This window comes from Litorimonas haliclonae, assembly GCF_965138505.1.
GTDB lineage: Bacteria > Pseudomonadota > Alphaproteobacteria > Caulobacterales > Maricaulaceae > Litorimonas > Litorimonas haliclonae.
The window spans coordinates 1-115,343 of sequence record NZ_CBCSCO010000003.1 but is presented as its reverse complement, the minus strand read 5'-3'; the positions used below and the strand labels follow the sequence as shown (position 1 = coordinate 115,343).

Sequence of the window (115,343 nt, the reverse complement as noted above, 5' to 3'; positions counted from 1 at the left end):
TAGAATCCTACCCGGTTTCCCGGCAGTACAAACGCGTTTTTTGTATCTTCATCAAAAACGGCATAGTCCCAAGTTTGATCCGCTCGGCCCGCCCCTCTTGAAATGCGGCTCCCAATGTTGCGGAGGCGCCGAGTATATCGTGGATCATTTGTTGTGGGTGTCTCTTGCTTTAAATCTGCCCATGATGCCGCTGCCATATTGTCCAGTTCTGCCCCGCTTGGCGCCAGCCCTACAAATTGAGAGCGTCCCGTTACCGGATTAGTTGTACAACTCGCAAGTGCTGCTGCAGCCCCGCCGCCCGCAAGAGCTTTCACAAAACCGCGTCTATTCTGAACGTTGGTTTCTTGTATTGAGCCTTTTGAACTTGCCTTTGACACCAGTGAATTTGGGCTGTGGGTCTGGGAATGGTTGAAACACATTAATTTATCCTCCTGTGAATATAACGAGATGTCATACTCTTTCATAATGCTGCCAAAATATACAGATAAGGACCAGTATAGCATCGGCGGTTAAAATAGGAACGCATTGTCTTTGCTATCAGTTCCTTGATAAAGGGGGTGTACGGAACAGCCTTTAAAACCTTGCTGCACAGGAGATTACATGCGCAAGATCTTAATCGGGATTGCAGTTTTATTCGTGTTACTCGTCGGGGCGTTTATTATCGTCCCAGGCCTTATTCCCTCAGACGTTTACAAACAGAAAATCGAGACCCAACTCTCCAAAGAACTAGGGCGAGACGTAACCATCTCAGGTGACGTGCGCGTGCAATCATTTCCTTTGATCAAAGCGAAAACCAATGGCGTGCGCATTGAAAATTACGAAGGTTTTTCCGACACCCCTTTCCTTACCGTGGAAGAGCTAGAGGCCCGCATCCGTCTCTTCCCTCTTTTGGCCAAGCGGGTCGAAATTGCAGGGTTTAATTTGATAAAGCCTCAAGTTTATCTTGAGCGGCTGACGGATGGGCGCGCGAACTGGGAAAGAATAACCGAAAATGAAGAGACGCCTTCGGCGCCTGAAACGGATGAACCTTTTGCAAGGGACGGTCGTTTTGCCAATCTTGACCCACAGATTGAGGCTTTTAATCTCGTAGACGGACAAGTCATATATCAAGATAGCTTTGGCGGAGAACGATATGAGGCCGCCGATATTGACGGGTTTCTATCAGTGCCAGGCTTATCTGAGCCTCTAAAAATGGATTTAAGCCTGACGTATCAGGGAGAGCGCGCAGAAATCGACATGACACTGAATAGTATCCGCGCGTTCCTCGACGGAAATGAAGCGCCTTTCGATGCCGATATCAATACAGCATTCGCTAATATTTCCGCAAAAGGTAAGTTTTTAGCCTCCCCCGAAATGGATTTCGATGTAACTCTAGACTCAGAGATAAATAATCCTCGAGCGATTCAGAGCCTTAGTCCGCAAGAGATACCTTATCTTGGCCTTTTGACTTCCCTTAAAGCCAAAGGGAATTTCAGTCAGGTCAGTGGCCTCATCACGGCGAGCAACACTGACATTGAGGCGACCGGCGAAGCCTTAAATGGACGCTTCAATGGGTCTGCAACGCTCGGCGAAACACCTATTCTGAATGGGGAAACAGAGTTTGAGATTACGAATTTTGTGGCCTTAAAACCTTATTTGCCTGACGATACTCCGCCTCTTGATTTCTTTCAGTCCTTAGAAGGCAAAGCCAGCTTAAATGGCACGCCAAATGGGTTTGCCGCAAAGACTCTTCAGGCAAGTGCTAGAGGCGAAGACTTTTCAGCCCAATTCAACGGAGCCGCGGAGTATTCAGACGCTGGCATAACTGCCAATGGAACCTTCGACACCGAAGTTACAAACGCAGAAAATTTAGTTCAAACAGCCCAAATTGAAACGCCTTATGCAAGGCTCATTTCCGCTTTAAATGCGACCGGGCGCTTAAATTACAACTCTAGTAAAATTGTGATTTCAGATTTAGAGGCCACGGCCTCAAGCGGTGCTGTAAACGGCAGTTATAAGGGAGGCCTCGCCTTGGCAGACATTCCCAAAGCCGAAGGTCAGTTTAGCCTCGACATTCCGAATTTTGCTGAGGTGGCCCAGACCCTTCCGAGTAAAGTGCCCTATTCGCAGTCAATTAAGACTATAAGCGCTTCTGGACAAATCAGTACACAGGGCGAAACATTTATTTTAACCGACCTTCAGGCAGGCTTGAGTGAAGGACTTCTGAATGCGACTTTTGCCGGAAACGGACAATATGCGCTTAACGATGCAAACGCCTTATCTTTGGACGGCGCTATAACGGGGGAAATCACCGATGTCAGAGCTCTAGCCGCATTAAACGGCACCGATCTTTCTCCTAACACGGACACTGGAGCAATATTCGAGACTTTTTCTATCACAGGTGACATCGCCGGAACAGCTAACAAACTCACTCTGTCCAAGGCAGAGATCGCGTTTGACGACATTCGAGGGAGCGGCGCCTTATCGGCTACACTCCGCGAGCCGCGCCCTCTAATAGAAGGAAATTTGGCACTTCAAGGACTTGATCTACGACCCTATATGGCCAGCTACAGCACGCAAAACCCGACAGGCGAAATTCAGCCTTGGAGTGAGGCTCCCCTCAATCTCGCCCCCCTCAAATCCCTCGATGCAGAACTCGATGTATCAACCCCCAATGTTATTACAGACAGGTTGAAATTAGGCCAAACCCAGATGGACGTGACACTGCAAGATGGCGTTTTAAACGCAAAACTTCCTACGGTGGCGCTTTACGGCGGAAATGGAAAAATGGATTTAACATTTGACGCTTCCAAGCCTGTCCCGTCTTTGACCCTAACGGCGGGGTTAAATGAGCTTAACGGAAATAATTTTCTCAGTGCGATCGCCGGTTTCACCAAAGCATCCGGCGAAGCTAAAACTGACCTTTCCATCACCTCCTCCGGACGTTCCCAAGCGGAAATTATGCGTGGACTAAACGGCCAAGGCGGGTTTGGGCTGCTGGACGGGCAAATTCAGGGCATTGATGCCAGCAAGTTCTTGACGGGTCTCGATGATGCCTTGAAGTCACGAAGCCTCCCGTCCGGAATTGGGAGTTCTCAAATCACCAAATTTAAAGATCTAGTTGGCCTTTTCAAAATTGAAGACGGCGTAGTGAGCATCAATGAGTTTAATCTGGCGGCGCTGGGCGTAAGCGCGAATGGTGTCGGCACAATTGATATGGGGAATCAAAAAATGGATTTCCGGTTCAGGCCAAAGCTCACAGGAGATAATGCAAATAAACTTGGAAGCTTCGGCATCCCAATTCGTTTTGCCGGAGATTTCGGACAAGCGTCCCCAAGTTTGGACACGGAGTTTCTCGGCAAAATCGTAGCCGATCGAGCCAAAGGCGAAGTGACCTCTAGGCTACAAGACCAAGTTAAAGGCCCCTTAGGCGGCATTCTTGGCGGCGTTCTAGGAGGCCAGAACACACCGCCAGATTCCTCGCCCGAGACAGCAACACAAGAGGAGCCGCCCCAGTCTCTGGACGCGCCTGCAGAACAGCCCGCCGAAAAAGTAGAAGAGGAAGATACAAAGAACGAGTTGGAAAAAGCCCTGGGGTCAATTTTCGGGGACAGGTAATTTTGCCTCATTAGCAAAACTTTGCCTCGAAGAGGCGCAACTTTGCCCCGTCTTCGGACTGAATTGCAGGATGATTTATCGTGACTTCCTTCCTATGTCTTTGGAGAAACTCAATAAGTGAGCCTTTATGATAGACGATCCAATTATTGCTTCTCAAACTCCTGCCGAGGACTTTACTATCCGGCAGGTTTGGGATGCCTATACGGAAGAAGAACATGGCGTCTGGGATACACTTTACGAGCGTCAAAGCGAGCTTTTGAAGGGCCGCACGACGCACGAATTTCTTGATGGGTTAAAAAAACTCTCTCTGAGTGAAGGCGGCATTCCTAACCTTGACGACCTCAATCCAAAGTTAGAGGCTTTGACAGGTTGGAAAGTTGTTATGGTTCCCCACCTTGTGCCGGACGACGTGTTCTTTGACCATCTTGCCAATCGACGATTCCCTGCCGGGCGATTTATACGCAAGGCTGATCAGTTGGATTACTTGCAGGAACCAGATATTTTTCATGATATTTTCGGACATGTGCCACTGCTAACCCAGCCAATTTTTGCAGATTATATGGAAGCTTATGGGAAAGGCGGATTGCGGGCATTAGAGTATAACGGTTTGAAAAACCTGGCTCGTCTTTACTGGTACACCGTGGAATTTGGCCTGATCAAAACGCCGGAAGGCTTACGCCATTACGGCGCCGGCATTGTCTCCTCTTTTGGTGAAGCGCAATACAGCCTGGAAAGTCCGTCCCCTCATCGCATCGATTTCGATTTAATGCGCGTCATGCAAACGGATTACAAAATTGATGACTATCAGGATGTCTATTTTGTTATCGACTCGTTTGAGCAATTGTTTGAAGCAACACAGCAAGATTTCGCGCCGCTTTATGACCAACTATCCAAAGTTTCCGAGGCCTATACACCGCAAACGATATTGAAGACAGATAGTGTTCTCCAAAAAGGAACATTGGAATATAGTCAGAGTAAATCTGCTTCTAAAGAGTGAACCTGCCCCCTCTTTCACGTCCTAAAATTTAAAAGACGTCATATCCGAAATAGCCACACCTAACGTCCTTGATGGAACAAATAGTTCCTGCGAGTCTGGCCTGCTCACGTCCCTAAGTCCCACGTCTAATTTTCCATAAAAAAAGCCCAGCGCGAAGCCGGGCTTTCGAAAAGCTACGTGGTCTAAGACCCTAGTTTACACCAGCGATTGTGCCGAGTGTTACCAGGACTTCAGTCCGGCGGTTTAGTTGCTCTCTGACGCCGTCACCTGTTTCAACGAACGGCTCAGTTTCACCTTTGCCTTCAGATGTTATCATATTGGCATCTACGCCTTGGCGGCCAAGTTCTTCACGAGCATCCGCAGCACGGCGCTGTGAAAGGCCGAGGTTATAGGCCTGTGAACCGGATGTATCAGTATGACCGACAACGCGGATGTTCTGAACTGCACAATACTGACCTACATCTAGGATGCGGTTAATTGTGTTGCGTGTTTCAGCAGATTGGCCTTTGTCGAATTCGTAATAGATGATCTCTTGACGATATTCTTCTTCACAAACGTTAACAACTGGGCACTGTTCAATCGTTGGCGCTGTTGATCCATCGGAACATACAACTGGCTGTGCAGGACATTCAGCAGCACTGAAGACCATAGAACCATCCCAACACTCAACGTCTGGCTCAGGCTGTGGCTCTGGCGGACACTGATTGGCGTTAAACACCATAGAACCGTCCCAGCATGACACATCAGGTGTTGGCGCAGGCGGCGGCGTAGACGCACCAAAGCGATAACGAATACCTGTCATCACTGTGTGAGAATTAACATTATCCAACTCGGTTGTGATATCTGTTGTAGCGCCTGTAACGTTATTTGTACGGACACCTTGAACAGTCAGGTCACCACCGTCTTGATATTTATAGTTTGTATCCCACGTTAGGTTATCTGTGATAGCAACCCCAAGGCCAGCAATAGCTTGCCAACCAAAATTGTTGTCTTTGTCATCAAAGGCACAATTAAAGGAATCACCACCGTTACGGGCACCTGGGCAAGCTGTTGACGGAACTAAAACAGTTCCGGGGGAGCCGACAGCGCCGGATGGGAAATCACTTGCTACTGCAGAGAGGTCACCTTGTACAATGCCCAGACCTGCACCAACATAAGGCTGTAAGGTGCCAGTGCTGTTGAAGTCATATAGAGCGTTAACCATCAATGAATTCGTCCGGAGCTTGGCGTAAGATTGTGGCAACGAATCGATTCGTCCAAGGTCCGTCCAAAGAGAAGAACCATCTAATTCAACACGGAACCCGTTACCTACTTCATAACCTAGTCCGAGTGAGTATGCGACGTCACCGACGCTTTCATTCTCACCCACGAGGCCGCCGGAAAATTCTGTATCTGTATGTGCGCCGTAACCTGCGTTTCCGCGCAAGTACCAACCGCTATCGCTATCTTGGGCGGTGGCAAGTGTTGGGACCGCCATTAATGCGGCGGCTGCCGCGGCAAAGAGAAGCTGCTGCTTCATGATAAATTCCTCCGTAAATGGTCAGACCATTTTTATTAATAATTAAATGTCGCACCTATCATGCTGACAAATCTAATACTTCTGTAATATGAAATTGTTCCATATTATTTGACGTCCGATCCGAATAAGTCTCCCGCCCTTCTATTCAAGGCGGCGGAGCCGAATTATCAAACCGACAGACCCTATAAAATTAAAAACCAAACAAGTCTTTAATAAGGCATTAAAACGGATTCTTATTTTTACGACTTTATGGAATGCCGAGACATTAGGAAAATTAGTTTTTCCATAAAAAAAGCCCGGCGCGAAGCCGGGCTTTCGAAAAGATATGTGGTCTAAGACCCTAGTTCACACCAGCGATGGTGCCGAGTGTTACCAGGACTTCAGTCCGGCGGTTTAGTTGCTCTCTGACGCCGTCACCTGTTTCAACGAACGGCTCAGTTTCACCTTTGCCTTCAGATGTGATCATATTGGCATCTACGCCTTGGCGGCCAAGTTCTTCACGAGCATCCGCAGCACGGCGCTGTGAAAGGCCGAGGTTATAGGCCTGTGAACCGGATGTATCAGTATGACCGACAACGCGGATGTTCTGAACTGCACAATACTGACCTACATCTAGGATGCGGTTAATTGTGTTGCGTGTTTCAGCAGATTGGCCTTTGTCGAATTCGTAATAGATGATCTCTTGACGATATTCTTCTTCACAAACGTTAACAACTGGGCACTGTTCAATCGTTGGCGCTGTTGATCCATCGGAACATACAACTGGCTGTGCAGGACATTCAGCAGCACTGAAGACCATAGAACCATCCCAACACTCAACGTCTGGCTCAGGCTGTGGCTCTGGCGGACACTGATTGGCGTTGAACACCATAGAACCATCCCAGCAAGACACGTCAGGTGTCGGCGCAGGCGGCGGTGTAGACGCACCAAAGCGGTAACGGAAGCCTGTCATCACTGTGTGAGACCCGACATCTTCCAAATCAGCTGTGAACTGTGTTGACAGTCCGGATCTGTTGTTTGTGCGGGTACCAGCAATGTTTGCTGTACCAGAATCGAGGTACTTGTAGTTTGTATCCCAGGATAGGTTGTCTGTGATTGCATACCCAAGACCCGCAAGGATTTGCCAGCCAAGATTAGACTCATCACCTTTTGCAGAGCAAACGAAGGAATCTGATCCATTGCGCAAGCCAGGGCAAGCAGGTGAAGGGACCAGAACAGTTCCCGGAGTGCCGACTGCGCCTGATGGGAAATCACTCGCAACGGCAGAAAGGTTTGATTCAACAATACCGATACCAGCACCAACATATGGTTCCCAGCGACCAAAATCATCAAAGTCATAGATTGCGTTAAGCATCAAAGAATTTGTACGAAGCTTTGAATATGACTGCGGCAGGGAATCAATCTTGCCCATGTCAGTCCAAAGAGAGGAACCATCGAGTTCCATGCGCCAGCCGCTTCCAAACTCGTATCCCAAGCCAAGAGAGTAAGCGACATTGCCTTCGCTTTCATTCTCGCCGATCAGGCCATCAGTGAATTCTGTATCTGTGTGGACGCCGTAACCTGCGTTTCCGCGTAAGTACCAACCGCTATCCTGAGCAGTCGCAAGCGATGGGGCTGCCATCAATGCGGCGGCTGCCGCGGCAAAAAGAAGCTTCTGCTTCATAGTAAATTCCTCCGTCAATGGTCAGAGCCATTTCTGTTAACAATCTGATTGTCCCGCCTAACGCGATAACAAATCTATTACCGCCCTAACACGAAATGGTTCCGCGTGGCCATAATGGAATAAAAATATTTCAATTAATTTAAAAGAATTTTTTTAGAAAGTTGCGAAAATGCACCACTTTTCACGAAATTCCGTCTATTCGGCACGGTTTGACTTAAAAAATCAAATGTTTTCAATCTAAAAAACGAATCTAAGGGGGAATGGTACGCCCACACGGACTCGAACCGTGGACATCCTCATTAAAAGTGAGGCGCTCTACCAACTGAGCTATGGGCGCTTTCCAAAGCGTGGCGTTACCTATGCGGGGCAGTTTTGACAGTCAAGCCCCAAACTGTGGGTTCTTCCCGTCAAATTCAGTCAAAATCAGCCTTTCCAATTACTCCGGAAAGAATCTGCGAAGTCTTTGAACCTTTGTTCTGCTATAGCAGTCCTTATTCTAGCCATCAGGTCCTCAAAATAAGCTATATTATGCCAACTCAGAATCATAGCCCCCAACATTTCTTTTGAGCGGATGAGATGATGGATGTAGGCTTTAGAATAACTTTGAGACGCCTCACACTTTATTGAGCCATCGAGCGGCGCCTGATCCTCGGCAAACTCTGCTCTTTTGATATTATACGGGCCCTCATCCGTCCAAACCTGCCCATGTCTTCCAGACCGTGTAGGAATCACACAATCAAACATATCGACGCCCCGGGCCACCGATTCGACCAGATCAATAGGCTTGCCCACTCCCATCAGATAGCGGGGGCGACTCTCGGGTAAATGCGGCACGGTGAACTCTAGGACATTACACATGGCCTCATGCCCCTCCCCGACGGCCAAACCGCCAATCGCAAACCCGCCATACCCGCCAGATGTGGTTTCACTCAAACTTGCCTCGGCAGAGCGTTGCCGTAAATCCTCATAGATCGACCCCTGGATAATGGCAAAGAGGGTTTGGTCTTTTCTGTCTCCAAACGCCGCCAAAGAACGCTTTCCCCACCGCAAAGAAAGTTCCATGGATTTTTTAGCTTGCTCATGTGTCGACGGAAAATCAGTGCATTCGTCCAGCTGCATCGAAATATCAGCACCGAGCAGATCGGCCTGAATTTCTATCGATCTTTCCGGAGAAAGCATATGACGACTTCCGTCCAAATGGCTCTGAAACTCGACGCCCTCTTCACTCATCTTACGGAGTTTTGAGAGAGACCAGACCTGAAATCCACCCGAATCGGTCAGGATTGGGCCGCTCCACCCTCCAAATTTATGAAGGCCACCAAGTTTTTTAACCCGTTCCGCACCGGGTCGAAGCATAAGATGATAGGTATTTCCCAATATAATATCGGCCCCGGTCTCCTTCACTTGGTCCATATAAACACCTTTGACCGTTCCGGCCGTCCCAACAGGCATAAAGGCAGGTGTTCGAATGTCTCCGCGCGGCGTTTTCAAAACACCCGTTCGAGCCTTGCCTTCGGAGGCGTGAATATCAAAAGGGAAAATTGCCACTATTGCGCCTTCCAGATTAAGCTACTATCGCCATAAGAATAAAAACGGTAATCGTGTTTTATCGCATGGGCATAAGCCTTTTGCATCCTGTCGAGACCGGCCAGAGCACTTACCAGCATAAATAAAGTAGATTTCGGCAAATGAAAATTCGTCATTAGCCCGTCAACCACCTTAAATTTTGACCCGGGCGTGAGAAATATATCCGTTTCGGTTGCCCCGTCTGCTATCAAACCGTTTTCATCGCAGGCACTTTCCAATGCCCTCAAAGAAGTCGTCCCCACAGCAATGACCCGCCTTCGCTCTGATTTCGCGTCATTCAAATTCTTCGCCGTCTCACGGGAAATCGAATAGCGTTCAGAATGCATTTTATGGGTGGAGGTATCGTCGGATTTGACGGGCAGAAACGTCCCGGCGCCTACATGTAAAGTTAGGCGTTCAATCTGCACGCCCTTATCCGCCAAAGCTGCAAAAACAGTATCGGTAAAATGAAGTCCTGCCGTCGGCGCGGCAACAGATCCCGTCTCATTCGCGTAAACAGTTTGATAGTCTTTAACGTCCTGCTCGTCCGGCTTACGTTTCCGCGCAATATAGGGCGGCAGAGGCGGCTCCCCGGCGGCGTTTATTTCCGCAATGAGATCGCCTTGAGCCTTTAAAACAAGGCCAACATCTCCTCCGTCCTGCTTATCTGTCACAGTCCCCGTCAGAGTTTTCGAGAACGTAAGGACATCACCGGGCCGCACCCGTTTCGCCGGACGAATAAACGCCCGCCAGATATTATCTGCCACGGGCGTATGGAGATTCACATCCACCGTTACGGCGCCGCCGCCGCCATGCTCACGCGCGGCGCGCTTGCCCTTTAAAGCAGCGGCGAAAACTTTCGTCTCATTCAGAACCAGCACATCTCCAGCGCGCAAAAGAGACGGCAAGTCAGAGACGTGACGATCCGAAAACTCTCCCCCTGCGCCGACTTGGAGCAGTTTGGCTGAGTCGCGCGGAACCGCTGGCCGCAACGCAATTGCGGCCTCAGGCAGAGTAAAATCAAAAAGAGAGACGTCCATATTGGATCGCCTTATAAATATTAGCCTTCAACGACCGTCATTTTGACGATTTTACCTGGCATACGGGGCGGCTCGCCTTTGGGCAGGGCGTGAATCAAATCCATCCCGCTTTCGACTTCACCCCAGACTGTGTATTGGCCATCCAGGAACCCGGCCTCGTCCAAACAGATGAAAAACTGACTAGAAGCGGAATTCGGGTTTTGCGCCCGCGCCATGGAACAAACGCCTTCGACATGAGGATGGCGGTTAAATTCTGCCGGAATATTCTTTTTTGCACCGCCCATACCAGTGCCGTCTGGGCAACCACCCTGAGCCATAAAGCCATCAATCACCCGGTGGAAGGTCAGCCCGTCATAAAAGCCTTCTTTGGCGAGTGTTGTGATTTGCTCTACATGTTTCGGCGCAAGATCAGGACGGAGCAAAATAGTCACATCACCAGGTTTTCCGTCATTGGCATCGACGGTCATGATAAGTTTATCGGACATAGGAGAACTTTCTTCTTATGATAATATAAGCTTTAGAGTTTGAATTTATTCAGTTTTTGTCGGCACAGAGATATCACAGATATCCGGATAGGTGCCGTCGGACTTTGCCTCGGTTTTGAGAAAGGCTTGAAATGCTGGGTGGTTCGTTTTCATGACATAAGCCTCAGGGCGAACTTCATCTGCCAAATCTGCGGCAACACGAACGGTATTCATTTGATCCGGAACAAAACCTGCTTCTCCAGCCGTTCCAACTTTGAAACGACGCAAGTGTTTATGTCCGAGGACAGTATTCCCCCAGATCGTGTATTCTTGATCGAGATGAGAGGCGCGATCGCGCATCAGAAAAAATTGGCTGTTTGCAGTATCCGGATCGCTTGTTCGAGCCATAGACGTCACGCCTCTGCAGTGTAGCCCATAAGCTGTCACTTTCCCATCTGCTGTCAACATCGACTGAGCCATAGGCTGGGACGCGACAGGTAAGGATTTATAAAATCCAACATCTATGGACTTCCCTCCGTCCTGACGCGCGCTAATCAAGGTAACGGGCATGGAGGCATCGCGCCGGAACGTAAAGTTACCCTTTAGATCTGGAAGCTCGGAATCCCCACTTCCGTCACCATTCGATCCATCACCGGTCTGGTTCATAAAACCTTCAATCACCCGGTGGAATGGGACATTGTCATAAAAACCTGCGCGAGCGAGCGCTTTGACCCGCTCCACGTGAGCGGGCGCAATCTCGGGATATAGCTCAACGCCTATAAGGCCGTAAGCTGTATCAATTAATAGAAGGTTTTCAGGGTCAACTTTCCGCCAGGCATCAGAGGGAACATTGCTGCCCTCGGCCGCCGAATTTGTTGCTTCAGATGGGGTTTCCTGCGCAGAACAAGCCGTCCCCAACATTGCCAGTGGCATAGCGAGTGAAAAAGCCAAAGCTGTTGTAACATGTTTCATCATGTAAATTTATCCTTCAAGCGAAGCTCAACTTCGGGGGTAACAAACTGCGAAACATCACCGCCAAGGCGGGCGATTTCTTTCACAAGGCGGGACGCAATAGTTTGGAACTGCGGGTCAGCCATGAGAAATACAGTTTCAATATCCGGGTTTAAACGATCATTCATTCCCGCCATCTGGAATTCATATTCGAAATCCGAAACGGCGCGTAGGCCGCGCACTATCATATTGGCGCCGACATTTTCAACGAAATGTATCAGTAGGCCTTCGAACGGCAGGACCTCTACCTCAATGCGATCCCGAAACGGCTCCACAACATTCTCGACCATCTCCACCCGTTCACTAAGCGGAAAAAGCGGGTTTTTTGATCGGTTTATGGCCACGCCGACAACCAGGCGGTCACACAAGCGACTCGCCCGTTTCAGAATATCCAAATGCCCCAGGGTCATCGGATCAAATGTTCCGGGATACAGGGCAGTTCGGTGTTTGGCGTTATGTGTCATGAAAGCGTTATAACAAAGCAAGTGAGCTTTTAAACAAATAGTTTAGGAAGGTATAATTTCGGAGAGTTGCCCGCCAATACGTATTGGGCTGACCGTTTTTGCCAGGCCTTTCCCGTCTGTCTCCACATAGACGCCGCACAGGGTTCCGTCTCCCGAAGCCGGCGTAAAGCGGCCCCCTTTAATACGAGTCGTAAATCGCCGCAGCGGTTCTTCGACTTCCATCCCTATTATGGAATTATAATCTCCGCACATGCCGGCATCTGTCTGAAAAGCCGTCCCCTCCGGCAGAATTCGCGCATCGGCCGTCGGGACATGCTGATGCGTTCCCACCACAAGCGAGGCCCGACCGTCACAAAAATACCCCATCGCCGCCTTTTCTGAGGTGGCTTCAGCGTGAATATCCACCAAGACGGCATCCGCGACATCGCCGAGCGGCGCGGCGGATAGCTCTCGCTCAACCCCAATAAAAGGGTCATCCAGCGCATCCATAAACACCCGGCCATGCACATTTATAACGAGGAAGTTATAGCCCTTCACATTGAACAGTCCGGCGCCGCGTCCCGGCACCTGACCCACGGGATAGTTACAAGGACGCAGAAGCCGCTCTTCATTTTCAATGACGCTAATCCCCTGCGCTTGGTCAAAACTGTGATTGCCCAGAGTGAGCACGTCCGCGCCTGCCTCGAACAACTCATCCGCCGTCGCCCGCGTTATTCCGAAACCGCCCGCCGCATTTTCCGCGTTAATAACCACGGCATCGAGGCCGAGTTTAGAGCGCACATGCGGAAGGTGGCGCGTGACGGCGTTGCGCCCGGCGCGTCCGACGACATCTCCGAAAAAGGCAAATTTCATGCAAAGATCCTAAAAAACTGTTCCGTCAATATACCGTCCAAGGGCTGATCATGTTCATCTGTCGGCAGGTCCGGCACCTCTTGCCCAGCATAAGCCACGCCGCAAGCAAAAACGTCACCTTCTGCGCGAAGTTTGGCGAGAGTTCGGTCATAATATCCGCCGCCATACCCCAGCCGTTCCCCCTCAGGCGTAAACGCAAGGAGCGGAACGAGAAGTAGGTTCGGGACGATGATTTCCTGATGCCCCTCAGGCTCAGTCGTACCAAACAAACCTTTTATCAAAATATCATTTTTCTTATATTTGCGGAAGCTCAACGCCTGTCCCATAGGTGGCGTGACGGGTAAGGCAAGCTCACAACCCGTTTCTTCTATAGCCTCCATCAATGGTAGTGGATCTATTTCCTGACCCATGGGACAATAGCCTCCAACAACACTTCCTCGAAACAAACCTACTGGAAAATGACGTATCAATTCTATTGACGCCCCGGGTATATTCAGGCGCGAACGCCGTTCTTTCGCAGATAGCCTTGCGGATCGTTTCACCTCAACAATCACTTTAGCACCCTTGTTTTAAACAGTTTTACCCGCAACCCGCCATGATTAATCGGCGCGTCGGTCGGAAGCCAGGGCAGGTTCGTGGCTTGCGCTAAATTCGTATCCGATGTGATCATTCCAACACGCCAGCCCTGGAACTTTTCCTGCATGATTTGACCGAAGCTATTATAAAGCGCGAACAAATCTTTTTTCTTGCCGACTCGGGCGCCATAAGGCGGATTGACAATGACCAACCCCGGCGGCCCGTCCGGTCGTTCAAGCGCAGTCAGCGGCATCGGCGAGAAGGTGCAATGCTGCGTCACCCCGGCCCGTGCTGCATTTTCATTCGCGAATTCAATGACTTTCACATTGCGGTCAGAGCCATAGAAATGGTGCTTCACATCCAAACGAGGTTTTTCCGCCTTGAGTTTATCCACCCTTTCTGCGTCATAAGTCGCAAGCTTTTCAAATGCGAAAGACCGGCTACGACCCGGCAAGAGACCTGCTGAGGTTTCTGCGGCCTCAATAAGAAACGTTCCTGAACCGCACATAGGATCGAGAACTGGTTCATCGCCCTTGAAACCGCACCCTCGCAAACAAAGCGCCGCCATAGTTTCGCGCATCGGCGCCTTGCCCATGGCTTGCTTATAACCGCGCTTATGGAGCCCCTGCCCTGACGTATTTACTGATAGAATCACATTGTTACGGTCAATACGCGTTTTAATGACGATATCGGCGTCCTGTTTGGAGTCGACAATCTCTGCGCCAAACCCTTCGGATATGGCGCGTTCTATGCGCTCCTCGGCCGCGCCGGCGTGATAGATTTTACTTTTCTTATTCGTGCTGACTTCAACTTTTACTTTTGAGCCGGAGGTCAGCGTGTCTTCCCAAGGAAATTTGCGCGCACGCTTGTCTAACTGCGCCAGATGAAAGGCACGAAACTCTCCAATTCGGGCGAGGACTTTTGAAGCGCCGCGCAGGCTCAAATTGGCGCGCCAGACATCTTCCCAATCCCCAGAAATAGTGATGCCGCCAGCCGTCGCTTTGGGATTGTTAAATCCTGCCTCTTTCACTTCTTGAAGCAATAACTCTTCTAACCCCGGAGAGGTCGACAGGAAAATTTCAAAAGGGGCAGCGCTCATATGAACTGTCTTATCTGGCATTATGAAAGGAACCAAGTTGTCCCTACATTTGCGCATCGGTGAGCTGAAAATTTGTTATTTCGGCTTCTTCTATCAAAAGCAGGAACTCACTTGACCCTAAAACAAAAAACCCGGCACAAGGCCGGGTTTGACTTTATCCATATCAACTCAAGCGTAGCCTAAGCTGCGTTTGGAAAATCTAGATCATGTCGTCTTCTTCGAACAGCTCGTCCTTATCAACTTTTTTATCTTTGACTTCGGCTTTGTCGATGATCAGGTCGACAACTTTTTCTTCATAGATTGGGGCGCGGAGTTGAGCGATCGCATTCGGGTTTTTCTGGTAAAACTCAACAACTTGCTGTTCCTGACCCGGATATTGACGCGCTTCGGCGATCATAGCCTGCTGAAGCTCTTCATTGGTGATTTGAACTTCGGCCTTTTGGCCCATTTCAGCCAGAACCAGACCTAATCGTACGCGGCGTTCCGCAATCTTGCGGTAGTCTTTTTCTAACTGTTTATCAGTTTTCTTGGCGTCGTCTTCGTCCAGTTGTCCGGCCTCTTTCTCGGCCTTCACCTGATTCCAGATATTTTCAAACTCGGCTTCAACCATGTTTGGTGGAAGATCAAAGCTGTGCTTTTTGTCAAGTTCGTCAAGAATGGCGCGCTTAAGTTTCATGCGAGACTGCATGTCGAGTTCGGACTCATACTGCTTTTTGACAGCGTCCTTGAGTGCGTCCAGATCATCAAGACCAAAGTTCTTGGCAAAATCATCGTCAATCTCGGCATCTTTCGCGCCCTGGACTTCGTGGACTTTCGTCGCAAAGACAGCTTCTTTACCTGCCAAGTCAGCGGCCTGATATTCTTTGGGGAACGTGACTTTTACGTCCAGCTCGTCGCCGGCTTTAGCGCCGATAAGCTGCTCTTCAAATCCCGGAATGAAACTACCGGAACCGATAACCAGTTGATGACCTTCCATGGCGCCGCCCTCAAAAGCTTCGCCGTCAATTGTGCCAACAAAATCAATCAAGACTGCATCGTCTTTTTTGGCTTTAGCTGTTTTAGCTTTTTTCTTGTAAGTCTTCTGCCCTTTACCCAGCTCAGCCAAACGCTCTTCCATATCCGCATCTGAGGCTTCGTATTTCAGACGTGTGAATTTAAGAGTAGCTGGATCAACGGGTTCGAAGTCAGGGATTGATTCGACGGTCAATTGATATTCTAAATCCGCGGTGCCTTTTGTAACTTCCTCGCCGTTTGCACGAAGATCAATTTTTGGCTGACCAGCAGGGCGGATTTTATTGTCATTGATTGCTTTTTGAGACGTTTCATTGACGGTCTCTTCGACAATATCTTTCATGATAGATTGGCCGAACATTTTTTTGATGTGGGATGCCGGGACTTTACCAGGGCGGAAGCCTTTAAGAGAGACTTGCGGCTGCATTTCCTTGATTTTGGCATCTAGCTTGGCAGACAGGTCCTCTTTGGGAACTGTCACCGCATAGGTGTAGCTCAGGCCTTCGGTTTTTACTTCTTTGATTTGCATGACGGACATCCATCCTGTGTCAATGTCGGGTGCAGGCCCGCTAGCCATAAGGCACATAGCTTCGCCGCCCCGGGTCAGGGGTTAAAATTTCGCGCCTTATGTCACGGAGACTCCCATCTTGCAATGGCAGCTTACGCTTGAAACGTGCTTAATTTCAGCGTTAGAAGAATGTACGCTCAAACTTTTCTCAACCCCTTTAATCTAAAGACTGTTTTGCGATGGAACCCAGCTGGCTCTTATATCTCGGCATTGCCGCAGGTCCCTTTGTTCAAGAAGACGCAGCCGTACTGGCTGCCGCCACTCTATCCGCGTCTAAGCCTCAACACTTCCCGACTATTTTTATCGTCATACTCATCGGTTTGATTCTTTCCGATGTTTGGAAATACTGGATCGGTTGGGCCGCGTTGAAAAACCCTCACGCCAGAGCCTTTGCTGAAAAAAAGCATGTTGCCAATTTACAGGATAAGGTGCAGCGCCACCTCTTTTTCACTCTATTGGGCGCTCGTTTCCTTCCTCTGGCGCGTGTCCCGGCCTATGTGGCCTGTGGATATTTCAATGTTTCCTACGTCAGATACTGCCTCTTTATCGCTTTTACCGCTACTTTATACACGATCATAATCTTCACGCTCTGCCACTACCTAGGCAAAGCAGTTGGAGATAAACTTGAGGTGATTATGCCCGTGGCCGCTCTTACCTTGATTGCGATCTTTGGCTCTCTCATTTGGTGGCGCAAACGCAGAGCCGCTGAGGGGAAAGACCCGCTTGAGGATTAAGCTCGCTCAGCAGATTGTCAATTTAAGCCTGGTTTTCGTTGAGCTTTTGAGATTCTATCGCCAGCCAATCTGAAATATCTGATAACGCTTCACGATTCGCAGCGGAAATTGCTTCCACGATCGAGGAAACAGATGCCGCATTTGCTCTTTTCATTTTTGTAATCTCATATGTCCCGATCAAAGAACGGTCTGACGCATTTGCAAAAGTCGCGCTATATCGAACGACAGCCTTGGGAGCTGATTGCGACCCTTGATCAAATTGAGCTTCAAAATTCTTAATCGTCAGTTGAACCCGTGTATCCGTTCGAGCGCCCGAAGACGGCAATACCCCAATTAGGTCCTCTCTGGCAGAAAGAATTTCAACAAAAGAGTTCTGAACCAATATCGGAGTAATTTCAGACCATTTTGCCTGTGAGGCGGAGGCTAAACGTTGACCGTCAGGAGAGACGACAACATCGCGGTTCTGAAACACAATTGGCGCGCTCGGGCGATCAATACGGATAACAGCCGCATCAACATCACTTGCCACTGAATTTGGGGCAGTCGTCAATCGATATACGGTGTCTGCCGGAGCCGGGTCAGGTAACACTGAGCAGGCGCTTATAGACAGAGCGGTAAATAGGCCCATCATAGCGGCGAATGAGAGTTTAATAGGTTTAAACACGGAAAAATTCATCATTGGGGCAAGTCCACTGTTTCACGTTCTGCCCCGACTATGAACTGGGACGGATTCTGTTCCAAACCGTCGGCCACACGTCCCAAGGTTTCGACAAGACGGCGTATCGCATCAACAGTTTCTTCTAAGTCCGTTAGGCCTGAATTGGAAAGCCGGTTAATGGCGTCTCTGGCATCGACAATCAGCTCGTTCCCCTGACCTGCGAGTTCGTTATAGGACGCCAACGCAGTGTCCACATTATCAAGGCTTTCTTCAGCCCGGGCGATAATGTCTTTCACATCTCCATCAACCACATCGTTAATTGAGCCAGAAGTCTCCGTGATACTGTCCGCCGTTATCGCAATTCTGTCAGCAGCATTAGCAACAGAGACGAACATATTATTGACTTGGTCCATATCCAGTTCTGAGGCGTCGAGATCGCCTGTCACCTTCTCAATGTTACTCAATATTTGATGAAAGTCTTCAATGGCATCTTCGGACAAGACGTCATTTACTGACTTCAAGGCTCTCCCGGCGCTTTCTATGACGGATCCGCCGCCATCTAAGAACGTGTCCAGCTGACTCATCTGGCCTTCAATACGTTTCGGCCCCTTTCCTGGTAAATCTTTAAGAAGCGGGAACTCTTCACCACCTGAAAAAATCTGAATATAACTTAGTCCTGTCAGGCCTAGCGGTTCCAAACGGGCATAACTTTTCGTGTCCACAGGCGTATCGGCGATCACCTGGATTTCTGCCAGAACAGTGTTTGTATCTTTAGCGTCCAGACGCAGTCCAAGGACCTCCCCGACCTTCAATCCGTTAAACCGAACCTCGCTTCCTTGCGTCAGGCCTCGCACGGGGCCATTAAAACTCACTTCGTATTCATCATATTTTTGGTCTAATTGGGCGTTTGCGAGCCACGCCATGAATGCCAGTGCCGCGACCATAGATAGCAGTACAAAGATTCCGATCAGGGCGTAGTGGGCCTTATTTTCCATAATCAGTTAGCCGCCTTCGTCTTGGACTTTCCACCGGCCGACATAGCCGCCCGGGATCTCGGCCCATCAAAATACTCTTTCACCCAAGGATGATCATATTTCTGAACCTTTTCTAACTTATCGGCAATCGCAATATGTTTATCAACCAAAACTGCCACACGGTCACAGATGGCATAAAGACTATCCAAATCATGGGTCACCATCAAAACGGTCAAATTCATGGCGTCTCTCAACCCCAAAATCAGTTCATCAAAAGCATGAGCGCCAATAGGGTCAAGCCCGGCCGTGGGTTCGTCGAGAAACAATAGGGATGGATCAAGCGCAAGGGATCGGGCCAGACCCGCTCTTTTTCTCATGCCGCCTGATAAATCAGAAGGATAAAGCGTGGCCGATTCTGGCGGCAAGCCAACCATATGAATCTTCATATCAGCCAGCTCGCACATCAACTCTTCGGGCAAATCGGTGTGCTCACGCAGGGGCACTATAATATTCTGACGAACAGTCAATGAAGAGAAGAGCGCGCCTCCCTGAAACAGCACACCGATTTCATTATTGATCGCGCGCCGCTCTTCAAATGAAAGGTCCCGTCGATCTTCCCCGAAATACCGAACGACCCCGCCCTCAGGTTCCTTCAGACCGAGCATCGTATTCATGAGTACCGACTTTCCCGAGCCTGAGCCGCCCACAAGCCCGACAATTTCTCCACGGTTAATCCGAAAATCGAGATTTTCGTGAATAACATTCGCTCCGAATTGCGTGAGGAGACCTCTCGCTTCCATGGGCGGAGCGTCGTTTTTAATCTGCGCTTTCATTAAACACCTATCTGGTAGAATAAAATCGCAAACATAGCGTCCACAGCAATAACAGCGAAAATCGCCTGAACTACGCTAGTGGTTGTTCTGGAACCCAAAGACTCTACGCTGCCCGTCACTGCTAATCCCTGTCGGCATCCAATAATTGCAATAATCAAGCCAAAAATAGGGGTCTTGACGAGGCCGACGCCGAACTGGGTCAAGTCTATAGCCTCGCGGAAACGGCCCAAGAACATAACAGGAGAAATGTCCGCGCCGCCGCTCCATGCGACTAACATTCCGCCGAAAATACCGCTCATCATAGCTAAGAAAGTCAAAATTGGTGTCACCACCACACAGGCAATGGCGCGAGGCACGACGAGGGTCTCATAAGTATCCAGACCTATCACCGTCATGGCGTCAATTTCCTGACGCATTTTCATGGCGCCGATTTGGGCCGTAAAGGCGGAATCTGATCGACCTGCTAGCAAGATAGCCGTGATAATTGGCGCTAATTCCCTCAGGACGGCAAAACCAACCAAATCAACCATGAAAACACTCGCCCCGAAAGAGGCAAGAAGGTTTGCGCCCATATAAGCTATTACTGCTCCGATAAAGAAGCTCAGCACCATAACAATCGGCGCCGCATCAAGCCCCACGTCTTCAATGAGCGCGACAACCGACTTCCATCGAATTTTAGTGGGCGTTAGAAGCAAACGACCCAAGACCGAGAAAAAATGCCCGATAAATGCCAGAGTTTCCCAAACTTCTTTGCCGAAACGCTCTGTCGCAATGCCGAGCCGGATAAGCGTGTCATACCACTGGCGTGTATGAGTGGGGGGATCCCCGCGCAGCGCTTCGCACGCTGCCTTCATTAACGTCATTTGGCCCTTACTGCCTTGATCAATATTCCAGCTTCTTCTCTCGCCCTCGGCACCTTCCAGGACCCGCGCAAGAAGGTATGCCCCTGACGTGTCCAGTTCTGTCATTTCTGAAAAGTCGTAGCGAACTTCTGTAAGATCCGTTGAGTCCTGCCAGTCAGACAACCTCTCATACAGGACTTTGGCGTTTTCAAACGTCCAGTCACCCCGGGCCTTAACAAGCAAGGTCTGGCCTTGCTCTGTAAGCATATATTGTTCGTTGTCAGACATCTAGAACAAGTTGCAAACAAGCAACGTCCCCGTCAAGCAAAGGTTCTATTTGTAGCAATAAACTGTCAGTTAAAAAGATCAGCCCAACACGTGTATATTTATGACTTCACGTATCGATTGCTAATTCGCGGAAGCAAAGCTTTAAGGCAAATTGCTCAAAAACGGGCTACCCAATGGCGTCTTTGCCGAGTTCCATAGCATCGGAGCGGACCCGATCTCCAAAAGCGTCCGTGGCCCGGCGGAGAAAATCTACGCTCGCTGAAAATTGCAGGAATTCAGCATTATTTTTAGGCTGGTTTTTCAATAAAAGAGCCTCAGCAAAAGTATCTTGGGCCTCTTTTGAAGCAATCAAGGATTTCTCCAAGCTCGCCAACTCTTTTCGCAAAGACGTTTCTCCCGGAGCCATAGCGAGATATATCTCTGCCGCTTGTCGCGTTTGGTCAACATAACCACGGGCCAGCTCAATATCCGTTTCCAAAGCATCAAGAGAACTAACGGACTGGGCGTAATTTACGTCCTCATTCAGTGGTTTATTCTCCAGCCCCTTTAAAAGAGTCAAAGCCGCCGAGCGCATTTTGTTACGGGAGTCCTTTGCGACAAAACCGCGATTGGTAAAGACTGAATAAAGTTTCGCAGCGGCGCGCTCAACAACGTTCACGTCTGTTGCATTGGATGCATCTAACGACTTGGTCGAGGCCATATCAGACATATCAACTGTAGCGCAGGCAGAACTCAATAGGCATGCAGATATCACTACTACGCGAAGTGTAATTTGCGATTTCCGCATGCAATGGCGCATATTTGGTCCCAATACCCCCGACACCTTCGTGACGGCTTCTAAATCTGTCGCCCACACTCAATGATCTATGCTGAACACTCCCTGAATGTTCATACCCATAAAACCGTTAACATTTACATAGAGCGGCAAAATAGCCGCTGCAATGTGCAAATTCATAGCCCTTCCAAGAATTAACCTGTGAAGCTACGAATATAAGACATGATCGAGGTCACCATCACAGCACCGACAAAAATCGGCGCAACCCAGCGGCAAAAGAAGAATATGACTTTCCCAAGTTTTTCGCCTTCACCCTTGATTTGCTCATGGACAAGTCTTGAGTCCATTCTCCAGCCCACAAAGATAATGATCAGGAATCCAGCCAATGGAAGCATTACTTTACTGGTAAAACCGTCAATAGCGTCGAGAGATGGTGTCGCACCGCCCTCCCCTACGCCAAAGACAGAAAAGAGTCCGATGGCAATCATTAGCCCCCCAACAACCCACGCCGCTTTAGACTTGGACATGTTGAATTTTTCACTCGCATAAGCTGCAGATGGCTCCAGCAAAGAAACCGAAGAGGTAATCGCTGCAAAGAAAGCGAGGAAGAAGAACGCAGCGCCTACAACTGGCCCAATAATGCCCATTGCTTCAAAGGCATTTGGCAGGGTGATGAATAGAAGCGCAGGACCCGCACTCTCTGACAGACCTGACCCGAAAACAATTGGGAAAATGGCCAAACCAGCAATCAAAGCAACCATTGAGTCCATTATCGCCACAGTTGTCGCGGCCTTTGGTAGAGAAACATCATTCGGGATGTAAGACCCGTAAGTAATCATGATCGCACTGCCGACGCTGACCGAGAAAAAGGCTTGTCCAAGCGCAGCATTGGCAACACTCCCAATATTGGACACAGCTGAAATTTCAGGGTTTTTCGTCATCATTTCGTTCCAGTCAGGAACGTAAAGGAACTCAAGTGCCGCCGCTGTGCCTCCATCACTTAGATTGGTGACGAGCGCGAAAACTGCCAAACAAGCTAATAGGACGAAGAAGGCTGGCATGAGCATTGTGGCCGCCCACTCAATTCCTTTGTTCACACCACGGCTAACAAGCCAAATCGTGATTAAAGCGAACGCTAAAAACCATGGCAGAACAGCTATTGGATTACTGATAAATTCGACAAATCGCGCAGCCACGTCATCCGGCGCCATTCCAGAGAAGCCATTTGATAAGAAAAAGAAAATATACCTAAGAACCCAGCCAGCAATCACGCAGTAAAATGTGACGATAAAGAAACCGGCCAGCATCCCGACCCAGGCTGCGCCGCGCCAGTTCCGGCTCCGTCCTGACCGCTGGGCGACATCATCAACTGACCCAACAGCATTGGCCACATTACCCGAGCGGCCAACCATATATTCACTCATCAAAACTGGGATGCAGACGAATAAAACGGCGAGAAGATAGATAAGGATGAACGCGCCCCCTCCATTCGTCCCGGCTTCAGAAGAAAAGCGCCATAAGTTCCCAAGTCCGACAGACGACCCCACGGCCGCCATAATGAATGCAAAACGTGAAGACCATTGAGCCTTGCCCGGAGCCGCAATTGAAGCCATTTGATATCCCTTCTGTGTTCCCTGATAGATGCCGCTTCTCTTGAGCGCATTCTAATCTGGCTTTGTGATTAAGGAAATCCATCATGCGGTCAAGCTAAGAGCGCGAGTTGTTTGTGCTGAATCTAAAAATATGTGACATTTTCTTTGGGCCATCGGCCTTGAACTAGAGACGGGTTCTGGGAAGCTCACTATTTCTGTGTAAGTGAGCAGATAAAATCAGTCCAAACCCCGCCATAACAGCCATCACAACAGTACCGCCATAAGAGATTAGCGGGAGCGGAACCCCCACAACCGGCATGAGTCCCATCACCATACCTAGATTAATAAAGATATAGAGCGTGAAAGTTGTGATTAGCCCTAGAATCAACAATTTAGAAAAAGTTGATTTACACTTCATGGCAAGGAAGATGCACAAGCTTATAACCGCGATATACAGGACTATGGTCATCAAACTGCCGATCAGACCAAATTCTTCTCCAATAACCGTGAAAATAAAATCCGTTCTATTTTCCGGAACATAGTCGCCTTGTCTTTGGGTCCCGTTCATGAACCCCTTGCCGGAGACCCCGCCGCTTCCAAGAGCGATTTTGGACTGGGTAATGTGATAACTTGCTCCGCTTGGATCGCGGGACGGATCAAGAAACGTCCAAATTCGGTCTCTTTGATATTCCTTTAGCCCAAACTGAATAAATAAAGGCAAACCTACCGCCATTAATAGGGAAGCGAACCCGATAACCCGCCAACTTACGCCCGCCAGAAAAACTATCACCACTCCTGTCGCCCCAAGTAAGAGCGTCGTACCCAGGTCAGGCTGGTGTAAAATTAGAGCCATCGGAACAGAAATCAGCAGAAGCGCTCCTATTAGGCCACTAATATGAGAAATGCGCCACCGCGCCAGATCGTGATAATAACGAGCCAAAGCCATGACGATAGCCAGTTTCATAATTTCAGAGGGTTGAATACGCATCAGTCCAAGGTCAAGCCAGCGCTGGGACCCATTTACGTTGACGCCCATAATCTCCACGCCAATCAAGAGAACTAAGGCGCCGAAATAGGCTGGGTAAGACAACGTGTACCAAACTTTTATATCGATAAGTGCGATTCCAAGCATGATAACGCCTGCAACGCCTATTCTCACGGCATGTTGAGCCGCGCCGTGGCTCCAGACTCCATCGGTTGCTGCAAAAATCATGGTCACGCCTACAGCTCCGATGACCGCGATCAAAACAGGTAAAAGCCAGTTGAGTTCGTAGAGCTTGGCCCGCAGACTAAGCCCAGATCGGTCGATAGGAAGTATCCCAACCATTTAGAGCGCCGCCGCTTCTTTTTGGGTTTTGGCACCCATCCCGTCCCGCCGAAGCGCTTCAGATAAAACATTACGTGTTATGTCTGCAGCCCTGCCCGCTCCGGACCCGCCATGTTCAACAATAGTTCCAACGGCGAACCGTGGTTTATCATAAGGAGCAAAGCCGACAAAAATAGAATGATCCCGGAGTTCCCAAGGGACGACATTGTTTTTGCGAACACCCGTGGCCCGTTCACTGGCGGATATGCCTCGCACCTGTCCGGTGCCAGTCTTCCCAGCCATTTCTATACCGCCCAATTTCAGACTATCATGCCTATACGCTGTTCCGCCTGGCTCCTCGCAAACGGCGTGCATGGCCTCCCTTACGAAAGCCAAATGAGCGGGATCAATATCCAGTTTATCAAATGACGGAATTCCGTTTCCTATGATGAGGGAGGGTTTCAAAGCAAGTTGGGCATTGGCTAACCGAGCCGCCATGACCGAAAGCTGCAGAGGAGTGGCGAGAACAAAGCCTTGCCCAATGGATGCGTTAAGGGTGTCACCCATTCGCCAGCCCGACCCTAGCCGCGCCTTTTTCCACGCCTCATCCGGCACAATGCCGGATTTCTCTCCGGCAATTCCGACATCATGATTTTGCCCCAGACCGAGACGCCGCGCCATATCCGCTATCCGGTTAATCCCGATGACCTGAGAAATCTCATAAAAATAGGTGTCGCAGGAATGTTTAAGTCCGTCCCGCATCGTCATGGCCCCGTGGCCTTGTCGTTTCCAGCAATGGAACAAGCGATTACCCAGCCGCATTCTCCCAACGCAAAAAACTGGTCTTCGCGGGTCAATCAGGCCGCTTTCCAAAGCCGCCAGCATAACGACCATTTTAAATGTTGACGCAGGCGGGTAGCCTCCTCCGATAACTTTATTGAACTGCGGGCGCTTAGGATCGCTATTCATGCGGTCCATATCTGCCTGCGTTAGTCCGTTTACGAATAAGTTGCCGTCAAAGCTCGGCATAGACAAAAGTGTACGAAGCTCCCCCGTCACACAATCCATGACAGATATACCACCGGAATCATCCGCGAACTGGTCAGCGGCAAATTTCTGTAACTTGGCATCCAATGTGAGGTAAACATCATCCCCGGGGGTCGCTTCATCTTTTGGGTCCGGCCATTCACGCACAATGCGTCCGACGGCATTAACCTCAACTTTCAATTTGCCTGAAGCCCCACGCAGCCTATCCTCAACGGCGGCCTCGACCCCTGTTTTCCCAATGCGGAACGTCGGTTGACGTAAAAGCGGGTCCTTGTCCTGGGCAATGTCTTCATCACCGGCACGCCCGATATATCCAAGCGTATGGGCAAAAATTCCGCCATTGGGGTAGGCCCTGCCTTCGGCGACCTCCGGAATAATGCCAGGGAGGTTGTGCATTCGCATGTTCAAGGCAGCAAAAGTCTTCCAGTCCATATTGTCCTGAATAGTGATTGGAACAAATCTCGGGCTAGTTCTAATATCATCATGTATCCGTTTGAGACTTTTGGGAGACAGATCAATGACCTCTCCTACAGTCTTTAAGACGCTTTCGATATCTTTAGAGCGCTCAGGAATGAGGACGACCCGATAATTGGGATGGTTCACGGCCAAGGGCTCACTATTGCGATCCAAAATCCGTCCCCGACTGGGAAGAATTATGTTATAGTTGAAGCGATTATTCTCTGACAGCGCAATATAGTCCTCGGCCTTACGGACCTGCAGATCATATAGCCTTGCGCCCAGCACGCCAAACATAACCATTCCCCCGGCTCCGAGAAATAGCGTGCGCCGCGATAGGACATTATCAGCTTCCGCCTGTTCCGCGGCGCTATTTTTCGGGGTGATTTTTGATTTTCGCGCCATCAAAGCGCCTCTTCTCGCCGGCTAAACCAAGACTGCATTCTGTTTCGTAAAATCCAAATCACTGGAAAGGCAAGCGTCGCCAGCAGTGCTGGCTGTAAAAGGGCCGCCCAATATGGCCAGTCATTATAGATAATCCGTCCACTAAACGTCAGAACGAGTAGCGCTATAAACAGGGCTCCGATCCAAAGGCGCAGAGAATGCGTAAAACTTAGAGGTTTTAAACGGTCAAATGGCCGGAAAAACAAAATACAGAGTAAATAAACCAAAGCCCACTGCCCAGGCACGCCCATGCTGAGCCAATCTTGCGCCAGCCCTAAAAGGAGGATCGCAATCACAGACCTCACTGGTGGGGCGCCATGAGGCCAGAGGGCAATAACTAAAAGCGGAAGCCAAGACAGGGACACATTGAAATTAAAAATATTCACATTCAGCGTGCCAAGTAACGTCAGTAAGACACCCGCGAGCAAGGCTTGAATAAACTGTCCTTGGCGCAGTCCTGAACTTGACCCAAGAAAGCTCATGGGTTGACACCTTCCGCAAGCGGCGTCTCTGCCGCCGCCGCATCCTCCATGCTCTGCTGGTCTACGGTCTGGTTTGTTTCAACCGCAGGAATGTCTTCCTCATTTATCTCGACGACAGGCATATCCACGGCGACGGGGGTCTCTATCGGCGCAAACAGCGCAACCGACACCCAATCAATCGGCTTCTGAAGTCCCGCCAGTTCTGCTCTCAGGTCACCGTTTGAGGCTTCGACAACATGTCCGACAACCAATCCGCGCGGAAGCCGCCCATCATCGCCGGAGGTCATAATCAAATCTCCGACCTGCCAGTCCATTCCGACATCAATAAACAGAAGCTTTGGAAAATCACTATTATCACCGGCGAGAACAGCAACAGCTTCGCTGCGCTCGCTCATCACCGGAATACGGCTATTTAAATCATCCAAACGGAGGACTCGGGAAGAGTTTGAGCCGGCCAGAATAATATGACCGACAAGCCCGTCCGGCGTCATCACGGCATCTCCGACTTTAATTCCGCTTTCCCGACCCGAATTCAGCAATAGCGCTCGTACGAAAGGACCTTTTAAATCGTTTACAGCTCTGGCCGCCACTTTACGCAGAGGAATATCACTCTCTGATTTTGACCCTAAAATTTGTTCATACCTCTGCAGTTTACTTTCAATGACAGAAAAATTGGCCTGTTCTTCTCTAAGCATCTGCAACTCAGCGCGAAGAGCTTTATTCTCCTCAAAGGCGCGCTGCCTGTCAGAAAAGGTGTAAAAAAAGTTTTCGACAACGCGGATTGGCTTTGAAACCAGAGAGACGAGAGGAGAAACTATTTCGTCGGATTGGGCTTGAACAGATTGTCTTAGCCTAGCCTCATGTCCCTGCGTCGCCATAAGGGTGATGGAAATGATAATCCCAACAAGTAAAACCCAATAGACAACACCATTGTGCTCTGTATCAGCGCGAGAATAGGATGTGCGAGGCATAGCCCACCTCCTTTCCTCTTACCCCGTCATTGGGGGCTTGATGTACTAGACCCCGCTGGACAGTACACTCTTCCATTTCTTCAGATTCTCTACGACCGTGCCGGAGCCTCTGACCACACAAGACAGCGGATCGTCCGCAATTGAGACTGGCAAGCCTGTCCGTGAACGCAATTCTGTATCCAGATTGCGAAGCAGCGCGCCCCCGCCGGTTAGCATGATACCCTTGTCAACAATATCAGCGGCCAGTTCAGGCGGCGTTGATTCAAGCGCCATTTTTACCGCTTCAACAATTTGCTCCACCGGCTCGGCCAAGCTCTCGGCGATCATCGCTTCGGTCACGCGGATCTCACGCGGCACACCATTCATCAAGTCGCGGCCCTTAATTTGGACCGTCATACCTTCATTATCCGCAGGCATTGTTGCGGAGCCAATTTCTTTCTTCACCCGCTCAGCAGACATTTCACCTAGCAAAAGGTTTGTCGTCCGGCGAACATATTGAATAATCGCATCATCCATTTTGTCTCCGCCTACCCGGACAGAGCGTGAATAGACGATACCATCTAGAGAGAGCACAGCGACTTCTGTTGTGCCGCCGCCAATATCAACAACCATAGACCCTGAAGGCTCATGGATAGGCAGTCCAGCACCGAGAGCCGCAGCCATTGGCTCTTCAATTAGATAAACGCGCTTTGCGCCCGCTTGTTCTGCCGATTGATGAATGGCGCGCCGCTCCACGGCGGTGGCGCCGGACGGCACACAAATCACAACATGCGGACGACGGCGGATAAGCCCGCCCTTATTTACTTTACGAATAAAGTGGCCGATCATTTCTTCCGCCACTTCGAAGTCGGCAATAACGCCGTCTTTCATGGGTCGGATAGCTTCGATATGACCAGGCGTCCGGCCCAACATGTTTCGCGCATCTTCGCCAACAGCATGAACGACCTTGCGTCCATTACGAATGGAAAATGCAACAACCGAAGGCTCATTGAGCACAACATCGCGACCCTTGGCATAAATCAGCGTGTTCGCTGTTCCGAGGTCAATTGCTATATCTGATGAAAATGCGCCGAGCAGTGACGAAAACATTTTAGGCCTTTGATTTCATGTGTTCCGAAACTTGAAGCCCGCCATTGAAACTGTTGGCTCAGTTTCAATATCAAAATAGGCACGAATTAAGTCGGAATCATTCCCTTATGCGACGTTAATGGGAAGTTGCGCAATTAATTGCAAGCGGAACCTCTCTTGATTGCGCCATATCACTGAATTAATATTCGTTCACACAGGGGGGTAGGCCCTAATAAGTCGAAAGATAACCCGCTGCGGTAAAAAGCTTGCGATGTTCAGCGATAGCAAAACTGTCAGTCATACCCGCTATGTGGTCGCAGATTACGCGCGCAGTTTCAGCCGTATGAGCTCCATTACACTGTCGCCGCAATTCCGTCGGCAAAATGTCGGGATCATTTATAAACAAATCAAACAGTTCAGAAACGGTTCGACTTGCCTGTCCCATCATGCGGTTGACCTTATAATGGCGATATAAATTATCGAACAGGAATTTACGAAGCGGCTTTTCTTTTTCTCGGAAGCTATCAGAAAATGCCACTACGGGGCGGTCCAGCTCACGGATATCCTGCGCACTTTGAGGGTCATGTTCGGTCAGGCGGCTTCGGGTTTCTTCCAGAACGTCGGACACCATATATCCTATCAGGTCTCTCACCGCTTCGTGGATCATACGATCCTCAGATATTCCGAGGAAACGACGGCGTACACTCGAAAAGGCTTCATTTAGAAGCGGAACTTGCTCGACCTCCTCCACGGTTATCAAACCAGATCGAAGTCCATCATCAATGTCGTGATTGTTATAGGCGATATCATCAGCCAAGGCCGCAACCTGCGCCTCCGGCCCCGCAAAGGTCTCAAGTTCGAGCCGCTGCCAATTGTCGAGCGCCTTCAACGCCCAAGGTAGATTGTCTTCATCTCCGTCTTTGACGATCAGAGGCCCATTGTGCTTTGCAATCCCTTCGAGGGTTTCCCATGTCAAATTTAACCCATCAAATTCGGCGTAGCGGCCTTCCAAATGCTCAACAATCCTGAGGGTCTGGGCATTATGGTCAAACCCTCCATATGGCTCCATAGCTTCGGCCAAAGCATGTTCTCCGGAGTGACCAAAAGGCGGATGCCCCATATCATGCGCCAGAGCCAAGCATTCTGCTAAATCCTCATCCAATCCCAGTACCCGCGCAATGGAACGCGCAATTTGGGCTACTTCCAGAGAATGCGTCAGTCTGGTGCGATAATAATCTCCCTCATGAGCGACAAAAACCTGTGTTTTCCCCTTAAGACGTCGAAAGGCACTGGAATGAATGATTCGGTCTTTATCGCGCTGAAAGGGGCTGCGCTCTGACGTTGAAGGCTGAGATATCCGGCGCCCTCTTGCCTGAGCGGGGTCAGAGGCAAAAATCGCCCGTGTTTGGCGATAAGGTGAAAACTGTAATTTAGATTTAGACGACACAAATAACTCACTCGACTGGAAACAGCCGCATGACTAGTCAGCGCGGCCTTCACCGCCTATATAGAACCCATGAGTGAAAATACTACACAAGTTTCCCAATCTGTTTCTATGTCGGCTTCGGCCGCGACGCAGATTAACGCGATCATGGCCAAGCAAGGCAAAGACCGTTATTTGCGCGTTGCCGTTGAAGGCGGCGGCTGTTCAGGGTTTCAATACAAATTTGATTTTGCCGACTCGCCGAACGATGATGATATGGTGCTCGAGCGCGACGGCGCCAAAATCCTCATTGACGAAATGAGCGTTGGGTTTCTCGAAGGATCAGAAATTGATTACGCCCGGGAGCTGATCGGATCAGCGTTTAAAATTCATAACCCCCAAGCTGTTGCAGCCTGCGGATGCGGGACGAGCTTTTCAATTTAAGCCCGTCCACACCCACATTCCCCTCAAATCTAGAAGCGTTTAGTGATTTCCGCACCGTAAATCGTCGGCTCATTGATGAAGCCTGTCAGATTGTTAAAATCGACCGCGCCTTCGAGCTCGGTGGCGTTGAAAACATTTCGGCCAAAGGCTGCAATTTCAAACTCTCCTCCATTGTGCACATATCCGGCACGCAAGCCAACTTCGGTGAGCGAATCGCTCGAAAACTCGACGCTTTCATAGAGGAAGAAATTCACTTTGCTGCGATGGGCGACATCGCCATAGACAAAAATTTCACCTGAATCGGAAATCGGGAGGCCATACCGGGCCGTAGCATTCGCAATATATTTCGGCGCCTGAGGCAAAGGATTTCCGTCAATAAGCGCATTGCCTGTGGCCGGGTTAATCGGATCGATAACGGTACAGCCTGCGCCGCAAGCGCCGACTTCCAGATCTTCATCCTGAATTTCCGTGTCGTTCAGGCTAAATCCGGCTGTCAGGTCGAGGCCCTGAAACGGATTTAGAGAGGCGTCGACTTCGACACCGTAACCGACGACCGACTCGGCGTTTAGGAGCTGGTTAAAATTCCCCGCTCCGCCGACGGCCGTAATCTGTTGATCTTGAGTTTCGAAATAGAACCCAGTGACGTTAAATGTGCCGCGACCGTTGAAAAACTTGGTTTTGACACCTGTTTCTACGGAATCGATGGTTTCTGTATCAGCTACTGTCACGACATCTCCAAAGACCAAGCGGCCCTGGACGTTTGGCGCACGAAACCCGCGAGAGTAACGGGCGTAAACATTAAAATCATCATTGACAGCATAGTTCGCCGCCAAGTCGCCTGATAAAACTGTATCAGAGAGTTTACGGTTGAGCGGTCCGAGAGGCGGCGCCCCAAACGGACCGAAAATACGAGACGCTTCGAAATCTTTGTCCTCATAGGAAAGGCGAAGACCTGCCGTCACGGTCAAATCCTGCGTGGCTTGCCACTCTGATGATCCAAACAACGCAATTGCTGTTGTTTGCTGATTTTGTACGGCACGTCCATTTACGACCCCGCCCGACAGAGTATCGTGACTTAAATTCTCGAGCTCCAGATTTTCATAAAAGCCAAACGCGCCAAGTGTAATGTTTATGTTGTCCCGGTGGTCCCAATTGTAGCGAAGTTCTTGCGAATACTGTCCATGTCCGGTGATGTTATCCGCGCTTTCTGCGGAGAATGGAATAAAACCTGGACCGGATGGCGGGGCAAAAACAGCCCCAAATCCGCCGTCAACATCGCCCCGCGTATCCGCGCTCACCCATTCATAAGAGCTGATGGACGTGAAAAGGCCCGGCCCTTTTTCAACATCAACTTTGAGAGAGACGCCCAAATTATCGACGTTTAGATTTTGGTTGGAATCCTGCGCGGCGGTGAAGCGATTAAACTCAGGAACGAAATCATTCGTGCTTGGCTGTATAACATTCGCGCGGAAAACGCGTGAGCCCCCATCGAGAGTCCGGCCATGAACATTCAAAAGCGCGGTGACGTCATCGTTTGGCGTAAAGAGGAATTGAAGGCGGCCGGCAAATTCTTCAAACTCCTCAAAGCCGTCCTGCGGAGCATTAGCGACGCTATTGTCGACATAATCGTCGCGGCGCTGATAAAGGCCAGAAAAACGCGCAGATAGTTTGTCCTCAATAAGGCCTCCACTGATGGCACCTTCCGCGTCGAACGTATCAAATCGCCCATACGCCAAGCGGCCGTAACCTTCGACTTCTTCGGTCGGCTTGGCACTTTCAAAAGTAATAACGCCTGCTGGTGTGTTTCGGCCAAAAAGCGTTCCCTGAGGTCCGCGAAGGACCTCGACGCGGTCTAGGTCAAAAACGGGAAAGCCTTTTAGGATAGGATTTTCAAGAACGACATTGTCATAGACAAGGCTGACAGGCTGGTTCGCATTCAGATCGAAATCTGTGTTGCCGAGCCCACGAATATAAAAACGAGGAAAGGCGCGGCCAAAGGATGTTTCAGCATAAAGACTCGGAACGCGGGCGTTTAAAAACAAAATGTCTTCCCCGCCGGAACTCAGCACGTCTAGCTTCTCGTCCTGAAGCACTTCGACAGACAACGGAACTTCTTGTAAAGTCTGCTGACGTTTCTGAGCCGTTACAACGACCTCGTCTGAAGATTGAGCATGGGCTGGGCCGAACGCGGTCGTGCTGTAGAGTGCTGCAGCGCTAAGCGCTGCTTTTGCGGTCAATTTAATCAAGGGGATACTCCGTAGAAGTCATGGTTGCACAGGCGCACCTGAATTGGCACCTCACACACAATTTCTATTGAAACATCAAGCAGTTTCACCGTTATATCCCTTCACAATCACTTGATGAGAAAGATAGGTGACAGGGCCGTCACAAGGTGCACCACAACAAAAAGAGTCAGAGGGGCACCCTGACAAAAAACTCAGACTAACCGGCTCTGATCCAGAGCGGCTTTGACAAACCCTTTAAATAAAGGATGCGGTGCGAAAGGGCGGCTTTTCAATTCCGGGTGATACTGAACGCCCACGAACCAAGGGTGATCCGGAAGTTCTACGATTTCAGGAAGCACTCCATCAGGCGACATGCCGGAGAAACGAAGACCCGCCTCTTCCAGCTTATCTTTATAGTCGACATTCACTTCATACCGATGACGGTGACGTTCTTCGATTTCGGTTTTTCCATATTCCTGCTCGACAAGCGATCCTTCACTTAGAATCGCAGGGTAAGCCCCAAGGCGCATTGTACCGCCCAAGTCTGTTTGGCTTGTTCTCAAGAGCCGTTCATTCCCTTTGGTCCATTCCGTCATCAGACCAACGACATTTGTACCGGTTTCGCCGAACTCGGAACTGCTGGCATCCTCGAGCCCTGCCAAATTACGAGCCGCTTCAACAACCGCCATTTGCATTCCCAGACAAATGCCGAAATATGGAACTTTCTTAGTCCGCGCAAATGTAACCGCTTTAATCTTGCCTTCCGATCCTCGTCCGCCAAATCCGCCCGGCACCAAGACGGCGTGTGCGTCTTTGAGCATATAAGGGTCGTCAGATTTCTCGAACTCTTCCGCTTCGATCCAATTGATATTGACCTTGACGCGATTGGCAATTCCGCCGTGGACCAGCGCTTCTGTAATGGACTTATAAGCATCTGGCAGAATGGTATACTTACCGACAACGGCAATATTAACTTCGCCCGCATCCGGATTTTCCAATGTTTTGGAAATATCCCACCACCCGCTGAGATCTGCGTCCGGGGGCGTTACCACGCCGAAGTGGTTTAGCACTTCGATATCCAGACCCTCGGCATGATAAGCTAGAGGCACATCGTAGATAGACGGCGCGTCCAGACCTTGAATAACCGCGCTTTCGCGGACGTTACAGAAGCGTGCAATTTTTTTGCGGTCTCCGGCTAAAACCGGGCGATCGGCGCGGCATAAAAGAATGTCCGGCTGGATACCGATGGAACGAAGCTCTTTCACACTATGCTGGGTCGGCTTGGTCTTCATCTCTCCGGCCGCGCCGATATAAGGCAGCAAGGTCACATGAAGGAAACAGGTCTGACCGCGCGGAAGCTCTTGATCAAGCTGTCGTAAGGCCTCGAAGAACGGCAGTCCCTCAATATCACCGACAGTGCCCCCGACTTCGCAGAGCACGAAATCAACATCGCCTGCGTCTGACAGCACAAATTCCTTAATCTCATTGGTCACATGCGGAATGACCTGAACCGTGGCGCCGAGATAATCTCCGCGTCGTTCGGCTGCGATAATGTTGGAATAAATCCGGCCAGTTGTGATGTTGTCGGTCTGAGCTGCGCTCACACCCGTGAAACGCTCATAGTGGCCCAGATCGAGGTCGGTTTCCGCACCATCATCGGTAACGTAGACTTCGCCGTGTTGATAGGGACTCATCGTGCCCGGATCGACATTCAGATAAGGGTCTAGCTTACGCAGGCGTACCTTATAGCCCCTCGCCTGTAAAAGCGCTCCGAGCGCCGCAGAGGCTAGGCCTTTGCCGAGTGACGACACAACGCCGCCTGTAATAAATATATAACGTGGCATAGCCCGCTCTCTTTACTGTCCGCGGGCTGAAATAAGACGGTTTATTCGTCTTCAGGCGTACCCTCGGGTTCTGAATCTGATGTCGCGTCCGGCGTTTCGGTAGCAGTCTCTTCCGGAGCGAGGTCCGGTGTCTGCACGACCGATTCGGGCACTTCAGTTTCTTCTTCCAACGGGGTTGTCGTATCGTTTGAATCGAGGGCTGGCGTCAAGGGGGCAACCGCATTTGTATCATCAAACTGTGAAGAATCCGCATTTTCCATGTTGAAAACAATGGAAAGGGCCAGACAGTTCACAATAAAGATCACGCCGAGGATCGCCGTCATCCGAGCAATAGAGGTTGTCGCAGAGCGGCCGGACATCAATCCACCTCCGCCGCCACCGCCGCCAATTCCAAGCGCGCCGCCTTCGGAACGTTGGATCAGAATGAGACCCGTCAGAATGACGCTGATAATCAGCTGGATGATGAGGAGGACTGTGGACATGTAATTTTCTCGCAGCGTATTTTGACGCGGTATGAATTTGCCGCGCGATTAGACCATTCAGGTCGGCATGGCCAGAGGGAATTACAAGTCCGAAAGTTAAAACCTTTGCCCTAGCATTTTTTGGTGGCCGCTATTCCCTTTAGATAACCACGGCGTGCGACGCCTTTACGGTAAGATTGCTCCACCTCTTTTTCATATTTAGACGCCCCTGAAGCGCGCCTTATCAAGCTTCGAAACGGGATAAGGCCTCCGACTGTTGAGGAAACAGCGTTCAATGCGGTTTGACTCATTGAGCCCTTTGAATCTTCCGCCGTTTCAACATCGTTCCCTAAAAGCTGGGTGAGCTTATCAATTTCGACCATCAATTTATTGCAGGAACTATCGGCGGGCATAAGGTAAGGATTCTCCAGACTCTCCAGTAGATAAGGAATTTCCGATTTTCTAAGGTTGATATCGCCCAGAGGCGTGAGTACCGCCTCCCCTAAATTTGGAGCATCGTCCAAACTATCGATGTCGTCGGCAGACTTCCCCGTTGTTACAGCGCTTGCTGTGTTGCTGGCCTGAGATCCAAAACGGCTGAATGCCTCCTTCGGGGAGGTCGAACACCCGCCTAATATGGCGGCAATGGCAATAAATCTGAGGTAGCGTTTCATGGCAAGAGCGTAATCTCGCCCTGCCCCGTTGTAAAATTGCCAATAGGACAGCTTCCGGTAATCTAAACCCTAAATTAAACCTGCGAGGGGCGAACTTGGATCGGCATACATTTTCTTGGGCATACGCCCCGCAAGATAAGCCTCGCGTCCGGCGATGACGGCATGTTTCATCGCACGCGCCATACGAATAGGATCTTTTGATTCGGCAATGGCCGTATTCATCAAAACACCGTCACAGCCAAGTTCCATCGCCGCCGTTGCGTCAGACGCTGTTCCGACGCCGGCATCGACGATCACAGGCACCTTGGTTTGCTCAACTATCAACCGAATATTGACTGGATTCTGAATCCCCAGGCCAGAGCCAATCGGAGCGCCCAAAGGCATAATGGCTGCGCAGCCCATGTCTTCGAGCTTTTTAGCGAAAACAGGATCATCAGAGCAGTAAACCATGACTTCAAAGTCGTCCTTCAATAGCAGCTCTGCGGCACGTAAGGTTTCTTCCATATCAGGGTAAAGATGTTTCGGATCAGATAAAACTTCGAGCTTCACGAGGTCCCAACCACCGGCTTCCCGTGCAAGCCGTAATGTACGAACCGCGTCTTCGCCTGTGAAGCACCCGGCCGTATTAGGCAGATAAGTTGTTTTCTCCGGGCTGATAAAATCCGCCAGCATTGGCGCTTTTGGATCAGAAAGGTTCACCCGCCGGACGGCGACGGTCACAATATCTGCGCCAGAGGCTTCGAGCGCCTCGGCATTCTGGGCGTAATCCTTATACTTCCCGGTACCTATTATTAGGCGCGAGTTAAATTCCCGTCCTGCGACGATGAGTTTGTCAGATGTGTCACGCGCTTTAGAGTCTGGCACTATCCGCCTCCGATAAAATGAATGATTTCGAGCTTGTCGCCTTCAGCGAGCTTCACTTCGCCAAATGTTGATTTAGGAACAACTTCCAAGTTGCGTTCAACTGCAATTTTTTTATTCGGCAAGCCCAAATGCGCGATCAGACCCGTTATGGTCAAATCATCGGGCAAATTATGGATTTCGCCGTTCAAAGTCAGCTTCACAAAGGCCTCCTTACAGGCTTTAGCATTGCAGGGCGCGTTACCATGGCATAAAGGCTCTCTCAATGACCAAAGCCATTTATATCCTCAATGGACCAAACCTCAATAGGCTCGGCACAAGAGAGCCTGAGATTTACGGGTCAAAGACTCTTGCGGACATCGAAGCCGACTGCCGTTCGGCCACTAAGCACGACCTCGTCTTTAAACAGAGCAATATTGAGGGTGAAATCGTTGAGCATATTCAAGAAGCCGCGGACAAGGCCGCTGCACTTCTTATCAACCCAGCGGCTTACACCCACACCTCTATCGCGATATATGACGCGCTAAAGCTGCTCGATATTCCGATAGTTGAAATCCACTTGTCGCAACCCGCGAAGCGTGAAAGCTTTCGGCGTCGGTCTTATGTATCAGAGGCCGCAACGGGAACCATAAGTGGATTTGGTGCAAATTCTTATCAATTAGGGCTGCAAGCCGTCATAAATTTGTTAAAGATGAAAAATTAGGCGACTCGCAGAGCCGAAAAGCCAAACCGACTAATAGCCTGAACGAAAAGAGAGAGACGTAATGGCAGTAGAAAAAAAAGATAACGCCAAAAAAGGCAGTGATGTCGATTTGATTCGTGAATTGGCGGATATTCTAAACGACACCGACCTTAACGAAATTGAAATGAAAAAGGGCGATTTGAAAATCCGCGTCTCCAAAGGCGGCGGACAAATGGTGCAAGCTTACACCGCACCGCAAGCTCATGCTCAGGCTCCCGCTCAGTCGGCGCCGTCTGTGTCGTCAGCTGCACCTGCTGCGGGCTCAGAAGAGGCCGGGTCTGGACCGCACAAGGATTCGACAACCTCACCTATGGTCGGAACGGCCTATACACGGCCCTCCCCGGACGCTGACCCTTTTGTGAAAGTCGGGGATAGCGTTGAAGAAGGCGACACAATCTTGCTCGTCGAAGCCATGAAGACCTTTAACCCGATTACTGCGCCAAAGTCCGGTAAAGTCGAAGCCGTTTATGTCGAGGATGCGCAGCCGGTCGAATTTGGCGAATCTCTCTTTGTGATCGTTTAACTGATATGTCTCCTGCGACAGAAAAAGGGCCGGGAAAGCCGGAAATGTTCAAAAAAGTCCTGATCGCCAATCGGGGCGAAATCGCTTTGCGTATCCATCGCGCCTGTAAGGAAATGGGTATCAACACGGTGGCCATCCATTCAGAAGCTGACCGCAACGCCATGCATGTCCGCCTCGCCGATGAGAGCGTTTGTATCGGCCCGAACAGCGCCGCCGAAAGTTATCTCAATATCCCTGCGATTATCGCCGCCTGCGAAATCACGGGCGCTGACGCCGTCCACCCGGGCTATGGCTTTTTGTCTGAAAACGCGAAATTCGCAGACATCGTCGAAGCCCACGGCATGGCCTTTATCGGCCCGACAGCGGAACATATCCGCATTATGGGCGATAAAATCACGGCGAAGAAGACGGTTATGGACGCTGGCATCCCCTGCGTTCCCGGATCGGAAGGCAGCGTCGAAACTTACGAAGATGCCAAAAAAGTAGCCAAAGACGTCGGCTTCCCCCTCTTGGTTAAAGCCGCAGCAGGCGGCGGCGGGCGCGGTATGCGCCTGGCCGAAACGCCCGAGAAGTTAAAAGAAGCGCTCTCTGCCGCGCAGCAAGAAGCCATCGCTGCTTTCGGTAATGGCGAGGTTTATCTGGAACGCTACCTCACCGGGCCGCGCCACATTGAAATTCAAGTTTTGGCCGACACCCATGGCAATGTGGTGCATCTGGGCGAACGGGACTGTTCACTCCAACGCCGCAATCAGAAAGTCTTGGAAGAAGCGCCCTCCCCAAATCTGACCGCCAAAGAGCGCGAAGATATCGGCGCAGTAGTGGCCAAGGCTATCAAGAAAATCGGCTATCGCGGCGCAGGCACAATTGAGTTCCTTTACGAAAAAGGCGAGTTTTTCTTCATCGAAATGAACACACGCCTTCAGGTCGAGCACCCTGTGACCGAGGAAATCACTGGGATCGACTTGGTACGAGAACAAATTCGTATCGCGTCGGGCTTGCCGCTGAATTACGCGCAGAAAGATATTAAATTCCAAGGCCATGCCATTGAATGCCGTATCAATGCGGAAAACCCGAACACATTCGCCCCTTCACCCGGAAAAGTCGTCGAATTTCACGCCCCGGGCGGCATGAATACACGTCTCGATTCTGGCCTCTACGCCGGATATTCCATCCCGCCTTATTATGACAGCCTGATCGGCAAACTCATCGTCTGGGGCAATACCCGCGAAGGCGCAATTCTGCGTTTGCGTCGTGCGTTAGGAGAGATGGTGATAACGGGTGTGGAAACGACCAAGCCATTGCACGAAGCCTTGCTGGATGACCCCGACTTTCAGAAAGGGGATTATAATATTCACTGGCTTGAGAAGTGGCTGAAAGAGAAGGAATAGATATACTTCCTTCTCCGCATAAACAAAGAAATTATGGACGCTCATAGAACCCATCGCGCGGGATAGTTTTTACGCTCTCCCGCGTCATCGCTGGTCCGACTGCCTCCAGTGCCAACGCCACCTTCCGCCCCTTGCTCGCACCGACCCGGCCTTCCCACGCGTCAGGTCCACCTTTTCGTAGATTTTCACCGATCTCGCGATAAACTTTAAGCGCGGCAGATATCGCCCAGGCGCATCGGAAGTCGAGCTCTTTAATACCCACTTTCGCACTTTGATAATACTTTTCCGCAATGTCGAGCTGCTCGCAGGCGGCGGCGTGAGCGGCGGCCCAGTTTTTCTGCTTTGCCAGCTCCAAGGCTTCTATTGGCGCGCCGTGTTTCAGGAGTAGATCCTGCGGCACGAAAACCCGATCCGCTTTGGCATCGTCAATAACGTCCCTGGCGATATTAGTTAGTTGAAACGCCAGTCCCAAATCGCTCGCTCTGTCTAATGTGGCGGCGTCTCGAACCCCCATAATATTAGCCATCATCACGCCGACAACACCCGCAACGTGGTAGGAGTAATCGAGTGTGTCATCCACGGTTTTATAAACGCGGTCTTCGGCGTCCATTTCGAACCCTTTGAGCAGATCAAATGGGTGGCGGTGGTCAATGTTATGAGTTTTCACCACGCGGGCGAGTCCGGCAAAAACAGGATTCTCTGTCGGCTTCCCAGAGAGGACATTCGACGTATCCTCTCGAAGTTGGCTTAGGCGCTGTTTTTGTCCGACCTTATAGTTTTCAATCTGTCCGTGGCCCATTTCTTGGCCGTCAATTACGTCATCGCAATAGCGGCACCACGCATAAAGCATAGCCGCATCATCCCGCAAGGCAGGCGGCAGGACTCGGCTCGCCAAAGCAAAAGACTTAGAGCCTTTTTTTATAGAGGCGTGGCCGTGTTGTGTGATCGAATCCATTAGGCGTTAGGATCCGCCAAAATAGTCGATTTTGCCAAGCGGCACGCCGTTATGGCGCAAAATATTATAAGCGGTCGTTACATGAAAATGTACGTTTGGGAGGGAGAAACCTGAGAGATAGGTAATCCCGGTAAAATCGACGTCACGTGGGCCCATTTTAAGAGAAAACTCTCTTCCTTCTTTTCCGTTGAGGTCGGCTTCACTCACGGCCTTGCAGTCTTTTTTCGCGCGCGTGATAAGCTCATAGGCTTCTTCAAAAGTTTCCGGCGTCGTGTCGTAATTCGGGGCCTCTGTCGCTGCGATACGATAAGGTGCGTTTTTCACCAGCTCGGCGGCGATCTGAACCTGTTTTTTCAGAGGGTACATGTCCGGGGCGAGACGTGCGTTCAGAAAAACCTGCGGATCAATTTCGCGGTCCTTTGCATTCGCCTCACCTTTTTTCAGAATATGCTCAAGATTGGAAAGAAGACGCGGGAGTGCATCAACCGCGTTGTACATGGAGAGTTGAGACATAGGTTAGCCTTTTAGCATTTGAGAAAAATCTTTGGCTATCACGCCTGCCGTGGCCTTGGCAGAACCGACGACACCGGGAACGCCGGCTCCCGGATGAGTTCCGGCCCCAACGATATACATATTCTTGATATGGTCATCACGGTTATGCGGACGAAACCAGGCTGATTGTGTCAGCACAGGCTCCACCGAGAACGCGCTTCCTAAATGGCTATTCATTTCATCGCGAAACCCAAAGGGTGTGAGCGTTTTCAAAACGGTCAAATCCTCTTTCAAATTCGGGATGGCGTGTTCTTCCAGATAGTCCAAAATCGTCTGCGTATATTTCGGACCAATTTCGTCCCAATCAATATCAGCATGGCCAAGATGTGGCACAGGCGAGAGAACGTAGTAAGAAGAGCATCCTTCCGGCGCCATATCCGGGTCGGTAACGCAGGGCGCGTGGAGATAGAGCGAAAAGTCATCGGGTAGATTTCCGCCCTTCCCGAAGATCTCGGCGATCAATTCCTTATAGCGCTGTCCCAGGAGAATGATGTGATGTTTCATGTCCGGATGCGTTGTCTTGAGACCAAAATAGATCACGAAGAGCGACATGGAATGGGATTTTTTCTTGAGCGCCTTACCGTAGCTTTTCCCGCGCGGCGTATTGCGGAGGAGTTGGCTGTAAGTATGCACCACATCCGCATTTGACGCGACGAGGTCGGCGCTCAACGTCCATCCATCGGAGGCTGTTACGCCTGTCACGCGGTCACCTGTGGACTGAATATCTGTAATCTCGGTTGAAAGTCGGAGATCCCCGCCCAAATCCTGAAAGAGTTTGACCATTCCCTGCACCAGCGCACCCGTCCCGCCCTTGGCAAACCAGACGCCGCCTTTACGTTCCAGCGCGTGAATCAGCGCGTAGATAGAGGAAGTTTTGAACGGATTACCGCCGACGAGGAGCGACTGAAAAGATAAGAGCTGGCGCACTTTTTCGTCTTTGACAAATTTAGCGACCATATCATAGACAGATTTATCCGCGCGAAGCCTTACCAGTTGCGGGGCGGCGGCGATCATTTGAGAAAACTTCAGGAACGCGGTGGTGCCAAGCTTCTCATACCCTTCGCGGTAAAGCTCTTTCGAATAGGCGAGAAATTTGTGGTATCCTGCCACATCGTCGGGGTTCCGTTCGGCAATCTGCTTTTCCAGAAAGTCTGTATCGTTGTTGTAATCGAAAACTTCGCCGTCTTCCCATTGCAGACGGTAAAACGGGTCTACTGGCAAAAGCGTGACGTAATCGTCCATATTTTTACCGGACAGATCGAACAGCTCTTTCAGGCAATCGGGATCGGTAATAACCGTCGGGCCGCCGTCGAATTTATAGCCTTCTTCCTCATATACATAGGCCCGCCCGCCCGGCTTGTCCCGGTTATCGACGAGTGTAACTTGAAACCCCATAGCTTGCAGACGAATGGCGAGCGCTATGCCCCCGAACCCGGCTCCGATGACGATCGCCGTTGGCATTTTGCCGTCTTGCGTTTTAGTAACGGCGTCAAAATCAGCCGGATTGGTCTGTACATTCATGCGTTATCTCGTTTCGCGCGTTCGCGTTTGATAAAGGCTTTTTCCGAGAAATTATACAGCGCCTTTGTCACAGGCACAGGCGGTTTACCGATGAGGATGCGGGCTTTGTCACTTTGGGTGAGTTTTCCCGCATAGAAGCGTTCTATCAGATCTTGCGGCAATCCATAAAACCGCTGCAGAACTTTGTACCTTTGATCGGGTTCACAAGCGCGAAAGAGCATGCGGTTTAGGAGGCGTAGAAACTTCTCTGCGTAAACATGGTTTGCATGTGCAGTTGCAATAGTTGTTTCTCGAAGAAAGCTAATATCATCAACTGCATAGGCATCTATGTTTTCAATATCCTTAGCAATTTCATCTGCAAGATAAAGTGTTGACGGAAAACTGTACCCCGTGACAGCATTATAAAACCCGCCAGAAATTCCAATTTTACCGTCTGGTTGAGCTACCCTCCCTAAACCTAAAGAGTGATCGTAATCCACCGCCAAAGTGATGGGCAAAACCCCCTTCTCTTTTCTTAAGAGTTCATGATCACCCCAACCCTTTTTGTTGATATAATCATCCACCCGCGTCGCCACTTGCGTCTCTGACAATTCCGGCCCATCTGTGTAATAAGTATCTTCCACCAAAATCTCATGCTCGGTGAACGGTAGACAATAGACGAATCGATAGCCGCCGAGCTGCTCTACGGTCGCGTCCATAATGACCGGATTTCTGAGGCCGTGCGGCTCTTTCGTCCGAATGGTTTTGCCGACAAATTTCTGATAGCCGAGAAAGACATTCTCATTCGGTGCAAAGCCCCGCGCGTCGAGAACGCAGGCCGCGTCCATAGTTTCCCCATTTTCCAGCGTAACGCTCTCGGCATCCAAAGACGCAACTTTCGTCTTCAACATAACGTGCAAGCGTCCGTTTTGAATAAACGGTTCAACACAGGCGCGGAGTGTTTCGCTATTCCCTGTACAGTAAGGTATTTCCAGCGTTCGTTCACGCTTCGCGAATTTTACGTCGTATCGCGGCCATTGATAGGCAATAAATGGCTTTATCCAGTCCCGCAGGCTCTCCTCAACGTCGGTCAAATTGAAAGACCAGGTGTGGTCTCCAGCGATTTTCTCAGAGGCTTCGATGACAAGAACCGTCAAATTCGGATTTACGTCCAGACAACGCCAGGCCGTTAGCAGGCCCGAAAGCCCCGCCCCCACTATGATCATGTCTGGTTTTTTGTCCATGACCTGTCTTAAAACAGAATCAGCTGACCACAACCATTGAACTCTCAATAAGTCAGCGAGACCAAAAATCACGCCATTAGGTCAATTATCGAGAATCAATATTAATGTTTATTAAGCTATTGAAAGGAAAAAGAAAAATTTACTACCCTAAAGTGTGCTAGGCTATTTTAATCCCCAAGAAATAAAGGTTTTGTCAGCTATAAAGCAAATTTATTGCAGTGAATCACTCCTCACATGGAGGCGGCTGTGCGATAGCTGAATTGTCCTATCGCAAGATAGGCGGGCGGGCGGCGAGGTTGCCCCACATCGGCCAAGCTGTCCGCCTCCTTTGCACTCTCTTCTTCACAGAAATTCAGCAATGCGGATAAGCTTTCGCAAAGATCCTCACGGGCCAAAGCGGCCTATTTATTTTTCGTCTTGGTAATTGATTTTTGGTTGATAGTTTTCGTCATGCTTTGCGAGAACTTCAGACGCCATAAAAATACCGTCTGCAGCGACTTGCCCTGTCACAACAACGCCCTGCCCCTCTCGAAACAAATCCGGCAGGACGCCATTATGTAAAACTGTAATTGGCGCAGGCATTTCCCGCTCGAAATCAGCAACGGTAAATTCCGTTAGCAATCCGGCTTTACGCACAACAGAGCCTTCGACAACTTTGCCGCCCATCCGAAATGTCTCGGAGCCGGGAACAAACCCTTCCGCCACGACATCGCTAGGATTGTAAAAGAACTGGGTGTTATCCCCCAGAGCCGACGCAATCAACGCGACCCCGCCCACGACCAACGTGCCGAATCCGGCAATCGCTGCGAGACGACGGTTGCGGTGTGGAGGTTTTATACGTTTGGGTTTCAAGGTCTCTGACATCAGCGCGCTTTTACCACAGCTCCGGCTCTGCGCAATGCGACGTGACATAACGCGTCAATTTAGCCATAAGCCGCGAGATGACGTTCGTCCCTGATAAAATAGAACTGGAGCCCTTAGAGGTCAGCCTCCAATCTGTGTCCCTGCGGCGTGGCGGGAGGGTTTTGTTCGAAAATCTCTCTCTGACTTTGAAACCCGGAAATCTGCTATATGTGTTGGGAGAAAACGGAATTGGAAAAACAAGTTTGCTGCTCGCCTTGGCTGGTCTCCTCAAGCCCAGTCAGGGCCAAATTAGTTTTTTTAAGGGTTATTCGCCCTTTTTCTCTTCGTCCTTAATTGTTCAACCAGATGGGGCCAGTCGCGGGTTAAGCGTCTGGGAAGAGCTGAATTTCACCTCGAAACTTTATACCTCCAGTCAGAATATTGAACACCTGATGGCAAAGGTGGGTTTGACTGATATGGCGCAGAATCGGACGGAGACCCTGTCACTCGGACAGAGGAAACGGCTTAGCTTGGCCAAACTTCTGATCGCCCGCCGCCCGCTTTGGTTATTGGACGAACCCTTCTCCGCCCTAGACGCGTCCGGGCGCGGACTATTCAGCCAAGAGATTACAGCCCATCTGGGACAAGGCGGAATCGCCGTAATTGCCACCCATCTGCCAACCGATATTCTAGGACACTCTGCCAAAACTCTGACGTTAGAGGTCGCTGAATGAGGGCCTTTACAGCGATTTTAAGACGAGACCTCCGCCTAGCATTCAGAACCGGCGGGAGCTGGATTCTGGGGGCCGTTTTCATGGCTGTCTTTATCAGCCTCTGCGCCATTGCGCTCGGCGGACAAATGTCAGAACTACGCCATCTCGCCGCTCCCCTCCTCTGGCTCGCGATCGTATTTTCAATGCTCTTGTCTTTTGCCACGATTTTTCAAACAGATTACCGTCAAGGTACGCTAACTCAGATATTAATGAGCGGCACTTCCCCTTTAACGTTAGCGCTGGCCAAATGGGCCGCCTTTCTTTGCCTCGGCTTTCTTCCCCTGTTTCTTGTCACACCTGTGGTCGGCACGTTGCTAGGCCTGAGCCGCGAAACGCTACTAGCAACTCTACTCGCTCTTGGCCTCGCCGCCCCGGCTCTGGCCGCCTATGTAACACTGGCAGGCGCTATTTTCTGCGCTCGAACAGGAGCAGGTTTTCTGGCCGTCCTTCTCGTGACGCCCTTCTTGGTTCCTCTACTGATTTTTGGCTTAGAATCGGGTCAGGCATTTTCGACCGAAGGCTGGGGAGCAGTTGAAATTCGCCTGCTCGCAGGTCTAAGCTTACTCTCAATCGCGATAGGACTGCCGGCCTCTGCGGCGGCCCTTCGTGTAAATTTGGAGCCCTCATGATTTCCTATCTCGCCAATCCTGCCCGTTTTAGGAAGGTCTCAAAATGGATGACGCCGATTTGCGGCGGACTTGCCGCTCTATGTCTCGTGGTCGGAACTTATATGGGGCTGATAAGCTCTCCCGCTGCTGACCTTCACGGCGAAGGCGTCAGAATGCTCTATGTCCATGTTCCAGCGGCTTGGTGCGCCCTTGCCGCCTACACAGCCTTGGCAGTTTGCAGTCTGATTAGTTTTGTTTGGCGCCACCCTTTGGCCGATAGCGCCGCGCGCAGTCTGGCCATCCCCGGACTTGTCTTTGCGCTGCTCTGCCTAGCAACCGGAAGTCTTTGGGGGCGGCCCGCTTGGGGAACTTGGTGGCAATGGGATGCCCGCATGACTTCTGTTCTCGTTCTCGCCTTTATTTATGCGGGTTACCTTCTGCTCTGGGGCATAATCGAAGATAAACGTAAAGGCGCCCGTCTAGCCTCAATTGTCGCCATGGTGGGCTTCATCAACATTCCGATCATTAAATTCTCGGTGGATTGGTGGAACACTTTGCATCAACCCGCCTCTGTGTCTCAACCCGGCGCGCCGGGTATGCCTTCGGAATTTTTCATTCCGCTCTTTATCATGATGACAGGATATACGGCGCTCCTGGCGTGGTGCTCTCTGCGGAGCATTGAGGCCGACTTAGTAAAACTGAAAAATCGCCGCGCGCCTAGAACCGCGCCGGCGACGATTGACCTTAAGGAGGGCTAAGATGGATTACGGAGCGACCACGCCGTTTATTCTAGCCGCATATGGCATAAGTTTTTTGGGCGTTATCGGGCTTGTTCTTTGGACGATGAGAAAGCCTAGACTATGACCGGGGTTAAAGGAGAAACGCCTTATGAACGCGTAAAGGATTTGATGGAACGATTGCGCGCAGAATGTCCTTGGGATCGCGAGCAGAGTTTTGAATCTATTGCGCCTTACACCATCGAAGAAGCCTACGAAGTCGTCGACGCCATAGAACAAAATGATATGGACGCATTGCGCGAGGAATTAGGGGATCTTCTATTGCAAGTCGTGTTCCACTCAAAGCTGGCCGATGAAACCGGCGCGTTTAATCTCGACGATGTAACGGACGATCTAGTTGAGAAAATGGTGCGCCGTCATCCGCATGTTTTCGGTGATGAGAAGGTCGACTCCGTGCCGGGCAATTGGGAAAAACTGAAGGAGGCTGAACGGACAGCCAAAGGTCAAACCAGCCGTCTCGACGGCGTTGCCCTCGGCCTTCCGGCCTTGATGCGGGCACAGAAACTTCAAAAACGCGCGGCAAAGTCCGGCTTTGATTGGCCTGACCTGACAGGCGTTTGGGACAAGATAAACGAAGAAATAAACGAAGTGAAAGAGGCAGTAGAAACAGGTAACCCCACCGATATGGAAGAAGAAATTGGCGACCTTCTTTTTTCGGTCGTCAACCTCTCTCGAAAACTGGGCGTAGACTCAGAAGTCGCTCTTCGGCGCACAAATGCGAAATTCTCCCGCCGCTTCAAGGGCGTTGAAGAGCGTGCAGGCGAGTCTATTCAAGATTTGGATTTAGAAACCTTGGAATTATATTGGCAAGCAGCGAAATCTGAAGAAACAAAGCTCTAAAAATTTAGACCTAGTCGTTTATCAATTTTGGATAATTAGAACGAAATTTTCCACTATCCGACTCAGAGAGGCGAACTCTCATATTTACATTTCCGGACTTACGCATGTCTTCCATCAAGACATTTCCATGGGAATGAAGCCAAGCCCGGGCTGAAAAATTGGCGGGGTCAATCGTAACAGTCAAAGTATGGTCATTAACACTAAGCGCTGTCTCTACGCCGTGGAGTAAATCGGAAAGACCTTCCCCGCTTAGACAACTGACGAGATAAGCATTCATCATATCTTCAAAATCAAGCGTTGCAGCCGCGCGTTCATTAAGCGCGGCGCGCTCTGCCCCCATCACCAAGTCCGCCTTGTTCCACACCTCAATAATTTCTTGGCCATGCTCAGGCCCCGCTTCAATCTGTTCTAATACGTCCAGCACTTCATCTCGGCGGCGCTCGGTCAAAGGATCTGAAATATCACGTACATGAAGAAGTACATCAGCGTCTTTTACTTCTTCTAATGTCGCCCGGAAAGCCGTGATCAAGTCCGTCGGCAAATCCGAAATGAAACCCACCGTGTCAGACAAAATAGCAGATTGGCCGGACGGCAAAGGTAAAACGCGGTGGGTTGTGTCCAGCGTCGCAAAGAGCATATCTTTAGCCATCACTCCGCCTGTCGTCAGGGCGTTGAATAAGGTTGACTTCCCCGCATTCGTATAGCCGACCAACGCCACGACCCGCTCCGGGGCGCGCTCGCGCTTTTTACGTTGCAGGCCGCGTGTACGGCGCACATTTTCCAAATCACGGCGCAGCTTGGTGATTTTATCGTTCAGGATACGGCGGTCACTTTCGATCTGTGTTTCGCCGGGTCCGGCCAGGAAACCCTGTCCTCCGCGTTGTCGTTCCAAATGGGTCCAAGTTCTCACAAGCCGGGATCGTTCATAGCCCAAGCGCGCCAGTTCGACTTGCAAGCGGCCTTCCTTTGTGGCCGCGCGAAGTCCGAAAATTTCAAGAATGAGGCCGGTACGGTCAATGACTTTGCACTTCCAGTCTCGTTCGAGGTTGCGTTGCTGAATTGGGGACAAGGCCGCATTGACAATCGTAAGCGTAGCTTCGCTCGCCTGAATGACAGAAGAAATTTCTTCGATTTGTCCCTTCCCAAAGAAATTTGAAGCGCGAAGTTCACGTATAGGGATAATCCGGGACTCAACGCACTCAGCATCAAGAGCCTCCGTCAGGCCAATCGCTTCTTCCAAATCATAATCGGCATCTCCGGCCCGTTCATTGGCAAACCGAGGATGCAGGACAAGCGCTTTCTCGCGAGGTATTTCCCGCTCAAGCATGACTGACTTTCAGTAAAAAAATGTCGGTAATAGGTCGGAGTTGCTTAATCTTCGTCTTCGTCATCAACGACTTCGGGGTCGAAGAGCTGAACCGGACCTGAAGGCATAATAGTAGAGATCGCATGTTTATAAACCAGTTGTACTTGTCCGTCACGGCGTAGCAAAACACAGAAGCTGTCAAACCAGGTGACAACGCCTTGCAATTTCACACCATTAACGAGGAAAATCGTCAGGGTCGTCTTGGACTTACGCACGGAATTAAGAAAAGTGTCTTGCAAATTCTGTTTACGATCGGATGACATTGAAATTGTCCCTTATTTTTCTTTTTAGGAGTTGATTGCGCACAACACACAAGGGAGCTTTATCTGGATTAAAGCCTGCGAAGCAAGTATTTTCTCTATAACAGTTCTGTAAACCCTATTGCCGCCAGAATGAAGGCGTCATGAGAACCAGAACGGCCAAGACTTCAACACGCCCTATGAGCATTAGAGCGGAAGACACAAGCATTTGCATCTGAGTTAGGTCAGGCCAAGTCAGACCTGTGTCGGGTAGAGTCGAAGGTAAGAGAGGCCCAATATTAGCGAGCGAAGCGACACTGATCGTCGTTGAGTCGGTAAAATTAAGGCCCGCCGCGCCTAACCACACAATTCCGGCACCAAAAACGAGCGTATATCCAAAGAAGTACAACCAGATAGACAAAAAGGCCCGATCCGGTACGCGCCGGTGTTTGAATTGAACAGGCAGGACGCGTGACGGATGGGAAGACCGACTAATGTCAGTGGCAAGCTGTTTAAATAATAAAATGATACGAATAATTTTGAGCCCCCCAGCCGTGGACAAAGCCGAGCCCCCCACCAGCGCAATAGAAATCAAAACCACACTTGGGATTTGTTCTAAGCTGATAGGGTCATACACAAACCCTGCTGTACTGACAAAGAAGACCGCTTCTACGAAGAGTGGGAACAGATTCTGCAACCCGGCATAAAACAAACCAAAAAGGGTAAGTCCCACCCCCATCGCAATTAAAGTTCTGTGCTCTATATTCGTCACGAGACGCTTAATATTTACCCAGCTCCTCAGACGTAGGACATCCCAAATCACGGAGACATTCATCGCCCCAAAGCCGCAGGCAAGAACGAGTACAAGTGTGGAAAAGCGCGGAATATAAAGGGATAAATCTTCTGAACGCGGCGTCATTCCGCCTGTTGATATGCCGCTTAATGACAGACAAAGCGCTTCGAAAACCGGGGCGCCGCCCAAAGCCATTAAGATAAAGCAGACAAACGCAATCAAAGCGTAAACCCCCGCAACGACACGTCCAATTCCAATTAAACGCGTAAAAAGCTCTCCCTTTTTGAGCGTAAATAGCGCGGAACGATGAACGCCTGTTCCGGTTAAATTTAGCGCCGCAAGTACAACCACGGCAAAGGTCGCGACACATACCCCTCCAAAAAACTGAAGAAAAGACTGCCAGTAAACCAATGTGGACGGCAAAGTCTCTACGACATACCCATTTGCGCCGGTTGTAGTAATAGCGCTGACAGCCGTGAAGTATCCTCGTAAAAACCCTAGCTCAGGAAAAGTAAGCCAATAGGGTATGGCAGCGCCGATAGGGATAAGTCCCCAGAACAATAATAGAAAAATTAAAGCGTCACTATTTGTTTCTCTGGAAGGCGTTTTGGAGGTTGTAAGAACGAATAAAGAGCCCAATACGCTCAAACCGATGGCTGTTACGCCCATCACGGCAACCATTTTCAGGTCAGCCATGAGTAGCGCAACCAAGCAAGTGGCTGCCATCATAACGGCAATCAAAATCACCGCGCATCCAAGCCAATAGATTATTCGGGTGATGGCCATTGACTAAGCCCGTCGCCTCAGACGCCATAGCGTTGTCTGACCGAAAACAATCCGAAGCAATATCATTTTAAAAATAATCCGTGCTGACCCGGAACATGGCTTCAATGGCTTTCATTGCGGACCGTTCGGCGAGCAAAATTACTTTGTCGCCCTGACGGACGAGTAAGTCAGGCGTTGGGAACAAAACTTTGCCCTCATGAATGACAGCGCCAATCGTAATATCGTCAGGTAATTCTGCCTCCCGCAGCGTTTTTCCGGCGAGAGGCGACGTCTCCAGGACTTCGCCCTCCATGACTTCAGCGCCGCCCTGTTCAAGCGAATAAACGTCCAATATCCGGCCGCGACGAACGTGGCGCAAAATAGAAGAAATTGTACTTGCCCGCGGATCGATGACCATATCGATGCCGAGTTCTTTCTGCATATCCTGCATTGACACTTCATTGATAAGGCTAATCGTATGATTTGCCCCAAGTTTTTTAGCCAGAACGGCAGAAAGAATGTTGATTTTATCGTCATTGGTCAAGCAGATAACCATTTCCGAATTGGAAACGCCGGCTTCATCCTGAATATTCGCGTCCATTGCGTCACCGTTAAGAACAACCGTCTTTGATAACTCATCCGCAGCCTTCTCCGCGCGGTCTTTGTTGTATTCAATCATACGTACACGCATACCTGAGACGGCCTCTAGCTCACGCGCGACATAGGTTCCGACATTTCCGGCCCCGATGATCACGACGTGTCTCGCCTTGGCTTCATGGTTCCCGATCACTTCCAACAGACGCGCCGCATGTTCAGACTTGGTGATTATATAAGCATCATCCCCTACATTAAGCGGATCATCAGAAGTTGGCGCGAAGACCAAACCATCTCGTTTAATACCGACAATCGCGGCGTGGAGCCCCTCAAATAAGTCCGGGATTTGACGGATTGGGGTATCAACGATCGGACAATCCTCGTCGATTTGGACACCCAAGAGCAGAACCTGCCCGTTTCCAAATGGCACGACATTGAAAGCTCCTGGAGTGTTCAATCGCCTAACAATCGCTTTACCAATCTCTATTTCCGGAGAAATAATAATATCGATTGGCATGTTTTCGCGGCTGTAAAGATCATTCCATTGACTGTTAAGATAGCTCTGCGCCCTCACCCGAGCAATTTTTGTGGGAACGTCAAAGAGCGAATGCGCCACTTGGCAGGAGACCATATTGACCTCATCGGCGTGGGTAACCGCGATAATCATATCCGTATTTCGGATGCCAGCCCGGACAAGAACATCTGGATGGGCGCCGTTTCCGATGACGCCTCGCACGTCCAAATCTGTCGTAATCTGACGGATAAGATCCGGCGACAACTCGATCACCGTAACCGTATTGTTTTCAGCTGCAAGGCGCGCAGCAAGCCCGTAACCAACTCGCCCTGCACCGCAAATTATGACCCGCATGAGCCCTCACATTGTGATCGGGGCTCGGCCCCGGCATTTATCAGGAGGCGTCATCACGCCCATTTGCGCCCAAACCTAGCGACTTTAGCTTTCGGTGCAAGGCTGAACGCTCCATACCGACAAAACTTGCTGTGCGTGAAATATTCCCGTCAAAGCGGTCTATTTGCGCTTGTAGGTATTCCCGTTCGAAATGCTCTCTCGCATCCCGTAGGGGCATTGAAATCATTTTCTCTGACTCCGCAGGTCCGCCCGATGGCCGGACAACAGATACTTCGGGGGGCAACGTCGCCAAAGTAATAGGTTGGCCGGGCTCTCCCGTTGCCAAAATCAACAAGCGTTCAACATTATTTCGGAGCTGTCTTACATTTCCGGGCCAGTCATGAGCCTGCAAAGCCGCCATCGCATCCGGTCCAATTTCTCGCGCCGGAAGCCCTGTAGACGCCGCAAGTTGGGAGATAAAATGTTCCACCAAGAGCGGAATGTCTTCGCGGCGCTCACTCAGCGGAGAGGACTCTAGAGGCATGACGTTCAAACGGTGAAACAGATCCTCACGGAAATTCCCTGCTTCCACGTCATTCAATAAATCATGGGAACTGGACGTAATAACCCGAACGTCAACTTGTACATCTTGGCTCCCCCCAAGCCTGTGAAAGCGCTGTTCAACCAAGAGCCGAAGCAATTTACCTTGAGTTTCAGAGGGCATATCCGCCACTTCATCAACATAAAGCGTTCCGTTATGAGCGGACTCCAACAGCCCTGTTTTTACCACGGCACCGTCGGCGTCTTCGACCCCAAATAATTCTTCTTCTACCCGCTCTGGCACCATAGACGCCGCATTGACGGCCTTGAAAGGCCCGTCCGCGCGTCTGGACTGTGCATGGAGAAGTCGGGCAATAAGCTCTTTTCCAGACCCCGAAGGCCCTGTAATCAAAACCCGTGAATTCGTCGCGGCAATCCGTTCAATTTTCGACCGTAATTGCTGAACAATAGTGGACGTTCCGACCAAAGTCGTATCAGTCTGGGTGCGGCCCTTTAACTCTTCATTTTCCTGTCGCAACCTGGCATTTTCAAGCGCCCGCGAGACCGTGACAATCAACTTCTCTGACTTAAAGGGTTTGACGATATAATCATACGCGCCTTTGCGAATAGCAGAGACAGCGGTTTCGACTGTGCCGTGACCACTAATGACGATAACGGGTAAGTTTGGATAAGAGGCCTTTAAACTGTCGAGCAGTTCAATCCCGTCCATACCGCTGCCCTTCAGCCAGACGTCAAGGACAACGAGTGACGGCTGTCGCTTTTTGACCGATTCAAGCGCGGCGTCGCTCGTCCCGGCCTGACGGGTAATATGACCTTCATCATCAAGAATGCCCGCGATCATTTCCCGGATGTCACTCTCATCTTCAACAATCAAAATATCATTTTTCATGCTTAGTCCTTTGAGGGTTAGTCTTTTTTGGCTTCGGCTTTTTGGGTTTTGTTTCCTTCAAGGAAGGCTTTACAGCTGGGGTCGGAATGGAGACTTTCTTTCGCGCAAAGCGGATTTCTACGCAGGCTCCAGTTTTTCCGGTCGGCGGTTCCGCCAGTATCAGACTTCCGCCGTGGTCTTCTGCAATACGGTTGACGATGGCCAGACCGAGCCCTGTTCCGCTTTCACGCGTTGTGACATAAGGCTCGAGCAAACGCGCTCTGTCTGTGGCCGGCCACCCAGGACCATTGTCAACGATTCGAATCAAGACAGCCTCTTCTTCAGAGACGAGCTCCACTTCTATTCGGCCTTCGACTTTTCCTTCCCCGGATTGATCATAGGCCCGTAGCACGGCTTCACCAGCATTTTTAAAAATGTTTGTCAGGGCTTGAGTAATGAGACGTTCATCTCCCCAGATAACAGGAATACGTTTATTCTTGGCCGTTTGAACAAATTTGATATCCGGAAAAGCGACGCCCTGCTCAAACAAGACTTCTGCCAAAATAGACTGCAATTCGACATTGGCAAATTCCGGCGCCGGCATACGAGCGAAGGCCGAAAACTCATTCACCATTTGCTCCAAGCTAGCCACTTGCCGGATAATAGTTTGAGTGCAATTGGCAAAGACCTGAGGGTCGCTCTTAATTTCTCTGCTATACTTTCTTTCCAATCTTTCCGCTGAGAGCTGGATTGGTGTCAGAGGGTTTTTAATCTCATGCGCAATCCGGCGGGCGACTTCTCGCCAAGCGGAATGCCTTTGGGCAGAAACAAGCCGGGTCATATCATCAAAGGTCAGAACCCAACCGGTATCCTTTCGCGCCCCTTCATAGGCAGAAACCCGAAGATCAAAATTACGCACTTGGCCATCAATTTCAAAACTGACTTGATCCTCTGCGGACGCCTGAATACTTTCTCGTCCTTTCTTAAAAGCCGGAGCGAAAGGGGATAAAACCTGATCAATCGGACGCCCCAAAAGACTTTCGCCGTCAAAGCCTAAAAGTTGTTCCGCGGATTTATTGATGAGCGTTATTCGGCCTGTCTGGGCTAAACCGATAACCCCAGCGCGAACGCCTGATAGTACCGCTTCGGAAAACTGGCGCCTTTGTTCGGAAATATCGTGTTCTTTGACCAAGGCGTCGCGTTGTGAGTCGAGCTGTTGTGTCATTCGGTTAAAGGCGCTGCCCAAATCGGAAATCTCTCCCCAGTCTTCGCTTACATTCACCCGGGCACTCAAATCCCCTGCCCGAACCCGTTCGGCTGCCGTAATCAACCGGCCCAACGGGTCAATAATTCTATTGCCCAACATGAGCCCCAACCAGATAGCCGCCATAAGAATGAGCAAAGCGGTTTCCATGAGGGTCAAAACAAAAATGTTCCGTGTCTTGGCCTGTTTCCGGTTGAAATTAGCCAAGGACTGTGTCGCGCCTTCGATGCCGGATATGCTTGAGAGAACCTGACTATCGGACCGGAGGACACGGCCGACATAAAGATAGACATTTTCAAACCCCGGCAACGGCGATAGCGCAATGAGGTAATCTAGGTCGTCCCTCTTTTGATAGGCAACTCCGCCATTTTGAATACTTTGAAAAACACTGTCGGCCGGCACACGAAAGTCTGGCGCAAAAGGCGACTCGACGCGTGAAAGCACATCTCCCTTATCACTTATAATATAGACAGAATCGAGATCACGAACACGGGCTCGAACTTGCAACTCCGCTGTGAGTGTTATCCGCTGTTCTATCATGGCGGGGTCAGCATCAATTGCAGCAGAAAGAAAATTGATATCTTTTCCTAAACTCGCAAGTTCCTGATCGACATAGTCATCTAGAATAGACCGGGCTTGCTCCATGTTTTTGCGAACATCCTCACCGAAAATATCACTGATGTTCTGACTGATAAAGGACAAAGAAAAAACGCCGACAATAATCGCCGGAACCAGGGCTGCGAGACTGAAAATAAAAACAAAGCGGCGATGCAAGAGAGGCGCCGAGCGGCGCCTCGACTTGGTAAACAGCGTACTCCAAACACGATAGCCCAAATAAATAGCGAGCAAAATAATGAGAATAAGATTGGCGCTCAAAACGTCAAAAGAACGGTCAACCTGTTCTGATTGCTCCGAAAATGAAAACAACGCCCCCAGAATCGTGACGAAGATGGCCGTCATAAATAACACGCCAAACAGCGCTGAACGCGCGATGCGCGGGGCGCGTTTTATGAAAGGCTGAACGGGGTAGTCTGACGGCTTTAACTCAGCGCTCTTCATTTTCGCAGCATCGGCTTGAGAGCTGGCCGAGTCCTCGGGCGAGTTATTTCTTGGCAGTGGGGCCTGAATGGGTGTCGTTTCAGTCACGCTATCCGAGTGTTGCACGCCTCATAAAGGCGCAAGTGTTACTCTTTTATCGCAGTGTTGCTCAAAATCAACACAAGAAACTCTTTCCTTTTGGTTATCCTTTTTTTTTCGCTCATTTAAGAGATTTCTAGAGATTTCAGACGCGTCCGAAGGGTGTTTCTATGTATTCCAAGAAGTTCCGCCGCCTTGGCCCGATTCCCCCCTGTCAGCCGCAAAGCTTCGACAATTAGCGGCTTTTCTACCCATGACAGAGCTGTTTGATATATCGTTTCTTCAAGTTCCGCAGTCTCGTCGTTCAATAGAATGCGGCAAGCTTCTTCGAGTTTTTTATCGAGTTTTTCCTTTGTCTCGCCCTCAGCGTTGCGAGAAGGGATATCTTTGGAGAATTCCTGTAACACCATATCTGCGGTTATGACGTCGTCAGAATACAATACAGAAAGTCGTCTAACTAAATTTTCTAATTCCCGTACATTTCCGGCCCAGCTATGGCGGTGCAGAATATCTAAGGCATCAGATTCGAAACGTCGCGGCTGGCCCGGAGACGCATGGGACAAAAAGCTTTCAGCCAATTCATAAGTATCCTTATCCCGCCCTGACAGAGGCGGAATACGTATTTCAGCCACATTGATTCGAAACAATAAATCGTCACGGAAGGCGCCGCTTTCAGCCATCTTACGTAAATCTTTTCGTGTGGCGGAGAGAACGCGCGGACGTTTCGACGCCGGTATCAGTTCGGCTTCTGTCATAAGCGACATCAAGCCCTCTTGTTGCGTCAGGCTAAGCTCTGCAATTTCGTCCAGATAAATATCTCCGCCATTGACCTTTTGCAGGGTCAGAGACGTGTTGGAAAAGTCACTGGTCCGCAAAAATGGACGATCCGCGCGCGGGCCGCCATCATGGAGAAGCTGCGCAACCAAATCTTTCCCGGTCCCCACCGCGCCTTGAATGAGAACAGGCAAATCACTTGAAGAAAAACGCGAGACAGCGCGGTAGACGGGTTGCATAGCCGGACTACGCCCAATTATGGGAAGTCGCTTAGTTTTCGGATTAACCCGGCCACGGCGCGGATTAACGGATTGCCCTGCCCGCGACACTGCATTGGTGACATCGTCGAGATCAAAAGGTTTTGGCACATACTCAAAGACTTTTTGCTGTCCGGCTTTCAGTGCTGTGTTGACCGTATTATTTGCGCTGATAACGACAATTGGCATTTTTGGCCGCGCCGCCGAAATTTCAGGAAGGGTTTCAAAGACCTCCCGTCCCCCCATCATAACGTCGGTGACGATTATATCTCCCTGCCCGGCTTGCGCCCACTTCAACAGGGTCTGAGCATTGTCTGTCGCTTTGACATTATGACCAGCTCGGGTCAGCGCTTTCGATAGAACGAGCCGAACGCTGTCATCATCGTCGGCAAGCAGAACTTCATATTTCATTATCTGGACTTTCTGTATTAGGGCGTTCGTTCTTGGGACGCGGAGCAGGAAGAAGGAGAGAAAAAGCAGTATGGCCTGGATGCGAACGCACTTCGACAACGCCGCCATGAGCGGCGGCGACTTTTGAAACAAGCGCAAGACCGAGCCCCTGCCCGTCCTGTTTTGTTGACATGAAGGGCTGGAACACCTGATCAACCAAGTCGGCAGGTATGCCGGGACCATTATCAATAATTTGGACTTCTATCGGCAGGCTCTGGGACTTTTCCTCGCCCTCTCCTGTGGCGGAAACCCCACTTCTAAATTTGGTTTGCAAGGTAATCTCAGTGCCTGCTTCAGACGCATTTTTAATAAGGTTTAAGACCGCTTGCATCAGAGTGTCTGGGTCGCCTGCGGCGTGTGGCAAGGACGGATCGTAATGTTCGGTGAAAACCAGGTTTTTATCAGCGGACTGAATAATTTTCCGAGCCCGTCTGAGAATTTCGTGAATATTGACCTGCTCTTCAATTTCCGGGTCGCTGTCACCCAGCGTTTCCATCCGGTCAGCCAATCGGCGGATCCGGTCGATTTCCGACGATATAAGGTCAATCAGAGACTGCCCTTCTTCGTTGGAGACATCTTCGCGCAAAAGCTGCGCCGCGCCCTTTATCCCGGCCAGAGGGTTTTTAAGTTCGTGTGCTATTAATCGGCCCATGCCGGACACAACCTGTCCGCCCATACGATTATTTCGGGGTTGGGCTTTGGCGAACCGAATACCCAGGCCGATATGACCTTGGGTCGAGAAAGACGTTACGTGAGAGAGCTGGACTTCGGCGCCTTTCCGGTGCTCGAATTTAATCTCGCAATCACGAACTGTCACGGCACTCCCTTCATCGAAAGACTGTAAAATACGGTCTCTGGGAACGTCTTGGATATTCAAAATCGTCCAGATGTCTTGCTTGCTCAACCCTTTGACTGATAACCCAGTCCAGCTTTGGGCGGCGTCGTTCGCCCACGCTACCTTTTGAGTTTCCGGATCAACCAGAAAGCACGGATAAGGCGCATCTTCACCGATATGCGTTCCGAGCGCTGGATTACTCATGCTGCCGTCTGCTCCACATTCTGAAACGCCTTCTCTAAAATTGACAGAACCTGATTTGGGTCTTTACTGGAAAGCGCTAATCTTCGGTCGGAGTCCGGAATATCCATCGGAGCGTGTTCCAGATAGGCAGCGACATGTTTGCGCGCCACGCGAAGGCCTTTGCCTTTTCCGTAAAACTGAAGAATATCTGTATAATGATGCGTCGCAATCTCCGACTTCTGAGAGAAGGAGAGCCTTGGCGCAGGAATTTTGTCCACCGCTTCTGCAATTTCAGAAATCAGCCAAGGCTGCCCCGTTAGCGCGCGCCCAATCATGACGCCGTCAGCGCCGGAGAGTTCCATCGCACGGCATGCCGCCTCGCCTGTATCTACATCGCCGTTGACAATAACGGGAATTGAGACGGCCTCTTTCACGGCTTTCACAGCTGCCCAATCCGCGCGGCCTTCGTAAAATTGGCAGCGCGTTCGTCCGTGAACCACAACCATTTTAACGCCGACGGCTTCGGCCCGTTTGGCAAGTTCAGCCGCATTCAAACTCTTCTCATCCCACCCTAGGCGCATCTTAAGAGTTACGGGAAGTGACGTAGCGCTTAAGGTCTCTTCAATCATTGCCAAGGCATGGTTTAAATCCCGCATCAATGCAGAGCCGGATTGACCCCCGACGACTTTACGGGCCGGACACCCCATATTGATATCTATGATGTGTGCGCCCGCTTCTTCGCAGAGTTTTGCCCCAACCCCCATCCACTCGGGATCATGACCCACAAGCTGCACGGCCAGAGGGTGAATCTCTGACGACCCTGCGGCTCTCGCCAAATTTTCAGGGTCCCCGCTGGCCAAACGGTCCCCCGCTACCATTTCTGAGACAACGAGCCCGGGTTGAAATTTAGCCAGTACTTTACGGAAGGGTAAATCTGTTACGCCTGACATCGGCGCCACGAGCACGCGGGAGCGCAGTTCGAACTTGCCGATATGAAGAGGATTTGCCATTGTCCTCTCTTAGAGCCGACGAAACGTCTGCACAATAATTCACCACACGTTTTGAGGGACTATGCCCCGTACCGCCTTAATTTTAGTCGCTGCCGGGAAAGGCGAACGGGCGGGCGGAGACATTCCTAAACAATATCGCCTGTTGTCGGGAAAGCCTCTTCTCCATCATACGCTTTTCAATCTACAAAAAGCCTATAATTTCGATGTTTTTTGCGTGGTCATCAGACCTGATGACAAAAATATTCGTTCCGTTTTGGCCGATTTGTGTCTTGACGCTAAAATCATCACGGGCGGGCAAACCCGCACAGAATCTGTGCGAAACGGTTTAAGGGCCCTCGAAAATTCGAAAGTTGACCATGTCTATATTCATGACGCAGCCCGCCCTTTCGTTTCGCGAAAGCTCCTCTCCGGTCTTGCGAAGGCGCTCCTCTCCAGCCCTGCGGCTGCGCCCGTCCTTCCCATTTCTGATGCCCTAAAAACGCTTTCCGGCGAAGCGGTGGACCGGGAGGGCCTCCGCCGCGTCCAAACTCCCCAAGCGTTTCACTATTCAGAAATACTCCAAGCGTTCAATGCCCTGCCCACGGACGAAAGCCGGGCAGACGACATTGCCGTCGCGCAAGAGAAAGGACTCGCAATTACTTTAACCCAAGGCGATGAGCGTAATTTTAAACTGACCTATCCCGCGGATTTCGCTAAAGCGGAGCAGATGATGCAAACAGATAGCTATATCGCCACCGGATCCGGATTTGACGTCCATCAATTCGAGGAAGGCAACCCTCTTTGGCTATGCGGGGTCTCGATAGACTGCGGGTTTACTCTGAAAGGGCATTCGGACGCAGATGCGGGACTTCACGCCCTGACAGACGCCTTGCTCGGCGCGTTGGCCTATGGGGATATTGGCGATCATTTCCCGCCTTCCGATCCTAAGTGGAAAGGCGCGGCCTCTGATAAATTCTTGCTTTTTGCCTTGGAAAAAATGGCGGAACGGGGCGGCGTCCTCCAGCACGTTGATGTGACACTGATTTGTGAAAAGCCAAAAATCAAACCCCATCGCGAAAAGATGCGAGAGCGCATTGCGGAGCTTTGCCAGCTCCCCCTGACCCGCGTAAGCGTCAAAGCCACAACCACAGAAAAACTTGGCTTTGCTGGACGGGGAGAAGGTTTGGCAGCTCAGGCTGTCGCCACCGTAAAGCTCCCATTATGACCCGCATTAGCCTTAAAGATATTTTTTCCTTAGCTAGCGATGTCGTGTCTCTCGCAACCGAGCGAGACCTGACCATAGCCACAGCAGAAAGCTGCACAGGCGGCCTTATAGGAGCCGCCATTACCTCGATCCCAGGGTCCTCAGCGCCTTTCAAGGGCGGCATAATTGCCTATGACAACGCAGTGAAAGCCAACCAATTGGATGTTCCAGAGGCAATTATAGAGACACATGGCGCGGTGAGCGAAGAAGTCGCTGAAGCTATGGCGCAGGGCGTTCTTACCGCACTCGAAACCGACCTCGCGATTTCTGTCACCGGCATTGCCGGGCCTGGTGGGGGCTCAGAAGAGAAACCCATCGGAACGGTCTGGATTGGACTAGCCCAGAAAAGTCAGCCCGCTAAGGCTGCACTATTCAACTTTGGAGATATTGGACGAAATAAAGTCAGAGACGTGACGTGTTACGAAGCCTTAAAAGCCTTGAAAGCGGCCCTAAGCCAGGCCCAATAACTCTTTTTGTTTCGCCAGATTGAGGGCCGGATCAGCTTTGACAGGATCGCAAACTTGCGCGGCCCTAGTTTCAAACACATTCATGATATGTCGGCTAGCTTTTTCAAATTTATCTTTAATCAAAAGATTCAACGGAAACGCTTTTAACGTCACATCGACATAAAAATCCACGAGAGTTGTGCCGTCGGGCAGCTCGTGAAACACCCATCGGTTTTCAAGGTTTTTGACAGCCCCGCCCTTTTCAGCTTTGGTGACGCGAATTAGTTTCTTATCTCGATCAACTTGTACAAGTGACTTAAAGCTTTGACGAATAGACTTATAGGCCGCGACCGCTTCTGCTTCGAAATCAGTCTCGCTGACTTGTTTGGTAATCCGCAAACTTGAAATCAGATCAATAAAAGTCGGGTATTCTTCGACATTTGCAACCATGTCCAACAGCTCATCCGCACTATGATTGATGCGTTTCGTAAAACTAGCGGACGGCATTAGGCGTGCTGAGCCCGTCTGGCAGCTTGAAGTTTCGCGAAATCGCTATCGGCGTGATAGCTGGAACGGGTCAGAGGACTTGAGGAGACGACTAGGAAGCCTTTGGCCCGTGCTATTGTCTCATACGCTTTGAACTCTTCAGGGGTTACAAAACGTTTTACGGCGGCATGTTTACGGGTCGGCTGTAAATATTGACCAATCGTCAAGAAGTCGATTCCCGCAGAGCGCATATCATCCATGACCTGCATCACTTCTTCTTTGGTTTCGCCTAACCCAACCATCAGACCCGATTTAGTAAATTGAGACGGGTCACGTTCTTTGACGCGCTCCAGCAGGCGAAGAGAGTGGAAATAACGGGCGCCGGGACGAATAGACAAATAAAGGCGCGGCACGGTTTCAAGGTTGTGATTGAACACATCGGGGCGTGCATCAATGACGGTTTCGGCCGCGCCCTCTTTACGAAGGAAGTCAGGCGTCAGGATTTCAATTGTGGTTTTGGGCGATCGAGCGCGGATGGCTTCAATCACATCTACAAAGTGCTGCGCGCCGCCGTCTGATAAGTCATCGCGGTCAACAGACGTAATCACGACATGTTTGAGCCCCATTTCTTCAACCGCTTCCGCAATCTTTTTAGGCTCGTAAGCGTCAACGCTTTGAGGAAGGCCGGTGGCGACATTGCAAAAAGCGCAGGCCCGTGTGCAAATCTCGCCAAGAATCATAAAGGTCGCATGGGATTTTTCCCAGCATTCGCCAATATTCGGACAGCCAGCTTCTTCGCAAACAGTTACAAGACCTTTGTCTTTTACGATCTTGCGCGTTTCGGCATAGCCCTTGGATGTCGGGGCTTTTACCCGGATCCAAGACGGTTTGCGGAGCACTTCCGTGTCCGGCCGGTTGGCCTTCTCCGGATGCCTTAAAGCGGGCTTGGGGCGAATATTCTGCGCGGTATCAATTAGCGTAGCCATGGCCGTTAAATGGGGGTTTTAACCGCTTGGGGCAAGCGTAATTTCAGGCTTTCACTGCAAGGCAGTGGCCGCAAATCTGCAAATGAAGTTAGTTGGCGCATTTTTTGCTTATATTAACGGGATACCGCTAGAAACACTGGCTTTAATGAGGGTAATGAATTTTGTCCGAGACAAAAGACACTGCTGATTTACATTTATCGCTGTTCCAGCGATTAAAGGCGCCTGTCCGAATCCGGGATGGCCACGACAATTTTTTCACCCCTTTGCGTATTCTGATGGCACTTTTGGTCGTGACAGAACACGCCATGATTGTCGGTTTTCGTGACATTTCCGCCGGAGCGTATGTGTTTTTCGGATATGGCTTAAGCTATCTGGCGGTGAATTTATTCTTTATTACCTCAGGTTTCCTGGTCACCAAAAGCATGACTTATCGTAAGGATTTACCCGAATATGGGTCTGCCCGCATACTTCGAATATACCCGGCCCTAATTATTCATGTGGCTTTTGTGCTGCTTTTAATCGGGCCGCTCGCCACCACGCTTCCCCTATGGGATTACCTCACCCATCCGGATGTCTGGAAACAACCCTTTCTCGTTTTGACCTTTATCAATTCGGATATGGTCTTGCCGAGCGCGTTTTTGACGAATCATGAACAGCTTGCCGCGGCGCCGCTCTGGACGCTTCGCTATGAACTCTTGGCTTACCTAATGACGGCCTTAATTTTCTCTTTGGGGCTGATGCGGCGCAAATGGATGATTTTGGCGCAGTTTATTTTGCCTAGTTTGGCGTGGTTAATCGCCAAAGAGACCGGGCTTTACGAGCACCTTCCCGCAACGGCGCAAAATGCATTGCGGTTCGCTATAGCTTATGGATTGGGCGCAACAATTTTCGCCTATCGGGAACACCTAAACTTCCATGTCTTGGGCCTAGTGTGCATGGTCCTATTGGCGGTATTATGCAGCCAGATTAACGCGATGGAAATTGCCGTAAACTTGATGCTCGCTTATGGCCTTATGCTTGTCGCCTTCGTGAAAGCGCCCCGTTTCGAGCCCTTGCAAAAACTCTCAGATGTTTCCTACGGAATATATATTTATCATTGGGGCCTGCTCCAGCTCGCCTTTTACTGGTGGCCGCAACTAAGCCCAATCGCGCTTTTCGTCCTTATCGCGCCTCTCTCATATGCTATTGCATACGCGTCATGGCATATTATCGAAAAGCCAGCTCTTAAGACTAAAAAGCGATTTGCTAAATATTTGCGGTTCGGACGAAAGCCCTCAGATATTGAGGGTCGCAAACTCTTACTGGACTAAGCCCTAGTAGTGAATTGTCCGGTCATAGGCATCGAGGACGGCCTCGTGCATCATCTCTGACAAGGTCGGATGCGGGAACACAGTTTCCATTAACTCGTGCTCTGTCGTCTCTAGCTTTTGCGCAATCGTATAGCCTTGAATAAGCTCGGTCACTTCCGCGCCGATCATATGCGCGCCGAGTAATTCTCCGGTCTTAGCGTCAAAGACAGTTTTCACAAGACCTTCCGGCTCTCCCAAAGCAATCGCCTTGCCGTTCCCGATGAAAGGGAACCGTCCGACTTTTACGTCATAGCCCGCCGCTTTCGCTTGGGCTTCGGTGTGTCCGACAGACGCAATTTGCGGATGGCAATATGTACATCCAGGAATTGCATTGGCATCGAGTGGGTGCGGATTTTCCCCCGCAATTTTCTCAATACAGATAATGCCTTCATGCGAAGCCTTGTGCGCAAGCCAAGGCGGCGTGGTTACATCACCAATCGCATAAAGACCCTTCACGCCTGTAAAGGAATATTCGTCCACCTCGATATGGGTTTTCTCAATTTTAACGCCCAGCTCTTCGAGGCCCATATCTTCGGTATTGCCGACAATGCCGATAGCCAGAACGACGCGGTCAAACTCGACCTCTTCGGATGTGCCGCCTTTGGTCAATGTCGCTGTGACGCCATTTCTGCCTGTCTTTACAGAAGCCTGCGTCTCAGTCTTGATTGTCACGCCGCGCTTTTCAAACGCCTTGCGGGCCATTTTGGAAATCTCTTCATCTTCCGCCGGCAGGATGCGATCCACCATTTCAACGACCGTCACATCGGCGCCAAAAGCGTCAAAAAAGGAGGCGAATTCCATGCCAATCGCGCCCGAGCCCACAACAAGAAGCTTTTTCGGAATGCTGTCCGGCACCATCGCTTCGCGGGCCGTCCAGATATATTTTCCGTCCGGCTCCAGACCTGCCTGAGGGATATGACGAGCGCGCGCCCCGGTTCCCAAGATGACGTGTTTGGCCGTATAATCTGTTCCGTCCACGACAACCGTCGGGGCGTCTTTGCCTTTTTTCAATTTGGCAAAGCCGTTGATGACGGTGATTTTGTTTTTCTTCATAAGATGTTTAATACCGCCGGAAAGCTGCCCGGCGATTTTGCGGGATCGCTTGACGATTTTTTCAAGGTCAAAGCTCGGCTCGGCGGAAAGGCCATACTCATCCGCATGTTGCATATTGTGATAAACTTCGGCGGATCGCAGAAGCGCTTTGGTCGGAATACAGCCCCAATTCAGGCAAACCCCGCCCAAATCATCCTTTTCAACAATCGCCGTTTTGAACCCGAGTTGAGACGCCCGAATGGCGGTCACATAGCCCCCCGGTCCGGATCCGATTACGATAACGTCAAAAGCTGTCTCAGCCATAATTTTGGGCCTTATTGCGGGAATTAATTCTCGCAAGTCTATGACAGATTTTTGGGCGCATTAGAACCCATAATTAGGAATATCTAATTTGTTGGAATGGCGGAATTCGCCTGATTCTGGGAGGGGGCCGTCATGGCCTCTATCACTTGAAGGCGAAGCACATCGGCGAGCGCCTGCGTCTCGACATCTTCCAAAGTGGCAAATGCCGCGTCGCGTTTTCCAAGTCGGGCAAGGCCGACTGCGATATTGCTCCGCGCGGTATCGCGTAACTCGGGCTGGCTAATCTCGGTGATAACGGCTTTGGACCGCTTAAAGTCCTTTTTGCGGATCGTGTAGTCAATCAGGCTTAGATAAGCGCGGTCACGTAACTCCACGATACTGATGTCTTTTGCCTCGGCGAGCGCCGTTCCATACACCGCTCTGACTTCTTCTGAGGAATTCATGTCAAGTGACATAGCTGTTTTCTGCGCTGCACTGTCAGGGCTTTCTGTTCGCTGAATATCGTCGTCCGACTCTGTTTCCTGCCCCTCAGAGGTTTCTTGCTCGATCGGGGTTTCGCGCTCTTTTTTCAGAATATTTCGAACAGCTCCGTCCACGTCAGACGCGTCCATATCGTCTACATTGACGGGGGCCTGCTCTGTTCTATTTTTATCCGAATTATCAGCGTTGTCTTTCTTTTTCAGATAGCGGTCCAACCATTTTTTTTCAGATTTGTTTGTATCTTCGGCCTTCGAATTATGCGATTTTGGCGGCTCAGCCTTCTCTTCATCAGACAAACTCTCTTTCACTTTCGCTTCGAGCGAGTCAGAGGCGCTCGCCATTTTTTCTATCGTATCGGAGGCCGACTCGCTGACATCATCCGCAACAGATTTTGTGGCTTCCTTTGTATTCGAAACGGCTTGTTGGAAGTCGGCTTTCACCCCGGCCGTGGCAATTTCTCCGCCCGTCCCAAAATAAACGACTGCTCCGGCAAGTCCTGCAAGGAGGGTTCCAGTAAGTAATGATTTCCAAAGCATAATTCGTTCCGCGAACTTAAGTTTTCATTAAGTATAACGCGGGGCGGCCGAAGGGCAATGCTCCTCCCCTGTAGGGAGAAACTTTGCTCAGTTATTACAACATCATTGTAATCGGTTGCTCGACATAGCGTTTGAAGTGTTGGAGCCATTTCGCGCCCATCGCCCCGTCAACAACCCGGTGATCACAGGTGAGCGTTACAGTCATGACGGTTGCCACTTTAATCTCCCCGTTCTTGACAACAGGGCGCGGTCCGCCTGCCCCAACCGAAAGGATCATGCCGTGCGGCTCGTTAATGATGGAGCCGAAAGATTTAATGCCCATCATGCCAAGGTTTGAAATAGAGAACGTACCGCCCTGATACTCATTTGGCTTGAGTTTCATATCGCGGGCGCGCCCAGCCAGATCCACCATTTCAGTCGATATTGTGGATAGGCCTTTATTTTCAGCTTCGCGTACAATCGGGGTAATCAAGCCGCCATCAATGGCAACCGCTACGGCCACATCGGCGTGTTTGTGATAAGCGATTCCGTCCGGCGTATAGCTCGCATTAGCTTCCGGCACGAATTTCAGAGACAAGGCGCAGGCGCGAATAAGCATATCATTGACGCTCACTTTTACGCCTTCCGGGGCCTGCGCGTTTAACTCTTTGCGCAGCTTTAGTAGCTCATCGATTTCGCAATCAATCTGCAGCGGGAAGTCCGGCACATTATTGTTCGAATCTGACAAGCGTCTTGCAATGGTTTTCGTCATCCCGTTCAGAGGTTCAAGATCGTAGGTTCCGGCCTCAATGCCCATTTTGGACAAATACTCCGCGCCGCCGCTGCGAACCGCACCGACTTCTTTGGACTCATCTTTCGTATCCTTGGGCGCTTCGGGCTTTTTCTCTGCCTCTTTCGGCGCTTCATAATTTTCAATATCGACCTTGATAATGCGGCCTTTAGGGCCGGAGCCTTCAACTGACGACAAATCAATCCCGGCTTCTTTCGCAAGACGCTTCGCCAAAGGCGAGGCTCTCAACCGATCGCCGTCTTTATTCGACCCCGTTTTCGGGGCAGGCCCGTCGTCAGGTTTTTTGTCGTATCGCGTAGACGGCGCATCGTCCGCTTTACCGGTTTCTTCTTTGGGTTTGTCGGGAACCGGCTCGCTTTTAGGTTCAGCTTTTTGCTCTTCCTTATCGCTCGGTTTGGACACGTCCGCCCCTGTCGGCTCATATCCGTCCAGAGCGCTTTCATCCTCGTCCTCTTCGAGCAGCAGCGCGATAGGCGAATTGACTTTCACGCCATCCGTTCCGGCTTCCACCAGGATTTTCGCGAGCGTCCCTTCTTCGACGGCTTCAACCTCCATCGTCGCCTTGTCGGTTTCGATTTCCGCCAAAAGGTCTCCGGACGATACCGTATCACCTTCTTTCATCAACCATTTAGACAAAGTCCCCTCTTCCATTGTGGGGGACAAAGCGGGCATGAGAATTTCAACAGGCATTTATCTCTCCAAGAGTCAGAAGCTCTGACTTTAAAATTCTAATATTATACAAAACAGTGTTGAGCGTTAGTCAACGTAACAAACCTTCTTCGCCGCTTTCACGACATCCTCGGTTCCCGGCAAGCTCAGTGCTTCGAGGTTTGCCGCATATGGCAGCGGCACATCTGCCTGATGCACACGTGCGGGCGGCGCGTCGAGGTAATCAAAAGCTTCGTTCACGACGACAGCGGCAATTTCCGCGCCGACGCCGTGCTGGCCCCAGCCTTCTTCGGCGCAGACCAAACGGTTGGTTTTCTTGACACTCTTAATCACGGTCGCCGTGTCCAGAGGACGAAGCGTTCGCAGGTCAATGACCTCAGCGTCGATACCTTCCTCAGCCAGTTTCTCGGCGGCTTCGAGGCAGCGTCCAACCATACGGGAGTGAGAAACGAGTGTCACATCCGCGCCTTCACGGCGGATTTTCGCTTTGCCAATCGGGATAAGGAAATCATCCATATCCGGCACGTCGAATGTCTCGCCATACATGAGTTCGTGTTCCAGAAAGACGACCGGGTTCGGATCGCGAATGGCGGCTTTCAAGAGGCCTTTGGCATCCGCGGAGTCATAAGGCGCAATGACTTTCAGCCCCGGCACATGCGCGTACCAGCTGGAATAATCCTGGGAATGCTGCGCGCCGACGCGGGACGCCGCGCCGTTCGGGCCGCGGAAAACAATTGGGCAACGCATCTGTCCGCCGGACATATAAAGTGTTTTCGCCGCAGAATTGATAATATGATCAATGGCTTGCATGGCAAAGTTAAACGTCATGAATTCGACTATCGGCTTGAGACCGCCCATCGCCGCGCCGACACCGATACCGGCAAAACCATATTCTGTAATCGGTGTATCAACCACGCGGCGTGCAGAAAATTCCTGCAAAAGCTCACGCGTTACTTTATAAGCGCCCTGATATTCCGCGACCTCCTCGCCCATGACGAAAACCTTTTCATCGCGCCGCATTTCCTCGGCCATCGCGTCGCGAAGCGCGTCACGAACCGTCGTTTCGACCATTTTAATATTGGACGGAACGTCGGGGTCTTTCTGAATAATTTCGGCCAGTTTGGGTTTACCTGGCTTATCTTCGGGCGCGGCTTCCTCGCCTTCGCGCTCAACGTTTTTGGAAGACGCTTTATCGTCCTCCTTGTCAGCCGTGTCTTTGTCGTCGTCTTTATCGCCCTCATCTTTTGAGGCGGACGGGTCAGACAAATCCTCTTTGCTGTCGCCCTCTTCCAAGAGCTGCAAAATCACTTCGCCGACTTTCACGCCGTCTGTTCCGGCGGCAATGACGATTTTTCCGACAGTGCCTTCATCAATCGACTCGACTTCCATCGTCGCTTTGTCGGTTTCGATCTCGGCCAGAATATCGCCCGACGTGACGCTATCGCCTTCTTTGACGAGCCATTTTGACAGCGTACCCTCCTCCATAGTCGGAGAAAGCGCCGGCATTTTAATATCGATTGCCATAGGTCGGGGCCTCTAAACGGGTAAAACTTGAAGAAAAATCAGGATGAGCCCCAATAGAGACACAGCCCAGGTCAGAGTGCGCAACCACGGCACGCCGAACCAATACATAAACGCATAAACAATACGCGCAAAAACAAATACGGCCGCTCCGGTCACGGCTAATGTGCCGGTCGGATTGGTATGTAAAGCTACAAAAGCGAGAGGAAAGAACAAGAGCATGCCCTCAACCATATTATGATTGGCGCGGCGGCAACGTCCTATAAAGACGCCTTTATCATCTATATTATCACGGGGTCCGGCCAGAGTAGATAAAGACTGCGTCCGCCAAGCCGCCGCGACTTGAACGGCGATCATGATAAAATAGACCGCGACCGTCAGGACAATATAATCAATTAAAGACATTAGGCCGGCTCCCTTTTAAGCAAACGCATTAGGCACTCACTAAGCTTCGAGCAGAACATCAGTCCAAAGCTCTGACGGGTCAGGCTCTGGGGAGTTTTGGGCAAATTCTGCGGCGTCCGCGACGATGGCTTTGATTTCCTTATCGATCGCCTTGAGCTCGTCTTCATCCGCCCATTTTTTGTCAAGCAATTGCTTGCGCACGGCGTCAATAGGGTCGCGTTCTGTCCGTGTCTTGGTCACCTCATCGCGAGAGCGGTATTTCGCCGGGTCAGACATGGAATGACCGCGATATCGGTAAGTCTTCATCTCTAGAATCATTGGCCCCTTGCCGGACCTCGCATGTTTGATGGCTTTCGCGGCGGCGTCGCGCACCTCGAGGATATTCATACCGTCAACCTGAATGCCGTCTATCTCGAAACTACTGCCGCGCTTATAGAGTTCGGTTTCTGCAGACGAGCGCTCAACGGAAGTTCCCATGGCGTATTGATTATTTTCAATCACAAAAACGACCGGCAAATCCCAGAGCTTGGCCATGTTGAAGGTTTCGTAAACCTGCCCTTGATTGGACGCACCGTCGCCGAAGAAAGCGAGGCTGACGGCCCCGTTGTTCAGATATTTGTTGGCAAAGCCAATTCCTGCCCCAATCGGAACCTGCGCCCCAACAATGCCGTGACCCCCGTAAAATTTCTTATCCGTTGAGAACATGTGCATTGAGCCGCCCTTGCCGCGCGAGTAGCCGCCTTCGCGGCCTGTCAGCTCGGCCATGACGCCTCTGCTTTCCATGCCGCAAGCAAGCATATGACCATGGTCACGGTAGCCAGTGATCATCTGATCGCCATCTTCCATCGCCGCTTGGCAACCTATAACCACAGCTTCCTGCCCGATATAAAGATGACAGAAACCGGCAATCTGGCCCATGCCATAAAGCTGCCCAGCTTTCTCTTCGAAACGCCGGATTAACAGCATCTCGCGGTAATAGCCTAAAAGCTCTTCCGCATTTGTCTTGTGTTCTACCGTCTTTGCTGAGGGCTTCTTAGAAGCAGGCTTTTTTGACGCTGACTTTTTGGGAGCAGGTTTACCTGATTTGGTCGCCATAGAAATCTCGATAGTTTGGATACGAACTAAAACACGGCTTAGGCCGCTTGACTTGATATATAAACACCAAAATCAACCCTTTGGGTCAAGCCAAATCGTAATATCCTTCGGATGCGAATAATATAATTTTTCGCGAGAAAGCGCATTTAACGCGTCAACATCCAGATGAGACACATCAAGGGCGTTCACACGTGTCTCGAGTCCAACACGCTTTGCTTCAATATTTTCCAGACGAGATCGAAGGGTTACAGCCTCGTCTTCATTATTCATCCAATTCATCAAGCCCTGCGAGCCAGAGAAAGCATGAAACGCCAAATAGGCATAGAGGATCATAATCGCCATAACGGGCCAGCGCACCCCACGGGTAAACCCCTGAAGAGCCGCAAAAGGGGCGAAGCCCGGGCTCGCTTCGGGTGAAATGGGCGGGACGTAACGCATACCCCGATATTACGGATCAGGGTTAAGACAGCCTTAAGACTCTTAAAGAATCAGAGACTTATAAGCAGTTTAAAAAGCGTATCTATAGCTTGAGGATAGAACGTCCTGCATATTCCGCTATTTCGCCCAAGCCTTCATTAATCCGCAAAAGCTGATTATATTTCGCGAGACGGTCAGAACGCGCCAAAGAACCTGTTTTGATTTGGCCGCAATTTGTTGCAACCGCCAGGTCCGCAATCGTCGTGTCAGACGTTTCGCCTGAACGATGGCTCATCACAGCCGTGTAGCCGGCGCGGTGCGCCATATCTACAGCGTCAAGAGTTTCAGAGAGCGTTCCGATTTGGTTGACTTTGATCAGAATAGAATTGGCTGCGTCCATTTCGATGCCGGTGCGAAGGCGCTTAGGGTTGGTCACGAACAAATCATCGCCTACCAACTGAACCTTCTTTCCGATGCGTTCGTTCAGATTGACCCAACCCTCCCAATCATCTTCGGCCATGCCGTCTTCGATGGATATAATAGGGTATTCTTCGGTCAATTTGGCAAGATAATCCACAAAATCTGCGGACGATAGGGTCGCGCCCTCTCCTTTCAGATTATACTTATTGCCTTCGTAAAACTCGGTTGAAGCGACGTCCAACGCCAACATAACATCATCGCCCGGTTTGAACCCAGCGTCTTCTACGGCAGACATGATATAGTCGAGGGCGGAACGTGTGGAGCCGAGGTTTGGCGCAAATCCGCCTTCATCACCCACATTAGTGTTATGACCGTCAGCCTTCAATTTGGATTTCAGGCTATGGAATATTTCCGCGCCAGTTCTCAGAGCTTCTGGAAAGCTAGACGCGCCAACGGGCATGACCATAAATTCCTGAACATCAATAGGGTTATCAGCGTGCTCGCCGCCATTGATGATATTCATCATCGGAACAGGCAAAACCCGGGCATTCGCGCCGCCAACATATCGGTACAGAGGTGTTTGCTGAGAATTAGCGGCCGCTTTTGCAACGGCAAGAGAGACGCCCAATGTTGCATTGGCGCCGAGACGGGCTTTGTTATCCGTTCCGTCCAGTTCAATCAAAATCTGATCAATGCCGCGCTGATTTTCGGCCTCAAGAGCAAAAAGCGTATCCGCAATTTCGGTATTTACGTTTTCGACGGCTTTTTGAACGCCTTTGCCGCCATAGCGCTTCTTGTCGCCGTCGCGAAGCTCGACCGCTTCATGGGCTCCGGTGGATGCGCCGCTAGGAACAGCCGCGCGGCCAAAAGCGCCGTCACTTAATGTAACGTCGACTTCTAATGTGGGATTGCCACGACTATCCAGGATTTCCCTGGCGAAAACTGTTTCGATCTCGACCATGGGTATCTCCCGGCAGCTTATAATTAATCAGAAAGACTTAGTCTTTTGGGGTCAGGACCTGACGACCCTTATACATACCGGATTTCAGATCGATATGGTGCTGACGGCGAAGCTCGCCGCTGTCTTTGTCTTCGACATAGTTTACAGCTGTCAAAGCATCATGAGCGCGGCGCATGCCACGACGGGAATTTGAAATTTTACTCTTAGGGACAGCCATCAGGGCCTCCATTAAACCAATAACAAAGCGGCCTCACCTATGTGAGCCGCTGATTTGAACGCGCAATTAGCCGATTAGCCTTGCGACTTCAAGCGCAATATGTAGGCATTATAGGCTGTAATACACTATCGGCACAGCAGCGACTATGAAAATCTACTATACTGACGACCATTTGGCTCATCACCCTAAGGCAGAGGTGCACCGAGGAAAGATGGTGACGCCTCATGAAGGGCCGCATCGGATGGACCTGCTGATGGCCGGGATGAAGCGCGCGGGATTTACTGATTTCACCGAGCCTCCGGCCTTTGATATCACCTGTTTAGATGGCGTGCATACACCGGATTACATCCACTTTGTGCAAACCGCTTGGGCCAGGTGGAAAGACGCCGGTTATGCCGGAGACGTCCTGCCTATGAGCTTTCCTTACAATCCCCGGCGGGCCAAGCCGCCTATCGAGATTGACGGCGCGGCCGGGTATTTCTGCAGCTCCGCCGACACGATGATTACAGAAACGAGCTGGACGGCCCTCGCCTCCACCGCCGCTTGCGCTCTGGGAACCGTTGAGTCGGTTGCAAAAGGCGAATCGGCTTTTGCCCTTATCCGTCCGCCGGGCCATCATGCGGGGGCGGATTATATGTCGGGCTATTGCATCCTCAACAATGCGGCCATCGCGGCTCAGGCGCTTTTGAATAAGGGCATGGACCGCGTTGCTATTTTGGACGTGGATTCTCATCACGGGAACGGAACGCAGGATATTTTCTATGCTCGCGATGATGTCCTCTTTGCTTCTCTTCACGGGGAGCCCGATCACCACTTCCCCTATTTCTGGGGACATAAAGATGAAAAAGGCGCGGGCAAAGGGGACGGCTATACTCTGAACTACCCCCTGCCCGCAGGCACGCATTATCCAGCCTGGCGGAACGCCCTATTGGATGCAATTGCAAAAATCCGAAACTTCAAACCAGACGCCCTCGTTGTCTCTCTTGGTGTCGACACTTTCGAGCGCGACCCGATCAGCAGCTTCAAATTGAAAGTTGAAGACTATCCGGCCTATGGCGCGGATATCGCCAAGCTCGGCCTGCCCACTAGCTTCATTATGGAAGGCGGTTACGGCGTGCCGGAAATCGGGGATAATGCCGCCGGCGTTCTGAAAGGGTTCTCAGAAGGATAATTCACCACTTCGCATCGCGGCTGACTTTCCCTCTTAAAGCTTTCTTCTCGCCACGTATTTTCTTGGCTTTAAGACGCCGCCTGACAGATCCCCGCGTCGGACGCGTTGGCTTGCGTTTTTTCTCTTTTTTAAAAGCAGATTTAAGTAAATCCTTGAACCGCTTGAGCGCCTCGTCCTGATTTCGCGCCTGTGAGCGGTGGTTTTGAGCCTTGATAATCACCACGCCGTTTTCGGAAATGTGATTGTCCGAATAGGCAAATAAACGCGATTTCTGAGCTTTGTCCAACGAGTCCGAAGCCGGGATATAAAAGCGCAGCTGGATAGCAGAAGACGTTTTATTCACGTGCTGACCGCCCGGCCCGGAGGCACGGATCGCGGTCAGCTCTATCTCACTCATTGGGATAGACAGACGCGGCGTTATATACAGCGCGTCAGGCATGATTAGATCGCCGTCTTTATCGCGGCCAGCGCGTCATCGGCGCCTTCGGGTTTAGAGCCGCCCGCCTGCGCCATGCCGGGCTTGCCGCCGCCGCGGCCATCCACCAGAGGCGCGCCGACGTTGACCAAGTCGGACGCCGAATATTTTCCGACCAGATCATCGCTGACGGCCACGCCGACCGCGACTTTGCCTGCGTCCTTTGCGACAAAGGCGACAATGCCCGAACCGAGCGCGTCGAGCTGCTCATTCATCATGGAGCGAAGGTCTTTACCGGACACGCCGTCCAACACCTTTGCCATGACTTTGACGCCGTTTATCTCTTCGGCGCTTGCCGCGCCTCCGCCGCCGCCGAGCGCGATTTGTTTTTTCGCCTCAGCCAGTTCGCCCTCAAGACGTTTACGATCAGCCAGAAGCGTCTCAATTCTCTCCGGCACGTCTTCAGGCCGTGTTTTTAAAATATCCGCCGCCTTGCGGGTCAGGCCGGCCTGGTCTTCTAAATAGCGGCGCGCCACTTCGCCTGTCACGGCTTCCACCCGGCGGATGCCTGCCGCAACCGCGCCTTCATTGACGATTTTAAACAGGGAAATATCGCCTGTTCGCGCCACATGGGTGCCGCCGCAGAGCTCTACGGAATAGGCTTTAGCGCCCCCTTCGGGATCCTCTCCGAGGCTTAAAACCCGAACTTCATCACCATATTTTTCGCCGAAGAGAGCTAAAGCACCCGCTTTGATGGCGTCGTCTGGGCTCATTAGCTGCGTAATCGCAGGCGAGTTTTGCTGAATAATTTCATTCACCTGATCCTCGACCTTCGCAAGTTCTTCGCGCGTGATGGCTTGGCCGTGGGAGATATCGAACCGGATACGTTCCCCATCCACCATTTGGCCCTTTTGGGCCACGTGTTCGCCGAGCACTCGGCGCAGGGCCTCGTGCAATAGGTGGGTAGCGGAGTGGTTGTGCTTGGTCGTTTCGCGATTTCTGGAATCTACAGATATTTTAGCGCTGTCCCCGATGTCAACCGAGCCCTCAAGATCGCCAATATGAACGTGAAGACCGCCCGCCTTTTTCTGAACGTCTTTAATCTTGATTTCGGCGCCGTTCTCGAACGTCGCGACGCCTTTATCCCCGGCTTGACCGCCGCTTTCAGCATAAAAGGGTGTCTCAGATGTCAGGAACATGACGGGTCCAGATTGGGCGCTTTCGACTCTAACGCCGTCCTGAACCAGAACCTTTATGTCCTGTTCAGTGGTCAGGAATTCATAGCCCGTAAACACGCTATCGCCAGCCTCGTCTTTCGCCTTATTCCAAACGTCATCCGTGGCTTGATCACCGGACGCAAAGCCGCCTTCGCGGGATTGTGTTTTCTGACGCTCCATAGCCGCGTCAAATCCTTCCAGATCAATACCCAGGCCTTTGGCACGTAGCGCGTCTTGCGTCAGGTCAATCGGGAAGCCGTAAGTATCATAAAGCTTGAACGCTGTTTCGCCGTCCAGCTTGCCGCCTTTTGAAAGGTCGGAAATCGCGCCTTCCAAAAGCGCTGTCCCCCGGCCTAGCGTACGGCGGAACCGTTCTTCTTCTTGCTCAAATGTCGCGGTAATGGAGGCTTTTGCCCGGTTAAGTTCGTCATAAGCCCCGCCCATTTCCTGAACCAGTGTCGGGACAAGCCGGTGCATCAGAGGGTCTTTCGCGCCCAACAAATGCGCGTGGCGCATGGCGCGGCGCATAATCCGGCGAAGGACATAGCCGCGCCCTTCATTGGACGGCGAGACGCCATCCGCCATCAGGAATGAACAAGACCGCAAGTGATCCGCTATGACGCGGTGCGAAAACTTTGCCTCGCCTTCGGCCTTCACACCTGTCAGCTCAACCGAGGCGCCAATCAGTGTTTTAAAAAGGTCGATATCGTAATTATCATGAACGCCCTGAAGGATGGTCGTAATCCGCTCCAGGCCCATGCCTGTATCGATGGACGGCTTTGGCAGAGGCTGCTCGCGGCCATCCGCAAAGCGTTCATATTGCATGAAGACGAGATTCCAGATTTCGATAAAACGGTCGCCGTCTTCTTCTGGCGTTCCGGGAGGGCCACCCGGGATGTGATCCCCATGGTCATAGAAGATTTCCGAACAAGGGCCACACGGCCCCGTATCGCCCATAGCCCAGAAATTATCAGAGGTAGCAATGCGAATAATGCGGTCGTCGGGTAGACCCGCTATTTTCTTCCAAAGGTCATAAGCCTCGTCATCCGTATGAAAGACTGTGACGAGTAGCTTTTCTTTTGGCAGGCCGAATTCTTTGGTGACCATATTCCACGCATGAGAAATGGCTTGTTCTTTGAAATAGTCGCCGAAGGAGAAATTTCCGAGCATTTCAAAAAACGTATGGTGCCGCGCTGTATATCCGACATTGTCCAGATCGTTATGCTTGCCGCCCGCACGGACGCATTTCTGCGAGGTCGTGGCGCGCGTCGCTTCTGGTTTTAAGGATCCGGTAAAATAATCCTTGAACGGCACCATGCCCGCATTGACGAAAAGAAGCGTCGGGTCGTTATCCGGGACAAGCGGAGCCGACGGCCAGATCGCATGGTCATGCGTTCCGTAATAATTGAGAAATTGCGATCGAATGTCATTCAGACTGGCCATGAAACCACCGGGGTTAAATCTTATAAAGTGAACTACCCGCCCATATAGAAAGAGCGCTTGGCAGTGCCAAGCGCTCTTTTATGCAAATCTGCCGTCAGACCAAAGAGACATCCTCAGTCAAAACCACAATAAGGGCCAAGGTGGTTTAGAGGGCAGGCTGCGCACCGAGGGCTCTGTATAAGGGGGAGAGCCTTCGGGTGTTCTAAATTCAGGAAATATTGTGAGGAAGGCTAGGCCGAAGCGCTGGCCTCGCCATCATCCTCGACGCGCTCTTCTTTCGGCATGAGAAGCTCTTCGTCGATAAGGCCTTCATTCGTGCGGATACGGCGTTCAATATCGGCGGCAATATCGGGATTCTCCTTGAGGAATTTCCGCACATTTTCGCGTCCCTGCCCGATACGTTCGTCGCCGTAGGAATACCAAGAGCCGGACTTCTCTATGACTTCGGCTTTTACGCCGAGGTCAATCAGCTCGCCCGTTTTCGAAATGCCTTCACCGTACATGATGTCAAATTCAACCTGACGGAAGGGCGGGGCCACTTTGTTTTTGACGATTTTAACGCGGGTTTGGTTGCCAATCACTTCATCACGATATTTGATCGCGCCAATACGGCGGATATCCAAACGGACGGAGGAATAGAATTTCAGCGCATTCCCGCCTGTTGTCGTCTCAGGAGAGCCATACATAACGCCAATCTTCATCCGGATCTGGTTGATGAAAATTACCATACAGCCGGATTTGGAAATGGAGCCTGTCAATTTGCGAAGCGCTTGGCTCATCAAACGGGCCTGAAGACCGGGGAGCGAGTCGCCCATATCGCCTTCCAGTTCAGCGCGCGGGGTCAAAGCCGCCACTGAGTCGACAACCAGAATATCAATCGCGCCGGAGCGAACCAGCGTATCGGCAATTTCGAGGCCTTGTTCACCTGTATCGGGCTGAGCAATCAAAAGCTCATTCACGTCAACGCCAAGCTTTCCAGCATAAACCGGATCGAGCGCGTGTTCCGCATCAATAAACGCGGCCACGCCGCCTTCTTTTTGCATTTCCGCAACAGCATGAAGTGAGAGGGTTGTTTTACCGGAGCTTTCAGGTCCGTAAATCTCGATAACCCGCCCTTTAGGCAAGCCGCCTATACCAAGCGCAATATCCAGACCGAGCGAGCCGGTAGAAACCGCCGCGACATCCATTGTGGATTTTTGCCCCAGCTTCATGACGGAGCCCTTACCGAAGGCGCGGTCAATCTGGGACAGAGCCGCATCTAGCGCGGCGGATTTATTCTTGTCGTCTGCTTTACCGACGACTTTGAGAGGGGTTGAATTTCTGGCCATGTTATAAACTCCAGTGCGATCCGTCGGAGCCCTTCGACGGGTCTGATAAAGTTACGGCTGCTTCGGACTGCCGTGATGGGTATAGTCGTTATGTTTCATATTTGTTCTCATTGCGCAAGAACAAAAATAGAACAAATTAACTTTTATGCTAAGCCTTTGAGTTTCCTATACTTTATTGCGCCTCACCAATCTCGGATTTCACTTTTTCGGCCAATTGTACCAAAGTAAACGGTTTTGGTAGGAAGGTAACGTCTGGTTCTTCAGACAGTAAATCAGAGAAATGCTCCTCCGCATATCCGGAAATAAACACGATTCTAGCGTCACCTAAAAGCGATCGTCCTTCTTTTAGCAAGGTCGGGCCATCCATGCCCGGCATGACGACATCGGAAATCATCATATCGAATGTATGGTCGCCGTCTTCCAAAATCTCTAAAGCTTCCTCTCCGTCTTCGGCCTCTATCACGGTATAGCCGCGCTTGCGCAGAGTTTTAGCCGCGATAACCCGTACGCTGGCTTCGTCTTCGACAAATAGGATTGTGCCCTGCCCTGCCAAATCTGCAGGCTTTCTCGGCTCAAGAGGCGCGGAAGGCTTTACCGGCTCCACATCAGCAGGCAGTTTAGACGGGTCCGCAACAGGCAGTGTAATTCGGAATGTCGTGCCTTTACCGAGCTCACTCTGAACGTCCAGATGCCCGCCCGTCTGCTGAACAATGCCGTATACGGTTGCCAGCCCCAAACCGGTGCCTTTGCCCTGCTCCTTGGTTGTAAAGAAAGGCTCGAAAATCTTGGCTTTTACTTCATCGCTCATCCCTGTGCCGGTATCGGAGACTTCAATGGTTACAAAATGGTCGCCCGGAAGGCCTCGAAGTGATCCCGCTAAAACCGGATCTTTAATCTCGCTACGAATCAACTCCGCGCTTTTGACGGTAATCGTTCCGCCGCCCTGCTCGGCCATGGCGTCCCGCGCATTCACGCAGAGATTCATCAGCACTGTGTCTATCTGGCTCTTATCCGCGATAACAGGCGGCAGGTTTCGGCCATGCACCATGACCAGCTTGGCTTTCTCGCCCAGCGTCTGGCGCAGCGTCACAACCATATCCGACAGGGTATCCGTGACCGACAGCATCTCCATGCGCCGCGTTTGCTTACGCGAAAAGGCCAATAGCTTTTTCACCAAGGCTCCGGCGCGAAGACCCGTGGAGTTAATGTTCTGAAGCTCGGGATAAGACGGGTCGCCGACTGGATGGCGCTGCAGTAGCTCGTCCGTATTCAACCGAATTGCGGTCAGGAGGTTATTAAAATCATGCGCAACACCAGCGGCAAGCTGGCCAATGGCCTGCATCTTCTGGCTCTGAACCAACTGATCTTCAAGCGACTTTCGGGCGCTGACATCGACCAGAAAAACCCAAACAGCGCGGCTTTTCTCTTGATTTGACGACGTGTCGGCTGATGGATCAACGTGCCGAGGCGTCTGGCGTTTATCTGGCACAATATAGACGCTGACTGGCAAAGACTGAGTTCCCAGCAATACAGCGTCAAAGGGCTTGTCGGCATCCGTTTGGTCCGGACTCAGCTCTAAAAAAATGCGATGCTCTGTACTGTTCGGAACAAATAATTCTCCGAAGGTTTCGGCATCCCGGTCAGACCCTTCGCTCATCCGCTCAAAAGCCGGGTTGGCTTTCACCAATTTCGCCTCGGCCAGGGGCGTAGAGAGATCAGCCAGGCTAAGCTCCAACATGCCAACAGGCGCAGAAGCAAACCCGGACAGAGATTGCTCAGAGCCGCCTTTACTGTCTGAGGGAGCGGCGGAGTGGGTCAGGTTCTGACTTTGGTCATTATTGGCTCCCTGCCCCCTATCCTCGACATTTGGCTGCGCAAGCGTGGAGTGACCATATAGCGCCACATTACAAATCAGCTTTCCTCCGTCCAGCGCCTTCCAACTTCCCACCATGATTGTCGGCGTGACAATGTTTTTCCGGGTGATAAGCCGCGTATCTGTCCGCACGGTTCGTCCGGCAACAGCGGTGCTTTGCAAAAGGCTTTCCGGGTTTTCGATAAACTCGCGGATATGAGACGGCGGCGGATCGTCTTCGACGCCCAACCACAGCGACAAGACCTTATTCATGGCAATGATATTTCCGTCTGCGCGAATGGAGAACAGACCGACCGGCGCATGAGACAAAAGACTGTCCCCGACCGGTTGAGTTTCGGTCACATCGGATATTTGCCAGAGAAAACTTTCTCCGCCGAGCTGTCCTGCCGTTTCGCTCAATCGGCGGACAGCGAATTTATAACGCCGCAACCCAAGCTCGGGGCTCAGATAGTCGATGATTTCCTCAGCCCCTGAACTATCCGGACGAATGTGGTGCAACCTAAAAATAGCAGAGGCCATATCATCGCCAGTCGAAGAAAAAATTCGGTCAATGCCTGGCGGCCCGGCTCTATCGGCGGCGGTTTCTGAGTGCGGACCGCGCAAATCGCGCGCAAAGTCAAAATAAGCTTGATTGGCATGAACGGGCTTTCCATTCTGCGTAATTAAAGCTGGCTCTGAACTGTCGAAAAAAGCTTGGGAATATATGTTTCCACGGACAGATTGGCGGCGATCCCCCGGCACAGATTTACGCCGCACGGCCAGCAGGCCAATAACAGCAATCGCGGATGTCACCGCCAAACCCATAATGAAACTGATGCCCAACCAGCCCAGAGCTGCTGCGTTCATCCCCGCGAGGCCAGCACACGCCAAGACAATCAGCGACAATCCGGCAATAGGTAGCCAGAACCAATCAAGCCCGGCTTTGCGCTCAGGCGCAACCGTCTGTCCTTCGGCTCCTCCCCTCATAGGGTGGAGTCTCGAAGACTTATCGGACGGAAAGATTTTACGTCAGGATATTTCATCACGAATCACTCTGTTAGTCTTATGACTTAACAAGATTCAGAGGCAAGGCTCACCTTAATTTCTGTGAATAGCCACAGCGGGCCCTATAAATTTCGATTAACTAGCCTGTCATACTAGGCAGAGTGTGATATTCCCTCATAGATGAACAGCCCCGTCCGCAAATTTCGCCGCCTATCTCTGGCCCTTAGCTTTGCTCTTGGGCTCTCCCTCTCCGCCTTGTCCTTAAACGCTTGTCTTCCCAGCTCTGACAGCCCCTCGCGCGAAACGCTCGTGCGCAAAGAAAGCGCGGCTTTGAATGAGTGGTTCAAGGCCCGCTACGAGGACGAACTGGCCCGTTCCCCTCAGACCCAAACCTATCTTGGGATGGAAACAAGCAAGGATAAGTTAGACGACATTTCTATCATGGCGCTGGAAGAGGAAGCTGCTCTGCGCAAGGCATGGCTCGCAGATATGCGGCGCAATTTCGATATTGACCGCCTCGACCCGCAAACCCGGATGTCTTACCGGCTCTATGAGTACGGCGCCGAAGGCAAGCTGGCGCAACATGATTTTATCAAACATGATTATGTGTTCCAGCATATAAGCGGGCCGCAATCAGACCTCCCGTCCTTCCTGATAAATTTCCACACCATTGATAACGAGGCAGATGCCAAGGCCTATATCGCCCGATTGAATGCGTTTGACAGATATCTCGGCCAAGCGGCTGACCGCGCCGAAGCCCAGTTTGCGTATGGAATAGAGCCACCTAAATTCGTTTATGAGAAAGTAAGAACGGCCTCGAAAAATATCATCACTGGCTATCCCTTTGATGAGGATCCGCCGAGCCCACTTTATGCTGACTTTAAGGAAAAAGTCGAAGCTCTCGACCTAAGTGACGGCGCTAAGGACAAGCTTTACACTCAGGCAGAAATGGCGATGGGCGAGTCGGTCAAGCCGGCCTATGAACGCTTAATTAGCTTATTCAATGCTCAAGAGGCCAGTGCGAGTTCAGATGTTGGCGCGTGGAAACTCCCAGACGGAGACGCCTATTACGCGGCGCGCCTAAAACATTACACCACGACTGACCTCACCGCAGAAGAGATACACGAAATCGGACTCGCAGAAGTGAGCCGTATTCAGACCGAAATGAAAGCAATAATGGCTCGACTCGGGTTTGAGGGAACGCTGAAAGAATTTTTCGAATACCTTCGCACAGACGAGCTGTTTGTTTATCCAAATACGGAGGAAGGCCGAACCGCTTACATGACTGATGCCGCAGCTATTATTGAGGATATGAAGGGCCGGTTAGATCAACTTTTCATCACCCAACCCAAAGCAGGTATGGTCATCAAACGGGTTGAACCCTTTCGCGAAGACACAGCATTCGGGGCCTTTTATGACAGCCCGGCATTGGATGGCTCGCGCCCCGGAACTTATTACATAAATCTGAAAAATATGGCCGATCAGCCGACCTATCTGCAGCAGGCTCTGGCTTATCATGAAGGTATTCCCGGCCATCATATGCAAATCGCTATAGCACAAGAATTGAGTGATCTTCCGCGCTTTCGAACATTGAACGGACATACGGCCTATATTGAAGGTTGGGGTCTTTACGCCGAAAGCCTGCCGGACGAACTTGGCCTTTACACTGATCCTTATGCAAAATTCGGACAGCTTTCTATGGAGATTTTCCGCGCGGCGCGTCTAGTTGTCGATACGGGTATTCACGCCAAAAAATGGACCCGCAAAGAAGCCGTTCAATATTATCTCGATTATATCCCGAACCCCGAAGGCGATATTCGCGCAGAAATTGACCGCTATATCGTCTGGCCGGGCCAGGCAACCACCTATATGATTGGAAAATTAAAGATTGAGGCGCTGAGACTGCGCGCAGAAGACGCGTTAGGAGAGGACTTTAATCTTGCTGAATTTCATGATGTTATACTAGCCAATGGCTCTGTGCCCCTAGATATTCTAGAAAAAAATGTCGATAATTGGCTCACAGATAAAAAAGATTCTTAAAAAAAATTATAAGAAAGAGGACAATCGATGACTATCAAACACACCTTTATTTTAGGCGCGAGCCTATTGGCACTGACCGCCTGTCAAAGCGAAACAACTCCTAAAGAAGCGACAAACACACCGCCTGCCGCTGAGACAGTGGAAACCGAAACCCAAATTAATGAGCAGCTGGACGCCTGGTTTGCGGAAGATTTCGAAATTTATCTCAGCAAACGCCCCGAAATGCTCGCCCAACTTGGCCGCAAAGAAAAGATGGATCAGTGGAATGACGAGTCCAAAACTTTTTATCTGAATGAACTCGACCGCCGCCGCCGCGCCATGGAAGAGATGAAAGAAAACTTCCCCCGCGCCGATCTGGACCCGTCTCATCAGCTTTCTTATGACCTTTATATCGATAATGTTGAACGCGCTTTAGCGGGGCAGCAATGGTTTGATCATCAATATCGGTTTAACCAAATGTTCGGCGCCCATGCCAATATCCCGACCTTCCTGCTCAACCAGCATAAAATTGAGACTGTCGCAGATGCAGAAGCTTACATTGCCCGGCTAAGAGGAATTGAAACCAAGCTTGGGCAAGTCGTCGAAAATTCCAAAAATAGCGCCGACAAAGACATCTTGCCTCCGAAATTTGTTTATGCGCATGTTTTGCGAGATGTCGACAATATCATGTCCGGCGCCCCGTTTGAGGATACAGAAGAGCTCAATTTAATGCTCGCCGACTTCCAAAAAAAAACGGATGAGCTCGATCTAGATGACGAACAACGTGAAGCACTTTATTCTGACGCCATTACGGCTCTGCAAGACCATGTGCAGCCGGCTTATGCCGCTCTGAAAACAGAACTCCTCCGTCAGCAAGACCTGGCCACTGAAGATGACGGCGCTTGGAAGCTCCCTGATGGAGGCGCTTATTACGCCCATCGCCTGAGCCAGATGACTACGACGGATATGACGCCGACAGAAATCCATGACCTTGGCCTCTCCGAGACCGACCGCATCCACGAAGAAATGCGCGCGATCATGGAAGAAGTGGAATTCGACGGAACGTTAAATGAGTTTTTTGAATTCATGCGCACGGACGAACAATTTTATTACTCCGGCGAAGAAGGCAAAGAGCGTTATCTGAAAGAAGCGACTGAGCTGATTGATATCATGGAAGGCGATCTCGATTCCGTCTTCTTGCGAAAGCCGGAGGCCGAGCTTGAAGTTCGCGCGGTTGAACCTTTCCGTGAACAAAGCGCTGGCAAAGCGTTTTACTCCCGCCCGGCCGCTGACGGATCCCGTCCAGGATACTACTACGCCAATCTTTATGAGATGAAGGATATGCCGACTTACCAGATGGAAGCTCTGGCTTACCACGAAGGCATTCCGGGGCACCACATGCAGATCGCTATCGCCCAGGAATTGGAAGGCATACCCGATTTCCGTAGATTTGGCAGCTATACGCCTTATTCTGAAGGGTGGGGCCTATATTCAGAATATCTGCCAAAGGAAATGGGGTATTATGAAGATCCCTATTCCGACTTTGGACGTCTCGCAATGGAGCTGTGGCGCGCTGGCCGCCTGGTCGTCGATACAGGACTACATGACAAGCAATGGACGCGCGAAGAGGCCATTGACTGGCTCGTCGAGAACACGCCAAATCCCAAAGGTGACGCGATAAATGCGATTGAACGCTACATCGTTATGCCAGGTCAAGCGACCGCCTATAAGATCGGGATGCTGAAAATACAGGAACTCCGCGCGCGGGCGGAGGAAGCGCTCGGAGAAGACTTCGATATTCGTGAATATCACGATGTTGTCCTGAGAAACGGAGCTGTTCCGCTCAATATCCTCGAACAATTGGTCGATGATTATATTGAAGAAACTTTAGCGCAATAAAGCACATTACAAAATACAGTTGCAAAACTGGGATTTTAAAAGGCGGTTTTGCACGAAACCGCCTTTTCCTTTGGAATTTTTACCCTCTTGGGGTTCCCTACGGCTTCCAACATCTATAACGCCGCGGGCTGTTGGATATCCGGACGACCCAAAAGTGAGACCTCATGCCAAAACTCCAAAAACATAATTATTCTGCCCCTCTCTCCCTTGCCGCACTCATGCTGGCGGCCCCTTCTGCCTACGCTCAGACGCCGGATGATGAAGTCATCGTAACAGCCACAAAGATTGAAAAATCAGTCCAGGACCTCGGACTAAGCGTGACCGTTATCGACGGGGAAAACCTGTCCGTGCTGAACGGCGCAGAAGAGTTGTCGCAAAAAGTCCCTGGCCTTCAAGCGGCCGTTGCAAATGGCAGTCAGGTCGCGTTTCAAATTCGCGGTATTGGCGCGGTGGATCATCAAGCTCTCACGCCAACCGCCGCGGCCGTTTATGTCGACGGCGTTTACCAGGCCACCAATGTTCAGACCAGTCCGCTCTTATTCGACATAGAGCGCGCTGAAATCCTCAAAGGCCCGCAAGGCTCGCTTTATGGGCGCAACGCTTCCAGCGGCGCCATCAACTTCAACTCTGTCCTGCCGGGCCAGGAGAGCTCAGGCTACCTTTCTTCTGAATTTGGAAATTTTGAACGTATCAACCTCAACGCCGGCGCGACTCTCCCAGTCAGCGATATATTCTCTCTGCGCCTATCCGGACGGTATTTGTCGCAAGACGCGGCTCTGGATAATGTCGTTACGAACCCAAATGTTACGGCCCCTGAAGCTGGCGGCGGTGAAAAAGATGAGTTTGGACTTCGCGCAATTGGCCTCCTGACCCCCTCTGACCAAACCGAAATTCTGCTGAATGTACATTACGCCGAAGATAACGGCATCAACACGGCTCCACTCAATGACAGCCTGGACGTCAGCAAGCATGAAATTTCAGTTGGGCCTGATGGCATACAAGACACCGACAATGCGTTTTACGGCGCTTCGGCGCAGCTTCGTCAGAATTTCGGAAATCTCGATTTTGTCTCGCTCACCGCTTATACAGGCTATTCACAGAATTACGGGTTTGACTTTGACGGGACGCCCGCACCGTTTGGCATTTCTACGCTGAACTCCAATCTTCGCTATGATCGCGATTTCACCCAAGTCAGTCAGGAGTTCCGTCTGAGCAAGGTCGGCGAGCGCGCCGAATGGATGATCGGGGCTTATCTTGAGGCCGAAGACTTCGATCAGGAATATCTGATTTATTGCGGCCCGCTTGACCCGGTGGCTCTTATCGGCACTTGCTCTTACGTCGGCGCGCCCGGACGGGTTGGTCCCTCACCTCGTTCAGATGGCACAGCTTTTTCTCTTCAGTCTTTGATTACGCAATCGCGAAAAACGGCGGCGCTCTTTACCTATAATAGTTTCGATATAACCGACCGGCTGGAAGCAGTCATAGGCGGACGGCTTTCTTATGAAAACATACAGGGCCGCGGAGAAGGCCGCCATTATTTTGATGACGGAACGCTTGGCTTGAACAATCGGGACGGGCTGGGCCTCGCTATCGGAGACAATGAAATCAAAGACACACGCCTGTCCGGAAATTTGGGTCTGAATTACCATATTTCAGACGATACACTTCTTTACGCCTCTTTTGCCAATGGATATAAGAGCGGCGGCTTTAACGGCGAAGTTATTAACAATGCGACCCATTTTTTCGATGAAGGCCTTTTCGGCGCGGAGACCGTGAACGCTTTTGAACTCGGATCGAAACTCACGCGCGGCAGCCTCACATTCGACCTCGCCGGGTTTTATCAATTCTACGACAGCCCGCAGGCCCGTATCTTTGTACCGTTTGATTTGGATGATGGCGGGAGCTTTACATCAAACTCCCTTTCAAACCTCGACAAAGCCACATCATACGGCTTGGAAGCCGAAGGACACTGGACGCCGATTGACGGACTTGACCTGAACGGTGGCGTGACTTGGCTGCAAACGGAAATCCAGCAGGATGAAGATCCGAATGTTCCACAAAATGCCGATATTTTCGACGGCAAAGCTTTGCCTTTCGCGTCCGAATTTTCCGCGATCTTTTCCGCCAGCTATCAATGGCCTTTCAGCAATAACATGTCGGCGAGGATCAGCGGCAGCGGGAAATATCAAAGCGAATTCTTTCTGGATGCCGAAGGCTTGGAAACACGCAAGCAGGAAGGGTACGAGACGATAGACGCCTCTGCCGACTTACTGCTGAATAACGGAATTGAGGTCGGTGTCTGGGGCCGTAACCTGTCCAATTCAGACTACGCTGTCTCCGGCTACGGTTTTATTGGCTATAACACTTTCCGCGGCCAACCCCGCACATACGGGGTCGCCTTGAAATATAGTTACTAGCTTAAGGCGGCTCTAGAGCCGCCTTACAAACGCTAATCAGCGTGTTTCAGCATATTTCTTGAAATTATCTAAGATCGCCTGCCAACCCTCTCGTTGCATGTCGATGGAGTTTTGGGCTTCCGGGTCGAATTGCGTCGTTACACGGGTTGATCCAGCCTCTTCTTCAAACGTGGTTTGAACCTTGCGGCCATCAGGCATGGAATAGACAAGTTTTTCGGAAGGATTTACCTCTTCATATTCACCCTCAAAATCGAAACCAAAACTACCATCTTTAGCCTCCATCCGGGATTTATACTTTCCACCAACGCGGAGTTCATTTTCTGCTCTGGGGCAGCACCAGTCATCAGAGGCAAAGTTCCACTTTGTTATATGATCAGGATCCGTCCAAAGTTGATACACTTTGTCGGAAGACGCTTTAATAAGGGCCTCAATTTCTATTTTCTCAACACTCATAATTTATATCTTTTCTGGCTTAAATAAAGACGTGCCCAAAAGCTCACCCTTCGACAATCTGATCAAACCCGCCGAAAATCATCCGCTTTCCGTCAAAAGGCATATTGTGCGCCTCTTCTGAAGCCTCCATATCTTGCATCGCTTTGGGCATGCCTTCATTCCGAACCTTTTTGGACGGCCAGATGATGTGGGAATAGACGACAACTTCGCCTTCTTCCTTCTTCACAGCCATAGGTAAAGACGTCAATTTTCCGTCGGGGACATCATCCTGCCAAAAGTCGGCAGCGGCGAGAGCGCCGTGCTTTTTAAAAAGTCCGATAATGTTATTGGAATGCTCTATAAACTCTTCTTTGTTCTTTTCTGGCACGGCACAAATCATAACATCTACATAAGTCATTTCACTCTCCTAGAAACGCGGCTTCTAACGCCGCAATATTGATTTTCTTCATTTGAAACATCGCCTCACGCGCGCGGGTCGCCGCCGCCTGATCGTTATGATTTACGAGCTCGACCATTCGTTTGGGCGTAATCTGCCAAGACACGCCGTAACGATCGGTGAGCCATCCGCACATACTCTCCTCACCCTCTTCGGTGAGAGCCTCCCACAGCTTATCCGTCTCTGCCTGGTCCTCAGTCAGGACGCTGATTGAGGCCGCCTCAGTGTGTTTAAACATAGGCCCGCCATCCAGCGTCATCATCGGCGCGCCGGCGAGGGTGAATTCCACAACGAGCGGTTCATCCTCATAGGCCGTAAATTTCTCATCTATGTGACTATCTGGCAGAAGGGAGACATAAAACTCGGCCGCCTCGCGGCCATTCCCTTCAAACCAGAGGCAGGTTCTAACTTTTTTCTGTAGTCCGGCCATGACTTATAGCCTCCTCACAATGAGCAACGTTCTCTTTCACCTTATTCACACCTCTTATGAGTGAGGTTAGGCACCTATTACTTTGACATTAGGTTGATGTCAACCTATATTGAGATCATGAGAGATGACCTTCCCCTTTCCGTGACGCACGAAGTGCGCGATCGATGTCTGTGTCTACATGTTCAACGCGCGGCGCGAGCGCTTGCTAGACGCTTTGACGAGGCGCTTCGTCCCCTTAACTTAAAGCAAGGACAATACTCTTTATTGGTCTCTTTAAACCGCCCGGGGGCGCCCCGAATTAGTGACGTTGCTTATCTTCTTGCCATGGACAGAACGACCCTTACGGCCAATTTAAAACCCTTGCAAAAACGGGGATTGGTTGTCGTCACAAAAGACCCCGAGGATAAACGCAACCGCCGTCTTTCCCTGACAGAAGACGGACTGGATCTATTGACCCAAGCCGTTCCGATCTGGCGTAAAACTCATGACGACGTGGATAAGGTCTTAGCCCGTCCGTCCCCGGAGGCATTGAAAGAAGATTTGATCTCCTTGGCGTTCAAGCTTTAAAGCGCCTCCCCGCAAAGACCGAGGAGGCTGAAATTTATTCCGCCGCCACCACAGGCGGAAGTTCAACGGGCTCATCCGCTTCTTTGAGGGATTTAGTGAACGTCTCATACTCCTTGCCATTTATCAGATAGACAAAAAAGCGGCGGATATCCGCCCCAATACCGTACAGCGCCGGGACAAAGAACAGCGTTACGAAAAGGGCAAATATAACGCCAAAGGCGAGGCTAATGCCAATCGGAATGAGCCACTGCGCCTGTAAGGACTTTTCCATCATCAGCGGCAACAAGCCGACAAAGGTTGTAAGCGAGGTCAGTAGGATCGGCCGGAAGCGCCGCGTGCCCGCTTCAACGAGAGCCTGCGCCCCGTCCAGGCCTTTTTCGCGGAGACGGTGAACATAATCCAGCAAAACCAGATTGTCGTTCACCGCCACACCCGCGGCCGCGAACATCCCCAGGAGGGACAGGAGGGACATTGTCGCGCCCATGGTCAGATGACCGATAATCATGCCGCAATAACAAAACGGGATCGCGGCCAGCAGGATGAGGATAGGTTCCGCGTAGGATTTAAAAGATACCGCAACGAGGAAATAAGCAACGCCAATCGCGATGAGCATAAAGATCATGAGCTCTTGCTGGAACTCCGCTTCGCCTTGCGCTCTCCCGATATTACCGCGCGTGACATTCGGGTGGAGTGTGTCAAACTCGTCAAAAAAACCTTCATTAAGCTCCTTACGGATTTCATCAATTCGTTCCGAAACAACTTCCGCCGAAACGATAATTGCGCGTTGACGTTCGCGACGTAAAATCTGGTTGGTGCCTTTTTCAAAGCGCAGGTCAGCCACGGCGTCTAGTGGAAGCTCCCGTCCGTCATTTGTTCGGATGCGAATGCTTTTGAGGAAATCGAGCGATTCACGGTCAACACGCGGATAGCGGACATAAACCCGCACATCTTCGCCGTCTCGCGGCAAACGCTGAACTTCTTCGCCAAAGAATCCCTGCCGGACCTGACGGGCGACATCCGCCGCAGTAACGCCGAGACTTTCCGCGCCGGGTTTCAGATCGAACTGCACCTCTTCTGTCGCGCTCTCCATATCATTGACGACATTGAACACGCCCTCATAACTACGCAGACGGGTCATCAGATCGTCGGCGGCCGCTTCCAAGTCATCAAACTCCTTCGCATTCAGAACATATTCGATGGGCGGGCCATTATTGCCGCTCTGGTAGTTCACGTTGATGGTTTCTGCGTCCGGAATTTCGCCGATGAGCGCGCGTAAGCGTTCGGCTGTTTCCTTTGCCGATAGGGCGCGCGTTTCCGGCGGAACCAGTTTGACGAGGGCAAGGACGTTATTGTCGCGAGACCGCGTGTACCAATTCTCAATCAAATCGCCATCTTCGGACTTGATCTCTTCTTTCAAGGTCTCTTCGGCCGTCTGAAGCTGCGCAAGGACTTCAAGCGTTCGCGAATATGGCGTACCTTCGGGTAGCTCGACGGAAATTTCGACCTGATCAGACTCTCCTTCTGGAAAGAAAGAGGATTTCACCAAGCCATTGGCCACAACGCCAATCGTCAATATCATCATACCGAGGAATAGAGACGCCGTTAAATATCTGTGACGCAAGGCCGCCGTAATCGTTGGGCGATAGACCTTCTGCGCAAATGTCATGAGGCTGTCTGAAATTTTGCCCTGCATTTTCATAATCCGGCTTTGCGGATTGACGGGTTTCAGATGGGCCAAATGCGCCGGAAGAATAAGGAGCGACTCAACCAAAGAGAAGAAAAGCGCAAAAATTACAACCAGCGAAATTGCGCGGGTAAACTCGCTCGTTCCCCCTGACAAATACATCCACGGGGCGAAGAAAATCATGGTCGTCAGAACCGCGAAAATGACAGGCTTAATGACCATTTGCGTCCCGTTCACCGCCGCGTTCAGGCCTCTCTCGCCCTCTTCGGTTTTGAAATGGATCGCTTCGCCGACAATGATGGCATCGTCCACAATCACTCCGATCACCAGAAGGAACGCGAAGGTCGAAATCATATTAAACGAAACATCGAAAAGCGGAAGCAAAGCCAATCCACCGGCAAAAGCCGCGGCAATTCCGGCGCTCACCCAAAAGGCAATCATCGGCCGCAAGAACAAGAAAAGAGTCGCCCCGACGAGGAGCAAGCCCATCAGAAAGTTTTTCGCAATGGTCGAAATACGCCCGACATATTGATCTGCGTCATCTTCCCAAGTCGTAATCGTTATTCCGGGAGGAAGAGTGTCGGCTTTCTTCGCCAGATATTCTTTTACATTTTCGGACATTTTAACGATGTCCATGCTCGGTCCGCTTTGGATCTGGACTAAAACTGTCCGTTTACCATTGACGGTTGCCATCAGATTGACCTGTTCAAACCCGTCGATCACTGTTGCGACATCTTTAACCCGTATGAGTGCGCCGCCCGCATCTTGGCGAACAACAATATTCTCAAAATCCTCTTGAGTATCGGCCTGGTTGCGGGTGCGAAGTTGCATATTCCCGATATCCGTTCGAACTGTACCGGAGGACGCATTCACGGAGGTGCCGCGAACCGCTTGGGCTACCTCGCCTAATGTCAATCCGTATTGTCTAAGCGCATCCTCGGACACTTCGATCGAGACCTCTTCGCCCCTGACGCCGAACAATTCGACCGCCGGAACATTTTCCAGCAGTGCAATCTCACGACGGGTCTTCTCGGAAAAGCGCTTTAGCTCTCGTTCGGACACCGTGTTATCACCAGAGACAGCTAACCGAATAATTTCATCCCGGTTCCTGAATATATTGATCTGCGGCTCTTCGGCCGCCGGGGGAAACGCATTTATCGCATCCACGGCGCGCTTCACGTCGGCCATGAGTTTGGCTTCATCGACGCCGTTCTTACCTACAACTGTGACAGAGCCGCCGCCTTCTCCGGCGAACGCCCACATCCGGTTGACGCCTTCAACTTCGGAAAGCGCCTCTTCCATGCGAACAATAATTTGCTCTTCGACGTCCTGCGGAGACGCACCAGGCCAAGACACATAAGTCCAGGCACCGGGAAATTCGACATAGGGGTCAAGCTCTCGCTCAATTTGGAAATAGCTAACAGTACCCGCGAGGAGCAAAGCTATCATAAGGAGGTTAGCCGCGACGGGATTGCTTGCCCACCATTTGATGATCTTGTTCATTTTTTGCCTCCCTCAAGAGACGTCTTAAAAGCTACGGCTTTTGTCGGCTCTACCACCTCTATTTTCATTCCGTCCGCGACCCCCCTAATAGGCGACGTAACGACCTTTTCACCTGATGCCAGCCCACCGCCCAATATTGCCTGCTCCCGATTAGAGGACACCACAGAGACGGTTTTAATGCTCAGCGTGTCGTCGGCATTGGCGACATAGACCGTATTATCCCCGCGAAGGGCTGTACGGGGAACCACCAGCGCGCCTTGTAGCTTTTGCCCCGCGATGGCGGCATTGACGAAAATACCCGGCGCGAGCGGGGTTCCGTTATCCGCGCCGCCCCCGAAAGGATCCTCAACTTCTACATAGGCGTAGAGAACGCGAGTTCGGCTGTCGAAATGGCTATCGGTTCGAACAATCCGTCCATCCCATTGACTATAGTTTCCGGCGACATTGGCGGAGAGTGTCACAGGCAATCCGGGATTATCGTTAGAGGCCTCAAACCCGAGCGTCAGGCCCGCCCGGCGCAAGTCTTCATTGGTCATGGGCAGACGAACGTCCATGACCTCGGTCGAATATATCTCGCCCAGACGCGTGCCAGCGGAGACGAACTCACCCTGATCAATATGACGTATTGTGACGCGGCCCGTAAACGGCGCATAAAGCGATGTTCGTTTGAGCTGAAGTTCGGCTTCGGCGAGGCGTGCATTTGCTGAGGCAAGCCTCGCTTTAGCTTCCGCCATCTGTGGTTCTCGCAAACTCAGCGAGCTCGGATTTCCGTTCCGGCCCAACTCTTCCCAGTCTTGACGGGCAATAAGAGATTCTGATGTTTCCCGGCTGAGCTGTGTTTCGGCCTGCGCCACCTCGGCTCTGGCCTGCGTAACCCGCAAGTCATACTCCGTCGGCTCTATACGTACGAGCAGATCGCCCTTGTTAAATTGTCCGCCTTCTATAAATTTTGGAGACATATAGGTGACGAGCCCCCCGACTTGGGGAACCAGATTAATCTTCGTGCGCGGTTGAACTTCGCCTTGAACGTCCACCGTTAAAGTCACGTCTTCTTGCGATGTATTAGCGGTCAGAACCGGAATGGCCTTGACCACATCCTCTTTTTCCTCCGGCGTAGGCTTAAGCGCCCCCATGGCAATAAAGCCGACAATCGCCGCCATCAAGACAAGAGCAGGCAACACGAAAACAATGACCCGCCAGACCCAAAGCTTCTTTCTCGGAAGGTCTCCGCTCGAGGCATAGGCGTCGGACTTATATCCGGACGGATTGAGGGTATTGTTTGAATCAGTCATGTCGTCTCCTTACCGACTGGCACATCGGTTTCTGAAGACTGTATAGGACGAGAATTATTGTTTATCAATAATTATTTATTGAAAAGAGCTATATGTTTGAGGAAAAACAATAAATTCCAATTTAAACTAGGTTAATTCGGGCAAGCTGGAGGCTCATGGTATAAAAAAAGGCGGGATAAACCCGCCTCGATTCGGTTTTTAATGTATAGACTTACCCCGCGCGTAAACGTTCACCGCGTTCGTGCATTTCCTGCGCTTCTAGAGACAGGGTCGCGATTGGACGGGCGTCCAAACGGCGAAGCTCGATCGGGTCGCCCGTTTCTTCGCAAATACCGTAAGTCCCGTTTTCGATGCGGCGTAAGGCTTTTTCGATTTTATTGGTTAGCTTACGAAGACGATCTTTTGTACGCAGCTCCAACTGACGGTCAGCATTGGCCGCCGCCGTATCGGCCGGATCTGGATGGGAGACGTTCTCGCCGCGAAGATATTCAACCGTATTGCGCGTTTCCGCGACGATATCGGCTTTCCAAGCCAGTAGCTTTTGACGAAAATATTCTTTTTGAACCGGATTCATGAACTCTTCATCATCCGATGGTTCGTAATTTGCAGGCACATTTACCGGCTTTTTGGTTGTCTTAGTCATATTGAAACCCCTTATGACATTTTCCACAAACACCCCTCACAACGCGCCTTTCTGTGAGGCGATTTCCGTTGTCGCGCTGGCTATAAAGTGAGTCATTCAGACGCGCAATCTAACAATGCAGAAATATTTATGACAATGAATTGATGCTTGCGTCACTCTATGTGAAACGTAGATAGACCCCTTTAAAAATAGCCCGGATACGAGACGATTATGAAATTTGAAGGTACAAAAGATTATGTCGCCACACAGGATCTGAAAATGGCGGTGAACGCGGCGATTACGCTGGAACGCCCCCTTCTCATTAAAGGAGAGCCTGGAACCGGAAAAACCGTTCTCGCCCATGAAATTGCTCAAGCTCTGGACACGCCTCTCTTGGAATGGAACATCAAATCCACGACCAAAGCGCAGCAAGGCCTCTATGAATATGACGCGGTGGCGCGTCTGCGGGATTCACAGCTTGGCGATGACCGCGTGCATCATATCGAAAACTACATCAAACGCGGGCAGGTTTGGGAATCATTCATCAGCGAGAAGCGCCCTATTCTTTTGATCGATGAAATCGACAAGGCTGATCTCGAATTTCCGAACGACCTCCTGCATGAACTCGATAAGATGAGCTTCCACGTTTACGAAACTGGAGAGACCGTTACGGCCAAACAGCGCCCCATCATCATCATTACGTCGAATAATGAAAAAGATTTGCCGGACGCGTTTCTGCGCCGCTGCTTCTTCCACTATATCCAGTTCCCGGACGAAGAGACGATGAAAGAAATCGTGCAGGTTCACTTCCCTGACATCAAAACCCGCATGCTCTCCGCCGCGCTGAAACGATTCTTCGAAGTCCGCGCCATGCCGGGCCTCAAGAAGAAGCCAAGCACCTCCGAATTGCTGGATTGGCTGAAATTGCTGCTCGTCGAAGATATTGATCCGGAAACACTTCGCGAGACCGACAAAACAAAAATGATCCCGCCGCTTCACGGCGCTTTGCTCAAAAATGAGCAGGACGTACATCTGTTTGAACGTCTGGCGTTTCTGTCGAGGCGTGAAGGGTAGTCTCTAAACTTATCCCCGTTATCCCCATTACTTATCCCCATGTATAACTCATTTGCTCTAGGGGGCGTTGTTCTGTATCTGTTCTAGTGCCGACTTGGTAGAATCGGCCTAGGGGTGAGCAATGGTATTTGCAGAAGAACAAAACAACGAAGACACCTCCCTCGACACGACTCCGCACAGTAGCGAGGCCGAGCAAGCGCTCTTGGGCGCCCTCCTCTATGACAATGAAATTTATCACCGCGTCAGCGGTATTGTGCAGGCTAAGCATTTCTACAATCCCATCCACGTTCGTATTTTCGACTCCATCTCGACCCTGATCGAGCACGGCAAACTTGCCGATGCGATTGTCCTTAAAAACCGTTTCAGCCAAGACGAAACCCTGATTGATATTGGCGGCGTCGAATATCTGGCGCTCCTACTCGACTCGGCCCCGCCCGGCGCGACCGCGCCCGAATATGCCAAGCTGATTTTTGATCTCGCCATGCGGCGTGAACTTATTCGGCTTGGGGACGAAATTCGCCAAGGAGCGACGAATCCGGAAAGCGAGATGGATGCGCGCCAGCAAATCACACAAGCGGAGAGCCAGCTCTTTAACCTCGCAGAAATAGGCGGGACGCAGAGCGGTTTTGTCACCTTCGAGACCGCCCTCATCCACTCCATCGAAATGGCCAGCGCCGCCTTTACGCGGGACGGCAACCTCTCCGGCACTTCGACAGGTCTTGTGGATCTCGACCGACAGCTTGGCGGGATGCACCGCTCTGACCTCATCATTTTGGCGGGACGTCCGTCTATGGGGAAAACCTCGCTCGCGACCAATATTGCGTTTAACATCGCCAAGAAGTTCCGTCGCGAACGAGATGAAAACGGCGTCGAGAAAACGACGGATGGCGGGATTGTCGGCTTCTTCTCGCTCGAAATGAGCAGTGAGCAGCTCGCCACACGTCTGCTCGCCGAACATTCGGGCGTGCCGTCTCACCGTATTCGCCGCGGCGACATCAATACCGAACAATATGAACATATTCGCGACAGCGCCGACGAAATCAGCCGTATTCCCCTTCATATTGATGATACGGGCGGGATTTCGATCGGGGCCTTATCTGCCCGCGCGCGCCGCCTGAAGCGTATGGTCGGGCTCGATATGATTGTGGTCGACTACCTCCAGCTCCTGACGGGCGGGAACGCCATGAATAGTCAGGCCAATCGTGTGCAGGAAGTGTCCATGATTACGCAGGGCCTCAAAGCTCTGGCGAAAGAACTCGACATCCCTGTTCTCGCTCTGGCGCAGCTCTCTCGCCAGGTCGAGCAACGCGACGATAAACGCCCGCAGCTTTCTGACTTGCGCGAATCCGGCTCGATCGAGCAGGACGCCGATGTTGTGATGTTTGTGTTCCGCGAAGAATACTACCTCGCCCGGGCAGAACCGTCCGAAGGAACGGAAGAGCATATGCAGTGGCAAGAGGATATGGACAAGCTCATGGGCAAGGCCGAAGTCATTATCGGCAAACAAAGACACGGCCCCATCGGCACGGTAAAGCTGTCGTTTAACGCTGACCTGACGAAATTCGGCAATTTGGCACCGGAAGAATATGAAGGCGGCGCGTTTTAGGTCTCTCTCTAGTGAAGCCGTGTTGACGTCCGAAAGTGTTTGGCAAGATACCCAATATGACCAAAACTGATGACTTGAACTGGCGTCAGCTCGACACAGCGTCAGTCCGGCTGAACTACCTCGTGGCTGGGTCGGCGGCAAAACCGACCCTAGTATTCCTGCCCGGTTGGGCGGGAGACGCGAGGTTTTGGGAAGCGCAAGCCTCGTACTTTTCTAAAAATTACCACGTCATCGCCATTGATCTCCCTGGATGGGGGCGCTCTGAATTCAAATCCGCCTCGAACATTTCGTCAGAAAATGATCCCAATTACATCGACCTATCTTTAGATTATCTGGCGTCACAAATGCTGGAAGTCTTACGAGCGGAAAGAGTGAAAAAGACGACAGTGATTGGTCATTCCCTAGGGGGTATGGTGGCCTTGGCGATGGGAGCGCAAAGCCCTGACACGGTTAGTCAGGTCGTCGGTGCAGAATCGTTCATTTACCTGAATGCTTATCCTGCGCAATCCGAAGAGCTTACGGAAGCTTTTATTAAGCCCTTCGACGGCGATTTCGACACCAGCGTGGATCTGCTCACTCAATCATTTTTCGCCAAACACACCCCTCGCGCCCTTATTGACACCGTGACAGAGACGATGAAGTCAGTGCCGAGAGTAGAAAGTATAGAAATTCTCCGAAACTTTTTTCTGGCTGATCTTAGGCAATATCTGGAGGCCTACCCCGGTCCTGTTTCGGCCATAGTCGCCGCGGATAATGAGGACTTGCCAGCGTTTGTAAAAACTTTTGGGGACGCGATAGATATAATCGAGATAAAGGATTCCTGTCACTTCGTCATGATGAGCGAAGCCGTCCAATTTAACGCCGCTTTGGAGAAATTGCTGTCCTGAGTTCAACGATTAAAGCTTGTCGCGCCGCCCTTTCCTACGCTACTTCAGTTGCGAAGGAGCCTCTTATGAAACTACGTCATCTCACCATCGCTACATCGCTGCTCGCCCTGACGGCCGCCGCTTGCAGTCCCAACCAGACCGAGCAGGAAACTGCCCAGGTCGAGACGACAGAGACTCAGTCCACTGCCTTACCGGCCCTTGAAGGGACAGAAGAATATAGAATGCTGATTTCCGGCGTTGATGTCGGCGGGATGGACGTCAGCCACGCAGGCGGCACAACGACGATTGATTTTGAATACCGCAATAATGGACGGGGGCCGACCCTTGAAGAAGAGATCGTTATCGGCGAAGATGGCATTCCGGACAAATGGACAATCGGGGGCGCGACAACATTTGGCAGTAAGGTCGACGAGACATTTGATTTTGACGGAACCAATGCAAATTGGACCGATACCACAGGCACAATCTCGCAAGGCGCAGACGGCTCGCCGCTTTACGCGGCCCAAAACCCTAGCCCTTATGCACTATGGCTATATGCACGCGTCCTATTAGCAGACGCTGACAAGACGATGCCTGTCCTTCCGGGAGGTGAATTAAGCCTCAACAAACTGGAAGACTTCCCTCTTTCAGATTCGGCAGAACCGGAAACTGTTACGTCTTATGCCCTCTCTGGAATTGGAATGAATCCATCTTATTTCGTCGTGAATTCCAACGATGAATTTGTCGGAATGATTACGCCCGAAACCGCACTTTTGAGAACCGGGTACGAAACTCATGAAGCCATGCTCCGCGAGCGGGCAACTGAATATTCCGCTCGCCGATTCGAAGACATTCAAAAAGACGCCGCCCAAAAATTTGACGGTCCTGTACGGATTACAAATGTTCGGGTTTTCGATCCGGAGGCTCTGTCTCTAACCGACCCTGTCTCCGTGGTCTTTGAAGGCAATGAGATTCAATCCATTGATGCCGCTGACATGCAGGCAGACGACGAAACTGTTATCGACGGGGCCGGCGGGACCCTAGTCGCAGGCCTTTACGAAATGCACGGTCACTTGGGCCAGAATAACGCACTCCTGAACGTTGCCGCCGGCATTACCACCGTACGCGACATGGGCAATGATGACGAGGTTCTGGGCGAGCTCAACAACAAGATTAAATCCGGCCGCCTCGCCGGCCCACGCATCATTCGAAGCGGGTTTATCGAAGGCAAAAGCCCGTTTAGCTCCAATTCCGGAAAAATTGTTTCGACGGAGCAAGAAGCCGTCGACGCGGTCAAAACTTACGGCAATGGAGATTTCTTTCAGATCAAAATCTATAATTCCATGAAGGGCGAATGGGTCCCCGCCATGGTCGAGGAAGCCGAGAGACAAGGACTTCGCGTCTCCGGCCACGTCCCGGCCTTTTCAACCGCCAACGAAATGATTGCGGCGGGTTATGATGAGCTGACACACATTAACCAAGTCGTTCTAGGCTGGGTCCTGGAAGAAGACGAGGATCCCAGAACCCTTTTGCGAGTGACCGCTATGAAGCGCTTGCAAGATCTGGATCTGGACGATCCGAAAATAGACGAAACCATTCAAGCCATGGTCGAGAACAATGTCGCCATCGACCCGACCCTGACAATTTTTGAGCTGTTCTTTAATGGCCGTAACGGAGAAGAAAATCCGGCTATGGCAGATTTCGTAGACAACATGCCGGTCAGCGAACAACGCCAAAGCAAGACTGCCTTTCTCGATATCGCAACAGATGAAGACGACGAAGCCTACAAGGTGGCCTATGATAAACTTCTCAAAATCGTCGAAAGAATGCACGACGCCGGCATCCAGCTCGTGCCAGGTACGGATTTAGGCGGATCATTCTTCCACCACCGCGAATTAGAGCTTTATCAGAATGTTGGTATGAGCGCCCCTGAAGTCCTCGCTTGGGGCACTCAGGGCATGGCCGACTATGTCGGACAAGGCGAAGAACTCGGCTCCATCGAGCCGGGCAAACTAGCGGATTTCTTCTTGGTCCCCGGCGATCCGACAGAAAACCTCAAAGCGATAAAAGAGATATCCATGGTGGTGAAAGATGGCGTCGTTTATTTCCCGAGCGACATTTACCCGGCCTTCGGAATCAAACCTTTTGCGGATGCGCCGAAGGTTAGTCAGCGCTAAGGGCTACTCCCGAAAAAAGACACGCGTTCTCTATGAGGGAGAGCGCCTCTACCCTAACGTGTAGTTTGCCAAAATTAAGTCAATTTTAAGCGTAACATTCATAGTTAGCTCGCTCATCGACCCCAAATTCCATCAGTCTTAAGAGTATATATGATACGTTTATATGAATGCCTAAGGCATGAGCATGATTGGCGTTTGGTTATTATTGCTGCCCTCATCTGCTTAATTTCTGCTTATGCAGCCAGCATAAAACTGGTCCGAGCCGAAAGCCGTGCAGGGCTCGCCCGTTTGCCGTGGATAATCCTACTTTCAATAATTGTAGGTTTCGGTATTTGGGCAACACATTTTGTTGCCATGTTGGCCTATGAGCCAAGTGTCGGGTTCAGCTATGATCTCGCCCAAACAATTATCTCGCTACTGGTCATTACGGCCATAGGAATCCCGGCTTTCGCCTTAATGGTGCTGACCCGTCATCGCCTGGCTCGGATTTCCGGGGCCGCGTTATTAGGCCTTGGAATTTCAGCCATGCACTACACCGGCATGTACGGACTTTTGCCTTCAGGCTTTATGATCTGGGACTACACCTATGTCGCAATATCTGTGACCTTGGGAGTTCTATTCACGATCGCCGCCATAGAGGCTCACAGAAAACTGAACGGTCATAAAGCGCAATTTGCTTTTTCAGGTCTTTTCACACTAGCGATTTGTGCGGATCATTTCTTTGGAATGAGCGCCCTGACGCTCTTACCTCTTAACGAGGCCGACACTCTGAAAGGCGGCATTTCTCCGATAGTTTTGGGGGCCTTGATTGGCGCCATGGCGATTGTCCTGTTGCAAATTGGCATAATAGTTTCTGTTATGGATTCCTGGATTTGGCGAAAACGGGGTGAAGATGAAAAACGCAATATAGAGGCGGAGATGCTTCTCGGGAGTATCGCAAATCTGGTAAAAATGGGGACTTGGAGTTTTGATGTTAAAACCCAAACACCCTCATGGAGTACACAGCTTTTAGAAATTCATGGTCTAAAGTTTTCAGACGAAATCACCTTGGAACGGGCTGCCTCCTATTTTGAAGGCAATGGCCAGGAAGAATTCTTAACATGTGTCGACCTCGCTTCCCATACAGGGATAGGCTTTGACCGAGAGTGGCTCTACCAATCCGATGACGATCAAGAAGTATGGATGCGGGTAGTTTGTGAACCCATTATGGCAAACGGCGTCGCGACGAAACTAATCGGAGCTTATCAAGACATAACGCCGAACAAGATTGAACGAAAAAAACTCACTGCCGCTTTAGGGGATGCAGACCGCGCAAATAAATTGAAGTCGGAATTTCTTGCCACCATGAGTCATGAACTCAGAACGCCTATGAACGGGGTTCTTGGTATGGCCCAAATCCTTGAAAACACCAATCTTGATGAAAAACAGAAACAACTCGTAGATATTTTGCTTGCGTCAGGAAACTCCCTTCTCTCAATCATTAGCGATATTCTAGATATCTCTCGAATAGAGTCCGGACTCCTAGAAATTCATAACACGGTCTATGACCCCGAGGCCTTAGTAACAGATGCCCTTGCCAGTGTGTCAGGAATTGCTCTGCAAAAGAACCTTACCCTAACCCATGAAATCAGGGGTGAGCTTGCAAACACATATGAAGGCGATGAACTAAGAATACGCCAGGTTTTGATAAACTTCTTGGGCAACGCTTTGAAGTTTACGGAAAGCGGCGTTGTAAAATTACTTTTGAAAGCTGTGCCGCAGGGCGGGCTAGAGTTCTATGTCATCGATTCTGGCCCTGGCATTTCCGAGGAAAAGCAGAATGAGATTTTCAAACCTTTCACACAGGCCGATGGCTCTATTACCAGAAAACACGGCGGAACGGGGCTCGGCTTATCCATTTCAAAAGATTTGGTAACTTTGATGGGCGGAAGCCTGGGCGTCAAAAGCATGCTCGGCAAAGGTTCTGTATTCTGGTTTAAACTGCCGGGAAAAACCACCCTGACCCAAGCACCCCCCCTTCCTGACTCAGCAGTAAATGATTCAGGCAATCCAGCTGGGGAGTTTGGACAAGAACAAGCCGGCAGACTGGCCAGCTAGCTGAAATTGGACGCTACGCGCATTTCATTCTTGCGCGCGTGGCAAATAAGCCAACGTGCTAATATTGACCCTCGTTTTTCATTTAAAAACACACATCCTTTCAATCCCTTACAAAATAAATGAGAGACCCATCCTCACTTTCAATTTTAGCGCTATATTCAGACTCGTTGATTTGAACATTGGACTTAAAATCAAAGAGATAGCGAAAGAAGAAAGGAGACTATGGAAATGAGAAAAGAAGACGTGACGGCCCCACTTAGTCCGTGGCGGCTTAAGAATCCTCGTGAACCAGAAGTTCAAGTGGGCGTCGGAATTAATCAGACCACGATCTGACCAGAGCCAACTCCCGAAGGATAAGTTAAGGTCCGGTGGATTAGTGCCCCTCACGAAACCAGCAGTGACCGTCCACTATAATGTGGGGCCATAACTCTAAAATAACAAGAGGGTAAATGCGGCTATTGCGAGGTCGTTGACGCAATCTTTTCAGCAAGGCGTTCGATGCGGAGAGCGGCGTCGCGAAGGCTGGACGCAGCCTGGGCTTCAGTTTGTTCAACCGCTTGTATAGCCTGAGTATGCTCTTTCTTTATCTCGCCAATTCGCGTTTCGACCCGGTCTTCGACGGAAGTGCCAACATCTTCAATCTCGTCAAGCAGAGTAATTCCCGCCATAACGAGAAGGCGCAAGTCGCCAATCTGGCCGAACTGATTGGCCATGGCATTCACGCGGTCATCCAGTTTTTGTCCAAGGCGCACCAAACGTTCTTGTTCACCTTCTTCGCAGCCCAGGCCATATTTACGGCCATTGATATTGATGCTGACGCGACCTGTCATGATGGCAATCCCTCTAAAGCGACCTGAACCGTTTTAATGACACTGTTGATTTCTTGCGTCGAGTCCTTGGCCACAGCCGCAAATTCCTTTTCACGCGCCGCTATCTTTTTTTCCAAATCCTCTTTCTCGGATTTCACATCATCCAGCTCTGATGCCAATCTCGCCCGGTCTTGGGAAAAGCTCTCCGATTCGCTCGAATCGTCCTTGAGCTGCGAATAGCGGCTCAAAAACGGGTCGATTGCCCCCTCTAGCTTTTTCAGGGCAGATTGCAGCGATTGGGCGGCGGATTTAATGTCAGCGCTGTCATTCATACAATTTCTCGGCTTCACAAAAATTTACACCAGAATGGCGCAAGAATAGCTGTTCAACAAGGATAAATTATTGACTTCACAGTCCCATCTTATCAGAAGCGGGGCGCTTTCCAACCAGCGACAGACTTAATAGATGAAGGAGCGCCGCTGACATGACGACCCGTATCGGAATAAATGGCTTTGGCCGCATTGGCCGCCTCGTAGCCAGAGCTTTGGAAGAATATTCCATTGATGATATTGAACTCGTAGCCATAAACTCTCCTGGCAGCCTGGAGACCTCTTCGCATCTGTTACGTTATGACAGTGTCCATGGCCGTTTCGGCGCCGAAGTTGAAACAGGTGAAGATTGGATGGATTATGGCCGCGGCCGTATCCGCATGACCCATTTCAGAGACCCGGCCGAGATCAATTGGGGCGCTCTGGATGTTGATGTCGTGATGGAATGTACTGGTATTTTCCGCTCTAAGGAATCGGTTCAGCCTCATTTTGAAGCAGGCGCTAAAACAGTTCTGATCTCTGCCCCCGGCAGCGGCGTCGACAAGACCATTGTTTACGGTGTGAATCATGGAGATTTAGGCGCTGAGGACACCGTTGTGTCTTGCGCCTCTTGTACCACGAATTGCCTCGCGCCCATCGCGAAGGTGCTAATGGATTCTGTCGGCATTCGTCGGGGCTTCATGACCACCGTTCATTCCTACACCCAGGATCAACGTATTCTCGATAACTCCCACAAGGACTTGTACCGCGCCCGCGCTGCCGGACTGAACATGATACCAACCAGCACGGGGGCCGCCAAAGCCGTTGGCTTAGTTATTCCTGAATTGTCCGGAAAATTGTCTGGCTCTGCCGTCCGCGTTCCGACAGCAAATGTTTCTATGGTCGACCTCGCGTTCCAACCTGAGATGCACACGTCAGCTGAAGACTTGAACGAAATCATGCGCACCGCGGCTAACGGTGCTATGAAAGGCGTGATTTGCTATTCAGAGAACCCGCTTGTCAGTTCTGATTTGAACCACGACCCAAATTCTGCAACATTCGCCTCACTCCTGACGAAAGTTCTGGATGGCGACCTGGTCAAAGTCATTGCTTGGTATGATAATGAATGGGGATTTGCCAACCGGATGATCGACGTCGCCCGGATTATGGGCAATCAACAGAAAGAGACCGCTTAATGGATTTCCAAAGACTGGAAGACGCAAAACTCAAAGGCAGTACAGCGCTCGTTCGCGTGGACTTCAATGTTCCCCGCGACGAGACTGGCAAAGTCACCGACGACACCCGACTTCAGTCAGCATTACCGACAATCCGAAAGTTACAACACGCGGGCGCCAAAACAATTTTGCTAAGTCACTTCGGCCGTCCTAAGGGTGAGCCAGATCAAGAAAATTCTTTAGAGTTCATCGTCCCCCTCTTATCTAAAGCACTCGACACCAAAGTTAGGTTCGCAAAAGATATCAATCCTAACACAGCCAAAGATTTGGAAGAAGGTGATGTCCTTCTTCTGGAAAACACACGGTTCCACGCGGGCGAAACCAAAGGGAACGTAGCCTTAGCCAAAGACATGGCCGCAATGGGTGATGTCTTTATCATGGACGCGTTTTCCGCAGCGCATCGGGACCACGCCTCCTCTGCTGGCATTGCCGAATTTCTTCCGGCTTTTGCCGGTCTCGCGATGGAGCGCGAGCTTGATCATATCAGCCAAGCCCTGGACGTCCCGAAAACGCCGGTTATGGCGATCGTCGGCGGCGCAAAAGTGTCTACAAAAATCGACCTCCTAAAGAACTTGGTCAACCGGCTGGATACCCTTGTGATCGGCGGCGGCATGGCCAATACGTTTCTTTATGCCCAAGGTTATAATGTCGGTTCCTCTTTGTGCGAGAAAGATCTCAAGGAAACCGCACTTGAAATCCTTTCTAATGCTAAAAAACAAAATTGCGAAATTCTCTTACCCGTCGATTTAGTCGTCGCCAAAGAATTCAAAGCTCATACCGAGTCTCGAGTTTGTGACTTAAGCAGCGTCCAAGCTGATGAAATGATACTCGACGCGGGGCCGGACACCGTCAATGCGATCATCGACGTCATGGACGCCAGCGAAACTTTGATTTGGAACGGCCCCTTAGGCGCTTTCGAGCTTCCACCGTTCAACACATCAACAGTCGAAGCGGCGAAATACGCAGCTAGGATTTGTAAAGCTGGAAAGATTATCGCCGTCGCTGGCGGCGGAGATACCGTCTCTGCTCTAAACCAGGCAGGCGTATCTGACGACTTTACTTTTATCAGCACAGCTGGGGGCGCCTTTCTAGAATGGATGGAGGGCAAGACCCTCCCCGGCGTCGAAATTTTGAGAAAATAAACTGGAGAGCCCTAATGGATCTTGAAGCCCTGAATAAAGTCGCCATCGCGATGGTAGAACCCGGCAAAGGTATCTTAGCTGCCGATGAAAGCACTGGCACAATCGGCAAACGTTTCGCCTCGATTGAAACAGAAAATATTGAAGACAACCGCCGCGACTGGCGCGAAATGTTGTTCCGGACGGAACACGCCATGAAGAAACATATCTCGGGCGTCATCTTATATGATGAAACGATCCGTCAGAGCGCCAAAGACGGAACGAAGCTTGTCGATATTATCAAATCCCATGACGCCATTCCGGGTATTAAAGTCGATGCAGGCACGACTCCTCTTGCGGGACGCCCCGGCGAAACTATCACTCAAGGGCTAGACGGATTGCGCGAGCGCTTAGCCGAATATTATGAATTAGGCGCCCGCTTCGCCAAATGGCGCGCGGTCATCGAAATTTCTCATCCGGATCAATATGTCGGCTCAACGCCGACCCGAGGCGGCATAAAAGCTAACACCCATGCACTTGGCCGCTACGCAGCGCTTTGTCAGGAAGCCAATATCGTCCCGATTGTTGAACCTGAAATACTCATGGGCGGATATCATTCAGTAGAGCGGTGCCACGAAGTCACAGAGAAGACCTTGAATTCTCTCTTTACGGAACTTTATGAGCAAGGCGTCGCGCTTGAAGGCACGATCCTCAAGCCAAATATGGTCGTTGCAGGCAAAAAATGTGCGAATCAGCCGTCTCGCGAAGAAATCGCCGAACGCACAATTAAGGTTCTGAAAGACACAGTTCCAGCCGCCGTTCCGGGTATTGCCTTCCTCTCAGGGGGACAGGACAATGAAGAAGCGACGCGCAATCTCGATATGATGAATAAAATCGGCGGTTTCCCATGGAAACTCACTTATTCCTTCGGGCGCGCTCTGCAACAATCCGCACTCTTTGCGTGGAAGGGAGACTCTGGAAACTACGCTGCTGCTCAAGACGCGTTTAACCACCGCGCGCACATGAATGGATTGGCAAGTAAAGGCGAGTGGACACAAGCCGAAGACGACAAAGTCGCCGCTTAAAAAATTAAAGCTGGCCGCTTACTCGGCGGCCACTTTCCCTTCCTCTTCCTCGGGTTCGTAGACCAGAATATCCGCAGGCTGGCAGTCCAGTTCCCGGCACAGCGCAGACAAAGTTGAAAAGCGAACCGCGCGGGCTTTACCTGTTTTTAGAATCGAAAGATTAGCCAGCGTTATCCCGACCCGCTCAGCGAGCTCGGTTAGGCTCATGCGCCGCTCTAGCAACACGCGATCAAGATTAACACGAATAGTCATCAGATCGTCAGTTCCTGATCCCGGCGCAGGGCGGCCCCGTAACGAAACGCCTCAGCCAAAGTCGCGATAACGAAAACCAGAAACCAAGTCCCAATACGAATGGGAAAGGCCTCATCCTCTCCGGAAACAGAGAGGATAGGAAAGGACACAATTGCCATTCGAAAAACTTCAGTCAAAGCGATCACGACCCACATCCGTCTCAACCGATTTATATTAGCGGGAACGAATGGGTCACCGGCGATTAACGTGTCCACGACTTTGCTGAGCATGTGTAACACCCAAAACCAAGCCCCGGCTATCACGGCCATACCTAAGCACATTGCCGGTAGAATAAAACGGCTTGGACGGTCTTCGCCTCCAATACTTGTATGGAGTTGTTCTTGCAGACTGTCAGAGAACATCATCCAGATGGCGGCTATGACGATAAGAATAGCCGCTATTGCCAGAATAAATCGACCCAGAAATATGATAAATCTAAGTGATTTCGCGATGCGGTGGTTCGACCCGTCGACAGCCTCCAAGTCATAGGCGACGTCATCATTATCGGATGAGGGATTCCTTAGCATGACCATATTGATAATCAATAATTAGAAAAAGACAAGCTAGCAAACACATTCCGATTGGCTTTGATATCATGACTGCACGCGCTATAGGCCTATCATGACTAAGACTCCTCATCGCGATTTGAAATCTCACAAGAGAATCATTGTAGCTTCGCACAATGAAGGCAAAGTGCGCGAAATAAGAGAATTACTGCGTCCGTTCGGGCTTGAAACGCTCAGCGCGGGGGATTTGAACTTGCCTGAACCCGAAGAGACCGAAACCACCTTTGCTGGGAATGCGCGCCTAAAAGCCAAAGCCGCCACGCAAGCCACTGGGCTTCCTGCCCTTTCTGATGATAGCGGCTTAGATGTCACCGCTCTGGACGGGCAGCCTGGAATTTACGCCGCAAGATGGGCTGAGCTTCCCAAAGTTGAGGGCGGAGGTCGGGATTTTGATATGGCCATGTGGCACGTCCATGACAAACTAGGTAAATCTAAAGATAGGTCTGCTCGCTTTGTTTGCGCCCTCTGTCTCACCTTGCCAAACGGAGACGACCATATCTATGAAGGCACAGTCGAAGGCGACATTATTTGGCCTCCGCGGGGCGAAAAGGGATTTGGCTACGATCCGATTTTTGTCGCGACGGGCGACAGACTTACATTCTCAGAAATCGAACCAGACGAAAAACACGAGAAAAGCCATCGCGCTGACGCTTTTGCCAAATTCTTGGCTGATCAATTCCCAGACCATGACGGCTAAACCCTCTCCTCTGGCGATTTACATTCACTGGCCTTACTGCACCCGCATTTGTCCGTATTGTGATTTCAACGTTTATAAGTCCAAGGGCAAAGACATTGACCTGGTTGAAGCTATTCTCGCGGATTTGGAAGGTTGGAGAAAGTGGTCTGGGCCACGACAACTAAACTCCATTCATTTCGGGGGTGGCACACCTTCCCTCTTAACCCCTGAAGAAATTCTTAGAATCATAGACAAAATCGAGTACCTATGGGGGTTGCCGAACGGAACGGAAGTCGCCCTAGAAGCCAACCCGATTGACGCGAATGCAAAAAAGTGGAGCGGATATCGCGACGCCGGAATTAACCGCCTCTCCTTAGGCGTTCAGACCTTTCATAAATCAGCCTTAGAAATTCTGGGGCGAGATCACAATTCTAAGCAGGCTTTGTCTGCCCTCAATTTGGCGACGTCTATATTTCCTTCGGTTTCGGCTGATTTAATCTTTGGCTGGGCAGATCAAACCTTGACGGATTTGAATACGGATATTGAGAAAGTTCTTGAATCGGGTGTGAACCATGTCTCAACCTACCAGCTCACAATTGAACCGGGAACGGCGTTCGCAAAAGCCGAAACAAGAGGCCAAGTTCGAGCCGTCGAAGCGGATGTGAGTGCAGATTTCTTTGAAGTCATAATGGATCGTTTGCAACGAGCAGGCTTTGCCCACTACGAAGTCTCCAACTTTGCTAAAACAGGGCACAAATCGGGTCACAATCTCGCTTATTGGCGCGGTTATGACTATGTTGGTGTAGGCCCGGGCGCTCATGGAAGGTTGGTTATAGACGGGAAGAAAGTCTCGACAATCGCGGCTCTGACACCTGCGCAGTATTGGGCATCGGTATCAGAAACTGGAATGGGAATTTTTGAGAAAGAAACGTTGTCCGCCGAAGAGTGGTCAGAAGAATATATTTTGATGGGGCTGCGGACTGATGAAGGTGTTTCCCTCTCTAAATATTCCGAAATCCGGGGAAAGGACATGGAGGAAAGCCGTTTTGCACCCCTCATAGAAGAAGACTTTTTATCCCTTGATGGCAACTTCCTCAAGGCCACGCGAAAGGGCCGGTTTCTTTTGAATTCCGTAACTGACGCGCTTTTAGTTTAGGGCTCCACTTTTCCATCCGTAAAGTCCCAAACGACCGGCACGTCGTCGAGCTCTTGTTCGTAATAGGTCTGAAAACCCGGCATTTTTACTTGGTTTAGAAACGAAGAATAAGCCATATAGCTGACCAAGAACCGCAAATCCTTCACCCAAGGCGGCATGAAAAGCGGCGGTGTCAAACGATCGCTACTAGCCAATTGCGCCAATGCCGGCACGTCTTCAATGTCCATTTTGCCAGAGAAGAGCACGCGGATAAGATCTGCGCGGTTTAACTTTACCACAGTTCTCATAAAATTATGTACCCGCAATAGCCCATTGAGGTACACCATATCTTTAGTGAAAGGGGCGCCGCCCTTTATGAGTCCCCCGCGGAAAATTCTGCGTGTGTTCTCATAGCTTTGTGAGGGATCGTCATTTCGTTCAACAAAGAAATCGAAAACCTCTTTAAAGTCCGCCCCTTGAACCGCCATTTCAATGGCAAGCACCCGTCCGGAAAGACGCCCAAACCGCCGAGGGTCCATTGTCCCTGTTATGATTTCGGCGAAGACCGCTAGTCCTTCCTGAATCTCAGTCGTACCTGCATGAGAGCGACCGAGAATTTTAAAATGCTCTTGGTTCTGTCCGTTCATCCCCGTCGCAGAGTGGATAAGCGCTTCGTGGTGCAGGAGCTGATCGACATCTCTATGAGTAAAGGTGGCGTCCCGCCGAACACGGATCCGGCTGGAACTCGCGGCAGCTTTTGCAGAGAGCGTTGGCGAGATCACGACTGAAGGCGCATCAGCGCCGAAATGTTTCTTCAACCTAGGACGAAGCGACTTAGCGAATTGTTTCGACGTTAAATACTCCTCAAACCCTTCAACGACCAGGTTATCAAAATTCAAATCCGCCAAAGTGTGGTCAAGGTGTTTCGCCAAGTCCAAAACCCGGGTTTTCTTATCAAGCATTAAACGTGTAGGACGCCCAAACAATTCACTGGAGTAATGGAAGAACTGCGGCGTTCCGCGAGTTTCGATGAGGCTCGCCGTATTCTCCATTGTCGTACAAAGACGGTCTAACCATTGGAAAATTACATGATCAGAGTCACAAAGCGCCCTGGCCTGCGCGACCATGTCCCGAGGCTCGGAAACATCAATTCTCCGGTACCGCGGCGACGGAAGCTTTCCACTTTCGAAAAAACGTTTTTTATGCCGACTATCCCAGTTCACAGATTTCAGAACATTCATCGCAATTGACGCTTCGTTCAGATATCCGGCCGCTTCGACAGCCCGGTCAAAATATTTTTGTTTCAGTTTTGACATTCGTTGTTCGTCGCAAAGGCGGATAAGAAAGTAAAGCATCCTGTAAGTTCAGCCTCTCGCCGCTTGCGCTTCTCGCGGTAGAGCCTTATGCCGCGTCCATGTCCAATGCCTTACAAACAGAGCCTAAGAAACGCCGCGTCTTTGCAATCATCTCTCACCCGGATGCGGGTAAGACGACGCTAACGGAAAACATGCTTTTCTCCGCAGGCGCGATCCACCAAGCTGGTCAAGTCGCAGCAAGGGGACAAGCCCGGCGAACGCAGTCCGACTGGATGAAGATCGAGCAAGAACGCGGGATTTCCGTCTCGTCCTCTGTCATGACGTTTGAACATGCCGACCTCATTTTCAACCTGCTCGATACGCCCGGGCATGAGGACTTCTCCGAAGATACATACCGGACTCTGACGGCCGCGGATTGCGCCGTCATGGTGCTCGATGTGGCCAAAGGTATTGAGCCGCAAACTCTTAAACTTTTCGAAGTTTGCCGTCTCCGCGATATTCCGATTGTCACCTTCATCAATAAACTTGACCGCGAAGGTCAGGACCCGTTTGAGCTCCTCTCAGAAATCCAAGACAAGCTCGCACTCGACGTTGTTCCCATGCAGTGGCCCGCCGCGTCCGGCCGCAGGTTCAAAGGTATTGCCGATTTACGCACCGGCGAGTTTTTGAAGTTTGTCAAAAAAGAAGACGGCGGCGAACACAGCTTAACCCGTATGGATGGAAACTCGCTTGCAGACCATTTCGACGATGAAGCCCTTCTAGAAGAGTTTCGCGAGGAACAAGAACTGGCCAAGGAATATGGCGAGTTCAACATACAGTCTTTCCGCGAGGGGCATATGACCCCCGTCTATTTCGGGTCTGCACTGCGAAGGTTCGGCGTTCTTCAATTGATTGACGCTTTGGCGGAATTTGCGCCTGCCCCTCAGCCCGAGAAAGCCAAAAAAGCCGGACAGATGGTAGAGATTGAACCCACGGACAAAGGCGTCGCCGGCTTTGTGTTTAAAGTTCAAGCGAATATGGATCTGAACCATCGTGACCGGGTGGCATTTCTGCGCATGTGCTCCGGAGAATTTAAGCGCGGAATGAAGCTGAAAACAGCCGAAAACAAAACCATCTCTGTTCACAATCCTATTCTATTCTTTGCCCAAGACCGCGAACTCGCGGAGAACGCTTATGCAGGAGATGTTATCGGCATTCCCAATCACGGCGCGCTTCGGGTCGGGGATAGCCTATCGGAATCCGGCAAGATAAAATTTGCCGGCATTCCCAATTTTGCTCCTGAAATTCTACGCCGCGCGCGGCTCGCTGATCCGCTTAAAGCCAAACATCTTCGCAAAGCACTCGAAAGCCTGGCTGAAGAAGGCGTTACCCAGCTCTTTAAGCCCGATATCGGCGCTGATGTCATCGTTGGCGCTGTCGGGTCGCTGCAGATCGATGTGATGCGCGAGCGGATCAAGACCGAATACGGTCTGGATGTGACGTTTGAAGCCCCCATGTATCAGACCGCGAGATGGGTCGTCTCGGATGATGAAGAAACCCTGAAGGCCTTTATCGACAAAAACAGTTCCAATATGGGAACAGACCTCGACGGGGCCCCTGTTTTCCTTGCAAAATCGGCCTGGGATGTCGGATATGCGCAAGATAAAAACCCCAAAATTCGTTTCTTGACGACCAAAGAACGGGCCTAATCGGAAAGAAAATTAACCGAAAAATCAAAATTGGAACAAAACTTGCTTGAACTATGCTAAACTAGAAGCCCAAGCGAGCGACCTATGATGTCCACCTTAGTTCCATCTCTGATTATGTTCTCCATAACGGTATTCGTCGTCACGCTTTTTTTCGTGCCTCCCACCATATTCAAAAGATCAAATAAGCTCGTTAATTTTTATTGGATGGGGTTTTGGCTGTTTCTAGCTTCAATCACATCAATTGCCGGAGCTCAAAACACGCTGATGCTCTTGGATTACAATGCGGACGCTTTTGCCAATGCAGCCTTATATTCAGTGACGACTTGCTTTGTCTTTTTCGTCTGTTTTGCTTGGTTTCGCCTGTCTTCGGCAGCGCTCTGGCACGGCATCAAAAAAATCCGCACTCGTTTTTCCTGAACGCAACCTCTCTAATTCGGCCCGCCTGCCAGAGCCGACTGCTCAACGGTTCCGCTAATTCGGGACGACATGGTCGGGATAGGCGCGTTCGGATCGACGGGCACTGTCGCCCCTGAATTTGGCACTTGAACATCATCATTTAGTTTCCCGAACAAGCTCTGTTGCGCCTGCTCTGCACTTAAACCTTGTGCCAAATTGCGCGCTTGAGAAGGCGCGCCATTGGAATTCGAACGGACAGACCCCGTTTGAGTCGATCCATAGGTCACAGGGTCATTTGCAGACCTGCGAACCATGGCTTGCTGCCGAACATTTGGCTGTTGTCTTGTCTGTTGAGGCGCGGCGTTAGGAGCATAACCGCTTTGAGGCGGATAAGGTTGACCTTGCGAGGCAGCCCGATTTTGTGCGGGCAGTTGACCTGGAAGCCCAGCCTGAAGCGGAGATCTATACGCCATCTGAGGAGAAACAGATCTCTGCATGGACGGCCCTTGTTGACGCCGCCTTCCTGTCCGTTCTGCCATGACAGGTTGCCCTTCCTCGGCCTGCGTCGGAGGATAAGGTTGAGCATATGCTGAGCGTTCCGCCTGCGGCATCGGGTTTTGAGGAGGGTAAGCCTGTCCGCCAGAATTATACGGGTGCGGCGATTGCGGGTTAGACATTTGGGAATTTGGCATTGGCGCGCGCTGCGGCGCCGCGCGGTCGCCTAGGTCATATTTAAATGTTTGCGGCATGGACGCGACTCTAGCCTGCTGAGGGCTCGAGGAGTCGACGGCCCTCATACTTTCGGGCTGAGCTCTAACGACTCCTGAATTGCCCCCTGAGATGACGCTTTGGCGGTTTGTCGAAGCGGGCTGAGTTGGCGATTGCAAAGGTACTGACTCTCTGACAATTCGGCGGTGCGGCGAAGAAGACGTGATTTGCTTAGATGACTGCGGTTGCGTCTGTGGCTGCGTCCCTACACGAATTGTATTTGTGCCACCCGGCACAACGCCTTGGCGGTAAGCCCGGCTCTGGTTTGACCCGCTAATGGAAATAGCGCTGGCGACAGGCGGAACGTCATTGGCATTAAATTCACATACGCCCGACGCATTCGGGTTGGCTTTAACGTAATTCCAGCTACGGCACTGAGCGTCGCCGGCGCAGTGACTTTTGCAGACATCTGCGCCGGGGGCCATGACGCTCTGATAGGGGTTTCCGGGGCGATATTGTCCAAGGTCAGCCGCCTGCGCTGCGCCGGCCATTAAAAGTGTGGCCGAAGAAACGATTAGAAATTTGCGCATAATTACCCCCAAAATGATTCTAGGCTAAGTGTCGTTAATAGGTGTTAGCTTTTGGTTAACCGTGTTTGTTAAGGCCTGAGGTTATTGTTGGAACGCGAAAGCGCTCCGCCAAGGGGCGCTTGGCGGAGGGTGACATTTGGGGAGCCTCGGATGCGGGGCGGCGCGCGGGAGGCGTATGGTTTCCCCTCATTTTCTTGGCCTTTGTCATCCCGGCCTTGAGCCGGGATCCTTTTGGGGGCAACGATTGGAATATTGTCGTTTCGGGCGGGCGGAAAGACGGTAGGCCCTCTGCAATATCGTCTCTGTTGCGAGGTCAATGACCCCGGATCGGTGTCCGGGGTGACAAGGTTTGAAAGCGTTTCCTCTTCCCTCTCCCTCTCCTCCATAGCTGGCCGCACTTCCGCCGCCGCTCTGAACTCCTCCGGCCAGACGGTGATCGGTGTCCTTATGCCAGTAAAATCCGCCATCGGTCTGGGATCAAAGTCATACTCGTAATCATAATATTGCGGATGTTCATTGATCGGATTTTTCAAACGGGTTTGCGGCGGCAGTCTGAACCAGCCGTCAAAGTCCATCCGGCAGGGGTCACGCAAAATACGCGGATGGATATTGGCTTTCATCAATTCCCGCATTCGGGCGCGGCGCTCGAGCTCCTCTTCCTCCGGAGCGGGATGGTTAGGCGGCTTATAGGTTTTATTTGGGGGAACGACCTCCAAAGCCTCTTGGCGATATGTCCAGAGCCGAAGTCGACTCCAACCGCCCAGCTCAGATATCACCCTCTCCCGCCAATCGGAGCGCAGAAGCATGGCCATTTTCTGGCGGCTTCGGAAATGGGCCTGCGAGGCCTGTATCATCCCGCGGACATGCCGCCGTAATTGGCGGGCAAGAGCAAGGGCAGCGTCCGGATGAATAATCGCGGCGAGGAGCTGCGCACA

105 protein-coding genes, 1 tRNA gene and 1 other RNA gene (1 of these 107 running past the window's edge) are annotated in these 115,343 nt (G+C 51.0%); 32 read left to right on the top strand and 75 right to left on the bottom strand.

From position 1 onward, the window contains the following. Nucleotides 1-419 carry the beginning of a M48 family metallopeptidase gene (locus ACNA05_RS07805; RefSeq protein ID WP_415810884.1) on the bottom strand. 526 nt of this gene lie to the left of the window's left edge, so the window shows 419 of its 945 coding nt (coding positions 1-419); the start codon lies at nucleotides 417-419; its stop codon lies beyond the left edge, outside the window. Between the two features lie 181 nt (nucleotides 420-600). Between ACNA05_RS07805 and ACNA05_RS07800 the strand changes: the two genes are divergently transcribed. Both ACNA05_RS07800 and phhA read left to right on the top strand, forming a co-directional pair. Then, nucleotides 601-3,597 carry an AsmA family protein gene (locus ACNA05_RS07800; protein WP_415810883.1) on the top strand — a complete coding sequence of 999 codons (2,997 nt, stop codon included), beginning with the start codon at nucleotides 601-603 and terminating at the stop codon, nucleotides 3,595-3,597. Between the two features lie 127 nt (nucleotides 3,598-3,724). Next, nucleotides 3,725-4,594: a phenylalanine 4-monooxygenase gene (gene phhA / locus ACNA05_RS07795; RefSeq protein WP_415810882.1), complete on the top strand. Its 870-nt coding sequence runs from the start codon at nucleotides 3,725-3,727 to the stop codon at nucleotides 4,592-4,594. Nucleotides 4,595-4,784: 190 nt separating this feature from the next. Here the strand turns inward: phhA and ACNA05_RS07790 are convergent, their stop codons facing one another. The 12 genes from ACNA05_RS07790 to tig all read right to left on the bottom strand — a co-directional run bounded on the left by ACNA05_RS07790 (nucleotide 4,785) and on the right by tig (nucleotide 16,445). Beyond that, a complete protein-coding gene (locus ACNA05_RS07790) occupies nucleotides 4,785-6,113 on the bottom strand; it encodes an outer membrane beta-barrel protein (RefSeq protein WP_415810881.1) in 1,329 nt (442 codons plus the stop codon). Between the two features lie 340 nt (nucleotides 6,114-6,453). Further along, nucleotides 6,454-7,776, bottom strand: coding sequence for an outer membrane beta-barrel protein (locus ACNA05_RS07785; protein WP_415810880.1), 1,323 nt, complete (start codon nucleotides 7,774-7,776; stop codon nucleotides 6,454-6,456). A 261-nt stretch (nucleotides 7,777-8,037) separates the two neighbouring features. Next, nucleotides 8,038-8,113 (bottom strand) — tRNA-Lys (locus tag ACNA05_RS07780). Nucleotides 8,114-8,199: 86 nt separating this feature from the next. Continuing rightward, nucleotides 8,200-9,324, bottom strand: a complete 1,125-nt coding sequence (gene tgt, locus ACNA05_RS07775; RefSeq protein WP_415810878.1) for a tRNA guanosine(34) transglycosylase Tgt — start codon at nucleotides 9,322-9,324, stop codon at nucleotides 8,200-8,202. Continuing rightward, nucleotides 9,324-10,382, bottom strand: a complete 1,059-nt coding sequence (gene queA, locus ACNA05_RS07770; protein WP_415810877.1) for a tRNA preQ1(34) S-adenosylmethionine ribosyltransferase-isomerase QueA — start codon at nucleotides 10,380-10,382, stop codon at nucleotides 9,324-9,326. The genes tgt and queA overlap by 1 nt, the downstream gene beginning before the upstream one ends. Before the next feature lie 20 nt (nucleotides 10,383-10,402). Next, nucleotides 10,403-10,867 (bottom strand): peptidylprolyl isomerase, encoded by a 465-nt coding sequence (locus ACNA05_RS07765; RefSeq protein ID WP_415810876.1) that lies wholly within the window; start codon nucleotides 10,865-10,867, stop codon nucleotides 10,403-10,405. Nucleotides 10,868-10,912: 45 nt separating this feature from the next. Then, the gene (locus ACNA05_RS07760) at nucleotides 10,913-11,821 is read right to left on the bottom strand and encodes a peptidylprolyl isomerase (RefSeq protein ID WP_415810875.1); all 909 of its coding nucleotides are present in this window, start codon (nucleotides 11,819-11,821) and stop codon (nucleotides 10,913-10,915) included. Continuing rightward, complete coding sequence (coaD, locus tag ACNA05_RS07755; protein WP_415810874.1) at nucleotides 11,818-12,321, bottom strand: pantetheine-phosphate adenylyltransferase; 504 nt, start codon at nucleotides 12,319-12,321, stop codon at nucleotides 11,818-11,820. The genes ACNA05_RS07760 and coaD overlap by 4 nt, the downstream gene beginning before the upstream one ends. Before the next feature lie 42 nt (nucleotides 12,322-12,363). Beyond that, nucleotides 12,364-13,173 (bottom strand): TIGR00282 family metallophosphoesterase, encoded by an 810-nt coding sequence (locus tag ACNA05_RS07750; protein WP_415810873.1) that lies wholly within the window; start codon nucleotides 13,171-13,173, stop codon nucleotides 12,364-12,366. Beyond that, entirely contained in the window at nucleotides 13,170-13,715 is a 546-nt protein-coding gene (locus ACNA05_RS07745) for a 5-formyltetrahydrofolate cyclo-ligase (protein ID WP_415811266.1), read from the bottom strand. Before ACNA05_RS07745 ends, ACNA05_RS07750 begins: the two co-directional genes overlap by 4 nt. 8 nt (nucleotides 13,716-13,723) lie before the next feature. Further along, entirely contained in the window at nucleotides 13,724-14,848 is a 1,125-nt protein-coding gene (locus tag ACNA05_RS07740; RefSeq protein ID WP_415810872.1) for a THUMP domain-containing class I SAM-dependent RNA methyltransferase, read from the bottom strand. Nucleotides 14,849-15,047: 199 nt separating this feature from the next. Beyond that, nucleotides 15,048-16,445, bottom strand: coding sequence for a trigger factor (gene tig, locus ACNA05_RS07735; protein ID WP_415810871.1), 1,398 nt, complete (start codon nucleotides 16,443-16,445; stop codon nucleotides 15,048-15,050). A gap of 161 nt (nucleotides 16,446-16,606) precedes the next feature. Between tig and ACNA05_RS07730 the strand changes: the two genes are divergently transcribed. After that, a complete protein-coding gene (locus ACNA05_RS07730) occupies nucleotides 16,607-17,161 on the top strand; it encodes a DedA family protein (RefSeq protein ID WP_415810870.1) in 555 nt (184 codons plus the stop codon). A 22-nt stretch (nucleotides 17,162-17,183) separates the two neighbouring features. On the opposite strand, the gene ACNA05_RS07725 is transcribed toward ACNA05_RS07730, so the two are convergent. The 12 genes from ACNA05_RS07725 to ACNA05_RS07670 form a co-directional block, all read right to left on the bottom strand. Further along, complete coding sequence (locus ACNA05_RS07725; RefSeq protein WP_415810869.1) at nucleotides 17,184-17,840, bottom strand: ABC-type transport auxiliary lipoprotein family protein; 657 nt, start codon at nucleotides 17,838-17,840, stop codon at nucleotides 17,184-17,186. Further along, on the bottom strand, nucleotides 17,837-18,814 hold the full coding sequence (locus ACNA05_RS07720; protein ID WP_415810868.1) for an MlaD family protein: 978 nt from the start codon (nucleotides 18,812-18,814) through the stop codon (nucleotides 17,837-17,839). Before ACNA05_RS07720 ends, ACNA05_RS07725 begins: the two co-directional genes overlap by 4 nt. Nucleotides 18,815-18,816: 2 nt before the next feature. Beyond that, a complete protein-coding gene (locus ACNA05_RS07715) occupies nucleotides 18,817-19,626 on the bottom strand; it encodes an ABC transporter ATP-binding protein (protein ID WP_415810866.1) in 810 nt (269 codons plus the stop codon). After that, nucleotides 19,626-20,735, bottom strand: coding sequence for an ABC transporter permease (locus ACNA05_RS07710; RefSeq protein WP_415810864.1), 1,110 nt, complete (start codon nucleotides 20,733-20,735; stop codon nucleotides 19,626-19,628). Before ACNA05_RS07710 ends, ACNA05_RS07715 begins: the two co-directional genes overlap by 1 nt. A 187-nt stretch (nucleotides 20,736-20,922) precedes the next feature. After that, nucleotides 20,923-21,465 (bottom strand): hypothetical protein, encoded by a 543-nt coding sequence (locus ACNA05_RS07705; RefSeq protein WP_415810863.1) that lies wholly within the window; start codon nucleotides 21,463-21,465, stop codon nucleotides 20,923-20,925. A gap of 260 nt (nucleotides 21,466-21,725) precedes the next feature. After that, nucleotides 21,726-23,144 carry a sodium-dependent transporter gene (locus ACNA05_RS07700; RefSeq protein WP_415810862.1) on the bottom strand — a complete coding sequence of 473 codons (1,419 nt, stop codon included), beginning with the start codon at nucleotides 23,142-23,144 and terminating at the stop codon, nucleotides 21,726-21,728. Nucleotides 23,145-23,307: 163 nt separating this feature from the next. Further along, nucleotides 23,308-24,450 (bottom strand): rod shape-determining protein RodA, encoded by a 1,143-nt coding sequence (rodA, locus tag ACNA05_RS07695; RefSeq protein ID WP_415810861.1) that lies wholly within the window; start codon nucleotides 24,448-24,450, stop codon nucleotides 23,308-23,310. After that, nucleotides 24,451-26,337 (bottom strand): penicillin-binding protein 2, encoded by a 1,887-nt coding sequence (gene mrdA, locus ACNA05_RS07690; protein ID WP_415810860.1) that lies wholly within the window; start codon nucleotides 26,335-26,337, stop codon nucleotides 24,451-24,453. Continuing rightward, nucleotides 26,337-26,858: a hypothetical protein gene (locus ACNA05_RS07685; RefSeq protein ID WP_415810858.1), complete on the bottom strand. Its 522-nt coding sequence runs from the start codon at nucleotides 26,856-26,858 to the stop codon at nucleotides 26,337-26,339. The genes mrdA and ACNA05_RS07685 overlap by 1 nt, the downstream gene beginning before the upstream one ends. Then, a complete protein-coding gene (gene mreC / locus ACNA05_RS07680; protein WP_415810857.1) occupies nucleotides 26,855-27,829 on the bottom strand; it encodes a rod shape-determining protein MreC in 975 nt (324 codons plus the stop codon). Before mreC ends, ACNA05_RS07685 begins: the two co-directional genes overlap by 4 nt. 45 nt (nucleotides 27,830-27,874) lie before the next feature. Then, a complete protein-coding gene (locus tag ACNA05_RS07675; RefSeq protein ID WP_415810856.1) occupies nucleotides 27,875-28,918 on the bottom strand; it encodes a rod shape-determining protein in 1,044 nt (347 codons plus the stop codon). Between the two features lie 208 nt (nucleotides 28,919-29,126). Then, entirely contained in the window at nucleotides 29,127-30,344 is a 1,218-nt protein-coding gene (locus ACNA05_RS07670) for a deoxyguanosinetriphosphate triphosphohydrolase (RefSeq protein WP_415810855.1), read from the bottom strand. 69 nt (nucleotides 30,345-30,413) lie between these two features. On the opposite strand from ACNA05_RS07670, the gene erpA reads away from it, so the two are divergent. Further along, nucleotides 30,414-30,764, top strand: coding sequence for an iron-sulfur cluster insertion protein ErpA (gene erpA / locus ACNA05_RS07665; protein WP_415810854.1), 351 nt, complete (start codon nucleotides 30,414-30,416; stop codon nucleotides 30,762-30,764). A gap of 29 nt (nucleotides 30,765-30,793) precedes the next feature. Here erpA and ACNA05_RS07660 read toward each other — a convergent pair whose 3' ends face one another. From ACNA05_RS07660 to thiS, 6 genes are all read right to left on the bottom strand, one after another. After that, a complete protein-coding gene (locus tag ACNA05_RS07660; protein ID WP_415810853.1) occupies nucleotides 30,794-33,010 on the bottom strand; it encodes a TonB-dependent receptor in 2,217 nt (738 codons plus the stop codon). Nucleotides 33,011-33,201: 191 nt separating this feature from the next. After that, nucleotides 33,202-34,833, bottom strand: a complete 1,632-nt coding sequence (locus ACNA05_RS07655; RefSeq protein WP_415810852.1) for a CTP synthase — start codon at nucleotides 34,831-34,833, stop codon at nucleotides 33,202-33,204. Between the two features lie 41 nt (nucleotides 34,834-34,874). Further along, entirely contained in the window at nucleotides 34,875-35,315 is a 441-nt protein-coding gene (gene secG / locus ACNA05_RS07650) for a preprotein translocase subunit SecG (protein WP_415810851.1), read from the bottom strand. A 110-nt stretch (nucleotides 35,316-35,425) separates the two neighbouring features. Continuing rightward, on the bottom strand, nucleotides 35,426-35,968 hold the full coding sequence (locus tag ACNA05_RS07645) for a hypothetical protein (RefSeq protein ID WP_415810850.1): 543 nt from the start codon (nucleotides 35,966-35,968) through the stop codon (nucleotides 35,426-35,428). A gap of 69 nt (nucleotides 35,969-36,037) precedes the next feature. Then, entirely contained in the window at nucleotides 36,038-36,835 is a 798-nt protein-coding gene (locus ACNA05_RS07640) for a thiazole synthase (protein WP_415811265.1), read from the bottom strand. Next, nucleotides 36,832-37,032 (bottom strand): sulfur carrier protein ThiS, encoded by a 201-nt coding sequence (thiS, locus tag ACNA05_RS07635; protein ID WP_415810849.1) that lies wholly within the window; start codon nucleotides 37,030-37,032, stop codon nucleotides 36,832-36,834. The genes ACNA05_RS07640 and thiS overlap by 4 nt, the downstream gene beginning before the upstream one ends. Nucleotides 37,033-37,094: 62 nt before the next feature. Here thiS and aroQ point away from each other — a divergent pair, with 62 nt between their 5' ends. From aroQ to accC, 3 genes are all read left to right on the top strand, one after another. Continuing rightward, nucleotides 37,095-37,532 carry a type II 3-dehydroquinate dehydratase gene (gene aroQ, locus ACNA05_RS07630; protein ID WP_415810848.1) on the top strand — a complete coding sequence of 146 codons (438 nt, stop codon included), beginning with the start codon at nucleotides 37,095-37,097 and terminating at the stop codon, nucleotides 37,530-37,532. Nucleotides 37,533-37,593: 61 nt separating this feature from the next. Beyond that, on the top strand, nucleotides 37,594-38,094 hold the full coding sequence (gene accB, locus ACNA05_RS07625; protein WP_415810847.1) for an acetyl-CoA carboxylase biotin carboxyl carrier protein: 501 nt from the start codon (nucleotides 37,594-37,596) through the stop codon (nucleotides 38,092-38,094). A gap of 44 nt (nucleotides 38,095-38,138) precedes the next feature. Then, nucleotides 38,139-39,482 (top strand): acetyl-CoA carboxylase biotin carboxylase subunit, encoded by a 1,344-nt coding sequence (gene accC / locus ACNA05_RS07620; protein WP_415810846.1) that lies wholly within the window; start codon nucleotides 38,139-38,141, stop codon nucleotides 39,480-39,482. A gap of 31 nt (nucleotides 39,483-39,513) precedes the next feature. On the opposite strand, the gene ACNA05_RS07615 is transcribed toward accC, so the two are convergent. From ACNA05_RS07615 to ACNA05_RS07590, 6 genes are all read right to left on the bottom strand, one after another. Further along, nucleotides 39,514-40,437 carry a phytoene/squalene synthase family protein gene (locus ACNA05_RS07615; RefSeq protein WP_415810845.1) on the bottom strand — a complete coding sequence of 308 codons (924 nt, stop codon included), beginning with the start codon at nucleotides 40,435-40,437 and terminating at the stop codon, nucleotides 39,514-39,516. A gap of 6 nt (nucleotides 40,438-40,443) precedes the next feature. Then, nucleotides 40,444-40,950 carry a DUF1993 domain-containing protein gene (locus ACNA05_RS07610; RefSeq protein ID WP_415810844.1) on the bottom strand — a complete coding sequence of 169 codons (507 nt, stop codon included), beginning with the start codon at nucleotides 40,948-40,950 and terminating at the stop codon, nucleotides 40,444-40,446. Between the two features lie 3 nt (nucleotides 40,951-40,953). Beyond that, a complete protein-coding gene (locus ACNA05_RS07605; protein ID WP_415811264.1) occupies nucleotides 40,954-42,450 on the bottom strand; it encodes a phytoene desaturase in 1,497 nt (498 codons plus the stop codon). 56 nt (nucleotides 42,451-42,506) lie between these two features. Continuing rightward, entirely contained in the window at nucleotides 42,507-43,733 is a 1,227-nt protein-coding gene (gene crtY / locus ACNA05_RS07600) for a lycopene beta-cyclase CrtY (protein WP_415810843.1), read from the bottom strand. Between the two features lie 230 nt (nucleotides 43,734-43,963). Then, nucleotides 43,964-44,128, bottom strand: coding sequence for a hypothetical protein (locus ACNA05_RS07595; protein WP_415810842.1), 165 nt, complete (start codon nucleotides 44,126-44,128; stop codon nucleotides 43,964-43,966). Between the two features lie 10 nt (nucleotides 44,129-44,138). Continuing rightward, complete coding sequence (locus ACNA05_RS07590) at nucleotides 44,139-44,645, bottom strand: cytochrome c maturation protein CcmE (protein ID WP_415810841.1); 507 nt, start codon at nucleotides 44,643-44,645, stop codon at nucleotides 44,139-44,141. A 29-nt stretch (nucleotides 44,646-44,674) separates the two neighbouring features. On the opposite strand from ACNA05_RS07590, the gene ccmA reads away from it, so the two are divergent. Genes ccmA through mazG form a run of 5 tightly spaced genes read left to right on the top strand, consistent with a single transcriptional unit; the run spans nucleotide 44,675 to nucleotide 47,594 of the window. Continuing rightward, complete coding sequence (gene ccmA / locus ACNA05_RS07585; RefSeq protein WP_415810840.1) at nucleotides 44,675-45,310, top strand: heme ABC exporter ATP-binding protein CcmA; 636 nt, start codon at nucleotides 44,675-44,677, stop codon at nucleotides 45,308-45,310. Continuing rightward, nucleotides 45,307-45,978: a heme exporter protein CcmB gene (locus tag ACNA05_RS07580; RefSeq protein WP_415810839.1), complete on the top strand. Its 672-nt coding sequence runs from the start codon at nucleotides 45,307-45,309 to the stop codon at nucleotides 45,976-45,978. The genes ccmA and ACNA05_RS07580 overlap by 4 nt, the downstream gene beginning before the upstream one ends. Then, nucleotides 45,975-46,715, top strand: coding sequence for a heme ABC transporter permease CcmC (gene ccmC / locus ACNA05_RS07575; RefSeq protein WP_415810838.1), 741 nt, complete (start codon nucleotides 45,975-45,977; stop codon nucleotides 46,713-46,715). The genes ACNA05_RS07580 and ccmC overlap by 4 nt, the downstream gene beginning before the upstream one ends. 1 nt (nucleotide 46,716) lies before the next feature. Then, on the top strand, nucleotides 46,717-46,821 hold the full coding sequence (locus tag ACNA05_RS07570; protein ID WP_415810836.1) for a heme exporter protein CcmD: 105 nt from the start codon (nucleotides 46,717-46,719) through the stop codon (nucleotides 46,819-46,821). After that, nucleotides 46,818-47,594, top strand: coding sequence for a nucleoside triphosphate pyrophosphohydrolase (mazG, locus tag ACNA05_RS07565; protein WP_415810835.1), 777 nt, complete (start codon nucleotides 46,818-46,820; stop codon nucleotides 47,592-47,594). The genes ACNA05_RS07570 and mazG overlap by 4 nt, the downstream gene beginning before the upstream one ends. Nucleotides 47,595-47,604: 10 nt before the next feature. On the opposite strand, the gene hflX is transcribed toward mazG, so the two are convergent. The 9 genes from hflX to dusB form a co-directional block, all read right to left on the bottom strand. Next, entirely contained in the window at nucleotides 47,605-48,921 is a 1,317-nt protein-coding gene (gene hflX, locus ACNA05_RS07560) for a GTPase HflX (RefSeq protein WP_415810834.1), read from the bottom strand. A 44-nt stretch (nucleotides 48,922-48,965) separates the two neighbouring features. Then, entirely contained in the window at nucleotides 48,966-49,223 is a 258-nt protein-coding gene (gene hfq, locus ACNA05_RS07555) for an RNA chaperone Hfq (protein ID WP_415810833.1), read from the bottom strand. 115 nt (nucleotides 49,224-49,338) lie between these two features. Then, the gene (locus ACNA05_RS07550) at nucleotides 49,339-50,778 is read right to left on the bottom strand and encodes a TrkH family potassium uptake protein (RefSeq protein WP_415810832.1); all 1,440 of its coding nucleotides are present in this window, start codon (nucleotides 50,776-50,778) and stop codon (nucleotides 49,339-49,341) included. A gap of 67 nt (nucleotides 50,779-50,845) precedes the next feature. Then, nucleotides 50,846-52,219: a Trk system potassium transporter TrkA gene (gene trkA / locus ACNA05_RS07545; RefSeq protein ID WP_415810831.1), complete on the bottom strand. Its 1,374-nt coding sequence runs from the start codon at nucleotides 52,217-52,219 to the stop codon at nucleotides 50,846-50,848. Between the two features lie 40 nt (nucleotides 52,220-52,259). Beyond that, a complete protein-coding gene (gene ntrX, locus ACNA05_RS07540) occupies nucleotides 52,260-53,648 on the bottom strand; it encodes a nitrogen assimilation response regulator NtrX (RefSeq protein ID WP_415810830.1) in 1,389 nt (462 codons plus the stop codon). Further along, nucleotides 53,638-56,055, bottom strand: coding sequence for a sensor histidine kinase (locus ACNA05_RS07535; RefSeq protein WP_415810829.1), 2,418 nt, complete (start codon nucleotides 56,053-56,055; stop codon nucleotides 53,638-53,640). Before ACNA05_RS07535 ends, ntrX begins: the two co-directional genes overlap by 11 nt. A 98-nt stretch (nucleotides 56,056-56,153) precedes the next feature. Continuing rightward, on the bottom strand, nucleotides 56,154-57,470 hold the full coding sequence (locus ACNA05_RS07530) for a sigma 54-interacting transcriptional regulator (protein ID WP_415810828.1): 1,317 nt from the start codon (nucleotides 57,468-57,470) through the stop codon (nucleotides 56,154-56,156). Then, entirely contained in the window at nucleotides 57,460-58,548 is a 1,089-nt protein-coding gene (locus ACNA05_RS07525; RefSeq protein WP_415810827.1) for a two-component system sensor histidine kinase NtrB, read from the bottom strand. The genes ACNA05_RS07530 and ACNA05_RS07525 overlap by 11 nt, the downstream gene beginning before the upstream one ends. Next, nucleotides 58,545-59,537: a tRNA dihydrouridine synthase DusB gene (gene dusB / locus ACNA05_RS07520; protein WP_415810826.1), complete on the bottom strand. Its 993-nt coding sequence runs from the start codon at nucleotides 59,535-59,537 to the stop codon at nucleotides 58,545-58,547. The genes ACNA05_RS07525 and dusB overlap by 4 nt, the downstream gene beginning before the upstream one ends. A 61-nt stretch (nucleotides 59,538-59,598) precedes the next feature. Between dusB and ACNA05_RS07515 the strand changes: the two genes are divergently transcribed. Together ACNA05_RS07515 and ACNA05_RS07510 are read left to right on the top strand one after the other, a co-directional pair. Continuing rightward, on the top strand, nucleotides 59,599-60,741 hold the full coding sequence (locus ACNA05_RS07515) for a bifunctional 2-C-methyl-D-erythritol 4-phosphate cytidylyltransferase/2-C-methyl-D-erythritol 2,4-cyclodiphosphate synthase (protein ID WP_415810825.1): 1,143 nt from the start codon (nucleotides 59,599-59,601) through the stop codon (nucleotides 60,739-60,741). Next, a complete protein-coding gene (locus ACNA05_RS07510; RefSeq protein ID WP_415810824.1) occupies nucleotides 60,738-61,247 on the top strand; it encodes a CinA family protein in 510 nt (169 codons plus the stop codon). The genes ACNA05_RS07515 and ACNA05_RS07510 overlap by 4 nt, the downstream gene beginning before the upstream one ends. Here ACNA05_RS07510 and ACNA05_RS07505 read toward each other — a convergent pair. Further along, nucleotides 61,230-61,733, bottom strand: a complete 504-nt coding sequence (locus ACNA05_RS07505) for a type II toxin-antitoxin system RatA family toxin (RefSeq protein WP_415810823.1) — start codon at nucleotides 61,731-61,733, stop codon at nucleotides 61,230-61,232. The two genes, ACNA05_RS07510 and ACNA05_RS07505, sit on opposite strands and share 18 nt — an antisense overlap. Beyond that, a complete protein-coding gene (gene lipA / locus ACNA05_RS07500) occupies nucleotides 61,733-62,698 on the bottom strand; it encodes a lipoyl synthase (RefSeq protein WP_415810822.1) in 966 nt (321 codons plus the stop codon). The genes ACNA05_RS07505 and lipA overlap by 1 nt, the downstream gene beginning before the upstream one ends. A 161-nt stretch (nucleotides 62,699-62,859) precedes the next feature. Between lipA and ACNA05_RS07495 the strand changes: the two genes are divergently transcribed. Next, nucleotides 62,860-64,008 carry an acyltransferase family protein gene (locus tag ACNA05_RS07495; RefSeq protein WP_415810821.1) on the top strand — a complete coding sequence of 383 codons (1,149 nt, stop codon included), beginning with the start codon at nucleotides 62,860-62,862 and terminating at the stop codon, nucleotides 64,006-64,008. A 3-nt stretch (nucleotides 64,009-64,011) separates the two neighbouring features. Here the strand turns inward: ACNA05_RS07495 and lpdA are convergent, their stop codons facing one another. The 9 genes from lpdA to rpmF form a co-directional block, all read right to left on the bottom strand. Continuing rightward, the gene (gene lpdA / locus ACNA05_RS07490) at nucleotides 64,012-65,403 is read right to left on the bottom strand and encodes a dihydrolipoyl dehydrogenase (protein ID WP_415810820.1); all 1,392 of its coding nucleotides are present in this window, start codon (nucleotides 65,401-65,403) and stop codon (nucleotides 64,012-64,014) included. Nucleotides 65,404-65,486: 83 nt separating this feature from the next. Then, a complete protein-coding gene (locus tag ACNA05_RS07485) occupies nucleotides 65,487-66,419 on the bottom strand; it encodes a hypothetical protein (RefSeq protein WP_415810819.1) in 933 nt (310 codons plus the stop codon). A gap of 94 nt (nucleotides 66,420-66,513) precedes the next feature. Further along, nucleotides 66,514-67,899 (bottom strand): pyruvate dehydrogenase complex dihydrolipoamide acetyltransferase, encoded by a 1,386-nt coding sequence (locus ACNA05_RS07480; protein ID WP_415810818.1) that lies wholly within the window; start codon nucleotides 67,897-67,899, stop codon nucleotides 66,514-66,516. A 66-nt stretch (nucleotides 67,900-67,965) separates the two neighbouring features. After that, a complete protein-coding gene (locus tag ACNA05_RS07475; protein WP_415810817.1) occupies nucleotides 67,966-69,402 on the bottom strand; it encodes a pyruvate dehydrogenase complex E1 component subunit beta in 1,437 nt (478 codons plus the stop codon). A 12-nt stretch (nucleotides 69,403-69,414) separates the two neighbouring features. Continuing rightward, a complete protein-coding gene (locus ACNA05_RS07470; RefSeq protein WP_415810816.1) occupies nucleotides 69,415-69,804 on the bottom strand; it encodes an MAPEG family protein in 390 nt (129 codons plus the stop codon). A 39-nt stretch (nucleotides 69,805-69,843) separates the two neighbouring features. Continuing rightward, nucleotides 69,844-70,899, bottom strand: coding sequence for a pyruvate dehydrogenase (acetyl-transferring) E1 component subunit alpha (gene pdhA / locus ACNA05_RS07465; RefSeq protein WP_415810815.1), 1,056 nt, complete (start codon nucleotides 70,897-70,899; stop codon nucleotides 69,844-69,846). A gap of 72 nt (nucleotides 70,900-70,971) precedes the next feature. After that, nucleotides 70,972-71,337 (bottom strand): FtsB family cell division protein, encoded by a 366-nt coding sequence (locus ACNA05_RS07460; RefSeq protein WP_415810814.1) that lies wholly within the window; start codon nucleotides 71,335-71,337, stop codon nucleotides 70,972-70,974. Between the two features lie 82 nt (nucleotides 71,338-71,419). Then, nucleotides 71,420-72,697, bottom strand: a complete 1,278-nt coding sequence (eno, locus tag ACNA05_RS07455; RefSeq protein WP_415810813.1) for a phosphopyruvate hydratase — start codon at nucleotides 72,695-72,697, stop codon at nucleotides 71,420-71,422. 37 nt (nucleotides 72,698-72,734) lie between these two features. Beyond that, nucleotides 72,735-72,914, bottom strand: a complete 180-nt coding sequence (rpmF, locus tag ACNA05_RS07450) for a 50S ribosomal protein L32 (protein WP_415810812.1) — start codon at nucleotides 72,912-72,914, stop codon at nucleotides 72,735-72,737. A 145-nt stretch (nucleotides 72,915-73,059) separates the two neighbouring features. Between rpmF and ACNA05_RS07445 the strand changes: the two genes are divergently transcribed. After that, nucleotides 73,060-74,085 (top strand): histone deacetylase family protein, encoded by a 1,026-nt coding sequence (locus ACNA05_RS07445; protein ID WP_415810811.1) that lies wholly within the window; start codon nucleotides 73,060-73,062, stop codon nucleotides 74,083-74,085. Nucleotide 74,086: 1 nt separating this feature from the next. Here ACNA05_RS07445 and arfB read toward each other — a convergent pair whose 3' ends face one another. From arfB to ACNA05_RS07425, 4 genes are all read right to left on the bottom strand, one after another. Continuing rightward, the gene (gene arfB / locus ACNA05_RS07440; protein WP_415810810.1) at nucleotides 74,087-74,524 is read right to left on the bottom strand and encodes an alternative ribosome rescue aminoacyl-tRNA hydrolase ArfB; all 438 of its coding nucleotides are present in this window, start codon (nucleotides 74,522-74,524) and stop codon (nucleotides 74,087-74,089) included. A 2-nt stretch (nucleotides 74,525-74,526) separates the two neighbouring features. Continuing rightward, nucleotides 74,527-77,160, bottom strand: a complete 2,634-nt coding sequence (gene alaS, locus ACNA05_RS07435) for an alanine--tRNA ligase (RefSeq protein WP_415810809.1) — start codon at nucleotides 77,158-77,160, stop codon at nucleotides 74,527-74,529. A 230-nt stretch (nucleotides 77,161-77,390) separates the two neighbouring features. Beyond that, nucleotides 77,391-78,488, bottom strand: coding sequence for a recombinase RecA (gene recA, locus ACNA05_RS07430; protein ID WP_415810808.1), 1,098 nt, complete (start codon nucleotides 78,486-78,488; stop codon nucleotides 77,391-77,393). A gap of 172 nt (nucleotides 78,489-78,660) precedes the next feature. Next, nucleotides 78,661-81,327 carry an ATP-binding protein gene (locus ACNA05_RS07425; RefSeq protein ID WP_415810807.1) on the bottom strand — a complete coding sequence of 889 codons (2,667 nt, stop codon included), beginning with the start codon at nucleotides 81,325-81,327 and terminating at the stop codon, nucleotides 78,661-78,663. A gap of 198 nt (nucleotides 81,328-81,525) precedes the next feature. On the opposite strand from ACNA05_RS07425, the gene ACNA05_RS07420 reads away from it, so the two are divergent. The 3 genes from ACNA05_RS07420 to ACNA05_RS07410 all read left to right on the top strand — a co-directional run bounded on the left by ACNA05_RS07420 (nucleotide 81,526) and on the right by ACNA05_RS07410 (nucleotide 87,680). Next, entirely contained in the window at nucleotides 81,526-83,385 is a 1,860-nt protein-coding gene (locus ACNA05_RS07420; RefSeq protein WP_415810806.1) for a DUF885 domain-containing protein, read from the top strand. Nucleotides 83,386-83,412: 27 nt separating this feature from the next. Beyond that, on the top strand, nucleotides 83,413-85,263 hold the full coding sequence (locus ACNA05_RS07415; protein ID WP_415810805.1) for a DUF885 domain-containing protein: 1,851 nt from the start codon (nucleotides 83,413-83,415) through the stop codon (nucleotides 85,261-85,263). A 164-nt stretch (nucleotides 85,264-85,427) separates the two neighbouring features. Continuing rightward, nucleotides 85,428-87,680 carry a TonB-dependent receptor gene (locus tag ACNA05_RS07410; protein WP_415810804.1) on the top strand — a complete coding sequence of 751 codons (2,253 nt, stop codon included), beginning with the start codon at nucleotides 85,428-85,430 and terminating at the stop codon, nucleotides 87,678-87,680. 36 nt (nucleotides 87,681-87,716) lie between these two features. Here the strand turns inward: ACNA05_RS07410 and ACNA05_RS07405 are convergent, their stop codons facing one another. From ACNA05_RS07405 to ACNA05_RS07395, 3 genes are read right to left on the bottom strand one after another with little or no spacing between them, the layout of a single operon-like run. Beyond that, the gene (locus ACNA05_RS07405; protein WP_415810803.1) at nucleotides 87,717-88,133 is read right to left on the bottom strand and encodes an SRPBCC family protein; all 417 of its coding nucleotides are present in this window, start codon (nucleotides 88,131-88,133) and stop codon (nucleotides 87,717-87,719) included. A 43-nt stretch (nucleotides 88,134-88,176) separates the two neighbouring features. Then, a complete protein-coding gene (locus tag ACNA05_RS07400; protein WP_415810802.1) occupies nucleotides 88,177-88,530 on the bottom strand; it encodes a DUF1428 domain-containing protein in 354 nt (117 codons plus the stop codon). A gap of 1 nt (nucleotide 88,531) precedes the next feature. Beyond that, complete coding sequence (locus ACNA05_RS07395) at nucleotides 88,532-88,999, bottom strand: VOC family protein (protein ID WP_415810801.1); 468 nt, start codon at nucleotides 88,997-88,999, stop codon at nucleotides 88,532-88,534. 96 nt (nucleotides 89,000-89,095) lie between these two features. On the opposite strand from ACNA05_RS07395, the gene ACNA05_RS07390 reads away from it, so the two are divergent. After that, nucleotides 89,096-89,566, top strand: coding sequence for a MarR family winged helix-turn-helix transcriptional regulator (locus ACNA05_RS07390; protein ID WP_415810800.1), 471 nt, complete (start codon nucleotides 89,096-89,098; stop codon nucleotides 89,564-89,566). Nucleotides 89,567-89,600: 34 nt separating this feature from the next. On the opposite strand, the gene ACNA05_RS07385 is transcribed toward ACNA05_RS07390, so the two are convergent. From ACNA05_RS07385 to dksA, 3 genes are all read right to left on the bottom strand, one after another. Then, a complete protein-coding gene (locus ACNA05_RS07385; RefSeq protein WP_415810799.1) occupies nucleotides 89,601-92,753 on the bottom strand; it encodes an efflux RND transporter permease subunit in 3,153 nt (1,050 codons plus the stop codon). After that, a complete protein-coding gene (locus ACNA05_RS07380; RefSeq protein WP_415810798.1) occupies nucleotides 92,750-94,045 on the bottom strand; it encodes an efflux RND transporter periplasmic adaptor subunit in 1,296 nt (431 codons plus the stop codon). The genes ACNA05_RS07385 and ACNA05_RS07380 overlap by 4 nt, the downstream gene beginning before the upstream one ends. Before the next feature lie 211 nt (nucleotides 94,046-94,256). Continuing rightward, the gene (dksA, locus tag ACNA05_RS07375) at nucleotides 94,257-94,688 is read right to left on the bottom strand and encodes an RNA polymerase-binding protein DksA (RefSeq protein ID WP_415810797.1); all 432 of its coding nucleotides are present in this window, start codon (nucleotides 94,686-94,688) and stop codon (nucleotides 94,257-94,259) included. Between the two features lie 210 nt (nucleotides 94,689-94,898). Between dksA and ACNA05_RS07370 the strand changes: the two genes are divergently transcribed. From ACNA05_RS07370 to ACNA05_RS07350, 5 genes are all read left to right on the top strand, one after another. Next, nucleotides 94,899-95,741 (top strand): AAA family ATPase, encoded by an 843-nt coding sequence (locus ACNA05_RS07370; RefSeq protein ID WP_415810796.1) that lies wholly within the window; start codon nucleotides 94,899-94,901, stop codon nucleotides 95,739-95,741. Between the two features lie 121 nt (nucleotides 95,742-95,862). After that, nucleotides 95,863-97,347 carry a replicative DNA helicase gene (locus tag ACNA05_RS07365; RefSeq protein WP_415810795.1) on the top strand — a complete coding sequence of 495 codons (1,485 nt, stop codon included), beginning with the start codon at nucleotides 95,863-95,865 and terminating at the stop codon, nucleotides 97,345-97,347. 56 nt (nucleotides 97,348-97,403) lie between these two features. Then, nucleotides 97,404-98,234, top strand: coding sequence for an alpha/beta fold hydrolase (locus ACNA05_RS07360; protein ID WP_415810794.1), 831 nt, complete (start codon nucleotides 97,404-97,406; stop codon nucleotides 98,232-98,234). 65 nt (nucleotides 98,235-98,299) lie between these two features. Beyond that, the gene (locus tag ACNA05_RS07355) at nucleotides 98,300-100,390 is read left to right on the top strand and encodes an amidohydrolase family protein (protein WP_415810793.1); all 2,091 of its coding nucleotides are present in this window, start codon (nucleotides 98,300-98,302) and stop codon (nucleotides 100,388-100,390) included. Between the two features lie 150 nt (nucleotides 100,391-100,540). Beyond that, entirely contained in the window at nucleotides 100,541-102,487 is a 1,947-nt protein-coding gene (locus tag ACNA05_RS07350) for an ATP-binding protein (RefSeq protein ID WP_415810792.1), read from the top strand. Between the two features lie 245 nt (nucleotides 102,488-102,732). Here the strand turns inward: ACNA05_RS07350 and ssrS are convergent. The 3 genes from ssrS to ACNA05_RS07335 form a co-directional block, all read right to left on the bottom strand. Then, nucleotides 102,733-102,891: non-coding RNA, 6S RNA (gene ssrS, locus ACNA05_RS07345), on the bottom strand. 51 nt (nucleotides 102,892-102,942) lie between these two features. Continuing rightward, nucleotides 102,943-103,317 carry a cell division protein ZapA gene (locus tag ACNA05_RS07340; protein ID WP_415810791.1) on the bottom strand — a complete coding sequence of 125 codons (375 nt, stop codon included), beginning with the start codon at nucleotides 103,315-103,317 and terminating at the stop codon, nucleotides 102,943-102,945. Next, nucleotides 103,314-103,628: a DUF4164 family protein gene (locus tag ACNA05_RS07335; protein WP_415810790.1), complete on the bottom strand. Its 315-nt coding sequence runs from the start codon at nucleotides 103,626-103,628 to the stop codon at nucleotides 103,314-103,316. Before ACNA05_RS07335 ends, ACNA05_RS07340 begins: the two co-directional genes overlap by 4 nt. 152 nt (nucleotides 103,629-103,780) lie before the next feature. Here ACNA05_RS07335 and gap point away from each other — a divergent pair, with 152 nt between their 5' ends. Genes gap through ACNA05_RS07320 form a run of 3 tightly spaced genes read left to right on the top strand, consistent with a single transcriptional unit; the run spans nucleotide 103,781 to nucleotide 107,042 of the window. Continuing rightward, complete coding sequence (gap, locus tag ACNA05_RS07330) at nucleotides 103,781-104,800, top strand: type I glyceraldehyde-3-phosphate dehydrogenase (protein ID WP_415810789.1); 1,020 nt, start codon at nucleotides 103,781-103,783, stop codon at nucleotides 104,798-104,800. Next, nucleotides 104,800-105,981, top strand: a complete 1,182-nt coding sequence (locus ACNA05_RS07325) for a phosphoglycerate kinase (protein WP_415810788.1) — start codon at nucleotides 104,800-104,802, stop codon at nucleotides 105,979-105,981. The genes gap and ACNA05_RS07325 overlap by 1 nt, the downstream gene beginning before the upstream one ends. A gap of 14 nt (nucleotides 105,982-105,995) precedes the next feature. Next, nucleotides 105,996-107,042, top strand: a complete 1,047-nt coding sequence (locus ACNA05_RS07320) for a class I fructose-bisphosphate aldolase (RefSeq protein WP_415810787.1) — start codon at nucleotides 105,996-105,998, stop codon at nucleotides 107,040-107,042. Nucleotides 107,043-107,060: 18 nt separating this feature from the next. Here ACNA05_RS07320 and ACNA05_RS07315 read toward each other — a convergent pair whose 3' ends face one another. Together ACNA05_RS07315 and ACNA05_RS07310 are read right to left on the bottom strand one after the other, a co-directional pair. Then, nucleotides 107,061-107,294, bottom strand: a complete 234-nt coding sequence (locus ACNA05_RS07315; RefSeq protein WP_415810786.1) for a helix-turn-helix domain-containing protein — start codon at nucleotides 107,292-107,294, stop codon at nucleotides 107,061-107,063. Continuing rightward, a complete protein-coding gene (locus tag ACNA05_RS07310; protein ID WP_415810785.1) occupies nucleotides 107,294-107,866 on the bottom strand; it encodes a DUF2975 domain-containing protein in 573 nt (190 codons plus the stop codon). The genes ACNA05_RS07315 and ACNA05_RS07310 overlap by 1 nt, the downstream gene beginning before the upstream one ends. Nucleotides 107,867-107,954: 88 nt before the next feature. Here ACNA05_RS07310 and rdgB point away from each other — a divergent pair, with 88 nt between their 5' ends. After that, a complete protein-coding gene (gene rdgB, locus ACNA05_RS07305; RefSeq protein WP_415810784.1) occupies nucleotides 107,955-108,596 on the top strand; it encodes an RdgB/HAM1 family non-canonical purine NTP pyrophosphatase in 642 nt (213 codons plus the stop codon). After that, complete coding sequence (hemW, locus tag ACNA05_RS07300) at nucleotides 108,586-109,731, top strand: radical SAM family heme chaperone HemW (RefSeq protein WP_415810783.1); 1,146 nt, start codon at nucleotides 108,586-108,588, stop codon at nucleotides 109,729-109,731. The genes rdgB and hemW overlap by 11 nt, the downstream gene beginning before the upstream one ends. Here the strand turns inward: hemW and ACNA05_RS07295 are convergent. Beyond that, nucleotides 109,728-111,026: a flavohemoglobin expression-modulating QEGLA motif protein gene (locus tag ACNA05_RS07295; protein ID WP_415810782.1), complete on the bottom strand. Its 1,299-nt coding sequence runs from the start codon at nucleotides 111,024-111,026 to the stop codon at nucleotides 109,728-109,730. The genes hemW and ACNA05_RS07295 overlap by 4 nt on opposite strands. A gap of 98 nt (nucleotides 111,027-111,124) precedes the next feature. Here ACNA05_RS07295 and ACNA05_RS07290 point away from each other — a divergent pair, with 98 nt between their 5' ends. After that, complete coding sequence (locus tag ACNA05_RS07290) at nucleotides 111,125-112,714, top strand: peptide chain release factor 3 (protein WP_415810781.1); 1,590 nt, start codon at nucleotides 111,125-111,127, stop codon at nucleotides 112,712-112,714. Between the two features lie 84 nt (nucleotides 112,715-112,798). Continuing rightward, complete coding sequence (locus ACNA05_RS07285; RefSeq protein ID WP_415810779.1) at nucleotides 112,799-113,131, top strand: hypothetical protein; 333 nt, start codon at nucleotides 112,799-112,801, stop codon at nucleotides 113,129-113,131. Between the two features lie 11 nt (nucleotides 113,132-113,142). On the opposite strand, the gene ACNA05_RS07280 is transcribed toward ACNA05_RS07285, so the two are convergent. Continuing rightward, nucleotides 113,143-114,408: a PAN domain-containing protein gene (locus tag ACNA05_RS07280; RefSeq protein ID WP_415810778.1), complete on the bottom strand. Its 1,266-nt coding sequence runs from the start codon at nucleotides 114,406-114,408 to the stop codon at nucleotides 113,143-113,145. A gap of 68 nt (nucleotides 114,409-114,476) precedes the next feature. Beyond that, nucleotides 114,477-115,343 (bottom strand): hypothetical protein (locus tag ACNA05_RS07275; protein ID WP_415810776.1); only part of this gene is annotated, 867 nt, incomplete at its 5' end.

Excerpts from the sequence above, each read along its gene's own strand:
- ACNA05_RS07800 (WP_415810883.1), top strand. The coding sequence starts at position 601 with ATGCGCAAGATCTTAATCGGGATTGCAGTTTTATTCGTGTTACTCGTC.
- phhA (WP_415810882.1), top strand. The coding sequence starts at position 3,725 with ATGATAGACGATCCAATTATTGCTTCTCAAACTCCTGCCGAGGACTTT.
- ACNA05_RS07790 (WP_415810881.1), bottom strand. The coding sequence starts at position 6,113 with ATGAAGCAGCAGCTTCTCTTTGCCGCGGCAGCCGCCGCATTAATGGCG.
- ACNA05_RS07785 (WP_415810880.1), bottom strand. The coding sequence starts at position 7,776 with ATGAAGCAGAAGCTTCTTTTTGCCGCGGCAGCCGCCGCATTGATGGCA.
- queA (WP_415810877.1), bottom strand. The coding sequence starts at position 10,382 with ATGGACGTCTCTCTTTTTGATTTTACTCTGCCTGAGGCCGCAATTGCG.
- ACNA05_RS07765 (WP_415810876.1), bottom strand. The coding sequence starts at position 10,867 with ATGTCCGATAAACTTATCATGACCGTCGATGCCAATGACGGAAAACCT.
- ACNA05_RS07760 (WP_415810875.1), bottom strand. The coding sequence starts at position 11,821 with ATGATGAAACATGTTACAACAGCTTTGGCTTTTTCACTCGCTATGCCA.
- coaD (WP_415810874.1), bottom strand. The coding sequence starts at position 12,321 with ATGACACATAACGCCAAACACCGAACTGCCCTGTATCCCGGAACATTT.
- ACNA05_RS07750 (WP_415810873.1), bottom strand. The coding sequence starts at position 13,173 with ATGAAATTTGCCTTTTTCGGAGATGTCGTCGGACGCGCCGGGCGCAAC.
- ACNA05_RS07740 (WP_415810872.1), bottom strand. The coding sequence starts at position 14,848 with ATGAGCGCTGCCCCTTTTGAAATTTTCCTGTCGACCTCTCCGGGGTTA.
- tig (WP_415810871.1), bottom strand. The coding sequence starts at position 16,445 with ATGTGCCTTATGGCTAGCGGGCCTGCACCCGACATTGACACAGGATGG.
- ACNA05_RS07730 (WP_415810870.1), top strand. The coding sequence starts at position 16,607 with ATGGAACCCAGCTGGCTCTTATATCTCGGCATTGCCGCAGGTCCCTTT.
- ACNA05_RS07725 (WP_415810869.1), bottom strand. The coding sequence starts at position 17,840 with ATGATGAATTTTTCCGTGTTTAAACCTATTAAACTCTCATTCGCCGCT.
- ACNA05_RS07720 (WP_415810868.1), bottom strand. The coding sequence starts at position 18,814 with ATGGAAAATAAGGCCCACTACGCCCTGATCGGAATCTTTGTACTGCTA.
- ACNA05_RS07715 (WP_415810866.1), bottom strand. The coding sequence starts at position 19,626 with ATGAAAGCGCAGATTAAAAACGACGCTCCGCCCATGGAAGCGAGAGGT.
- ACNA05_RS07710 (WP_415810864.1), bottom strand. The coding sequence starts at position 20,735 with ATGCTTACAGAGCAAGGCCAGACCTTGCTTGTTAAGGCCCGGGGTGAC.
- ACNA05_RS07705 (WP_415810863.1), bottom strand. The coding sequence starts at position 21,465 with ATGTCTGATATGGCCTCGACCAAGTCGTTAGATGCATCCAATGCAACA.
- ACNA05_RS07700 (WP_415810862.1), bottom strand. The coding sequence starts at position 23,144 with ATGGCTTCAATTGCGGCTCCGGGCAAGGCTCAATGGTCTTCACGTTTT.
- rodA (WP_415810861.1), bottom strand. The coding sequence starts at position 24,450 with ATGGTTGGGATACTTCCTATCGACCGATCTGGGCTTAGTCTGCGGGCC.
- mrdA (WP_415810860.1), bottom strand. The coding sequence starts at position 26,337 with ATGGCGCGAAAATCAAAAATCACCCCGAAAAATAGCGCCGCGGAACAG.
- ACNA05_RS07685 (WP_415810858.1), bottom strand. The coding sequence starts at position 26,858 with ATGAGCTTTCTTGGGTCAAGTTCAGGACTGCGCCAAGGACAGTTTATT.
- mreC (WP_415810857.1), bottom strand. The coding sequence starts at position 27,829 with ATGCCTCGCACATCCTATTCTCGCGCTGATACAGAGCACAATGGTGTT.
- ACNA05_RS07675 (WP_415810856.1), bottom strand. The coding sequence starts at position 28,918 with ATGTTTTCGTCACTGCTCGGCGCATTTTCATCAGATATAGCAATTGAC.
- erpA (WP_415810854.1), top strand. The coding sequence starts at position 30,414 with ATGAGTGAAAATACTACACAAGTTTCCCAATCTGTTTCTATGTCGGCT.
- ACNA05_RS07655 (WP_415810852.1), bottom strand. The coding sequence starts at position 34,833 with ATGCCACGTTATATATTTATTACAGGCGGCGTTGTGTCGTCACTCGGC.
- secG (WP_415810851.1), bottom strand. The coding sequence starts at position 35,315 with ATGTCCACAGTCCTCCTCATCATCCAGCTGATTATCAGCGTCATTCTG.
- ACNA05_RS07645 (WP_415810850.1), bottom strand. The coding sequence starts at position 35,968 with ATGAAACGCTACCTCAGATTTATTGCCATTGCCGCCATATTAGGCGGG.
- aroQ (WP_415810848.1), top strand. The coding sequence starts at position 37,095 with ATGACCAAAGCCATTTATATCCTCAATGGACCAAACCTCAATAGGCTC.
- accB (WP_415810847.1), top strand. The coding sequence starts at position 37,594 with ATGGCAGTAGAAAAAAAAGATAACGCCAAAAAAGGCAGTGATGTCGAT.
- accC (WP_415810846.1), top strand. The coding sequence starts at position 38,139 with ATGTTCAAAAAAGTCCTGATCGCCAATCGGGGCGAAATCGCTTTGCGT.
- ACNA05_RS07615 (WP_415810845.1), bottom strand. The coding sequence starts at position 40,437 with ATGGATTCGATCACACAACACGGCCACGCCTCTATAAAAAAAGGCTCT.
- ACNA05_RS07610 (WP_415810844.1), bottom strand. The coding sequence starts at position 40,950 with ATGTCTCAACTCTCCATGTACAACGCGGTTGATGCACTCCCGCGTCTT.
- ACNA05_RS07605 (WP_415811264.1), bottom strand. The coding sequence starts at position 42,450 with ATGCCAACGGCGATCGTCATCGGAGCCGGGTTCGGGGGCATAGCGCTC.
- crtY (WP_415810843.1), bottom strand. The coding sequence starts at position 43,733 with ATGGACAAAAAACCAGACATGATCATAGTGGGGGCGGGGCTTTCGGGC.
- ACNA05_RS07590 (WP_415810841.1), bottom strand. The coding sequence starts at position 44,645 with ATGTCACGTCGCATTGCGCAGAGCCGGAGCTGTGGTAAAAGCGCGCTG.
- ccmA (WP_415810840.1), top strand. The coding sequence starts at position 44,675 with ATGACGTTCGTCCCTGATAAAATAGAACTGGAGCCCTTAGAGGTCAGC.
- ACNA05_RS07580 (WP_415810839.1), top strand. The coding sequence starts at position 45,307 with ATGAGGGCCTTTACAGCGATTTTAAGACGAGACCTCCGCCTAGCATTC.
- ccmC (WP_415810838.1), top strand. The coding sequence starts at position 45,975 with ATGATTTCCTATCTCGCCAATCCTGCCCGTTTTAGGAAGGTCTCAAAA.
- ACNA05_RS07570 (WP_415810836.1), top strand. The coding sequence starts at position 46,717 with ATGGATTACGGAGCGACCACGCCGTTTATTCTAGCCGCATATGGCATA.
- mazG (WP_415810835.1), top strand. The coding sequence starts at position 46,818 with ATGACCGGGGTTAAAGGAGAAACGCCTTATGAACGCGTAAAGGATTTG.
- hflX (WP_415810834.1), bottom strand. The coding sequence starts at position 48,921 with ATGCTTGAGCGGGAAATACCTCGCGAGAAAGCGCTTGTCCTGCATCCT.
- hfq (WP_415810833.1), bottom strand. The coding sequence starts at position 49,223 with ATGTCATCCGATCGTAAACAGAATTTGCAAGACACTTTTCTTAATTCC.
- ACNA05_RS07550 (WP_415810832.1), bottom strand. The coding sequence starts at position 50,778 with ATGGCCATCACCCGAATAATCTATTGGCTTGGATGCGCGGTGATTTTG.
- trkA (WP_415810831.1), bottom strand. The coding sequence starts at position 52,219 with ATGCGGGTCATAATTTGCGGTGCAGGGCGAGTTGGTTACGGGCTTGCT.
- ntrX (WP_415810830.1), bottom strand. The coding sequence starts at position 53,648 with ATGAAAAATGATATTTTGATTGTTGAAGATGAGAGTGACATCCGGGAA.
- ACNA05_RS07530 (WP_415810828.1), bottom strand. The coding sequence starts at position 57,470 with ATGAAATATGAAGTTCTGCTTGCCGACGATGATGACAGCGTTCGGCTC.
- ACNA05_RS07525 (WP_415810827.1), bottom strand. The coding sequence starts at position 58,548 with ATGAGTAATCCAGCGCTCGGAACGCATATCGGTGAAGATGCGCCTTAT.
- dusB (WP_415810826.1), bottom strand. The coding sequence starts at position 59,537 with ATGGCAAATCCTCTTCATATCGGCAAGTTCGAACTGCGCTCCCGCGTG.
- ACNA05_RS07515 (WP_415810825.1), top strand. The coding sequence starts at position 59,599 with ATGCCCCGTACCGCCTTAATTTTAGTCGCTGCCGGGAAAGGCGAACGG.
- ACNA05_RS07510 (WP_415810824.1), top strand. The coding sequence starts at position 60,738 with ATGACCCGCATTAGCCTTAAAGATATTTTTTCCTTAGCTAGCGATGTC.
- ACNA05_RS07505 (WP_415810823.1), bottom strand. The coding sequence starts at position 61,733 with ATGCCGTCCGCTAGTTTTACGAAACGCATCAATCATAGTGCGGATGAG.
- lipA (WP_415810822.1), bottom strand. The coding sequence starts at position 62,698 with ATGGCTACGCTAATTGATACCGCGCAGAATATTCGCCCCAAGCCCGCT.
- lpdA (WP_415810820.1), bottom strand. The coding sequence starts at position 65,403 with ATGGCTGAGACAGCTTTTGACGTTATCGTAATCGGATCCGGACCGGGG.
- ACNA05_RS07485 (WP_415810819.1), bottom strand. The coding sequence starts at position 66,419 with ATGCTTTGGAAATCATTACTTACTGGAACCCTCCTTGCAGGACTTGCC.
- ACNA05_RS07480 (WP_415810818.1), bottom strand. The coding sequence starts at position 67,899 with ATGCCTGTTGAAATTCTCATGCCCGCTTTGTCCCCCACAATGGAAGAG.
- ACNA05_RS07475 (WP_415810817.1), bottom strand. The coding sequence starts at position 69,402 with ATGGCAATCGATATTAAAATGCCGGCGCTTTCTCCGACTATGGAGGAG.
- ACNA05_RS07470 (WP_415810816.1), bottom strand. The coding sequence starts at position 69,804 with ATGTCTTTAATTGATTATATTGTCCTGACGGTCGCGGTCTATTTTATC.
- pdhA (WP_415810815.1), bottom strand. The coding sequence starts at position 70,899 with ATGGCGACCAAATCAGGTAAACCTGCTCCCAAAAAGTCAGCGTCAAAA.
- ACNA05_RS07460 (WP_415810814.1), bottom strand. The coding sequence starts at position 71,337 with ATGCGTTACGTCCCGCCCATTTCACCCGAAGCGAGCCCGGGCTTCGCC.
- eno (WP_415810813.1), bottom strand. The coding sequence starts at position 72,697 with ATGGTCGAGATCGAAACAGTTTTCGCCAGGGAAATCCTGGATAGTCGT.
- rpmF (WP_415810812.1), bottom strand. The coding sequence starts at position 72,914 with ATGGCTGTCCCTAAGAGTAAAATTTCAAATTCCCGTCGTGGCATGCGC.
- ACNA05_RS07445 (WP_415810811.1), top strand. The coding sequence starts at position 73,060 with ATGAAAATCTACTATACTGACGACCATTTGGCTCATCACCCTAAGGCA.
- arfB (WP_415810810.1), bottom strand. The coding sequence starts at position 74,524 with ATGCCTGACGCGCTGTATATAACGCCGCGTCTGTCTATCCCAATGAGT.
- alaS (WP_415810809.1), bottom strand. The coding sequence starts at position 77,160 with ATGGCCAGTCTGAATGACATTCGATCGCAATTTCTCAATTATTACGGA.
- recA (WP_415810808.1), bottom strand. The coding sequence starts at position 78,488 with ATGGCCAGAAATTCAACCCCTCTCAAAGTCGTCGGTAAAGCAGACGAC.
- ACNA05_RS07425 (WP_415810807.1), bottom strand. The coding sequence starts at position 81,327 with ATGAGGGGAGGAGCCGAAGGACAGACGGTTGCGCCTGAGCGCAAAGCC.
- ACNA05_RS07420 (WP_415810806.1), top strand. The coding sequence starts at position 81,526 with ATGAACAGCCCCGTCCGCAAATTTCGCCGCCTATCTCTGGCCCTTAGC.
- ACNA05_RS07415 (WP_415810805.1), top strand. The coding sequence starts at position 83,413 with ATGACTATCAAACACACCTTTATTTTAGGCGCGAGCCTATTGGCACTG.
- ACNA05_RS07410 (WP_415810804.1), top strand. The coding sequence starts at position 85,428 with ATGCCAAAACTCCAAAAACATAATTATTCTGCCCCTCTCTCCCTTGCC.
- ACNA05_RS07405 (WP_415810803.1), bottom strand. The coding sequence starts at position 88,133 with ATGAGTGTTGAGAAAATAGAAATTGAGGCCCTTATTAAAGCGTCTTCC.
- ACNA05_RS07400 (WP_415810802.1), bottom strand. The coding sequence starts at position 88,530 with ATGACTTATGTAGATGTTATGATTTGTGCCGTGCCAGAAAAGAACAAA.
- ACNA05_RS07395 (WP_415810801.1), bottom strand. The coding sequence starts at position 88,999 with ATGGCCGGACTACAGAAAAAAGTTAGAACCTGCCTCTGGTTTGAAGGG.
- ACNA05_RS07390 (WP_415810800.1), top strand. The coding sequence starts at position 89,096 with ATGTCAACCTATATTGAGATCATGAGAGATGACCTTCCCCTTTCCGTG.
- ACNA05_RS07385 (WP_415810799.1), bottom strand. The coding sequence starts at position 92,753 with ATGAACAAGATCATCAAATGGTGGGCAAGCAATCCCGTCGCGGCTAAC.
- ACNA05_RS07380 (WP_415810798.1), bottom strand. The coding sequence starts at position 94,045 with ATGACTGATTCAAACAATACCCTCAATCCGTCCGGATATAAGTCCGAC.
- dksA (WP_415810797.1), bottom strand. The coding sequence starts at position 94,688 with ATGACTAAGACAACCAAAAAGCCGGTAAATGTGCCTGCAAATTACGAA.
- ACNA05_RS07370 (WP_415810796.1), top strand. The coding sequence starts at position 94,899 with ATGAAATTTGAAGGTACAAAAGATTATGTCGCCACACAGGATCTGAAA.
- ACNA05_RS07365 (WP_415810795.1), top strand. The coding sequence starts at position 95,863 with ATGGTATTTGCAGAAGAACAAAACAACGAAGACACCTCCCTCGACACG.
- ACNA05_RS07360 (WP_415810794.1), top strand. The coding sequence starts at position 97,404 with ATGACCAAAACTGATGACTTGAACTGGCGTCAGCTCGACACAGCGTCA.
- ACNA05_RS07355 (WP_415810793.1), top strand. The coding sequence starts at position 98,300 with ATGAAACTACGTCATCTCACCATCGCTACATCGCTGCTCGCCCTGACG.
- ACNA05_RS07350 (WP_415810792.1), top strand. The coding sequence starts at position 100,541 with ATGATACGTTTATATGAATGCCTAAGGCATGAGCATGATTGGCGTTTG.
- ACNA05_RS07340 (WP_415810791.1), bottom strand. The coding sequence starts at position 103,317 with ATGACAGGTCGCGTCAGCATCAATATCAATGGCCGTAAATATGGCCTG.
- ACNA05_RS07335 (WP_415810790.1), bottom strand. The coding sequence starts at position 103,628 with ATGAATGACAGCGCTGACATTAAATCCGCCGCCCAATCGCTGCAATCT.
- gap (WP_415810789.1), top strand. The coding sequence starts at position 103,781 with ATGACGACCCGTATCGGAATAAATGGCTTTGGCCGCATTGGCCGCCTC.
- ACNA05_RS07325 (WP_415810788.1), top strand. The coding sequence starts at position 104,800 with ATGGATTTCCAAAGACTGGAAGACGCAAAACTCAAAGGCAGTACAGCG.
- ACNA05_RS07320 (WP_415810787.1), top strand. The coding sequence starts at position 105,996 with ATGGATCTTGAAGCCCTGAATAAAGTCGCCATCGCGATGGTAGAACCC.
- ACNA05_RS07315 (WP_415810786.1), bottom strand. The coding sequence starts at position 107,294 with ATGACTATTCGTGTTAATCTTGATCGCGTGTTGCTAGAGCGGCGCATG.
- ACNA05_RS07310 (WP_415810785.1), bottom strand. The coding sequence starts at position 107,866 with ATGGTCATGCTAAGGAATCCCTCATCCGATAATGATGACGTCGCCTAT.
- rdgB (WP_415810784.1), top strand. The coding sequence starts at position 107,955 with ATGACTAAGACTCCTCATCGCGATTTGAAATCTCACAAGAGAATCATT.
- hemW (WP_415810783.1), top strand. The coding sequence starts at position 108,586 with ATGACGGCTAAACCCTCTCCTCTGGCGATTTACATTCACTGGCCTTAC.
- ACNA05_RS07295 (WP_415810782.1), bottom strand. The coding sequence starts at position 111,026 with ATGTCAAAACTGAAACAAAAATATTTTGACCGGGCTGTCGAAGCGGCC.
- ACNA05_RS07290 (WP_415810781.1), top strand. The coding sequence starts at position 111,125 with ATGTCCAATGCCTTACAAACAGAGCCTAAGAAACGCCGCGTCTTTGCA.
- ACNA05_RS07285 (WP_415810779.1), top strand. The coding sequence starts at position 112,799 with ATGATGTCCACCTTAGTTCCATCTCTGATTATGTTCTCCATAACGGTA.
- ACNA05_RS07280 (WP_415810778.1), bottom strand. The coding sequence starts at position 114,408 with ATGCGCAAATTTCTAATCGTTTCTTCGGCCACACTTTTAATGGCCGGC.